Source organism: Thalassotalea hakodatensis (genome assembly GCF_030295995.1).
Taxonomy (GTDB): domain Bacteria; phylum Pseudomonadota; class Gammaproteobacteria; order Enterobacterales; family Alteromonadaceae; genus Thalassotalea_C; species Thalassotalea_C hakodatensis.
Genome location: NZ_AP027365.1, coordinates 634,386 through 749,728 on the forward strand (window position 1 = coordinate 634,386; position 115,343 = coordinate 749,728).

94 protein-coding genes, 3 pseudogenes and 3 riboswitches (2 of these 100 cut by a window edge) are annotated in these 115,343 nt (G+C 38.9%); of the genes and pseudogenes, 62 read left to right on the forward strand and 35 right to left on the reverse strand.

Features of this window, described 5'->3' with window-relative positions; genetic code table 11:
- Together gltB and folE2 are read right to left on the reverse strand one after the other, a co-directional pair.
- On the reverse strand, positions 1-1,318 hold the 5' end (the start) of the coding sequence (gltB, locus tag QUE72_RS02695; RefSeq protein ID WP_286271385.1) for a glutamate synthase large subunit. Its footprint begins 3,143 nt before the window's first position; only the first 1,318 of its 4,461 coding nucleotides appear in the window; it begins with the start codon at positions 1,316-1,318; its stop codon lies off the left edge, out of view.
- Positions 1,319-2,110: 792 nt separating this feature from the next.
- Entirely contained in the window at positions 2,111-3,034 is a 924-nt protein-coding gene (folE2, locus tag QUE72_RS02700) for a GTP cyclohydrolase FolE2 (RefSeq protein ID WP_074498606.1), read from the reverse strand.
- Between the two features lie 275 nt (positions 3,035-3,309).
- Between folE2 and QUE72_RS02705 the strand changes: the two genes are divergently transcribed.
- Complete coding sequence (locus tag QUE72_RS02705; protein WP_286271387.1) at positions 3,310-3,660, forward strand: Hpt domain-containing protein; 351 nt, start codon at positions 3,310-3,312, stop codon at positions 3,658-3,660.
- Between the two features lie 134 nt (positions 3,661-3,794).
- Here QUE72_RS02705 and arcA read toward each other — a convergent pair whose 3' ends face one another.
- From arcA to QUE72_RS02720, 3 genes are all read right to left on the reverse strand, one after another.
- The gene (gene arcA, locus QUE72_RS02710; RefSeq protein WP_286271389.1) at positions 3,795-4,496 is read right to left on the reverse strand and encodes a two-component system response regulator ArcA; all 702 of its coding nucleotides are present in this window, start codon (positions 4,494-4,496) and stop codon (positions 3,795-3,797) included.
- Between the two features lie 190 nt (positions 4,497-4,686).
- A complete protein-coding gene (locus QUE72_RS02715; RefSeq protein WP_286271391.1) occupies positions 4,687-6,318 on the reverse strand; it encodes a sensor histidine kinase in 1,632 nt (543 codons plus the stop codon).
- 90 nt (positions 6,319-6,408) lie between these two features.
- Entirely contained in the window at positions 6,409-7,437 is a 1,029-nt protein-coding gene (locus tag QUE72_RS02720; protein ID WP_286271393.1) for a methyltransferase, read from the reverse strand.
- A gap of 202 nt (positions 7,438-7,639) precedes the next feature.
- Here QUE72_RS02720 and QUE72_RS02725 point away from each other — a divergent pair, with 202 nt between their 5' ends.
- Positions 7,640-8,902 carry a DsbA family protein gene (locus QUE72_RS02725; protein WP_286271394.1) on the forward strand — a complete coding sequence of 421 codons (1,263 nt, stop codon included), beginning with the start codon at positions 7,640-7,642 and terminating at the stop codon, positions 8,900-8,902.
- 79 nt (positions 8,903-8,981) lie between these two features.
- On the opposite strand, the gene QUE72_RS02730 is transcribed toward QUE72_RS02725, so the two are convergent.
- The gene (locus QUE72_RS02730; RefSeq protein ID WP_286271395.1) at positions 8,982-9,866 is read right to left on the reverse strand and encodes a hypothetical protein; all 885 of its coding nucleotides are present in this window, start codon (positions 9,864-9,866) and stop codon (positions 8,982-8,984) included.
- A 248-nt stretch (positions 9,867-10,114) separates the two neighbouring features.
- A riboswitch (Lysine riboswitch) is annotated at positions 10,115-10,285 on the forward strand.
- A 131-nt stretch (positions 10,286-10,416) separates the two neighbouring features.
- Here QUE72_RS02730 and QUE72_RS02735 point away from each other — a divergent pair.
- From QUE72_RS02735 to QUE72_RS02745, 3 genes are read left to right on the forward strand one after another with little or no spacing between them, the layout of a single operon-like run.
- The gene (locus tag QUE72_RS02735; RefSeq protein WP_286271396.1) at positions 10,417-11,166 is read left to right on the forward strand and encodes a 2,3,4,5-tetrahydropyridine-2,6-dicarboxylate N-succinyltransferase; all 750 of its coding nucleotides are present in this window, start codon (positions 10,417-10,419) and stop codon (positions 11,164-11,166) included.
- An 11-nt stretch (positions 11,167-11,177) separates the two neighbouring features.
- Positions 11,178-12,434: a PLP-dependent decarboxylase gene (locus QUE72_RS02740; RefSeq protein ID WP_286271398.1), complete on the forward strand. Its 1,257-nt coding sequence runs from the start codon at positions 11,178-11,180 to the stop codon at positions 12,432-12,434.
- A 17-nt stretch (positions 12,435-12,451) separates the two neighbouring features.
- On the forward strand, positions 12,452-13,579 hold the full coding sequence (locus tag QUE72_RS02745) for a succinylglutamate desuccinylase/aspartoacylase family protein (protein WP_074498613.1): 1,128 nt from the start codon (positions 12,452-12,454) through the stop codon (positions 13,577-13,579).
- Positions 13,580-13,683: 104 nt separating this feature from the next.
- Here the strand turns inward: QUE72_RS02745 and yjgA are convergent, their stop codons facing one another.
- Positions 13,684-14,202 (reverse strand): ribosome biogenesis factor YjgA, encoded by a 519-nt coding sequence (gene yjgA, locus QUE72_RS02750; protein WP_074498686.1) that lies wholly within the window; start codon positions 14,200-14,202, stop codon positions 13,684-13,686.
- Between the two features lie 100 nt (positions 14,203-14,302).
- Here yjgA and pmbA point away from each other — a divergent pair, with 100 nt between their 5' ends.
- On the forward strand, positions 14,303-15,646 hold the full coding sequence (pmbA, locus tag QUE72_RS02755) for a metalloprotease PmbA (protein ID WP_286271400.1): 1,344 nt from the start codon (positions 14,303-14,305) through the stop codon (positions 15,644-15,646).
- Positions 15,647-15,700: 54 nt separating this feature from the next.
- On the opposite strand, the gene mgtE is transcribed toward pmbA, so the two are convergent.
- The 12 genes from mgtE to QUE72_RS02815 all read right to left on the reverse strand — a co-directional run bounded on the left by mgtE (position 15,701) and on the right by QUE72_RS02815 (position 25,202).
- A complete protein-coding gene (gene mgtE, locus QUE72_RS02760) occupies positions 15,701-17,059 on the reverse strand; it encodes a magnesium transporter (protein ID WP_074498615.1) in 1,359 nt (452 codons plus the stop codon).
- Between the two features lie 219 nt (positions 17,060-17,278).
- A complete protein-coding gene (locus QUE72_RS02765; RefSeq protein ID WP_286271403.1) occupies positions 17,279-17,554 on the reverse strand; it encodes an HPr family phosphocarrier protein in 276 nt (91 codons plus the stop codon).
- Between the two features lie 139 nt (positions 17,555-17,693).
- Entirely contained in the window at positions 17,694-18,548 is an 855-nt protein-coding gene (gene rapZ, locus QUE72_RS02770) for an RNase adapter RapZ (protein WP_074498617.1), read from the reverse strand.
- 15 nt (positions 18,549-18,563) lie between these two features.
- The gene (gene ptsN / locus QUE72_RS02775) at positions 18,564-19,019 is read right to left on the reverse strand and encodes a PTS IIA-like nitrogen regulatory protein PtsN (RefSeq protein WP_074498687.1); all 456 of its coding nucleotides are present in this window, start codon (positions 19,017-19,019) and stop codon (positions 18,564-18,566) included.
- Positions 19,020-19,041: 22 nt separating this feature from the next.
- A complete protein-coding gene (gene hpf / locus QUE72_RS02780) occupies positions 19,042-19,329 on the reverse strand; it encodes a ribosome hibernation promoting factor (protein ID WP_074498618.1) in 288 nt (95 codons plus the stop codon).
- 24 nt (positions 19,330-19,353) lie between these two features.
- Positions 19,354-20,859 (reverse strand): RNA polymerase factor sigma-54, encoded by a 1,506-nt coding sequence (locus QUE72_RS02785; RefSeq protein WP_074498619.1) that lies wholly within the window; start codon positions 20,857-20,859, stop codon positions 19,354-19,356.
- Between the two features lie 56 nt (positions 20,860-20,915).
- Positions 20,916-21,647 carry an LPS export ABC transporter ATP-binding protein gene (gene lptB, locus QUE72_RS02790; RefSeq protein WP_074498620.1) on the reverse strand — a complete coding sequence of 244 codons (732 nt, stop codon included), beginning with the start codon at positions 21,645-21,647 and terminating at the stop codon, positions 20,916-20,918.
- On the reverse strand, positions 21,644-22,168 hold the full coding sequence (lptA, locus tag QUE72_RS02795) for a lipopolysaccharide transport periplasmic protein LptA (protein WP_286271408.1): 525 nt from the start codon (positions 22,166-22,168) through the stop codon (positions 21,644-21,646). Before lptA ends, lptB begins: the two co-directional genes overlap by 4 nt.
- The gene (gene lptC / locus QUE72_RS02800; RefSeq protein WP_074498622.1) at positions 22,134-22,700 is read right to left on the reverse strand and encodes an LPS export ABC transporter periplasmic protein LptC; all 567 of its coding nucleotides are present in this window, start codon (positions 22,698-22,700) and stop codon (positions 22,134-22,136) included. The genes lptA and lptC overlap by 35 nt, the downstream gene beginning before the upstream one ends.
- Complete coding sequence (gene kdsC, locus QUE72_RS02805; protein ID WP_286271410.1) at positions 22,697-23,245, reverse strand: 3-deoxy-manno-octulosonate-8-phosphatase KdsC; 549 nt, start codon at positions 23,243-23,245, stop codon at positions 22,697-22,699. Before kdsC ends, lptC begins: the two co-directional genes overlap by 4 nt.
- The gene (locus tag QUE72_RS02810) at positions 23,245-24,210 is read right to left on the reverse strand and encodes a KpsF/GutQ family sugar-phosphate isomerase (RefSeq protein ID WP_074498624.1); all 966 of its coding nucleotides are present in this window, start codon (positions 24,208-24,210) and stop codon (positions 23,245-23,247) included. The genes kdsC and QUE72_RS02810 overlap by 1 nt, the downstream gene beginning before the upstream one ends.
- Positions 24,211-24,218: 8 nt before the next feature.
- Positions 24,219-25,202, reverse strand: a complete 984-nt coding sequence (locus QUE72_RS02815; RefSeq protein WP_286271414.1) for a calcium/sodium antiporter — start codon at positions 25,200-25,202, stop codon at positions 24,219-24,221.
- Positions 25,203-25,537: 335 nt separating this feature from the next.
- On the opposite strand from QUE72_RS02815, the gene mlaF reads away from it, so the two are divergent.
- Genes mlaF through murA form a run of 7 tightly spaced genes read left to right on the forward strand, consistent with a single transcriptional unit; the run spans position 25,538 to position 30,246 of the window.
- The gene (gene mlaF / locus QUE72_RS02820) at positions 25,538-26,347 is read left to right on the forward strand and encodes a phospholipid ABC transporter ATP-binding protein MlaF (protein WP_286271415.1); all 810 of its coding nucleotides are present in this window, start codon (positions 25,538-25,540) and stop codon (positions 26,345-26,347) included.
- A complete protein-coding gene (gene mlaE / locus QUE72_RS02825; protein ID WP_074498627.1) occupies positions 26,344-27,120 on the forward strand; it encodes a lipid asymmetry maintenance ABC transporter permease subunit MlaE in 777 nt (258 codons plus the stop codon). The genes mlaF and mlaE overlap by 4 nt, the downstream gene beginning before the upstream one ends.
- A gap of 49 nt (positions 27,121-27,169) precedes the next feature.
- Complete coding sequence (gene mlaD / locus QUE72_RS02830) at positions 27,170-27,640, forward strand: outer membrane lipid asymmetry maintenance protein MlaD (RefSeq protein ID WP_074498628.1); 471 nt, start codon at positions 27,170-27,172, stop codon at positions 27,638-27,640.
- A 14-nt stretch (positions 27,641-27,654) separates the two neighbouring features.
- Positions 27,655-28,359, forward strand: coding sequence for an MlaC/ttg2D family ABC transporter substrate-binding protein (locus tag QUE72_RS02835; RefSeq protein ID WP_286271417.1), 705 nt, complete (start codon positions 27,655-27,657; stop codon positions 28,357-28,359).
- A gap of 9 nt (positions 28,360-28,368) precedes the next feature.
- Entirely contained in the window at positions 28,369-28,665 is a 297-nt protein-coding gene (locus QUE72_RS02840; protein WP_286271419.1) for an STAS domain-containing protein, read from the forward strand.
- Positions 28,666-28,704: 39 nt separating this feature from the next.
- Positions 28,705-28,962 (forward strand): BolA family protein, encoded by a 258-nt coding sequence (locus QUE72_RS02845; RefSeq protein ID WP_074498631.1) that lies wholly within the window; start codon positions 28,705-28,707, stop codon positions 28,960-28,962.
- 21 nt (positions 28,963-28,983) lie between these two features.
- Positions 28,984-30,246 (forward strand): UDP-N-acetylglucosamine 1-carboxyvinyltransferase, encoded by a 1,263-nt coding sequence (gene murA / locus QUE72_RS02850; RefSeq protein ID WP_286271420.1) that lies wholly within the window; start codon positions 28,984-28,986, stop codon positions 30,244-30,246.
- A gap of 221 nt (positions 30,247-30,467) precedes the next feature.
- Here murA and QUE72_RS02855 read toward each other — a convergent pair whose 3' ends face one another.
- The 3 genes from QUE72_RS02855 to QUE72_RS02865 all read right to left on the reverse strand — a co-directional run bounded on the left by QUE72_RS02855 (position 30,468) and on the right by QUE72_RS02865 (position 33,616).
- Positions 30,468-31,529 (reverse strand): trypsin-like peptidase domain-containing protein, encoded by a 1,062-nt coding sequence (locus QUE72_RS02855; RefSeq protein ID WP_083601999.1) that lies wholly within the window; start codon positions 31,527-31,529, stop codon positions 30,468-30,470.
- Between the two features lie 142 nt (positions 31,530-31,671).
- The gene (locus QUE72_RS02860) at positions 31,672-33,027 is read right to left on the reverse strand and encodes a DegQ family serine endoprotease (RefSeq protein WP_286271423.1); all 1,356 of its coding nucleotides are present in this window, start codon (positions 33,025-33,027) and stop codon (positions 31,672-31,674) included.
- A 124-nt stretch (positions 33,028-33,151) separates the two neighbouring features.
- Entirely contained in the window at positions 33,152-33,616 is a 465-nt protein-coding gene (locus QUE72_RS02865) for a ZapG family protein (protein ID WP_286271425.1), read from the reverse strand.
- Between the two features lie 159 nt (positions 33,617-33,775).
- Between QUE72_RS02865 and zapE the strand changes: the two genes are divergently transcribed.
- Entirely contained in the window at positions 33,776-34,891 is a 1,116-nt protein-coding gene (gene zapE / locus QUE72_RS02870; protein ID WP_074498635.1) for a cell division protein ZapE, read from the forward strand.
- 37 nt (positions 34,892-34,928) lie between these two features.
- On the opposite strand, the gene QUE72_RS02875 is transcribed toward zapE, so the two are convergent.
- The 3 genes from QUE72_RS02875 to QUE72_RS02885 all read right to left on the reverse strand — a co-directional run bounded on the left by QUE72_RS02875 (position 34,929) and on the right by QUE72_RS02885 (position 38,297).
- Positions 34,929-36,314, reverse strand: coding sequence for a sigma 54-interacting transcriptional regulator (locus QUE72_RS02875; RefSeq protein ID WP_286271426.1), 1,386 nt, complete (start codon positions 36,312-36,314; stop codon positions 34,929-34,931).
- Positions 36,314-36,730, reverse strand: a complete 417-nt coding sequence (locus QUE72_RS02880) for a hypothetical protein (RefSeq protein WP_286271427.1) — start codon at positions 36,728-36,730, stop codon at positions 36,314-36,316. Before QUE72_RS02880 ends, QUE72_RS02875 begins: the two co-directional genes overlap by 1 nt.
- Positions 36,731-36,866: 136 nt before the next feature.
- Positions 36,867-38,297, reverse strand: coding sequence for a HAMP domain-containing sensor histidine kinase (locus QUE72_RS02885; protein ID WP_286271428.1), 1,431 nt, complete (start codon positions 38,295-38,297; stop codon positions 36,867-36,869).
- A gap of 357 nt (positions 38,298-38,654) precedes the next feature.
- On the opposite strand from QUE72_RS02885, the gene QUE72_RS02890 reads away from it, so the two are divergent.
- A complete protein-coding gene (locus tag QUE72_RS02890; protein ID WP_074498639.1) occupies positions 38,655-38,975 on the forward strand; it encodes a hypothetical protein in 321 nt (106 codons plus the stop codon).
- A 231-nt stretch (positions 38,976-39,206) separates the two neighbouring features.
- Positions 39,207-39,539 carry a hypothetical protein gene (locus QUE72_RS02895; RefSeq protein WP_083602000.1) on the forward strand — a complete coding sequence of 111 codons (333 nt, stop codon included), beginning with the start codon at positions 39,207-39,209 and terminating at the stop codon, positions 39,537-39,539.
- A gap of 51 nt (positions 39,540-39,590) precedes the next feature.
- On the opposite strand, the gene QUE72_RS02900 is transcribed toward QUE72_RS02895, so the two are convergent.
- Complete coding sequence (locus tag QUE72_RS02900; protein ID WP_074498640.1) at positions 39,591-40,316, reverse strand: helix-turn-helix transcriptional regulator; 726 nt, start codon at positions 40,314-40,316, stop codon at positions 39,591-39,593.
- Between the two features lie 145 nt (positions 40,317-40,461).
- On the opposite strand from QUE72_RS02900, the gene QUE72_RS02905 reads away from it, so the two are divergent.
- The 28 genes from QUE72_RS02905 to QUE72_RS03040 all read left to right on the forward strand — a co-directional run bounded on the left by QUE72_RS02905 (position 40,462) and on the right by QUE72_RS03040 (position 73,655).
- Entirely contained in the window at positions 40,462-41,622 is a 1,161-nt protein-coding gene (locus QUE72_RS02905; RefSeq protein WP_286271429.1) for a Gfo/Idh/MocA family protein, read from the forward strand.
- Between the two features lie 12 nt (positions 41,623-41,634).
- On the forward strand, positions 41,635-42,687 hold the full coding sequence (locus QUE72_RS02910) for a sugar phosphate isomerase/epimerase family protein (RefSeq protein ID WP_286271430.1): 1,053 nt from the start codon (positions 41,635-41,637) through the stop codon (positions 42,685-42,687).
- Positions 42,688-42,695: 8 nt separating this feature from the next.
- Positions 42,696-43,904 (forward strand): MFS transporter, encoded by a 1,209-nt coding sequence (locus QUE72_RS02915; RefSeq protein WP_074498643.1) that lies wholly within the window; start codon positions 42,696-42,698, stop codon positions 43,902-43,904.
- Between the two features lie 18 nt (positions 43,905-43,922).
- Positions 43,923-44,534, forward strand: coding sequence for a gluconate 2-dehydrogenase subunit 3 family protein (locus QUE72_RS02920; protein WP_286271431.1), 612 nt, complete (start codon positions 43,923-43,925; stop codon positions 44,532-44,534).
- 40 nt (positions 44,535-44,574) lie between these two features.
- Complete coding sequence (locus tag QUE72_RS02925; RefSeq protein ID WP_286271432.1) at positions 44,575-46,308, forward strand: GMC oxidoreductase; 1,734 nt, start codon at positions 44,575-44,577, stop codon at positions 46,306-46,308.
- Between the two features lie 17 nt (positions 46,309-46,325).
- A complete protein-coding gene (locus tag QUE72_RS02930) occupies positions 46,326-47,180 on the forward strand; it encodes a sugar phosphate isomerase/epimerase family protein (protein WP_286271434.1) in 855 nt (284 codons plus the stop codon).
- A gap of 24 nt (positions 47,181-47,204) precedes the next feature.
- On the forward strand, positions 47,205-47,933 hold the full coding sequence (locus QUE72_RS02935; RefSeq protein WP_286271435.1) for a 3-keto-disaccharide hydrolase: 729 nt from the start codon (positions 47,205-47,207) through the stop codon (positions 47,931-47,933).
- A 2-nt stretch (positions 47,934-47,935) separates the two neighbouring features.
- Positions 47,936-49,618 (forward strand): GMC family oxidoreductase, encoded by a 1,683-nt coding sequence (locus QUE72_RS02940; RefSeq protein ID WP_074498647.1) that lies wholly within the window; start codon positions 47,936-47,938, stop codon positions 49,616-49,618.
- A gap of 1 nt (position 49,619) precedes the next feature.
- On the forward strand, positions 49,620-50,333 hold the full coding sequence (locus tag QUE72_RS02945; protein WP_286271437.1) for a gluconate 2-dehydrogenase subunit 3 family protein: 714 nt from the start codon (positions 49,620-49,622) through the stop codon (positions 50,331-50,333).
- A gap of 137 nt (positions 50,334-50,470) precedes the next feature.
- A riboswitch (cobalamin riboswitch) is annotated at positions 50,471-50,676 on the forward strand.
- Positions 50,677-50,763: 87 nt separating this feature from the next.
- Positions 50,764-51,534: an ABC transporter ATP-binding protein gene (locus QUE72_RS02950; RefSeq protein WP_175573110.1), complete on the forward strand. Its 771-nt coding sequence runs from the start codon at positions 50,764-50,766 to the stop codon at positions 51,532-51,534.
- Positions 51,534-52,523 carry a FecCD family ABC transporter permease gene (locus tag QUE72_RS02955; protein WP_286271438.1) on the forward strand — a complete coding sequence of 330 codons (990 nt, stop codon included), beginning with the start codon at positions 51,534-51,536 and terminating at the stop codon, positions 52,521-52,523. Before QUE72_RS02950 ends, QUE72_RS02955 begins: the two co-directional genes overlap by 1 nt.
- Entirely contained in the window at positions 52,523-53,590 is a 1,068-nt protein-coding gene (gene cobT / locus QUE72_RS02960) for a nicotinate-nucleotide--dimethylbenzimidazole phosphoribosyltransferase (protein WP_286271439.1), read from the forward strand. The genes QUE72_RS02955 and cobT overlap by 1 nt, the downstream gene beginning before the upstream one ends.
- On the forward strand, positions 53,590-54,384 hold the full coding sequence (locus QUE72_RS02965; protein WP_286271440.1) for an adenosylcobinamide-GDP ribazoletransferase: 795 nt from the start codon (positions 53,590-53,592) through the stop codon (positions 54,382-54,384). Before cobT ends, QUE72_RS02965 begins: the two co-directional genes overlap by 1 nt.
- On the forward strand, positions 54,381-54,944 hold the full coding sequence (gene cobU / locus QUE72_RS02970; RefSeq protein WP_286271441.1) for a bifunctional adenosylcobinamide kinase/adenosylcobinamide-phosphate guanylyltransferase: 564 nt from the start codon (positions 54,381-54,383) through the stop codon (positions 54,942-54,944). The genes QUE72_RS02965 and cobU overlap by 4 nt, the downstream gene beginning before the upstream one ends.
- Complete coding sequence (locus QUE72_RS02975; RefSeq protein ID WP_286271442.1) at positions 54,937-55,617, forward strand: histidine phosphatase family protein; 681 nt, start codon at positions 54,937-54,939, stop codon at positions 55,615-55,617. The genes cobU and QUE72_RS02975 overlap by 8 nt, the downstream gene beginning before the upstream one ends.
- Positions 55,617-57,104 carry a cobyric acid synthase gene (locus QUE72_RS02980; RefSeq protein WP_286271443.1) on the forward strand — a complete coding sequence of 496 codons (1,488 nt, stop codon included), beginning with the start codon at positions 55,617-55,619 and terminating at the stop codon, positions 57,102-57,104. Before QUE72_RS02975 ends, QUE72_RS02980 begins: the two co-directional genes overlap by 1 nt.
- Complete coding sequence (gene cobO, locus QUE72_RS02985) at positions 57,097-57,699, forward strand: cob(I)yrinic acid a,c-diamide adenosyltransferase (RefSeq protein ID WP_286271445.1); 603 nt, start codon at positions 57,097-57,099, stop codon at positions 57,697-57,699. Before QUE72_RS02980 ends, cobO begins: the two co-directional genes overlap by 8 nt.
- 5 nt (positions 57,700-57,704) lie before the next feature.
- Positions 57,705-58,538, forward strand: a complete 834-nt coding sequence (locus QUE72_RS02990) for a cobalamin-binding protein (RefSeq protein ID WP_286271447.1) — start codon at positions 57,705-57,707, stop codon at positions 58,536-58,538.
- 67 nt (positions 58,539-58,605) lie between these two features.
- A riboswitch (cobalamin riboswitch) is annotated at positions 58,606-58,762 on the forward strand.
- 36 nt (positions 58,763-58,798) lie between these two features.
- The gene (locus tag QUE72_RS02995) at positions 58,799-60,643 is read left to right on the forward strand and encodes a TonB-dependent receptor domain-containing protein (protein ID WP_286271450.1); all 1,845 of its coding nucleotides are present in this window, start codon (positions 58,799-58,801) and stop codon (positions 60,641-60,643) included.
- Between the two features lie 216 nt (positions 60,644-60,859).
- Positions 60,860-62,077, forward strand: a complete 1,218-nt coding sequence (locus QUE72_RS03000) for a hypothetical protein (protein WP_286271451.1) — start codon at positions 60,860-60,862, stop codon at positions 62,075-62,077.
- A gap of 1 nt (position 62,078) precedes the next feature.
- Positions 62,079-63,050 carry a substrate-binding periplasmic protein gene (locus QUE72_RS03005; RefSeq protein WP_286271452.1) on the forward strand — a complete coding sequence of 324 codons (972 nt, stop codon included), beginning with the start codon at positions 62,079-62,081 and terminating at the stop codon, positions 63,048-63,050.
- Complete coding sequence (locus QUE72_RS03010) at positions 63,050-63,604, forward strand: CBU_0592 family membrane protein (RefSeq protein ID WP_074498660.1); 555 nt, start codon at positions 63,050-63,052, stop codon at positions 63,602-63,604. Before QUE72_RS03005 ends, QUE72_RS03010 begins: the two co-directional genes overlap by 1 nt.
- A gap of 280 nt (positions 63,605-63,884) precedes the next feature.
- Positions 63,885-65,264, forward strand: coding sequence for a PhoH family protein (locus tag QUE72_RS03015; RefSeq protein ID WP_286271455.1), 1,380 nt, complete (start codon positions 63,885-63,887; stop codon positions 65,262-65,264).
- 167 nt (positions 65,265-65,431) lie between these two features.
- Positions 65,432-65,812, forward strand: a complete 381-nt coding sequence (locus QUE72_RS03020; protein WP_286271456.1) for a CopL family metal-binding regulatory protein — start codon at positions 65,432-65,434, stop codon at positions 65,810-65,812.
- A 120-nt stretch (positions 65,813-65,932) separates the two neighbouring features.
- On the forward strand, positions 65,933-67,384 hold the full coding sequence (locus tag QUE72_RS03025) for a TolC family protein (RefSeq protein WP_286271457.1): 1,452 nt from the start codon (positions 65,933-65,935) through the stop codon (positions 67,382-67,384).
- Positions 67,384-69,132, forward strand: a complete 1,749-nt coding sequence (locus QUE72_RS03030; RefSeq protein WP_286271459.1) for an efflux RND transporter periplasmic adaptor subunit — start codon at positions 67,384-67,386, stop codon at positions 69,130-69,132. The genes QUE72_RS03025 and QUE72_RS03030 overlap by 1 nt, the downstream gene beginning before the upstream one ends.
- 11 nt (positions 69,133-69,143) lie before the next feature.
- Positions 69,144-72,269: an efflux RND transporter permease subunit gene (locus QUE72_RS03035; RefSeq protein WP_286271460.1), complete on the forward strand. Its 3,126-nt coding sequence runs from the start codon at positions 69,144-69,146 to the stop codon at positions 72,267-72,269.
- 321 nt (positions 72,270-72,590) lie between these two features.
- Positions 72,591-73,655, forward strand: a complete 1,065-nt coding sequence (locus QUE72_RS03040; RefSeq protein ID WP_286271461.1) for a formimidoylglutamase — start codon at positions 72,591-72,593, stop codon at positions 73,653-73,655.
- Between the two features lie 15 nt (positions 73,656-73,670).
- Here QUE72_RS03040 and QUE72_RS03045 read toward each other — a convergent pair whose 3' ends face one another.
- Complete coding sequence (locus tag QUE72_RS03045; protein ID WP_074498672.1) at positions 73,671-74,399, reverse strand: FadR/GntR family transcriptional regulator; 729 nt, start codon at positions 74,397-74,399, stop codon at positions 73,671-73,673.
- A 242-nt stretch (positions 74,400-74,641) separates the two neighbouring features.
- On the opposite strand from QUE72_RS03045, the gene QUE72_RS03050 reads away from it, so the two are divergent.
- From QUE72_RS03050 to QUE72_RS03070, 5 genes are all read left to right on the forward strand, one after another.
- Positions 74,642-77,791 (forward strand): glycoside hydrolase family 2 TIM barrel-domain containing protein, encoded by a 3,150-nt coding sequence (locus tag QUE72_RS03050; RefSeq protein ID WP_286271464.1) that lies wholly within the window; start codon positions 74,642-74,644, stop codon positions 77,789-77,791.
- Positions 77,792-77,843: 52 nt separating this feature from the next.
- On the forward strand, positions 77,844-80,174 hold the full coding sequence (locus tag QUE72_RS03055; RefSeq protein WP_286271465.1) for an aminotransferase class III-fold pyridoxal phosphate-dependent enzyme: 2,331 nt from the start codon (positions 77,844-77,846) through the stop codon (positions 80,172-80,174).
- A 311-nt stretch (positions 80,175-80,485) separates the two neighbouring features.
- The gene (locus tag QUE72_RS03060) at positions 80,486-83,200 is read left to right on the forward strand and encodes a TonB-dependent receptor (RefSeq protein ID WP_286271467.1); all 2,715 of its coding nucleotides are present in this window, start codon (positions 80,486-80,488) and stop codon (positions 83,198-83,200) included.
- Positions 83,201-83,296: 96 nt separating this feature from the next.
- Positions 83,297-84,364, forward strand: coding sequence for a saccharopine dehydrogenase (locus QUE72_RS03065; protein ID WP_286271470.1), 1,068 nt, complete (start codon positions 83,297-83,299; stop codon positions 84,362-84,364).
- Positions 84,365-84,375: 11 nt separating this feature from the next.
- Positions 84,376-85,524: a saccharopine dehydrogenase family protein gene (locus QUE72_RS03070; RefSeq protein WP_074498677.1), complete on the forward strand. Its 1,149-nt coding sequence runs from the start codon at positions 84,376-84,378 to the stop codon at positions 85,522-85,524.
- An 82-nt stretch (positions 85,525-85,606) separates the two neighbouring features.
- On the opposite strand, the gene QUE72_RS03075 is transcribed toward QUE72_RS03070, so the two are convergent.
- A complete protein-coding gene (locus QUE72_RS03075; protein ID WP_074498678.1) occupies positions 85,607-86,284 on the reverse strand; it encodes a hypothetical protein in 678 nt (225 codons plus the stop codon).
- A 334-nt stretch (positions 86,285-86,618) separates the two neighbouring features.
- Between QUE72_RS03075 and QUE72_RS03080 the strand changes: the two genes are divergently transcribed.
- Positions 86,619-87,662, forward strand: coding sequence for an energy transducer TonB (locus QUE72_RS03080; RefSeq protein ID WP_286271473.1), 1,044 nt, complete (start codon positions 86,619-86,621; stop codon positions 87,660-87,662).
- Positions 87,663-87,785: 123 nt separating this feature from the next.
- On the opposite strand, the gene QUE72_RS03085 is transcribed toward QUE72_RS03080, so the two are convergent.
- Positions 87,786-88,430, reverse strand: coding sequence for a hypothetical protein (locus QUE72_RS03085; protein WP_286271475.1), 645 nt, complete (start codon positions 88,428-88,430; stop codon positions 87,786-87,788).
- 228 nt (positions 88,431-88,658) lie between these two features.
- Between QUE72_RS03085 and QUE72_RS03090 the strand changes: the two genes are divergently transcribed.
- Positions 88,659-91,604 (forward strand): nSTAND1 domain-containing NTPase, encoded by a 2,946-nt coding sequence (locus QUE72_RS03090; RefSeq protein WP_286271477.1) that lies wholly within the window; start codon positions 88,659-88,661, stop codon positions 91,602-91,604.
- Positions 91,605-91,835: 231 nt separating this feature from the next.
- Here QUE72_RS03090 and QUE72_RS03095 read toward each other — a convergent pair whose 3' ends face one another.
- Both QUE72_RS03095 and QUE72_RS03100 read right to left on the reverse strand, forming a co-directional pair.
- Positions 91,836-92,129: a type II toxin-antitoxin system RelE/ParE family toxin gene (locus tag QUE72_RS03095; protein ID WP_286271478.1), complete on the reverse strand. Its 294-nt coding sequence runs from the start codon at positions 92,127-92,129 to the stop codon at positions 91,836-91,838.
- Positions 92,129-92,368 (reverse strand): type II toxin-antitoxin system ParD family antitoxin, encoded by a 240-nt coding sequence (locus QUE72_RS03100; protein WP_286271480.1) that lies wholly within the window; start codon positions 92,366-92,368, stop codon positions 92,129-92,131. Before QUE72_RS03100 ends, QUE72_RS03095 begins: the two co-directional genes overlap by 1 nt.
- A 128-nt stretch (positions 92,369-92,496) precedes the next feature.
- On the opposite strand from QUE72_RS03100, the gene QUE72_RS03105 reads away from it, so the two are divergent.
- Positions 92,497-93,689, forward strand: a protein-coding gene (locus QUE72_RS03105) for an IS3 family transposase (protein ID WP_286269112.1) whose coding sequence is annotated in 2 segments (ribosomal slippage) — positions 92,497-92,802 and positions 92,805-93,689 — 1,191 coding nt in all. Because the reading frame shifts where the segments join, the coding sequence is not laid out codon by codon here.
- A 475-nt stretch (positions 93,690-94,164) separates the two neighbouring features.
- Here QUE72_RS03105 and QUE72_RS03110 read toward each other — a convergent pair.
- Positions 94,165-95,390, reverse strand: a pseudogene (locus QUE72_RS03110) (IS110 family RNA-guided transposase).
- A 130-nt stretch (positions 95,391-95,520) separates the two neighbouring features.
- Between QUE72_RS03110 and QUE72_RS03115 the strand changes: the two are divergent.
- Complete coding sequence (locus QUE72_RS03115) at positions 95,521-95,748, forward strand: DUF6429 family protein (protein ID WP_286271481.1); 228 nt, start codon at positions 95,521-95,523, stop codon at positions 95,746-95,748.
- Positions 95,749-95,796: 48 nt separating this feature from the next.
- Here the strand turns inward: QUE72_RS03115 and QUE72_RS03120 are convergent.
- Positions 95,797-96,747 (reverse strand): annotated as a pseudogene (locus QUE72_RS03120) (IS110 family RNA-guided transposase).
- Positions 96,748-97,084: 337 nt separating this feature from the next.
- On the opposite strand from QUE72_RS03120, the gene QUE72_RS03125 reads away from it, so the two are divergent.
- Both QUE72_RS03125 and QUE72_RS03130 read left to right on the forward strand, forming a co-directional pair.
- Positions 97,085-97,579 (forward strand): AAA family ATPase, encoded by a 495-nt coding sequence (locus tag QUE72_RS03125; RefSeq protein ID WP_286271483.1) that lies wholly within the window; start codon positions 97,085-97,087, stop codon positions 97,577-97,579.
- 127 nt (positions 97,580-97,706) lie between these two features.
- Positions 97,707-98,894 (forward strand): alpha/beta hydrolase-fold protein, encoded by a 1,188-nt coding sequence (locus tag QUE72_RS03130; protein ID WP_286271487.1) that lies wholly within the window; start codon positions 97,707-97,709, stop codon positions 98,892-98,894.
- 71 nt (positions 98,895-98,965) lie between these two features.
- On the opposite strand, the gene QUE72_RS03135 is transcribed toward QUE72_RS03130, so the two are convergent.
- Complete coding sequence (locus tag QUE72_RS03135; RefSeq protein ID WP_286271489.1) at positions 98,966-99,787, reverse strand: acyl-CoA thioester hydrolase/BAAT C-terminal domain-containing protein; 822 nt, start codon at positions 99,785-99,787, stop codon at positions 98,966-98,968.
- Positions 99,788-99,910: 123 nt separating this feature from the next.
- Between QUE72_RS03135 and QUE72_RS03140 the strand changes: the two are divergent.
- The 5 genes and pseudogenes from QUE72_RS03140 to QUE72_RS03160 all read left to right on the forward strand — a co-directional run.
- A pseudogene (locus QUE72_RS03140) lies at positions 99,911-100,475 on the forward strand (IS110 family transposase); the annotation flags it as partial.
- Between the two features lie 247 nt (positions 100,476-100,722).
- A complete protein-coding gene (locus tag QUE72_RS03145) occupies positions 100,723-104,652 on the forward strand; it encodes a S8 family peptidase (protein ID WP_286271491.1) in 3,930 nt (1,309 codons plus the stop codon).
- 213 nt (positions 104,653-104,865) lie between these two features.
- A complete protein-coding gene (locus QUE72_RS03150; RefSeq protein WP_074498161.1) occupies positions 104,866-105,237 on the forward strand; it encodes a helix-turn-helix domain-containing protein in 372 nt (123 codons plus the stop codon).
- Between the two features lie 369 nt (positions 105,238-105,606).
- Positions 105,607-107,622 carry a metallophosphoesterase family protein gene (locus tag QUE72_RS03155; RefSeq protein ID WP_286271494.1) on the forward strand — a complete coding sequence of 672 codons (2,016 nt, stop codon included), beginning with the start codon at positions 105,607-105,609 and terminating at the stop codon, positions 107,620-107,622.
- A gap of 247 nt (positions 107,623-107,869) precedes the next feature.
- Entirely contained in the window at positions 107,870-109,783 is a 1,914-nt protein-coding gene (locus tag QUE72_RS03160) for a S9 family peptidase (RefSeq protein ID WP_286271495.1), read from the forward strand.
- 403 nt (positions 109,784-110,186) lie between these two features.
- On the opposite strand, the gene QUE72_RS03165 is transcribed toward QUE72_RS03160, so the two are convergent.
- Positions 110,187-112,181: a tryptophan 7-halogenase gene (locus QUE72_RS03165; protein ID WP_286271496.1), complete on the reverse strand. Its 1,995-nt coding sequence runs from the start codon at positions 112,179-112,181 to the stop codon at positions 110,187-110,189.
- A 137-nt stretch (positions 112,182-112,318) separates the two neighbouring features.
- On the opposite strand from QUE72_RS03165, the gene ygjK reads away from it, so the two are divergent.
- Positions 112,319-114,739, forward strand: a complete 2,421-nt coding sequence (ygjK, locus tag QUE72_RS03170; protein WP_286271497.1) for an alpha-glucosidase — start codon at positions 112,319-112,321, stop codon at positions 114,737-114,739.
- A 47-nt stretch (positions 114,740-114,786) separates the two neighbouring features.
- A protein-coding gene (locus QUE72_RS03175) for a sodium/sugar symporter (RefSeq protein ID WP_286272941.1) crosses the window boundary here: on the forward strand, positions 114,787-115,343 show its start. 1,006 nt of this gene lie beyond the right edge of the window; 557 of the gene's 1,563 nt are visible here — the first part of the coding sequence; it begins with the start codon at positions 114,787-114,789; the stop codon falls past the right edge of the window.

Here is a 115,343-nt window from a genome sequence, read left to right on the forward strand (position 1 = left end):
CGAGTTTTTCGAATGGCACTAAACGGCTAATATTTTTATCTAACCATTCACGGTACGGATGACGTACTTTCAAATCGTTGTCGATATCATTTGAGTTGAAAATTTTACCTGTATAGGTATCTACGGCAAGCATTTCACCTGGCCCTACACGGCCTTTTTCTACTACTTCATCTTCGCCGTAATCCCAAATACCCACTTCAGAGGCAAGGGTGATAAAACCATCACGTGTAATAACATAACGTGCAGGGCGTAAACCGTTTCTATCAAGGTTACAAGCAACATGGCGACCGTTAGTCATCACGATACCTGCTGGGCCATCCCATGGTTCCATGTGCATTGAGTTAAACTCATAAAATGCTTTTAAATCATCATCCATTAATGGACTGTTTTGCCATGCAGGTGGTACTAATAAGCGCATAGCACGGAATAAATCCATACCACCGGCTAAAAATAGCTCAAGCATGTTATCTAATGATGATGAATCAGACCCTGCTGCATTAACAAATGGCGCCGCATTTTGTAAGTCAGGTAAGAGCGGAGATTGAAAACGATAAGTACGTGCTCTTGCCCATTGTCTGTTACCTTTAATGGTATTGATTTCACCATTGTGGGCTAAATAACGGAAAGGTTGTGCTAAGTGCCATTGTGGCGATGTGTTGGTTGAAAAGCGTTGATGAAATACACAGATTGCTGTTTGCATGCGTATGTCAGCAAGATCTAAATAAAAGTTAGGTAAATCTACAGGCATCATTAAGCCTTTGTAGATGGTAACCAAGCATGACAAGCTAGCCACATAAAAGCGTTCGTCTTCAATACGCTTTTCTGCGCGGCGGCGAGCCATATATAAACGGCGCTCTAGATCGCGATTACGCCAACCCGGAGGCGCATTGACAAAGATTTGTTCAATAGTAGGTACATTACCGACTGCAATGTCACCTAATATGGAATTGTCAGTTGGCACGACACGCCAGCCAACTAAGGTTAGCATTTCTTGTGCAAGTTCTTGCTCAAGTATTTCTTTAGTTTGTGCTGCAATGATAGGATCAGGGTTTAAGAAAATCATACCAACGGCATATTTTCTTCCGAGCTTCCAATCATTCTCTTCAGCAACTGCACGGAAAAAGCTGTCAGGCTTTTTCATTAATAATCCACAACCGTCGCCTGTTTTACCGTCAGCATTTATACCACCACGATGTTGCATACGATCAAGTGCTGAAATTGCGGTTTTTACAAGCTTGTGGCTGTTTTCACCATGTTGATGTGCAATTAAGCCGAACCCGCAATTGTCTTTTTGAAAGTTGGGATCATAAAGCTGCATGTTTTCTCTCCTAAAAAAAATACCTACTTGGCACCAGAGTCGTTAAAATTAGAATAAAATTATGTAAAAAATGCATAATTACTCTGGTTTTTGAGCTAAGCGGAACCCCTAACATTAAACGCAAACTGGTTAAAGGTCAATAAAAATAGAGTTTTTGCTCGTAATTTATTTACATTTTTATATCCTGTTGTATTTAAAGGGTAAAGTATTGCTTTTTACATGAAAGAGCTCTTTATCTTAATGATAATTATTTACATTTAAGTGGGTTTTGATCGTTATGTGGTTGTATAATGTAAATTTATTACATGATAGGTAAGGGCTAGCCACAGGTTTGCGATTTAGGTAATTTATGCAAAAAATTATTCACCTTAAACATTAAATAACTAACCTATAAAAAATTGCTATTAAAAAGTTGGTAAGTCGAATGGAATAATTAGGGACTATTGCGCTTTCGAGAGTAAATGTTGAACCCAAAGGGTAGCGTTTTTTGTCATTTATACGTCGTTATTGCTTTTTCATGGGAGTGCACAGAATAATCACACACTAATCGCAATGCCTTGTTTAAATATCAATAAACGGTGCAAAATAAACGCTAAAAATCAATAGGCCCTAGTGGAAATATTTAATTTATGTGTACAGGCAATATGTAGTAATCGTGTCTCAACAGTGAGTAGCAACTATGTGTGTCAGATAATCCTTAGTCAGTATTAACGCTGCGTGTCTTTTTAGCGGAAAATAGATAAAAAAATAGCAGGAATTGTTCCTGCTATTATAAGAACGTATGCTTGAATATTAAGGTTGGTAGCCGCCTGCTATACCTTTCGTCGTAATACTTACTGCATCATGGGCATGTAATGATTCAAGGTGGTTTATCTTTAACCAAAAGTCTTCAAACGCAGGTACTTGATTCATTGCAAATTGCAATTTACGTGCAGCATCTTCGCAGAACATTAAATTTTGACCGTTTAATCTAGCAAATTCTTGTTCATCTTCACGTTTCACTGCAGCTTGAACTGGGGTTTTTAACGCACCTTCTGTTAAATCTACAATGTCTTTAATTGGAAATTCAGTTAAGTTTTCACTAAGGCTTACTTTAATCTCTGCTACTGAGCGTTGGCTATGAGGTGTTGCAACAATACCTTCTGTTGTACCTAGCCATTGATGAACATCATCGAGGTTTACGCTTTCTTCGTTAAATGATTCTTTAAATGCACGTTGGATCAGTTGGCGAGCTAATGCTGCTGAACAAGGGCAAGTTGATGAATAACGCACATCAACATGAAGCTCTATGCTTAGCTTACCTTGGTTTAATCTACCGGTAATTGTAACAGGATAGGCTTTCCAGCCTTGTTTACCGCTAATGAGCGACTTTCTTCTTAAATGGTAATCGAAGCGAAAAACCACTTTAGCATTATCGCTAAGCTCTTGATGACTACTGATAAAACCATCAAGCAGGGTAACTAAGCTTTGATAGTTTAATTCATTACTTGTGGAGAGCTCATCAAGCAACAAATATAAGCGAGACATATGAATGCCTTTAGCTTGTGGTTCTTTTAAGTTAACAAACGCATCAACAAACGCAGAAACCATTCTAGGAGACTCATCTTTTGAAGATAACATAATAGGCATTTCAATATTGCTCATTCCCACCCAATCTAGTGTTCCTTCGGTTTGGGCAGTAGTATGATTTGCAATATCAGGCATTAAGGTAGACATGGAGACTCCGGTAATAGGGTGTTATATAAAGGGCTAGGCTTCCCCTAACTTCAGTTATAACAGGGTTAATGCATTTAAGCGTTTTTAGTAATGTTAACGCCTAGTTTTAAAGGGCGAGTATTTTGAATGAATTCATCGGTAAAAGCAATATTAAGCTGGTATATGCTATATCGGCCAACTGTCAGAAAATATATCCAGAAAGTAATATTGGAGCAGATTAATGACAAAATGAATTTGCCTGTTACAATGAATATCAACCGTACGTAGATAAATGAATGTTTAATAATATGAAACAGTTAGATACTGAGCTGCTTGTTGGTTATATTGATAACCTTGGCGTAGATGTTGTGAGGCAGATGTTAGCGTTATACATTGAACAATCTCAAATCTATTTAGATGATATAGCAGAAACAGTTGAGAATGAAAACCAGTCAGGTTGGCAAGAAGCATGTCATAAAATGAAAGGTGCTGCAGGTAGTGTTGGTTTATCTGTTGTACACCAGCAATTAGTACAGGTAGAAAAATCGACGGATGAGTGGCCACGCAAACGTGAGTATTTGGCCTTATTGAAACATGAGAATCAGTTATCAATTATAACATTTGAAACGTGGCTAGATTCTCAGTAACTTATTGCAGCCATTACTTATTTGATTGCATATGGCAAGTTGAGTTATTTGCGTATATTAAAAAGGTTAGCATTACTAACCTTTTATAAACTGAGCTTTATGTTGTATTGTGTTGGTATAAAGAAAATTGTTAATTATTCTACTTTACCGACGAATCGATAGCCTTCGCCATGAATGGTATTAATTAACTCAACTTGTTTATCTACTGACTCAAAGTGCTTTCTTAATCGACGGATGGTTACATCAACTGTTCTATCGTTTGAGCGTAAGTCTCGTCCGGTCATTTCTTTAATTAATTGTTGGCGGGTAACGATTTGGCCAGCATTGGCAATCAATAACCGTAATGCTCTATATTCACCGCGCGGAATTGAAATAATATCACCATTAGGTGCGGTCATTTGTCGAGAATTACCATCAAGTGTCCACTGATTGAATTTAACAATGGCATTATCAGTATCATTTTTTCCTTGCGTGATACGATTTAATATATTGCGCGCTCGAATGGTTAACTCTCTAGGGTTAAATGGTTTAGTCAGGTAGTCGTCTGCGCCAATTTCTAACCCTAAAATTTTATCGATATCACTATCGCGGCCGGTAAGAAAAATAAGTCCTAGGTCGCTATTGGTGGTTAATTCTCTTGCCAAAAGTAGCCCGTTTTTTCCTGGTAAATTTATATCCATAATTACCAGGTTAATGGTATTATTTTTTAATTGCTGCTCCATCGCTTCGCCGTTTATTGCTTCTGAAACAATGTAACCTTCTGCTTCGAATAAGTTGCGTAAATTAAATCGAGTAACTTCTTCGTCTTCTACAATAAGTATATGAGGTTTTTGCATGCGTTTTTCCAAAATAAATACAGTAATACGTAATCTAGTTTTTGTCTGTTAGTACAATTATAACGAATTTAAGTGTTATTGTTTATCGTTACATCTTAATAACAATTTTATACACCCTAATATAAAATAACAAATATTCCAATGGCTAAAATCTAACCAGTGTTAATAAAGTGTTAAGCTACATACTTGGTTAAAGTAGCTGTTCACTGATAGGGAACTGAATTTCAAACTTTGTACCTTGTTCGGGGTTGCTTTCTAGCTTAATACTCCCCCCGAGTGCTTGTGTTACCAAGTTATATACGAGATGTAGCCCTAAGCCGCTACCTCCCTCACCGCGTTTTGTTGTGGTGAAAGGTTCAAAAACCTTATCTTTAATCTCACTGGCAATACCTTGCCCATCATCTTGATACACCATATGAAGCGTTTCGCTATGTTGAGCAATTGACAAGGTAATATTACCATTTTCTTGACCATCAAAACCATGAGTAATTGAATTTAGAATTAAATTTATTAGCACTTGGTTAATGGGGCCTGGTTTACTCACAACAGTGAGTTCTTCAGGACAGTGGAAAGTAATATTGTATGGTGAGTTTTTAATTTGTGGTGCTAAGGTTAGCATCATTTCATTAAGCAAATCATTGAAGTTAAATTGTCTAAATTCTTCACTTGACTGATCAACAGCCACCTTTTTAAAACTAGAAATAAGCTCAGCAGCGCGTTTTAAATTGCGATATATAATTCCTACGTTTTCTTCGCCTTCGGTAAGAAACTTCTTAAGTTGACTTGATTTTAAGGATTTATCTTCAAAGGATGCTTTAATATCTGTCAGCCTATCGGAAAGCAACGTAGAAGCTGTAACACCTAAGCCTATAGGTGTATTTACCTCATGAGCAACTCCCGCGACCATATCACCTAAAGATGCCATTTTTTCACTTTCTACCAGTTGGTCTTGGAACTGGTGTAATTTTTCTAAGGTAGATAATAACTCTTGGTTCGATTCTTTTAATGCGTCAGTTCGCTTGGTGACCTTGTCCTCTAATTCAATATTTAATTCTAGACTTTGCTTTTCTGCTAAACCTAATTGTGTGATATGCCGTTCAGTGCGGTTTAAGAAGTTATTGATATTCATGGCTAAAATTTCTGCTTCTCTATAAGGTAAGCTTGAAATTCGTAAACTATAATCTTTTGATTGTGTGATTTTTAAAATATCGGTACTTAACGTTCTTAATGGCGTCACTATGTAATATTCCAGTCGATAACTGACAAAAAAGACACAACAAAAAAGTAGTAGAATCAGCAAAACAAAAATAATAATAATATGGGTATCGAACGACAAACCTTGTTGGGTATCTAGTTCAATATACACATAGCCTAGCTTTTGATCTTGTAGAGCAACAGGGGTAACAAACTTAACTACATCACCTTCTTTGACGGGAGTTAGATAACGGTTCTTTTCTTGTGTCGTAATTTTTTCGCCAATAGTTTTAGCACTTTTTAAGTAATCGTAACCTGCGAAATAATTGAAATTGTCTGTGGTATGTTCTAATGCGTAAACATCAATTTTTTGTATCGCTTCATTGGCAGAAAAAAGTTGTAATTTATCTTCTAAGGCAAATTTGTCACCACTGCGTAAATCATCTGATGCCAGCTGAACAACATAGTTAGCCCATTGGATAGTATTTTTTTCTAATTGATGTTCAGATTCATTTAAGAAAGTTTTTGCCATGTAGGCGCAAGCGAGTAAAACAAATAGCGACACAAACCCCACAATGCTGATCAGAATTGCGCGACGTATTGATTTTATGTCTCTATGAACTGGCATTAGAATAATATAGTTTATTTACCGTTAGCTTGATAATTGTTGATATCAAGCTAAATTGCAACTCAAATCTGTAAATTTCAATTACTTATCTTATTTTCTAGCTGAATACACAGTAAAGCCATGTTTGGTAGCTGCTGTGGATACCTTTTTAAAATATGACGCCATAATTGGCTGATATTTCAAAAAACTATTGGCTACAACGGTTAATGTGCCGTTAGGTTTTATGTATTTATGGATACCCGCTAGAAAGCTTTCTGTTGCGGCGTAGTGTGTTTTGATTCCTTGGTGGAATGGCGGATTTGTGACAACATGATCGTATTGTGCTTTTATTGACGATAAACTATTCGTTGCAATCAAGTTACCAGATAGCTTGTTTATTTTAAGTGTTTTTTCAGCCGATGCTAAGGCTAATGCGCTCACATCAGCAAGTTCAATAGTGATATGTTGATTTGTTTTCGCTAAATACGTTGCAATAACACCTGCACCTGTACCGAAGTCAAGCACATGGCCTGATAGGTTATTTGACAGGTATTCAAATAAAACGCTTGTGCCTTTATCAAGACCGCCTTGACTGAAAACACCGGGTAAAGCCGCTATTACGCATTGTTCACCATTAATGGTTAAATCGTAATATTGAAACCAATCTTCAAGGTTAAAAGTGGGCAATTTATTTAAGGTTAATTCATACAAAACACAGTGCCGAGCAGAATCAATTTTATCAAGGGTGTTGTGATAACCTTGAGTCAACTTGCTTATTGATTTTATACCGCTTTTATTTTCTCCAACTATTAATATTCTTGCATTTTCTGACAAGTTTGCACTGAGCATTGCCAACGTAAACGTGAGTTCTTTTTTACTCTTAGGAAAGGTCATTATCACTAAGTCATGTAACGTTTTACTTTGATATTGACTATGAAAAATGGCGTTACTTTTTACGGTATTGTCTCTAAATAGGTAAGCATCATATTGCGTATCGTAAAATGTTATCTCATCAGCAGATGAAATTTGCTGCAAATGATTAGCAAAGTTATCTTGTGGCATGTTCACTAATAAAGGTGACGAAGCGATGAGTAAATCATCATGACGGGCTAACACTTGGCTAAGGTTGGTTAAAAACATTGATTGCTCAGTACAAATTGAATTCTACGCAGACAGAAAAGTACGTAAATTTGTGTCATAATAAGGCAGTATTCTACCTTATTATCTTGATGGTACCAAGGTTTAGCCTTACATTGTAAGGTGTAATTACTAGGAGTAAGTTATTGATATATGGTTGAAGCAAATACAAGCTTGGTGGTTTAGAAGCAACCTTTACAAGCGCATGCAAAATGCGAAATATTTTTTATTGCCATCATTGTTTAATAAAAAGCCTTGTATTGAAGTATATGTCGCGCTAAAAGATCCTCATAGCTATATGCTTATACAAGCGCTTATTCATATTGAACAACGTTATGAGGTAGACATAACATTATACCTTGTTTATGAATCTTTACCGGGGATAAACGTGTATCCCAAGCTTATGCGTCAGTGGGTGCTAACTGACGCTAATGTTATTGCACATCGCTATGGTTTAAAGGCAATTACCGTTGCGCCCAATGACTCTCAATTATTAACAGGTCAGCAGTATTGGCAGCTATCAGTGAAAAATGTTGTCGATGCTGAAAAGCTTTTTACCACTACTTGGCAAGGCTCATTTGAATATTACTGTCAAACATCAACTCCGGTGATTAATTTTCAAATTAAAAATCAGCGTAGACTTGTTAATAAGGGACATTATTTAGCGGCCACCTGTTTTTTTGCTGGAGAATGGTTTTTAGGCGTGGATAGGTTAAAATATTTAGAGCAGCGATTACTGAGCCTAGGGTTGATAAAAAAAGACAGCGAACCGTATTTTCAGCATGAATTTAACGATGAACACTTCACTGATCTGACTGTACCAATAATTAAAGATAGAACTGTTGACGTTTATTTATCATTAAATTGCCCTTATTCGTATATCGGGTTTGTTAAAGCGGTTCGTTTGGCAACAAAGCATCAATTAACATTATCGATTAAACCAATTATACCGATTGAAAAACGTGGCTTCAAAATTCCTGTTAATAAACAAAAATATATGTATATCGATGCTTATCGTGAAGCGAAAGCAGCCGATATAGCATTTTCAAATACTATTACTTGGTTTGATCAACACGTAGTGTGTTGTTACCAAATTTTTTCTTATGCAGCAGCGCAGGGGAAAGCCATTGATTATGTTAGCGCGGTTTTTAACGCTTTATTTGTTGAGTCTATTAACCTGAATGATAAGCATGCAATGAAGAGAATGTGTCAGCAATTACAGATTGATCATGCTGAAGCGCTAGCCTACCAACAACAACATGATTGGCAAGTGTGGGCTGAACAACATGTCAAAGAATTAGCTGAATTAGGTTTATGGGGAACTCCTTGTTTTAGATATCAAAGCACAAGTTGCTGGGGACAAGATAGATTCTTTTTAATCGAACAAGCTATTTCGCAACCCCCGGAAGTGAACAGTGAATATAGTGAAGAAGGTTATCCGGTTAAGGTTAATGTAAAAAGGCTTTAGTAATTTTAGGTTTGCTACTGAGGTAAAGGATTTAAATTTAAACAGACCTAGTGTATTTTTGTTGTTAAATGTACGCAAATTAAGCTAATAGTGTTTCGGTCACTTCAGTATCGCGAGCCATCCATAGCCTATCGTTGAATTTATCAAAAATTGAAAGATATCTTTTATTAAGGTCTCCGATGACTTTTTTTGGCGTTAACGCTATTTCGCTTTCTTTTTCTCCTGTTATTGAATAAAACTCAAGCTTGAAAGGCGCTGAATGCGTTTTAACTAATAAATGTGCACAATCAGTTGAAAACTGGCTAACACCCTTTGAAACCTCAGAAATGATGTTTTCGTTGCCATCTATTAACGAGCAAAGCTCTGATCTATCGCTAGGGTTGTCCATATGCATTTTGAAGTACTCACATCGGTGAAATAAAATGGTATTATTCACGTAAGCAACAGAGCAATCTGAGATATGCGAAGATTGAGATTTTTTCATTGAGTAAATAAAAGGATCATGAGTCGCATATTTATCATGAAGGTAAACCTTGGTGAAATAACTACTTTTAAATTTATAGAAATAATCTTCTAAGGGAAAAAGTAGCTCGTTATCTGCGATTTTGATTGCAGTTTTCAATGGACCTGTTTCATGTTGGTTATCTTCGGGAAAAGGCGATTTAAATGGGTATTTCTTAAATATTTTATTGTTAAAGTCATATTCAATGACGCTATGATCAAGAACACAGCCAAATCCAGAATCAGTTTTATAAAGCGCCCCCCTGTAGTTGAAATGATCAAATTTCATTCTAGGGATTTCATAATCAAGTACTTCAAAATGTCCTGACTTCAATATTAGGAACCTTCCGCTACAGTGAGCATGAGAACCTAAAACGACACAAATTTCATTGGGTAATGAAATGCATCCATGGACAAAATAAGGCAAGTTATATTTGTTCAGTACTTTTGTTTTTAAAGCCATATGAAATATTTATAAAAAGTTATTAACTATCAGTTGGTTAATATTAATAGCACATTAAAAAGGGTAAGTTAAGTAGGTGGATTAACTTCTATGTCCGAAGGTGCTTTAACCAAATAGCGTGTTGAACAATATTGTCAGATAAAGAAGACTTTCATTACGTAAAGGGTTGGTGGTTGCGAGATATTAGAATAAATGTTCTAATATGGAGTCCCTTTTATCGTAGGTGGGTTTCACCGGCCTACGCAAATAGGGCCAGAAGAGGCGCGTTTACTAGGTAGTTAATGGGAAGAGATCAAACTCTTATGAACATTAACCAGGGAGTATAACGCCGAGATAAATATATATTTGATGATGTATTTGTCGGTTGTTCAGGCTGAATCCTGGCAACTGTCACCGTAAGGTGGAGAGCTTCTGGCCTTTGTCAGGTTTAGCTACTTCTCTTACGTAGTTATTCGTCTGCAAAGCCTTCAGCTCTCCATTTAATTTACACGTTATCGCGTGGCATTTCTGCCGCGCTTTTTGAACTGTTAGTTTTTGGAGAATTTACCTAGTGAGTTGGCAACACACCTTAGAACAATTAGAAGCAGGCACCATTAGAGCGGCTAATAAAGATGAGCATGGTACATGGCATGCAAATGTCGCGGCTAAAGAAGCGATATTAGCGGCTTTCAAAGCTGGAGAAAATACAGCATTTACGGGGCCATACCAAGGATTTGTTGATAAACATAATCTACCCGCCAGAGAAATGACCGTTGCTGACGGTGTGCGCCTTGTACCGGGCGGCTCTTCTATACGTCGAGGTGCACATGTTTCACCTGGCGTAATTGTTATGCCACCAGCTTATATCAATGTGGGGGCATTTGTTGACGAAGGTACCATGGTAGACAGTCACGCTTTGATTGGCTCATGTGCGCAAATTGGTAAAAATGTGCATGTGTCTGCCGCGGTACAAATTGGTGGTGTATTAGAGCCTATTGGTGCGAGCCCTGTAATTGTTGAAGATGACGCATTTCTTGGGGCGGGTGTTGTCGTTGTTGAAGGTATCGTGATCCGCAAAGGGGCAGTGCTTGCTCCGGGCGTAACACTTTCTGCTTCTGTGCCTGTTTACGATTGTGTTAACCATGTGCAACTAGCTAAAGGTGCTGATATTCCTGAACGTGCGGTTGTGGTGCCCGGCACTCGACCGGTATCAGGTTTATGGGCTAATGAAAATGGGTTGAACATGGCTTGTGCGCTGATTGTTAAATATCGTGATGAACAAAGTGATGCTTCATTAACGCTTGAATCAGTACTTCGATAACAGGAGAAAATATGCAGCACTCAACGGGTGAGCAACTAACCAATAACTGGTATCAACAGTTTCAAAAAAGTGAAGGTCTACAACAGGCATTAAGTCATCATGTTAGTGATAATGTCGATGAACTTGCTTACTTTGTTTACGACTTAAATGCATTAAAAAGTCATTTATCTTCCTTACAGCAACAAGATGTAGTGAAACTTTGGTATGCAGTAAAGGCAAACCCTTTATCACGTATTATTCAAACGGTTGATCAAGCAGGGATTCAGTTTGACGTTGCCAGTAGCGGTGAACTACAGCAAGTGCTTGACCAAAATGTGAGTGCTAATCGAATACTCAATACTGGCCCTGCTAAATCGCGCGCTCAACTTGCCGAGTTTCTAGCCAAAGGGGTCAACACGTTTGTTGTTGAAAGTCCTAATCAGCTGAAGTGGTTGAATGAGCTAGCAAATGAGCAGTCGGTAACGCCTGATGTGCTGTTACGAGTACAGTTACAATGGCCTGATGGTGAGAAAAATCCGTTAGGTGGTAACCAAATAACGCCGTTTGGTATGTCATTAGACGCGTGGAAAAGCCATCATGTATCTTTGTATCCGCACCTGAATATATGTGGTCTACATATTTTTCAGTGGGGTAACATGTTGTCGAATAAAACAATGTATGCCCTATGGCAGCAAATGATAGAGCCTTTAGTGTCGCTTGCTAAAACCCTTGGTATGTCGTTAAAAATACTCGATTTAGGTGGTGGTTTAGGGATTGATTACCATGAGCACGGACAACAGTTACATTGGCCAGATATTATTGCCGATCTGGCGAAAATTAAGCAACAGGCAAATGTTGCCGAGCTATGGCTAGAACTTGGTAGATATGCTGTAGCTAATTGTGGTTACTATGTGACCTCAGTGGTTGATAAAAAGGTTAATTTTGACCAACAGCAATTAGTGCTAGCGGCAGGGATTAACCATTTGTTGCGACCGGGGATAACCGAGCAGCCTTTTCCTGTTCGGCTTTTACGTGATTCCTCGCAAAAAAATACGCTATTCGATTTACATGGTCCGTTATGTACCAGTATGGATAAGCTTGGTAACTTACCGTTACCAACGGATGTAGATATAGATGACCGCTTATTATTTGGTTATGTAGGCGCATATGGTTTTACTGAGAGTATGCCATTCTTTTTATGCCATCAAACCGCTGCAGAATATGTTTATTGTGAGCAAGAGCTATCTCTTGTACGTGCAGCAAAGCCTGCGCAGTGGTATCTAGCATAATAATAAAAGAGACGATAATGACAAATTTTACAAAAGACGTGATGCATGTAGGTGAAATGGCCAGTGGCGCAGCACTAACGGTTCCAGTGTATCGACTTAAAGGTGATTCAACAGCGCCGAGTGTATATATTCAGGCGAACATGCACGGTGCAGAAGTACAAGGTAACGCGGTAATTTTCCAATTGCTGGAGTTATTAAGGAATACGCACGTTAAGGGTGATATTACCCTGGTACCGTATGCTAACCCTGTTGGTTGCAACCATAAAAATGGTGAATATACACTAGGTAGGTTTGATCCTATCACCGGCGTTAATTGGAATAGAATGTATCATTTTTCGCCTGAAATGATAAAGCCGTTTGTCCGTGAGAGTATTGGTAAAGACGATAAAACCATTGAGGCGAACTTTAAAGCATTAATGATCCAAAGTATTGAACAAAAACTTAATCACAATATTTTTGGTTTAACGACTGGGCAACGAATCGCTTATCAGCTGCAGCGCTTAGCACACCAAGCAGACCTTGTGCTTGACTTGCATACTGGGCCAATATCTAGCAAACACTTATATTGCCCAGAATACGCAAAAGAAAGCGCTAAACACTTTGATATTCCGCATACCTTGTTGATCCCAAATCAATTTGACGGCGCATTAGATGAAGCAACCTTTTGCCCCTGGTGGCATCTACAAGAAGCTTTCGCAGAGTTAGGTATTAACTTTTCGATTAGCTCTGCTTCATTGAATAAAGAAAGCTTTACCGTTGAACTTGGCTCACAAGAACAAATTGATTTAGATGTGGCTTTAGAAGATGCGCAAAGTATTTTGAGTTACTTACAGTATAAAGGCGTCATTGATGCGCCAGAATACCAAGCAAAACAAATGACTCGTTATGCATGTATGTTAAAAGACTATAAAGCCTATTATTCACCCATGGGCGGAATGGTAGATTATTTGGCTGAATTCGGACAACCTTTGCCTGCTGGCGAGCCGTTAGCAAGAATATTAAGAATGGATAACTATGGTGATGGTGATCCTCTGCATTATTTATCTTTGGATCAAGAAGTTATTCCTATTTTGCACTTTGCATCAGCAAGTGTTAACCAGGGCACTGAACTTTATAAAGTGTTTACTAAGTATTTTACCTTGTAAGTGAAAAATTTAATCAAATAATACTTTGTTTACACCAATAACTCAGTCGCGTGTTATTGGTGTAACCTGCTTTTACTTAATGTTAGCCATAGCGTTTATGGGTATTATTCTTCCGCGTGTTCTTTGATGTAAGCAAAGAGATCTCGATATGATTTACCCGGTTTTTCAGCGTTATGCTCTTTAGCTGCTTGGCGGACAAGTTGCCTTAATTTTTGTCGTTCCATTGCTGGGTATTGTTTAAGCATGGCTTCAATTTTATCGTTACCTTGAGTAATAAGGTCATCACGCAATTGTTCTAAACGTAAATGACGTGAGGTGTCTTGCTGATGTTTATTCGCCATTATATCTAATGCTTGATTCACATCTGTTAAATCAGTTTCAAGTAACACTTTACTCATAAACCTGACATGACGGCGTAATGCTTCAGGCTTATTTTTAATTTTGTCAGCGAGCGCTAACGCTTCAAGAATTTCTTCAGGAAAGGGCACTTTCGCGCGCTGTGCTTTGGAAAGCTTAACCAATTTCATGGCAAAGTCTTGCATAGCGTGCATTTCACGTTTTATTTCGGTTTTACTTTTATAATCTTCATCGAATTCATCGATATCGTGTTCGTACTGAGGCATAATAACGCTATCATTAAAAATTTTAAGCATTATACAACAAGCGCGAACTCGCCTCTAGCAGTGAGAGCGTTTGCTTGCAACAAAAGAGCTATATTGACGAATGACCGATATAAAAACAATCCCTGAACAAATGACAGATGTTAAACAAACCGTCGCAGACGCCTTAGCCTTAGCGAAAACACTAGGTGCAGATGGTGCTGAAGTGTCGATGAGCAGACAACAAGGTTTGAGTGTAACAACAAGACTAGGCGATGTTGAAACGGTTGAATTTACCAGTGACGGTGCTTTAGGAATAACGGTTTACCAGCAAGGAAGAAAGGGGAGTGCTTCAACCGCTGATTTATCGCAAGATGCGTTGAATCAAACAGTGCAAGCTGCAGTCAATATTGCTAAATATACGTCAGTGGATGAAAGTTCTGGGCTGGCAGATAAAGCGTTATTGGCAATGCAGCCGAAAGACTTAGATTTATACCACCCTAAAGTATTAACAACGGAAGAAGCGATTGATTTAGCCAATTCCTGTGAACAAGCTGCATTAAGTGCCGATGACAAGATCACTAACTCAGATGGCGCCACTTTGGCTTGTTTTGAGGGTTTTAAAGTTTATGGTAATAGTCATGGTCAGATTGTGGGATACCCAAGTACCCGTCATAGTTTAAGTTGTGTCGTGATAGCCGCAGATAATGACGAAATGCAACGAGATTATGCTTATAGTGTCAGTCGTGAATTTTCACAATTAAATGCTCCGGAAGCTATCGGTAAAGAAGCGGCCAATGAAGTGCTTGCGCGTCTTAATGCACAAAAACTACCGACGGCTAAGGTGCCTGTTATGTTTCGTGCAGATATTGCTAACACCTTTTGGGGACACTTTATTGCCGCTATTAGCGGCGGTAATTTATATCGTAAATCATCATTTTTATTAGATGCATTGGGCGAGCAAATCTTTCCTTCGTTTTTAACGATAGAAGAAAAACCACATATTTTAAAAGGTTTAGCCAGCAGCGCATTTGATAGCGAAGGTGTAACCACGAATGATCGGGAAATTATCAAAAACGGTGATTTAGCCACCTATTTATTAACCAGTTATTCTGCGAGAAAATTAGGCATGACAACAACAGGGCATGCTGGTGGTATTCATAACTGGCAGGTCAGTGCCAATGGTGGTGATTTTGACGCAATGTTAAAAACCTTAGGCACAGGTTTATTAGTGACAGAATTAATGGGCCAAGGTGTTAATGTTGTTAACGGCGATTATTCAAGAGGAGCAGCAGGTTTTTGGGTTGAAAATGGTGAAATTGCTTTTCCTGTTTCTGAAGTCACGATTGCAGGCAACCTACAAGACATGTTTAAAAATTTAGTGGCTGTTGGTAACGATTACGACCTAAAAGGCGCTATTAAAACCGGTTCAATTATTATTGATCAAATGCAAGTCGCTGGAAATTAACAGTGCTTAGTTGAGTGCCGCAATCTAGCAATTGCGGTGAGCAGCTGATTTGAATTAACCCAGCAGTAATGCTGCTGTACCTAAGAAGGCAAAAATGCCCACTACGTCAGTAATGGTTGTTAATATCACGCTTCCTGCTAATGCAGGATCAATATTCATTCGTTTGAGCATAAGTGGGATAGTAACCCCTGCTATCCCAGCTGCAGTCATATTCATTAACATAGCAAAAGCAATAATACCGGCGAGTATTATGTCTTGTTTCCAAATACCTACTACCGCGGCAATTAAAATTGCCCAAATAATGCCATTCAAAAAGCCAACGGCTAACTCTTTCATTAACAATACGCGGGAGTTTGAATCACCAACGTGGCCAAGTGCGATACCGCGGATCACTAGTGTTAGCGTTTGATTGCCTGCAACACCGCCCATGCTAGGAACGAGTGTGTTTAAAATGGCGAGAATGGTTAATTGGCTTAAAATATCTTCAAACATGTTAGACACAACAACGGCAAAAATAGCGGTTATTAAGTTAACACCTAGCCATATAGAGCGGCGTTGAGTACTTTTTAATATAGGCGCAAACGTATCCGCTTCATCATCAAGACCCGCCATACTCATCATAGAGTGCTCGGCTTCTTCACGGATGATATCGACAATATCATCTACAGTAATCCGACCTAATAAACGACCGTTATCATCAATCACCGGGGCAGAGAACCAATCATAACGTTCAAAGAGTTGCGCAACTTCTGTTTCGGGCATTTCAACATTTACGGCTTCAATATCCGCATGAATTAACGTTGAAATAGACTCTTCTGGCTTTGCGGTAACGATAGCTGCAAGTGATACAGCACCAATAAATTTATCATTACGGTCAACGACATAAAAAGAATCGGTGGCGACAGGTAATTCGCCCTTTAAACGTAAATACCTGAGTACAACATCCACGGTTACGTCAGGACGTATCGTGATGGTATCGGTATTCATGATACCACCAGCGGTATCTTCTTCGTATGAAAGTGCTTGTTCTACACGGCTTCGATCTTGCGAATCCATTGAATTTAGCACTTCGTTATAGACAGTATCTGGTAGTGTTCTTAACACCTCTGCAAGATCATCAACATCCATACCTTCAGCAACTTCTGCTAACTTTTCTGGACGGATATTTTTTAAGATGCCTTTACGTACTTCTTCACTTAACTCTTCTAATACTTCGCCATGATGATCAGGATCGATAAGTTGCCATAAAATAGTACGACTTTTATTTGGGGACGACTCAAGCAGTAGAGCGAGATCATAAGCGGGCATGTTTTGTAGTAGTTTGCGGACATAAACAAACATACCGCTGCCAAGCGCTTCATTGACTTGTTGTAGGCGTTGTTGGCTTTGTTCTTGTTCTGACACTTCCGGCATCATGCTACCCTTTGCCGTTTTCACGAAATTTGAATGCTAAAAATGAAACAGATGGGTGATGTTCTTAGAACGTCACCAAGGCATCTACTATATTTGGTATTATAGTCTATCTCAACTGGTTGGTTTTAGCAGCTTTTTTCTTATTGTAAATGTGAACACTACATTGGCATAAAGGGGCGTTTTTCGTGTACGTTTATAATATCACCAAAGGCGAACACATTATTCTTCTTCATCGAACTTGTTAGAAAATAGTTGGTGTACTTCATCTAATGCACGCTTAGCGTCAGGGCCCTCAGTATGAACAATCACTGTTTTACCCTGGCTACCGGCAAGTAACATTAAACCCATTATGCTACTGGCATCAACTTGCTTACCCTCTAACTCAATCATTACCGTTGCTTTAAATTGTTGAGTTAATTGCGCTAACTTAGTGGCAGGTCGAGCGTGTATCCCTAATTTGTTGCTGATTATGATTGAGCGAGAAAAGTGAGCCATATGTTTAACCTTATCCCTTAAGTTGACGTGCTGTTAGTGTAAAGGTAATTTATTCAAAGCTGCTACGTTTTTACCGTTGTATTCATTCAATTACTTACTACGTTATTATGATGAAAAATACTTGCCAGACAAAGGTCTATTATGTGCTGGGTAATTTAAGATCGCGGTGACGAGCTTGTACATCTTTACGCTCTTTCTTTAAGTTAGATGCTAACAATTCGGCAATATATACAGAGCGATGCTTACCACCAGTGCAGCCAATAGCGATAGTAATATAACTACGATTATTCCGTTCTAAATGCGGTAACCAAGTCATCATAAAGCTGTTTATCTGCCAGATAAACTTGGTCACAATTGGTTGGCTGGCGAGAAAGTCTTTTACTGGTTGCTCTAACCCAGTAAACGGCTTTAATTCTTTTTCCCAAAAAGGGTTGGGTAAAAAGCGCGCGTCAAAGACAAAATCTGCATCTTTTGGTAGCCCGTGTTTAAAACCAAATGATTCAAACACTACTACCATGGAACCACTTTTTTTGCCCAATACTCGCTCGCGTATCAAGTCTGCAAGTTGATGTGGTGTTAACTGACTAGTATTTATATATAAATTGGCGCGAGCAGCAATGGGTTCAAGTAATTTCTTTTCTAAAGTCATCGCTTGGTCGAGTGCGATGTTCTGGCGAATGAGCGGATGCAAACGACGTGTTTCGCTAAACCGTCTAATAAGATCGCCGTCATCAGCGTCTAAATACACAATAGAAAGCTCTACTGCACTAGGTAAATAATCGAGTATTTCTGGTACATCTGTTGGTTCAGCAGGTAAGTTCCTAACGTCTAGGCTTACAGCAACTGTTTCGTAGTCATTAATAACCGTATGGGTCAATGCCGGTAATAAATTTACAGGAATATTATCTACACAATAATAACCTAAATCTTCTAACACGCGCAAAGCGACTGTTTTACCTGAGCCGGAGCGGCCACTTACTATCGTAAGTTTCATTGATGAAATCCTAGGTTATTGGGCAGTAGATTTTAGTAATTGAAATAATTCGTGGTTGTTGTCGCATTTGCGTACTTGCTTACACACGCTTTTATCGCTGAATACTTTGGCAATACTTTGTAGCGTTGATAAATGTTGTTGGCACTTAGCTTCCGGTACAAATAAGGCGATAAAAATATCTACAGGCCGATTATCAATGGCGTCAAATTCTATCGGGGTTTCTGCTGTAGCGATAACAATCATGACTTTATCTGTTGATGTTAGCCGACCGTGTGGAATAGCAATACCATTACCGATACCGGTAGAGCCCATTTTCTCTCTTAACATTAAGCTTTCAAGTAAATTATAAGTGGTGACTTGATCGTTGGTATCAGCAGCTTTACTGCATAAAAGTTCAAGAATACGTTTTTTGCTGGTAGCTTGGACTGCACACAGTGTGCAGTCCTCTTTGATGATATCGATAAAATTCATAGTGGATTTTGTGATCAACAAACTAATGTTGATTAATTTTTCCCTTGTATTTGAGGATCTGTTTATCGAGCTTATTGACGAGTGAATCTATTGATGTGTACATATCATTATTTTCCGCTTTAGCATGCACTTCAGTGCCACTTAGGTGTACGGTTGCTTCAGCAATTTGACTCAGTTTCTCAACCGTTAACACAACATAAACATTGTTAATGTGATCGAAGTGCCGCTCTAGCTTTGCAAACTTTTTATTGACGCTATCGCGCATAGGTTCAGTAATTTCAACATGATGTCCGGCAAGGTTAATTTGCATAAGCGTTATCCTTTTACTAGAGAGTTAAAGTAAACTTTTACGTTGGTTAGACGGTGGAATATTTAACGATTCTCGATATTTAGCAATCGTCCGTCTAGCAACATTGATACCCTGTTCAGCCAATAGTTCTGCCATTTTGCTATCACTCAGTGGCTTAGCAGGCACTTCTGCAGCAACGAGCTTTTTAATTAAAGCGCGAATCGCTGTTGAAGAACATTCTCCGCCATTTTCTGTACTTACATGACTAGAGAAAAAATATTTAAGTTCAAAAATACCACGCGGTGTATGCATGTATTTTTGCGTGGTCACTCGTGAAATGGTCGATTCATGCATGTCTACAGCTTCAGCAATGTCGTTTAACACCATTGGACGCATGGCTTCTGGGCCGTGTTCAAAGAATCCTTGTTGACGTTGCACAATACAGTTAGACACTTTTAATAAGGTGTCGTTTCGACTTTCTAAACTTTTGATAAACCATTTAGCTTCTTGTAAGTTTGATCGAATAAACTGACTGTCATTCGTGTTTTTCATCGAGCGAGCCATTGAAGCGTATTGTTGATTTACTGAAAGCCTTGGTGCAGTATCTGGGTTTAATTCTACGATCCAACGACCATTTTTCTTTTCGACTGATACATCAGGTACCACATATTGATCTTCACCTTGGATCACAGAATCACCAGGGCGAGGATCTAAAGATTGAATTAAGCGGATCACTTCACGTAATTGATCTTCTTTGAGTTTTGCTTTCCGCATGATTTGTCGATAATCACGGTTACCGAGTAAATCAATGTACTCATTGATCACGAGTTTACTTTCATTTAACCATGGTGTGTCTTTATCAAATTGGTTCAGTTGAATAGTTAAGCATTCAGCAATTGATCGAGCACCTACGCCTACGGGGTCAAAAACATTAATTCGCTTTAATACTGCTTCGACTTCATCAAGTTCAACGTCTTCAACACCAACTGATTCTAAAATTTCTTCTGTGGTGACGCGTAAATAGCCAGCATCGTCAATGGCGTCGATGATTGCCATGGCTATAGCTTCGTCTGTTTCACTGAACGGGGTTAGCTTCATTTGCCAGCGTAGGTGATCTTGGATGGAATCGGTGGTTTCGCCTTGGTAAACGTAATCGTCAGAGATAGGTGCTGCGCCGGTATTTGATACGCCAGCACTGTAACTTTCATCCCATGTTGTATCGATATTCAGTTCTTCAGGGATATCTGATTTATCCATTGCTTCGGTGGTACTAATTTCGTCTACCGTTGGGGTAGAGTCTTCTGAACCATCGTTATTGTTTGGTTTCTCGTCATTAGTGTTTGCGGAAAAAGCTTCTTCTAAACGATCAGGTTGGTTGTCTTCTACAGACGATGATGATTCGTCAACCTCAAGCAAAGGGTTGCTTTCTAGTGCTTCTTGAATTTCTTGTTGTAAATCCAACGTGGACAACTGCAATAACTTGATCGCCTGCTGGAGTTGCGGCGTCATTGTGAGTTGTTGTCCGATACGTAGTTGCAGACTTGGGCGCATTAATTACTTCTTATCCTTTCAAGTAAATCTTATATTTTTGCTAAAGCATATTATAACTATAACGTGAATTGTTCACCAAGATATACATCTCTGACTTGTTGATTCGCTAGGATTTGATCTGCATCACCTTGGGCAATGAGTTCGCCATGGCTTACAATGTAAGCATGTTCACACACATCAAGTGTTTCTCTAACGTTATGATCGGTTATTAATATGCCGATGCCTTTATTTTTTAAGTGTAGAATAATTTTTTTTATATCACCTACAGAAATTGGATCAACACCCGCAAAAGGCTCATCTAACAGAATAAACTTAGGGTCAGCTGCTAGTGCTCTGGCAATTTCTACTCGACGACGTTCACCACCAGATAAACTCATACCTAAATTTTCGGTAATATGTCCAATGTTAAATTCTTCTACTAAATGTTCTAGTTTTTCTTCTCGTTCTATTTCTGTTAGTTCTTTTCTCGTTTGTAAAATCGCCATAATATTTTCATATACAGTCAATTTTCGAAAAATAGACGCTTCTTGTGGAAGATAGCCAATACCTCTGCGTGCTCGTTCGTGCATTGGTAGCAAAGTGATATCTTCGTCATTTAACGTAATGCTGCCGTTATCTTGGGTAACCAAGCCTACTATCATATAAAATGAGGTGGTTTTTCCTGCACCATTTGGCCCTAACAAACCAACGATTTGGCCAGCATTTACTTCTAAGCCAACATTTTTAACTACCATACGCCCTTTATAGGATTTAGCCAAGTGAGTAGCATTTAATTTCGCATTGTTCATGGATTTTTTTCTTCTAATTGCTTTGGCTGTAATACGGTTTTAACGCGTTGATCATTCTCGCTTTTAGCAAGTACTTGTTCAGTTAAGAAATTATAGGTAATCACACTACCGTTTACTTTACTGCCTTCTTGACGTAATTCGGCATTACCGGAAATGGTCACTGTGTTTTTGGCTGGCTCATATTTTATTTCATCAGCTTGTAGGTAAATGTGTGTTCCATCTTCTAGCGTTTGTTTAAACGTGGCGGGTTTACCTTGGGCAATATAAGTTTTTGTATCCGTTTCTGTTGCCGTAATAACTTGAACAAGATCAGCGTTGATCACTAATGAACCTTGCTTAATTACAACATTGTCAATATAACTGAAAATTTTATTTTTAAGATCAGCAGCTTGTCGAGAAGCATCAATGCTAATTTCTTGCTGTAAGTCAATTTTGGCAGCGTTAACATTGAACACAGTGCTAACACTCATGCTTAATAATAAAAGACTAATGTGCAGACGGTTGATAAATAGTTTGTTCATGTTGTGTGAGTGTTACCTGTTTCGTGTTTAAGTCTATTATTAACCCTGTGCCTTGCATAGCAAAATCAACACCTTTTATTTCTATGCGATTTTCTGAGCTAATAATATTGGTATTTAAATCGAGTTCTAAATACTTTCCATGAATTTCTCTAATTAAACTTTTTTCATCCGTTGAAATTAATAATACGTTGTTTTCGAGTTTGACTCGATTGCTATTGTAAAGTGTGCCTTCATTAGCGCTTATTTTCCAAGGAACATCACTATCTTTTGGGTATAAGGTATATTTAGGGTACTCAAAGTATGTGACTGCTAATTCGTTGTAATGTTCCATTCGCCTTGCATCAATGCGATAGGTTAAGCTTCCTAGTAACGAAAAAGCCTCACTTTTAAGTGATTCGGCGATAAAGTCAGGCGTGATGTTATTCTCAACCACTTCAATGTCTTCTTTTTTCGTGTGATGCCATTCAAGCACACTGTATGCCGCAATAGCAAAAGCAAAAAATAAAAACGATAATACCTGAGTTCGGCTCATATACTTGCGCCTGTGGCATTGTGTAATGTGTTTTGACTTTGCATGAATAAGTCACAGGTTTCCCTAACTGCACCAAAGCCACCACGAGTAAACGTAGTATAGTCAGCGATAGACAGAATGCTTGGGTGCGCGTCACTCACCGCAATGCTTAAACCAACATGTTGCATACATTCATAGTCAGGCATATCATCACCTATATAGGCAACTTGTTTTGGCGTTAAGCTAAGATCTGCGATCATAGCCTTTAACGTTGGAAGTTTATTTTCTTGGCCTTGCACAATATGTTTGACCGTTAATGCTGTCATGCGGGTTTGAACAATATTTGATTGCCTCCCTGTGATCACGGCAACGTCAACCCCGCTGGCGCTAAGTGCTTTAATGCCATAACCATCTTTAGTGTGAAATGCTTTAAGCTCTTCACCATCATTACCGAGATAAATTCGTCCATCTGAAAACACACCATCAATATCACAGACAAAAAGTTTTATCTTTTTCGCTTTGTTGTATACCTCAGAGGTTACTTCACCGTATAAGGTTGAAATCATTACAGTACCCCTGAGGTTAGTAAATCATGCATATTCATTGCACCTATGGGTTTATTATGCTCATCAACGATAATTAAACCATTAATTTTTTTGTCTTCCATGATTTTTAATGCCTCTGCCGCAAGCATACTTTGTGGCGCTGTTGTCGGTGTTTTTGTCATTACCGAAGAAATATTATCTTGATGAATATCTATTTTAGCATCGAGTATTCTACGTAAGTCACCGTCAGTAAACAAACCAACAAGTGCGTGCTCTTGGTTAGTGATGGCAGTCATACCTAGCCCTTTCAACGACATTTCGACGAGGGCATCTTTAACTTTTGCGTGTTGATCAACAACTGGAAGTCGTTCTCCAGTGTGCATGATATCTTGTAGCCTTAATAATAAACGTTTGCCTAAACTGCCACCTGGGTGCGATAAGGCAAAATCATCGGCAGTAAATCCACGGGCATTTAACAATGCCACCGCCATCGCATCGCCAATCACAAGTGTTGCTGTTGTGCTAGAGGTTGGCGCCAAGCCAAGTGGACAAGCTTCTTGGGACACTTTATTACAAACATGAGTATCACTGAGTTTGGCTAACGTTGAATTCGGGTTACTACTCATGGCAATGAGCTTTGCACCAATACGTTTTATCACGGGTAAAATTGATAATACTTCACCGGTTTCACCTGAATTTGAAATAGCGAGTACAATATCCTCAGGGGTGATCATACCTAAGTCACCATGGCTTGCCTCTCCCGGGTGAACAAAAAATGCAGGGGTTCCTGTACTGGCAAATGTTGCGGCAATCTTTCCGCCTATATGGCCTGATTTACCCATACCAATAACGATTACACGGCCTTTAGTTTCTAACATTAATTGGCACGCTGTTTCAAAATTAACATCAATAAATTGTGTTAATTCGATAATTGATTGCGCTTCAATATTGATAACGTCTCTGGCTATTTTGCTAAAATTATTCATAGTGAGCTCTAATGTTTTAACTGGCTAAACAATAACAATTGGTATGCAACAAAGGAAACCAGCAACATAACACCGTTTAATCTGGTGATTTTAAAATTACCTAAACGCCGTGTGAAACATAAGAAAAATAATAAAAATGTTACACCGAGCATATACGGTGCATCACGGTATGACGCTTCTGGGTCAATGCTACCAGGAGCAATTAAGCCGGCAAGAGAAAGCACGGCCAAAATATTAAAAATATTTGAACCGATAATATTGCCTAAGGCTAAGTCATCTTCTTTTTTGACGATACTCATAATACTGGCGGCTAATTCAGGTAAGCTTGTGCCAATCGCGATAACCGTTAGTCCGATAACCAAGTCACTAATACCAAATGCTTTTGCAATGAAAACAGACGCATCAACTAAATATGTAGCACTTAATGGCAATATAATAATACCAACAGTTAACCAAAAGAGTGACGTAGGTGTTGGCAGAGCATCGGGTACTTCTTGTTCAGCCTCTAATACCATCGCATCATCAAGCGGGTGTGTTTTAGAACGACGTAAGGTAATAATCAGTAAGGTAAGAATGTACGCTACAAAACCTACAATTAAAATAAGCCCTTCAACGAAACTAAAATAACTGTCAGAAACAAACCAATAAGCGATACCCGTAATCGCAAGTACTAGAGGAATTTCCCGTTTGATGGTACTTGAAGAAACAGATAGCGGGTGTAAAACTGCGGTGATACCTAACACCAATGCGATATTTGTGATGTTAGACCCTATAGCATTACCGATTGCAGTATCAGGGTTTCCTTGCAAAGAAGCAGTACCTGCAATCATCATTTCTGGTGCAGATGAACCCATAGCCACTATAGTTAGACCAATAATCATGGGGGAGATACCGATATTGCGGGCAAGAGAAGAGGCCCCTAAAACAAACTTATCGGCACTCCAAACTAAGGCGATTAAAGAAACTAATAATATAAAAATCTGTAATAACATTCATCACTCCAAAATTAAGGGGTAAATTGTCGCCCGTTGTAAGAGAAAAAAAAAGCGTTATTGTACGAAGATCGATAAAAAAGCGAAATGATTGCGATTTTTTTACAAATATTGACCAAAACAGTTACTTTTGAGTGGTTAATGTTACCTTATCTTTTTTTACGATGGCTACCTTGTGTGTAAAAATTGAGCACATCTTACACTTTCTTACGTTTGTACACGTTTTCTCACGTAATTTAGACATATTAAATGATGAAATTTGGATGAAGTATTTGTTGCAGTCAGGTAGAATTAGTACTACTTAAAAGATGGAAAATTAAACAGTATAATAAACCATGTCAGATATGTTGGTCGACATCAAAAATATGACTTTCAAACGGGAAGAAAGAATCATATACGATGAAATAAACTTACAAATACCGAAAGGTAAAGTCACCGCAATCATGGGGCCGAGTGGTATCGGAAAAACGACACTTCTACGCCTGATTGGCGGACAGTTGCGTCCTGAATCTGGGCACATACTGTTTGATGGTAATGATATTCCTACGCTTTCTCGCCATGAGTTATATCAAGTACGAAAACGCATGAGTATGTTATTTCAAAGTGGTGCATTATTCACCGATATGTCGGTTTATGACAACGTTGCCTTTCCCATGCGAGAGCATAGCAACTTATCAGAGCGCATTATTGAAAAAATGGTATTAATGAAGCTCGAAGCTGTTGGTTTACGAGGTGCACGCGACTTAAAACCGAATGAATTATCTGGTGGTATGGCACGTAGGGCTGCACTTGCTCGCGCGATTGCACTCGATCCTGAGCTTATCCTTTTTGACGAGCCTTTTGCTGGCCAAGATCCTATTTCAATGGGCGTTATTGTTCGATTGATAAAATCGTTGAATGATGCGTTAGGGTTAACATCTGTTGTGGTTTCTCATGATGTACCAGAAGTGATGAGCATCGCTGATTATATCTATATCATTGCTGAACAAAAAGTGATTGGTCATGGCACACCTGATGAAATTCGTCAGCAAACGTCTCCGCTGGTACAGCAATTTGTAAATGGAGAAGCCGATGGTCCGGTTCCTTTCCACTATAAAGCAGCAGCATATCAAGAAGAGCTATTAGGTAAAGGGAGCGTTAAATGAATTGGTTGCAATCAATAGGCCGTAAGGTTATTGGTCGAGTTAGCGCCCTTGGCAGAGCAATAATCATGCTAACCTCTGCACTAGCACATGTTCCTGATGTAAAACGTGGTTTTCCTTTATTAGTACAGCAGCTTTATGCTGTTGGTGTGTTGTCGCTAATTATCATCGTGGTATCTGGCACCTTTATTGGCATGGTGCTAGCGCTACAAGGGTATACTATCCTTGTTGGCTATGGTGCTGAGGCGAGTTTAGGGCCTATGGTGGCGTTATCATTATTGCGAGAACTTGGGCCTGTAGTTGCCGCGCTACTTTTTGCGGGCCGAGCAGGTTCAGCACTAACGGCAGAAATTGGCTTAATGAAAGCCACTGAACAATTATCAAGTTTAGAGATGATGGCGGTTGATCCATTACGTAGAGTAATAGCACCACGCTTTTGGGCAGGCTTTATTTCACTCCCCTTATTGGCGGCAATATTTTCAGCAGTGGGTATTTTAGGGGCACATCTAGTCGGTGTTGATTGGTTAGGTGTTGATAGCGGTACATTTTGGTCAGTAATGCAAGCGCAAGTTTCGCTAGAAAAAGATATTTTAAATGGTGTGATAAAAAGCATTGTTTTCGCCTTTGTCGTGACATGGATAGCCGTTTATAAAGGTTATGATTGTGTGCCAACTTCAGAAGGTATTAGTAGAGCAACAACAGCTACGGTTGTGCAGTCTTCTTTACTTGTTTTAGGTTTAGATTTTATTTTAACCGCGTTAATGTTTACCAAGTAAATGTGTTCAGGTTTGGTTAAGCGGTGTTTGTGTTTAATGGGTGGATGACATGATGTCAAAAAAAATAGAAGTTTTTGTTGGGCTATTTGCGGTAATTGGTATTGCTGCATTGTTAATGCTAGCGTTAAAAGTAGCCGATAGCGGTATTTCAGGTGGCGGAGAAACGTACAAGCTTTACGCCAAATTTGATAATATTGGTGGTTTAAAAGTACGCTCGCCTATTAAGGTGGGTGGTGTTGTTGTCGGTAGAGTGAGTGAAATAAGCTTAGACTCTGACGATTACACACCTTTAGTTACGTTGGAAATCGATACACGATTTAAAAACTTTTCAGAAGCAACATCAGTGTCTATTTTAACCGCTGGTTTGTTAGGCGAACAGTATATTGGTTTGCTACCTGGCTTTATTGATGAGTCGGTTGGTACACTAAGAGAAGGTGATTACATAGAAGATACTAAACCCGCTTTAGTATTAGAAGAATTGATAGGGCAGTTTTTATTCGGCCAAGGGAATGGTGATTAATGATTGGGGAAAAGATGAAAATGTTATCTAAACACACAGCAATTTTACTTACAGCATGTTTGGCATCAAGTAGTGCTTTTGCAACAGATCATAACGATGCGTTAATAACATCTCAGACGCCTTTTTATATAAATGAAGGTAGCGGCTCTACTACTATTAATACTGCTGATCCGTTTGATATGATTAAAGCTGTAGCTGATATCACCTTTAAACGCTTTGCTAGAGAACAAACGGAAATACGTAAAAATCCAAACTTATTAAAACAAATTGTCCGTGAAGAGTTAGTACCGTATATCGACTATCGTTATGCTGCTTTTAAAGTGATTGGCGCTAAGAATTTTAAGAATACGACAGCAGCAGAGCGTGATGAATTCGTACCTGTTTTTCTTAATTATTTAATCACCTCTTATGCACAAGTATTTACGCTATATAATAACCAAAAAGTAACCATTGAACAGGCTAGGTTATCAAATTCTGGTCGTATCGCATTTGTTAAAACGTTAGTGATAGAGCCGGGAAGAGAACCTATCGATATTTCATTTTCCACGCGAAAAAGCAGAGATTCTGACGAATGGAAGGCCTATGACATGGTAGCAGAAGGTATCAGCTTGCTTGATAGTAAAGAAGCTGAACTTGGTAGCTTGATCCGCCAAAAAGGGTTACCTTACGTAACGGAATTGCTAAAAGAAAAAGCCGAAAAAGATATTGTTTTTAAATAGGGAAACTACGTGAAAACATTAGAGATATTACCAAAAGCACATCAACTGGTGGTCAAGGGTAATTTAACACGTGAATTTATTACTGCTAATATAGAGCGACAATCTACTCGCGACCTTTCAAATAACATTACCCATATTAATTTATCACAAGTTAATGCGGTAGATACTGCGGGGTTAGCATGGTTATTATTGATGGTTGAAAGGGCTCAAAAAGCAGATTTACCCCTTAAACTTGTTGATTTGCCTGAAGACTTGGTGAAATTAGCAAAATTAAGTGCGGTCTCGGCTTTCTTGCCAGTTCAATAAGCCCTATAATCCCAGTAACTTTGTTAATGGGAGACCCTTGTGGAAGTTTCTGAAATTGAAAAATTAATTAATGATGCTGTTGAGCTTGACGAATTACACGTTAAGTTCGATGGCTCGCAATGTACGGTAATCGCTGTCGCTGATTTTATCGGAGAGTTATCACGAGTAAAACGCCAACAGTTGATCTTTGCTCCTTTATCACAAGCGATTAAAGATGGCTCTATTCACGCGGTAACGGTAAAAACCTTCACAACGTCTGACTGGCAACGTGAAAAAATGTTTAACTTACCCCTGTAATTAGTAATTAAGAAGAATACCTTGGACGCATTTAAAATTAATGGCGGTAATCCGCTTAATGGCGAAGTAGCTATTTCAGGTGCAAAAAACGCAGCACTACCTATTTTGATGGCTTGTTTATTATCAGAACGCCCGATCACAATCAGTAATGTTCCTAAGTTAAATGACATTAACACGACGTTAAAGTTGTTGCGTGATTTAGGCGCTGTTATTCAGTGGGTAGCAGAAGATCAAGTATCTATTGATGCATCTAAAATACATAATCATAAAGCGTCATATGAACTGGTTAAAACAATGCGCGCATCAATTCTAGTACTTGGACCATTGTTAGCGCGCTTTGGTCATGCCGAAGTTTCTTTACCAGGCGGGTGCGCTATTGGTGCTCGCCCTGTCAACTTACACATTCAAGGGTTGAAGTTGATGGGAGCAGATATTGACGTAGAAAATGGTTATATTATTGCGAAAAACAAAGGTCGCTTAAAAGGCGCCACCATTTTCATGGATACAGTGAGTGTCACAGGTACAGAAAATTTAATGATGGCAGCTGCATTAGCAGACGGTAAAACCATCATCGAAAATGCTGCCCGCGAACCTGAAATTGTTGATTTAGCAAACTGTTTAAATGCAATGGGGGCAAATGTTTCTGGTGCTGGCAGTGACACGCTAACCATTGAAGGTGTCGCTAGGTTAGCGGGTGAACAGTATCGAGTGATGCCAGATCGTATAGAAACAGGCACATTCTTAGTTGCAGCTGCTGTGACACAAGGTAACGTTACTTGCACCAACACTGACCCAAGCGCACTTGATGCTGTGATCAGTAAGTTACAAGAAGCGGGTGCAACGGTGACAACAGGTGACGATTGGATCTGTTTAGCAATGAATGAAAGGCCTAAAGCTGTGAATATTCGTACGGCACCACACCCAGCGTTTCCTACTGATATGCAAGCTCAGTTTGTTGCTTTAAATGCTATCGCTGAGGGAACATCAACGACGATTGAAACCATTTTTGAAAACCGTTTTATGCATGTACCTGAACTACAGCGTATGGGAGCAGATATCGCCTTAGAAGGAAATACCGCTATTGCTAAGGGGGTTAAGACCTTAACGGGTGCTCAGGTGATGGCGACAGACCTCAGAGCTTCTGCAAGTTTAGTGATTGCAGGCCTTGTGGCAACGACAGAAACGCAGGTTGATCGAATTTATCATATCGATCGTGGTTATCAAAAAATTGAAGATAAATTGCAGGCATTGGGCGCTGATATCACACGTGTTCAAGGCGCTTAACAGCATATTAAAACCACCTAGTAATGTAGGTGGTTTTCCCATTCTATAAAACTCTAATCACGTAATAATACCAACTCGCCCTTTGGGAGCGTGTTAGAGGCGCGATAATTGCGCAAAACGTGTTTGATGTAGAACAACTATACCTGTACACGTTTCGCTTATTCTCCCACCTCTGACATCGCTCTGAACTGACTTAATCTTTATGCGAATTGGTATAAGCTTTACTGTTCACTTTCTAAAATAGTAACGGGTATTTTTAATTGTTGTTCACCGCGATATACAATAAAGATTAGTTCAGTGCCTGGTCTTGTTTCTGCTACTAAATCAAGTGCTTGAATAGTAGATGTAATAGGTGTGTCGCCAATTTGAGTGACGATATCGCCTGCGCGAAGTTTGGCAATGTCGGCAGGACTATTTTTAACAATCCCACTGATAAGAAAGCCGCGAGGGTTTTGACTAAACACTTGTGTGTCTATCCCTAACCACCCTCGAATGACTCGACCATTATCAATAATTTGTTGCATCACTTTGTAAGCCAGTTGGTAAGGGATCGCAAAGAAAATACCTTGAATATCAAGTTGTGGATTGATTTCACGGAATAAGCGCGAATTAATACCAACCAGAGCACCATTGGTGTTAACTAATGCACCACCTGAATTACCTTCGTTGATAGCAGCATCCATTTGTAAAAACTGAGTATGATTTGTATTGCTTAAGCCTGTACGACCCGTTGCACTGATAATACCTTGCGTGATTGTTTGACCTAAGTTTAATGGGTTACCTATTGCAAGCACTACGTCGCCTGCCGATGCCTCAAGTTCAAAATTTTGCGGGATCACAGGAAGGTTATTAGCCTCAATTTTTAATACCGCTAAATCGGTGTACACGTCATAACCTATAATAGTGGCAGGAAATCGTTGGCCATTTTGTAAATCAACACGAATTTGAGCGGCATTTTGCACGACATGATAATTGGTCAGCATATAACCATTAGGATCCATTATTACTCCAGAGCCTAATCGCGTTACGCTGCGTGGGGCTTGCAAATAATTAACACTGTTTTGAATTTCTTCAGAATACAAGTTAACAACTGCAGGACCAGCACGTTGAACCGCCGTTGCATAGGAGAGCGGAGCAGGGGAAGTTTTTTGCGGGCGAAAAAAGCTCCACCAGTTGTCACCTTCACCACTTAAATCAGGATATATAACTAAAAGGACGACAGCAAAAATAACGCCATAGCTAATAGCGTTAAGTACGTATTTTATTGAGTCTAAGATTTTCAAAGGCGTAATTTACGGTTATTTTTTTAGAAGATTAACACATGTGTTAACAATAAAAAACGGCTCAATGATTGAGCCGTTTCTTGTGTATGATGTTGCTAGTATAAAATACTAGCAACAGTTTTATCACATCATCAATGGAAAGTTAACGTATACGGATATACAAGTTTGAATTACCTCGAATGATGTGCAAGAGCGAGATACCATCACCTTCTTTAAGTAATTCACGAAGTTCGCCAATGTTACTGACACGGCTGCGGTTTACACCGCGAATAATATCGCCTTTGCGCAAACCTATCATATTTGCAGGAGAATCTTCTTCAATATCTGAAACTAAAACACCTTTAGCTTGGTCATGATTTTCAAGCTCAGCACCTTCAAGCATACGATGAATTGACGCGGGTTCAACATTAGGGCTGTCAGCTTTTTTCAGCACTACGGAATAGGTTTTTTCTTTGCCATTGCTTTTAATGACAGTTAGCTTAACTTCACTGCCTGCACCAATAGCACCAATTTTACCGCGTAATTCTGAAAATGAGCGTATTTTTTTGCCATTAACTTTTGTGATGACATCACCTGCTTCAATACCTGCTTCATCTGCGGCTGAATCGATAGTAACTTGTTCAACAAACGCACCTTGTGCTTCTTCGAGCTCCATTGCCTTAGCAAATTCACCTGTTACACTTCTACCGGCAACGCCAAGAACACCTCTGCGAACTTCACCAAATTCAATAATCTGTGTGACTAAACTTTTAACCATATTACTTGGTATGGCAAAACCAATGCCGACATTACCGCCGTTAGGGCCAATAATTGCTGTATTAATACCAATTAGTTCACCGCGAAGGTTGATCAAAGCGCCACCTGAGTTACCGCTATTGATGGCGGCATCTGTTTGAATAAAGTCTTCAAAGTTGTCAGCATTTAAACCACTTCTGCCTAATGCACTAATAATACCTGATGTAACAGTTTGTCCTAAGCCGAACGGACTACCTATAGCGACGGCAAAATCACCCACTCGTAATTTGTCTGAGTCAGCGATGTTTACTGCAGTCAGATCTTCGGTACCCACTTGTAATAATGCTATATCACTGTTTTCATCAGATCCCATTTTGGTTGCTTCAATTTGACGACCATCCTTTAGCGTGATTTGAATTTCGTCGGCTTCTTTGACCACATGATAATTGGTTACAATATAGCCTTTTTCTGCATCGATAATTACACCAGAGCCTAAGCCTTGGAATGGGCGCTCCCTTGACGGCGTTTGTCGAGGATTTCCAAAGAAAAATCTAAATGCATCAGGTACACGTTGTTTTATTTCCTGTGTGCCTCTTACCGAAATGAGTACTACCGCAGGGGTAACATTTTCGAGCATGGGGGCTAAACTAGGTATTTGTTGCCCAGCAACGGATAATGGTAAATTTGCGTGTGCGGGTAGGCTTGCCATGGCAACGCCACCTGAAAGTAAAATACTACTCAACAGCACAGATATTTTTTTCATAACAGAGATCTCTCCTACTTTCATACTGATATTAATACGTTAACTTAAAGCACTTGTATATTTTAATGTTCATTTTGTTATACAAAGTGGTATGACTACTGACTAAGGATTTAACTGCAAGTTCCTATTTTTCAATGTCACTATTTGTAACAGCTTGTGTCTGATCAGCAAACAAGCCGCTTGCTGTACCAGAATAATCGAGTGGTGCTTCGGTGACAGTTTCCTGTTTTGCACGTTCATTGCGATCGTGTCTTAACGCCACTGTTTGAGCGAGTTGTTCTTGCGTTTCTTTGGCGAAGAACGGCATAAAAATTTCTTCAGCGGTTGTGGCCTGTTGAAGGAGCTTAGTACTTTGCTCCATTTGTTGCATGGCCGTTTGGCAAGTATTATTCATCTGTTCAAGTAGCTTTTTAGAGTCATCTAAGTGTTCTGCTACATCGAGTTTATATTGTGCTAAAGATGCTTCTGCTTCGCTTGCTTTCTCAGCGAGATTTTTACTCTCTTTGTTTGAAGCTGACATAAATTTATTGGCAAATATGCCTGCAATAGCACCGACGATAAAAATAATGATACCCACAACAATATTCATAATTAAAAACCTTATTTAACAAGCCGTACAAATTGTAATAACGGAAAAAATTGGCGAAAATAGAGATTAACACACAAAGCCAAATTATTTGAAAGTTAATATGTATGCTAAATTATTTTTTTCAAGCATTGGTTAACAATCAATAACACGTAACGTTACATGATACATTTATCTCCTATAGACAAGTATAAACAAGATCTCGAAAGAGACGACTTTCAATATGATCAAGCACAAGAGAATGCGGTAAAACACTTACAACGCTTATTTGAAGACTTACAAAACAAGCCTTTACCGGTTAAAGGATTTAAAAAAGTATTTAATAGGTGGAAGCGTGTTATTGAAAAATCAGCGCCTACAAGGGCAAAAGGTCTTTATTTTTGGGGCGGTGTTGGTCGTGGAAAAACCTATTTAGTCGATACGTTTTATGATTGCTTGCCTTTTAATAATAAAATGCGCGTGCACTTTCATCGTTTTATGCATCGAGTACATGAAGAATTAAAAACGTTATCAGGGCAAGCTGATCCATTAAAGATTATTGCGAAACGCTTTGCTGATGAAACCTGTATTATTTGTTTTGATGAATTTTTTGTCTCGGATATTACCGACGCGATGATCTTAGGCACATTATTTGAGGAGTTGTTTGCTCATCATGTTACCTTGGTAGCAACCTCGAATATCATACCTGATGAGTTATATCGTAATGGTTTGCAGCGAGCTCGTTTTTTGCCTGCAATAGCTTTGATAAATCAGCATTGTGACGTTGTTAATGTCGATAGCGGTATAGATTACCGTTTGCGCACGTTAGAACAAGCTGAGATTTATCACCATCCGCTTGATGAAAAAGCGACGGAGAACCTTCATCATTATTTTACTCAATTGTCGGTTGAAGAAGGGCGTTCAAATACCGTTATCGATATCAATAACCGTCAATTACATGCAATTGAAGCGTCAGATGGTGTCGTACATTTTGATTTTTCTGTGCTCTGTGAATCAGCTCGAAGCCAAAGTGACTACATGGAAATAAGTAAAGTGTATCATTCGGTACTACTTGCTAATGTTAAGCAGATGAGTGCCGATAGTGATGATGCTGCAAGGCGCTTTATTGCATTGGTCGATGAATTTTATGAACGAAAAGTAAAATTAATCATGTCTGCTGAAGTTGCAATGGAAAACTTATACAGTCACGGAAGGTTAACGTTTGAATTTAAACGCTGCTTAAGCAGACTACAAGAAATGCAATCACATGATTATTTAGCGTCTGAACACATTCCTTAAGGTTCTTTCAAGTTCAGCTCAAATTTTAATAGCCTCTTTATTCAGAGGCGACATCTTCTCGAAACTGCTCTGCGTCTAACTGATGCTTTTTGAGTAGCTTATAAAATTCTGTTCGATTACGTTGAGCAATACGAGCCGCTTGTGAAACATTTCCTGCGGTAATCTTTAACAATTTTGACAGGTAATCTCGCTCAAAATGTTCACGTGCTTCTTGAAATGAGGGTAACTGTGAGGTGCGATCTCTTAATGCATTACGAATCAGCGTATCACTGATTAGCGGTTCAGTGGCAAGTGCAACACTGTGTTCAATGACATTTTGTAGTTGCCTGATATTGCCTGGCCAAGGAGCGCTAATAAGTACCTCTATGGCTTCTTTAGTGAAGCCATTAATCTCTCGTTTAGTACTGGTTTTACTTTTATTAAGAAAGTGATTGGCAAGTAAAGGGATATCTTCTCTTCGTTCTGATAGTGGTGGTAAGGCAAGCTCAACAACATTTAGTCGATAATATAAATCTTCCCGAAAGTCATTATTCGCAATCGCTTGCTGCAGGTTTTGATGGGTTGCGGCAATAATGCGTACATCAACACTTACAGAGCTAGTACTGCCCACTGGGCGAATTTCTCTTTCTTGCAGCGCCCTGAGTAACTTAACTTGAAAATTCATTGGCATGTCACCAACTTCATCTAAAAATAACGTGCCGCCATCAGATGCTTCAAACAAGCCAACATGGTTTTGTTCTGCGCCAGTAAAGGCACCTTTTTTGTGGCCAAATAACTCAGATTCTAATAATTGTTCTGGAATAGCTGCACAGTTTATCGCGGTAAACGTATTGTCTTTACGATCACTTGCTAAGTGAATGGCTTGTGCTAGCAATTCTTTACCGGTTCCACTTTCACTGTGTATTAATACGCTAAAATCGCTTTGTGCTACCTGTTTTGCCTGTTGCAGTAAAGCTGCCATTACCGCACTACGACTAATAATTTTTTGCCGCCATATTTGCGATTTATCATCTTGTGTAAAAGTATCAGCATGTGGTTGCAAATGAAGTGCTTGCTTAGCTGTTTCAAGAAGTTCTTGGCTTTCAAAGGGTTTGGTTAAAAAGCTAAACACCCCTTGTTTTGTTGCATGAATCGCATCAGGAATAGTGCCGTGGGCCGTCATAATAATCACAGGAAGGCTTGGTTGAACCGCACGTATTTTTTCAAATAATGCCATACCGTCCATACCTTCCATACGTAAATCACTGATCACTAACTGAATGGGGTGGCTATCAACAATATTGAGTGCTTTTTTTCCATTATCTGCAGCATGCACGTGATAACCTGCGGCACTTAATCGAATACTAATTAGACGCAACAAACTTGGGTCATCATCAACCACTAATACGTTTAACTTTTCTTGCTGTTCGGTGTTACTGCTCATTAATTTAGCTCTTGTGGTTGAATGTCTCTTTCGATGCTCTTTAACTGATTAATTTGTGTCGTTAGTTTATTGACTTGTTCTTTAAGGTTCTCGTTTTCTTTTTGTATATCTTCTAGTGCCTTCGTGCTTAACACATTTTTATTTAATGCAATAATCTGTTGATTTAATTGTTCTGATAATAATTCAATAAACGCTAAATCAAACACGGAAAAATGACTTTTATCTATTTGATTTAAAATGGTTTTTGATGTGTATGGGTTGTGTTGAATGGCTTTTGGTATGGCATACAATAAAGCGAGTTGTGCATGGTTTTTATATGGTGATTGTGTAGTGTTAGTCTTATTGTTTATGCGCGTAAACTCTTCGGATAATGCTTCAACGGGCAATGATTTTAACCATAAGTAATATTCACTCATTGTAGGTGAAACTGCCTTGTCTGATGTTAATTTACAGCCGCTGAACGCACACATTAATATAAAAAGTAATAGATAACTATTCAGTCGATATTGCTTAGGTGCAACGAAGGTGCGGAAGCTCTCCATGTTCATGTTATTAGTTATCCGTTAAGTTAAGTTTGATCATGGCAATTAAACCACGTTTGTTTGAATGGTTTTTTAACACGATAGTACCATTTAAGCGTTTTAATAATTCTTTTACAATAGTTAACCCTAAACCGCTGCTTTTGATCGGTGCATTTTCTGGTGCTGGCCCTTGGTAGAATGCATCAAATACTTTTTCGATAGCAGGAGAAGTAATACCAGGCCCTTGATCAGCTATAGTACAAATAAGTTGCTGTTCATCTTCAAAAACATCAATAAAGATTTTACCGTTATTTGGTGAATATTTAATTGCATTTGATAATACATTATCAAAAATGACTGATAACTGTTTACTATTTGTTGTTAAAGTAATGGCGTCAATATTAAGCACGGCTTCAATGTTTTTTCCATTAAGTTCAAGCTTTCGTGCGGCCAGACATTCTTCAATAAGAAGTGAAATATTAACAGGTGCGGCAGAAAGTAAACTCGTTGAATCTAGTACAATATTAAAATCTAATAGTCCTTCAATTAACATTTGTAATCGATTAACATTACTGCGCATAATTTCTGTGACTTCATATTGACCGTCGTTAAGTTGCCCTAAACTGTTGTCATAGAGTAGCTCTGTACCTTCACGTATTGCAGCAAGTGGTGTTTTTAATTCATGGGATATATGACGAATAAAGCTCGATTTTTGTTGCTCTAAGGTGTGTAATCTTTGGCGCATTCTTTCTAGGGCTTTTGCAATGTTTTGAACCTCGGTCGCACCAGAAAAAAGAATTTCATCATCAAACTTACCCGTTTCTAAACGTTGAATTTTACGCTGTAAAGATTGTAATGGTTTTAAAATCATTAACGAAAATAAAATGGCGATAATGATGGTAACAGGAATAATGAATACGCTATTTAACAGCACTTTCTGAGTTGTGTTTGCACTTGATTGTACTCGGCTAACTTGGAACTGAATAAGCGCTTCACTTTCATTACCTAACTGAGCACTGAGATGATTCATGGTTTTAAAGTATTGTTGTAAATCGTCTAAGGAAGGCCTTTCTAACGCCGTTATTTGCAACATGGTTTTATTGACCTCTTGTCGCAATGATTGGCATAACTCGTTAATTGCCCGTGAAGAAGCTTGTTGCTCATATTGCTTGAGTACTCTGTTTACTTGTTGCTGTTGGCGGTAAACACGATCCAGCAATTCTTTTTCTTCTAATACAATGTATTGGCTGGCAGTACGTTGTAATAAATTTAATGAAGCACTTAATTGTCGGTCATTTGCAACTGTGGCAGCAACACTTGAAATACTAGAAGCACTTTGTTCGGCTAGTTGGTGCAGTTTTTGACTGCCATAAAGTAAGGTTAATACCAAGGGTAAAATCACTGAGGTAAAACCAAAAATGGTTAAATGCTTAATCGAAATATTGCGTAGTGTTAAGTTCAAATGAGGTTGCCTAACCGTTAACAAGTAAAGAGTATGAATAGTACGTATTTTTACGGTATTAGGTGGGGAATACAACACTGTCTTTAAATGGCGACAGTTAATTTATTAATCAAAATTATATTTAAGATACTGATCTTGCGATAAAAAATCACTCTTGAATTGCTTTATCTCCTTCAATAAATTTTTTAGCCTTCAATACTGTCGCCAAATGGCAACAGTTATTAGGGTTTATTGTCAGCTTTAATTTTATAAACTCAATAAAAACAGTATCTTAAAAAGTTGGCGCGCTTACTGCTTTAGTGAGTCTGAACATTCCCAACACTCTTTAATTAACAAAAGCAAAAAGGAAAATTTAATATGAAACCAGTTAGTTTAAAAAAGGTATGTGCAGTTGTAGCATTTTGTACCACAGGTGCTTTTCTCGTTAATGCCAATGAAAAACCAACAGCACCTAACATGGATAAGGGTGAAAAAGTGGCAAACCTTACTACTGATAAACAAATGACCTTTGACCAGCTATTAAAGAATTATGATGATGATAGCAATGGTTTATTAAGTAAAAAAGAGCTAGAAAATGTATTAGATACTGGCTTGTTAGCGTCATTTGATGATATTGACACCAATAGCGACCAAGCAATTAGTGCAAGTGAATTTGCACAGTATGAAGGTAATAGCTAAACAATAGCTTTAAAACTAAGGAATTAGGGGTTACCGATTATTGCTTTTATTGCTGATAAGTTAACGTGATTTATCAATGTAAGGCTTATTGGTCACAGCCGAACTGAGTGATGTAAATCAATATCAGTAGCCCTTATACCAGTTGTTTTGGTATGTACGATTCCCCCGTTTATGTCGACTGTCTTCCCAACTCTCAGTCGGCTTTTTTTCGTGTGTAAAAAGGCGATGATAATGAAAACAATGCCGCGATATGTTCAATTAAATAATTGGATCTTTGAAGTCAAAGCCGTAAGAGCGTTACGTGTTGACAACTACGGTGACCCATATAGTGCTATAGCTTCACTGACAGTTAACGGTGACAATGCCTACTTTGATGGTTTACTTAGCAGAGAAAATGAAGTGTTTACCCGAGATGATTTTTCAACCTTCAAAGAATTTTGTTCTCAGTTATCGGTTAAACATGCTAATTTCGACCGATTTAAACAATCATCTATGGTAAGTGCTCAAGTTGATATTCCTCAATATCAATCAGCGGCTGCTAATGTGTTTCAGTTGGTTAAGTAACTAATTATCAGGTTAAGTAACTAATAAGAACAGGTGTTATTTTTTAGCAATTTATTGATAGTTATCTCTAAATTGAGAGGGAAGCTCGCCAAATAACTCTTTAAACTTTTTGCTAAAATAGCTGTGATCGCTAAATCCAGCCTTTTCTGCAACTTCCGCAATGGGCGTTGTAGTCTCTACCAATAACCTTCTTGCTTGCTCTAAGCGTAAATCATTAATAAATTGCTTGGGTGTTTTCTTTAAATACTTTTTAAACCTACGCTCTAACGCACTGACTGATAAATGGGCAACCTGCGCTAATGTTTCAATCGTCAATGGCTGTTCAAAATGTTCTTTAATATAATCAACAGGCACTTTTACCGCCTCTAAACCGGTTAATGCCATGGCTTGTTTTTCTAAGTGTCTGGTAATACCGTATGATCCAATAATCTTGCCTTGATTATTATACAATGGGCGCTTTGTTGTACTATACCAAGCAATATGACCCCCTACATTCATATTCATTTCTAATCTTTCGGTGACTCGCTCGCCAGCCAAAATTTTCTCATCATCTCGAATAAATTGTTTAGCGATATGCGCAGGCGCAAAATGGTAATCGGTTTTACCTATCACCTGCTCAATTGACTTAACCCGTTGATGTTCTACGAAGGCTTTATTGGCATAGATAAATTGGTGTTTTTCATTTTTGATCCAAAAAAGCGTATCGGGTAATAAATCAAACATTTTTATCAGCTGTAAGGTTTCTATTTGTTCAAGTAATGTTCTATCAACGCTCATTTATAACCCAGTGCTAAAAATTGTAATCATGAAAAATATAATAACCGTTCGCCGATTTTGTTGCATTAAAAACCGATTTATTAATAACACTTTATGTACAGTAAGCCTATATTAAGTGGATAACCTCTAAATAATTGGGCCAGTAATGAAGAAAATACGTATGGGCATGGTTGGTGGTGGTCAAGGTGCCTTTATTGGCGCTGTACATCGTATGGCCGCATTTCTAGATGGTAACATTGAACTTGTTTGTGGAGCGTTTAGTAGTAATGCCGAACGTAGTCAACAATCAGGAGCAGACTTAAACATTGCTCAACAGCGATGCTATGCAAGCTATCAAGAAATGTTTGAACAAGAGGCGGCGCTTCCCGCTGAAAAGGGCATGGAGTTTGTCGCTATTGTTACTCCTAATTATTTGCATTTCCCTGTCGCAAAAATGGCGATAGAGTACGGATTTCATGTGTTATCAGATAAACCGGCAACCTTCGATTTAGCAGAAGCATTAGCGCTACAATCATTGCTTGAGCAACATAATACCTTGTATGGGTTAACACACACATACAATGGCTACCCGATGGTTAAGCAAGCTAAACATCTTGTTGCATCAGGTGAGTTAGGAAAGATAGTAAAAATTGTTGTGGAATATAGCCAGGGTTGGCTTGCATCAAAAGATGATGAAGCAAGTAAACAAGCCAGCTGGCGTTTAGATCCTAAAAAATCGGGTATAAGTTGTTGTATGGGAGATATTGGCGTACATGCAGCCAATTTAGTTGAATACGTGTCTGCTTTAAATATTACACAGTTATGCGCAGATCTTGAAACCACGGTTGCCGACCGACAACTTGACGATGACGGAACGGTTTTATTGCGCTTTTCAAATGGAGCAAAAGGGGTGCTGCTTGCTAGCCAAGTGTCGATTGGTGAAGAAAATAATTTACGTTTGCGTATATACGGTGATAAAAAAAGTCTTGAATGGTGGCAAATGGAGCCGAATACTTTGTGGCTAAAATCAGCTGACCAACCTACTCAAATGTTAAGAGCTGGTGTTGGGGAAATGTGTGACCAAGCTCTCAATGCAATGAGAACACCTGCTGGTCATCCAGAAGGCTATTTAGAAGCGTTTGCCAATGTTTACCAAAATTTTGTTGGTCAAGTGCGTGCTTTTCAGCGAGGCGAAGATGCTAGCAACGAGACTCATGATGTACCGGGTATTACAGAAGCTGTAAAAGGAATGGCATTTATTGAAAATACAGTACGCGCGAGTCAGTCAGACATGAAATGGCATCAATTATCGCTTGCGACAGAATAGAGAGGAAAAATTATGACACAAATCAAAGGGCCAGGCATATTTTTAGCACAGTTCTGTAGTGATGAGGCACCGTTTAACGATTTAAAAAGTATTTGTGAATGGGCAGCTAGTTTAGGATACAAAGCGGTACAAATTCCTACTTGGGATAAACGTTTATTTGATTTAGAAAAAGCCTATGAAAATGAAAGTTATTGCGATGAAGTTAACGCGATTGTTAGGAAGGCTGGCCTGACGATTAGTGAACTTTCAACGCACCTCCAAGGTCAGTTAGTTGCCGTTCATCCTGCTTATGATGCGCAATTTGATGCTTTTGCAGTTGAAGAGGTTCGTCATGATCCTAAAGCTCGTACTGAATGGGCAATAAACCAAGTTAAAATGGCGGCTAAAGTGAGTCAACGATTAGGTTTAACCGCACATGCTACATTTTCAGGCGCACTGTTATGGCAAACAGTTTACCCATGGCCACAACGACCAGCAGGCCTTGTTGAAGACGGTTTTGCAGAGCTTGCTAAACGTTGGCTACCTATTTTAGATGCCTATGAAGAAGCCGGTGTTGATCTTTGCTTTGAGTTACACCCAGGAGAAGATTTACACGACGGCGTGACTTTCGAGCGCTTTCTTGCGGCAACAAACCACCATCCGAGGGCAAACATTCTTTATGATCCAAGCCACTTTGTTTTACAGCAATTAGATTATTTAGCCTTTATTGATATTTACCATGATCGTATTAAAGCCTTTCATGTAAAAGATGCAGAATTTAGATCGAATGGGCGAAGCGGTGTATATGGTGGCTATCAAAACTGGCAAGAGCGCCCTGGTCGCTTTCGTTCTTTAGGTGATGGTGAAATCGATTTTGCGCAAATTTTCAGTAAATTAACTCAATATGGCTTTCAAGGTTGGGCAGTGCTTGAATGGGAGTGTTGTTTAAAGCATCCCGTAGATGGTGCTCGTGAAGGCGCACCGTTTATCGAAAAATACTTAATTCGTACACCTGAACATGCCTTTGATGACTTTGCTGCAAGCGGTCAAGATGAGACATTAAACAGAAAAATTTTAGGTTTATAAGGAAGAGTATGAAAACAATAAATAAAAATACGCTTTTTACTGCCTGTTGCTTAGCGTTGATCGTTACCGCAATGACCTTTGCTATCAGGGCGGGTATTTTAACGCAATTAAGCCAAGAGTTTGCACTAACGGATGCAGAGCTTGGCTGGATTAATGCCATGGCTTTCTTGGGCTTTCCAGTGGCGATGATGTTTGGCGGCTTACTTTATAACTACTTAGGCGCAAAAAAACTCGTACTCATTGCTTTTGTTGGTCATCTTGTTGGCTTATTGCTGACCATTTCAGCGGATGGCTTTTGGACGTTGTTAATTTCAACCTTCTGTATTGGCTTTGCTAACGGTGCGGTTGAAGCTGGCTGTAACCCTATGATTGCCGATATGTATCATAAAAACCAAACCACTATGCTTAATCGTTTTCATGTGTGGTTCCCAGGCGGTATTGTTATTGGGGCGCTTATTTCAAAATTATTTACCGATGCGGGCATCGGCTGGCAAATTCAAATAGCGATCATGATCGTGCCAACGCTTATTTATGGTTTTTTAATGTTCAGCCATCAATTTCCGCAAAGCGATAATATTGAAACATCAACGCGTAAAAACATTAAAGGACTGTTTTCACCCTTGTTTTTATTTATGGCGTTTTGTATGACCTTAACGGCAACAAGCGAGCTAGGTACACAGCAGTGGATTGAGCGAATTTTAGGTGCATCGGGTGCTTCGCCTATGCTAATTATGGCACTGATTACCGGTGTTATGGCAGTGGGCCGTTATTTTGCAGGACCATTAGTTCATCGTTTAAATCCATCAGGTGTCTTACTTGGCTCAGCAGTAATGACCACTATTGGTATTTATGCCATGAGTGTTGCCACAGGCGGTGCCGTTTATTTATGTGCCTTAATTTTTGCCTTGGGTGTTACGTATTTTTGGCCAACGATGATCGGCTTTGTCGCTGAAAACATTCCTCAGTCAGGTGCTTTAGGTATGTCGATCATGGGGGGAGCAGGCATGTTTGCCGTCAGTATGTGGAACCCGTTTATTGGTCAGTGGATTGATGATGCGAGACAAGCCGCTTTGCTTGAAAACCCTGATCCGCAAATGGCTGAACTTGTTGCAGGTCAAGCAGCATTGGCTAACTTGTCTATTTTCCCAGTTATTCTTATTGTGGCATTCGCTGGGTTGACCTTATACATGCGAAAACGTAAACATGCGACAGAATAAAGCAAGGTTGGGGAAAGTATGAGTAACAATATTTTACTAAAATCAACGAGTAAACGTACCTTTGTTAAAGGTTTGTCAGCATTGTTGGGTGCCAGCACTGTCGCGCACTTAACTGCGGGAAATGCGCTAGCGTCTGCGATGTCTTTTCAACAGAAAACTGGGGTACAGGCACGTAAATTATTTACTAAACAACAATTTAATGTACTTAGTGCCGTTTGCTCAACGATTATCCCTGAAACTGATACGCCTAGTGCTGCACAACTTAACGTACATGGCTTTGTTGACCATCAATTAGTTACTTGCCATCAAAAAACTGAACAAGTAAATGCTTTGGCGATTATTGATGTGATTAATGCTAAAGCAAAGCAGCTACACACAGCAGATTTTTATCAACTTACGGCTATTCAAAAAGTTCAGATATTAGAAAGTATTGAGTCCGGTGCTATGAGTTTCACTGAGAAACATCAACAGCAGTTTAGTGACTTGAAGGCGTTGATCGTTTTTGGCTATTTTACGACAGAGGTTGGGGCAACTGAGGTCTTAGCCTATCAAGCAGTTCCTGGAGGATTTAAAGGTTCAGTGCCTTATGACTCAGTGGGGAAAACATACGGCTCACTTGCTTATTATTAAATAAATTTGGCACGGGTTTAGCGTTGTTAAGAGGTTAGCTATGCAACAAGATATATATATTCAACAAAGTGATCATATCTATGATGCACTGGTTGTTGGCTCTGGTGTAAGTGGCGGTTGGGCAGCAAAAGAGTTATGTGAACGTGGGCTTAAAACACTGATGATCGAGCGTGGTCGCATTGTCGAACATAGAAAAGATTACCCTACAGAAGGCAAGGGTGTTTGGCAATACCCTAACCGCATGAAGGTCGATAATCTGTTAGTGGAAGAGCAATATAAAGTGCAACAACAGTGTTACGCTTTTCACGATGGTACTAAACATTTTTTCGGTAATGACAAAGACTTGCCTTACAGTACGAAAAAAGGCACTAATTTTAGTTGGATACGTGCTAACCAGTTAGGTGGAAAATCATTGCTTTGGCATCGACAATCATACCGGTTCAGTGACTATGATTTTAACGCCAATAAGTTAGATGGTCATGGGAACGACTGGCCTATTCGCTATGATGATATTGCTCCTTGGTATTCACATGTTGAAAAGCATGCAGGTATTTCAGGTAATTATGATGGTTTACCTCAATTACCAGACAGTGAGTTCTTGCCTCCTTTTGACTTTAGCTCGCCGGAAATAATGCTAAAAAATAAATTTGCAACATTATTTCCAGAACGACCGATGATAATGGGCCGCACCGCTCATTTAACTAAACCTACTGAACTTCATTATTCACAAGGTAGAGTACAGTGCCAAGCACGAAATGAGTGTCAAAAAGGCTGTTCTTTTGGTGCTTATTTTTCAACACAAAGCTCTACGCTGCCTGCTGCAGCCAAAACAGGTAACTTACATATAGCACCAAATAGCGTGGTTCATAGTTTAATTTATGATGAAACAACTAATCGTGTGAAAGGTGTACGGGTGATTGATAATAACGATTTATCAACCCGTGAATATTACGCAAAGGTAGTGTTTCTGTGTGCATCTACGCTTGGTACAACGCAGATCATGCTCAATTCAACCTCGAAAAAGTTCCCTAATGGCATTGCCAATAGCTCTGGCACACTAGGGCATTATTTGATGGATCATAATTATAACGCGGGTGCTTTTGGTCGCGTTGAAGGCTTTGAAGATGAAACCGTATCAGGCAGAAGACCTACCAATATTTATATTCCAAACTTTCAGTTTGAGCCAAAGCGCTATAAAGATCATTATGTAAGAGGGTATGCGCTAGCTGGTGGCGCTGGTCGAGGTGGCTGGAAAGGCGCCGCTAATAGTAAAGGCATAGGTGTTGGATTTAAACAAAGGCTCACCCAAGCGGGTGACTGGTATTTCAATTTAATGGCGCAAGGTGAAATGTTACCGCGTTTTGAAAACCATGTAGCGTTACATTCAACGAAAAAAGACAAATGGGGTATACCGCAATTACATATCGATTGTACGTGGTCAGAAAATGAAATTGCTATGATGGCTGATGCTGAAGAAACAGCTAGAGATATGTTACTTAAAGCGGGTTTAAAAGACGTGCAAAGTTATAACTCAATTGACGGTGCACCACCAGGATTAGCCATTCATGAAGTAGGTACTGCGCGGATGGGGCGCGATCCGAAAAATTCGGTACTGAACGGTTTTAACCAAACACATGATATAGCGAACTTATTTGTTACAGACGGCGCGAGTTTTTGCTCATCTGCGGTCGTAAACCCTTCGTTAACGTTTATGGCACTAACTGCAAGAGCTGTTGATTATGCCGTAAAAGAAATGAACGCTAAACGAATTTAAATAATAAGGAATAAACCATGAAAAATAAGCTAGTTACCCTAATGTGTGCCTGTTTACCTTTTGTAAGTCAAGCTGCTCTGGGGCATCAAGAAAACAGCGTAATTCCTAAAATAAGTGTGCAGTTATGGTCGGTGAAAGACGATATTAAATCGTCTTTTAAACAAACCATATCATCACTTGCTAATATGGGGTTTCAAGGCGTTGAGTTTGCAGGAAGCTTCGGCCCTTTTGAAAATAATCCAGAAGGGTTGAAAGCGTTCTTAAAGGCTAAAAACCTAGCGGCAAGTGGCGCACACTTAGGGTTTGAACAACTGAATAAACAAAACTTTGCTGATACGGTCGCATTTTATAAAGCCGCGGGCGTATCTATGTTAATTGTGCCGTGGGATGAAAGAGCGTGGCATCCAGAAGGTGTGAAAGAAGTGGTTAGCTTATTAAATGACTTAAGCGTTCAGTTAAAACCTCATGGTATGCGTATTGGCTTTCATAATCACGATCAAGAATTTAACAGCTTTGAGGGAACAACCTATTGGGATTACATTGCAGAAAACACTTCACAGGACGTAGTGTTGCAGCAAGATGTTGGTTGGACAACTTATGCTGGCAAAGACCCTGTTGAATACGTAAAACGCTATCCAGGAAGAACATTAACAACACACTACAAAGTAAAATTACCTGAAGGCACTAAAGGGAAATTACCGATCATAGGTAAAGACACTATTGATTGGCTAGCACTAACTAAAGCGAACATAGCAGTAGGTGGAACACTTTGGATAGTTGTAGAGCAAGAAGAATATCCAAACGGCCTGACTCCGATGGAAGCTGTTCAGCAATCGAAAAGAGGCTTAGAAAAAGTACTTAAGCAATTATAATAAAGGACATAAGAGCACATGATAATGACAAAAATACGTGGAATGCATCAAGTAACACATAATTTCAAAGCCGTTTTAATTACAACAGCGTGTTTACTATTTTCATCGTCCGCAATGGCTGAAACTAATAATCAATTAACTGATGCTGAAAAACAAGCTGGCTGGCAATTGTTGTTTGACGGTAAACAAGCTTCACAATGGCGAAACTACCAACAAAAAACACTGAGTGAACAATGGCAAGTAATTGACGATACACTTACCTTAACTGGCAAAGGGGGTGGAGATATTATTACACAAACCCCTTATGAAAATTTTGAATTAAAACTTGATTGGCGTATTTCTGAAGCAGGCAACAGTGGCATTTTTATTCGTGTCGACGAAAAAGGGAAGTATGTCTATTCTCGCGCACCAGAAATTCAAATTCTTGATAACTTAAAGCACAGTGATAGAAAAGATCCGACGCATCGTTCAGGTTCATTATACGACATGATTGCCTCGCCAGACAGTTCGCACAAACTAGCAGGAGAGTGGAATAGCGTAAGGATACGTGTAAATGAAGGGCATTTAGAGGTCTGGCAAAATCAAGTGAAAACCACGGATATCGTTATGGGTAGTGATAGATGGAATGGGCTAGTAGCTAATAGTAAGTTTGCCACATGGCAAGGCTTTGGTGAACAAGAAAATGGCTATATTGGTTTACAAGATCATGGCGATGTTGTGTCATTTAGAAATATCAAAATTAAAGAGCTTTAGTCATGAAAGATAAAAAGCATCCAGTAATCGTAGTGGGCTCTGGTGCGGGTGGCGCAATGGCTGCTTATGTACTAACACAAGCTGGACACCGCGTGTTAATGCTAGAAGCAGGCCGAGATTATGACCCTAAAACCGAAACACCCATGTTTAAAACCAATGGTGAAGCGCCATTAATGGGCGCTGGTAACGTTGATAAAGACTTTGGTTTTTATGATGCAACGGTTGATGGCGGTTGGAGTGTGCCTGGTGAACCATACACTACCGGTGAAGGTTCTGATTTTTTATGGTGGCGAGCACGTATGTTGGGTGGCCGAACAAATCACTGGGGGCGGTATTCATTACGTTTTAGTGAACATGATTTTAAAGGTAAATCACGCGACGGATTGGGCGCTGATTGGCCAATTGAATACTCGGATTTAGCACCTTGGTATGATAAAACAGAATACTTAGTTGGGGTATGCGGCACCAATACTGGGTTAGATGATATGCCAGATTCATCTGACGGTGTACTTCAACCTCCGCCCAAACCAAGAGTGCCTGAATTGTTAATTGCTGCCGCGGCAAAAAAATTAGGCATACCAACCGCGCCAATGCATCGAGCGGTATTAACACGTGCTAAAGATGATAGACAAGCGTGTTTTTATGCTACTCCGTGCGGTCGTGGTTGTTCTATTGGCGCAGCGTTTCAAACCACAACTTCATTAATTCCTATGGCGAAAGCAACAGGTAATTTAGAGGTTGTTACTGATGCAATGGTTAAGAATGTGACAGTTGATCAACACGGTAAAGTAACCGGTGTTTGTTATGTTGATAAAAAAACAAAGACTGAAACATGCTTAACCGCTAATGTCGTTATTTTAGCAGCAAGTGCCTGTGAATCAGCACGTATTATGCTCAACTCCAAAAGTAAGCATCACCCAAGTGGCTTGGCTAATTCAAGTGGCCAGCTAGGGCGTAATATTATGGACTCAACAGGCACTGGCTTAGGAGCCTATATTCCCGCTTTAGCTGGAAGACCAAGGTATAATGAGGATGGTCATACTGCTAATCATTTATTTATTCCTTGGTGGGGGCACAAAGCACAAGAAAAAGGCGAACTTGATTTCCCAAGAGGCTATCACTTTGAAATTGGCAGTGGTTTTGGTCAGCCAGGTTCTGGTGTAAGTTCAGGGTTGCAAGGTTACGGTAAGGCATTAAAGCAACAGGTAAGAGACAAATATGGCTCGTCGGTTTATTTGAGCTTGCGGGGTGAAATGTTGCCAAATGAACATTGTTACATGGAAATTGACGATAACGTTAAAGACAAATGGGGAATTCCCGTTGCCAAGTTTCATTGGAAGTGGTCAAAACATGAATTGAATCAAGTGGCTCATGGTTTAAAAACCGCAAAAGAAATATTAGAAACCATGGGAGCAACGTTTGACTATCCATTGCCTTCTGCTGAAAAAGCTATTTTGAAAGGTGGACAAATAATTCATGAGGTAGGCGCGACAAGAATGGGCGATTCGCCCAAAGATTCTGTGACAAACCAATGGGGACAAACGTGGGATTGCGATAACTTATTTGTCATGGACGCCGGTGTATTTGCGTCAAATCCACACAAAAACTGTACATTAACCATCATGACATTAGCGATGCGAAATGCAACGTGGCTTTCTGAGCAAATGAACAAAGGGGCGCTTTAAGATGACTAGCAAATACCAAGTAAAACTCAGTCGTCGAGAATCATTAAAATGGGTTGGTGCATTGTCTGCTAGCACGTTAATTCCTAATAGTGTTAGTGCGCTCACTATAGCTGCTGAAAAAAATACTGGGAAAGGGCACTGGCCCAAGCTAACGTTGTCGCCCATTAATGCTAAAGGTTACGGTAAAGATCCAAATTTACTGATCCCGCCTAAATCACCGTGGCCGAAAACCTTGACAGCAGAGCAATTAACCCTTGTTGCGGTATTAGCCGATATTATTGTGCCACGAGAAGGTACAGTGCCTTCAGGTAGCGAAGTTGGCGTGCCTGATGTGGTGGATGAATGGGTTAGTGCACCTTATACTCGGCAGCAGCACGATCGATTAACGATTTTATCAGCGTTAACGTGGATAGATGACGAAGCTCAATTGAGGTTTGAACAATCGTTTGTTAATTTAACCGAACAAAAGCGCCTACAAATTATTGATGATATCGCGTTTGAACGAGAAGATAACGATAACGCGTTTATGCGTATAATTCCTGCTTTTGCACGTTTTAGATCGTTAGTGCTAGCGGCTTTCTATTCTAGCCCCGCAGGCATGAAAGACATTGGATATATGGGTAACGTACCTATTATGGGGGATTACCCAGGACCAACGGAAGAAGCCATGACACACTTAGCACAGGTGGTTAAACAATTAGGGTTATCTCTTTAAATTTTCTACACTATATTTAACAAAGTTCTGTTTCTTAATTTATGCAGTCAGTTACTCTACTGGCTGCATAATTATCTATACAGTGTTATAGACGTCTATACATCTAGTTTCTGGCGTTCATTTAGATACTATGCTAGAGTAGCCGAAATTTTTACGGTGCCTATTTAATTTACGATTATAATTCGTTGATAATAAAGGCTTAAAAGGGAATGTGGTGTAAGTCCACAACTGTTCCCGCAACTGTATTTAGGGCTGAATTTCAGAACCACTGGTATACCACTGGGAAGGTGAAATTTGGGTGATCCCTAAGAGTCAGGAGACCTGCCATGAAAATACATTACTAACTGTGCGGGTAACATAGTTGAGTTATTACACAGCATTGCTATTAATAACCTAATTTTCCGCACATCTATTTAAAGGTATAGGTGTTTTGTTACATTTAAGCGCGGAAAATTTAGTATGGTCTGTAGACAGTAAACTAATTCTTAATGGGATTGATTTTACCGCGAACCTCGGCGAAACGATTGGTATTTTAGGCCCCAATGGCGCAGGTAAAACTTCTTTTTTAAAATGTCTCTATCGAGAACATATTCCGCAATCAGGTAACGTCACCTTATCAGAAACGGCGCTAGCTGCATTTAATCGTCGCGAAATAGCGCGAAAAATTTCAGTGGTTAGCCAACACCGTGAAGCGGTATTTAATTTATCAGTGCTTGATGTGGTAAAAATGGGCTTGATACCACATAAACAGTACTTTGATCTTAACACCCAAGCAGACTATCAATTATTGCATCAAGCCATCGAACAAGTAGATCTTAAAAATAAAAAACACCAAGCTTTCAATACACTTTCAGGTGGTGAACAACAACGTTGCTTTATTGCACGTGCGATTGTGCAACAACCTGAAATATTAATTATGGATGAACCCACTAACCATTTAGACATTTTCTATCAGCATCAAATTTTATCTATTGTTAAAGCGCTTGATTTAACCTTGGTGATGAGCATTCATGATCTCAATCTAGCAGCCCTATATTGTGATCGCATTATGTTGATGTCAGAAGGAACCGTGTTAGCGTTTGATACCCCTGAAAAGGTCTTGAAAGAAAATCTGCTAGAGCAGGTATTTAAAATTCCATGCGTAGTTGATAACAATCCAATAACCGGAAAGCTGCGGGTTACCTTTGGGGGGCAAGGCTAATGGATACTCGGCTGCCTTTTATACCTGGTTTATTGGTATTGGTCATTTTAGTGTTGTTGTCATTGTTATTATCAATGGGCTTTGGTACCACGGAAATTGGCTTCTCCCAAGTTTGGCAATGTGTAAGTGCGCAATGCCAACAACCAATTTATCAAACTATTTTACTGGATATTCGATTGCCTAGAGTGCTTATGGGCTTTTTAGCGGGTTTTGCTTTAGCTGGCGCTGGGGCGTTAATGCAAAATGTGACTCGTAACCCGTTAGCTGATCCTTATCTTTTTGGTATTGTTGCTGGTGCTGGTCTAGGGGCCACTATTTCAAGCTTATTACCTGAATATTTACAAGCATTTTCATTACCATTAGCCGCCTTCATAGGTGCACTTTCTGCTGTGTTTATTGTCATGACTATTCTGATGAATAATAACTGGCGTCGAGTTGAACATTTATTGTTAGCAGGCGTGGCGGTATCTTTCTTATTGAGCGCCGTTACCAGTTTTATCTTGTATTTCGGTGAAGCGTTTGAAGCTAATCGGGTGATTTTTTGGATGATGGGATCACTAGCACGCGCTAATTATGACGCTATTGCTCTTATTGCACCTATCATTTTTATATGTACCTTTATTACCTTGATGTTTTCAAGACAATTAGATGCGTTGTTATTGAGCGACGAAGGGGCAAGAACGCTCGGTGTCAATGTTGATGTAGTTCGAGTACTTTCACTGTGCATTTGTGCTGCAATGACGGCGGTTGTTGTCGCTTACTGTGGTGGAATTGGTTTTGTCGGATTAATGATACCGCATATCGTAAGACCATTTTTTGGTTTTACCCTAGCGAAACTCATGCTGTGTGCAGGCTTAGTTGGAGGCTGCTTCTTAATTTGGGTTGACGTAATCTCTCGAACTATTTTACCAGGGCAAGAATTACCTATTGGTGTGATCACTTCTGTGATTGGTAGCGTGTTTTTTCTATTTTTAATGAGAAGAATGTAATGATAACGAATGTCCCTGTATTAACGCAGCAATATTTGCCACAAATCACCGATAAAATTGATCAAAAAACAAAACCTCTTGGTGCGTTAGGAGTGATTGAACAACTTGCCAAGAGATTGGCTACTATACAAAGTAACCGTTCTGGCAGGTGGCAAAAACTCGATACATTAAAGCCTCAGGTCATTGTTTTTGCTGGCGATCACGGTATTGCTTGTCAAGGTGTAAGTATTGCGCCTAGTGATGTAACTTATCAAATGGTGTTAAATTTCCTTAATGGTGGTGCTGCCATTAATTGTTTTTGCCGTAGCTATAATATTGATTTTAGCGTAGTGGATACTGGTATCTGTACACCGTTACCTGATGCGTTACAGGAAGAGCACGATAACTTTTTTGAGTCACGTTTAGGCCCAGGAACATTCGATATTAGCGAGCAAGCAGCAATGACCATCACACAGGTGAATGACGGCTTATCTGCAGGAGGTAACATTGCAAAACGTGCGATTAAGCAAGGTTGTAATGTCTTAATTTTTGGCGAAATGGGAATTGCAAATACGAGTGCTGCCTCGGCATTAATGTCGGCATTACTTAATATACCTGTCGAGCAATCCGTAGGCCTAGGCACTGGTATTACAGCAGAACAGTTCGCGCTTAAAAAGCAACTTATTAAGAAAGGATTAACACGCCTGGCAGACCAAGAAGAGCATGCGAACATAAAAAAGATACTGGCAGAGCTAGGGGGATTTGAAATCATTCATATTGCTGGTGCGATAATCGCGAGCGCAGAGCAAAGAGTGCCGGTGTTAGTGGATGGTTTTATTGTTAGCGTAGCAGCCCTAGTAGCACAAAGAGTAGCCCCTGAAGTCACTGATTATCTGATTTTTGCGCATCAATCGAATGAACATGCGCATCAACGGATCCTTGAACAATTCCACGCAAAGCCATTATTACAGTTAGCTTTAAGACTAGGAGAAGGTACGGGGGCAACTTTGGCGTTTCCACTACTGCAAGCCGCCGTAAGTTTTTATAATGACATGGCGAGCTTTGAAAGTGCAGGAGTAACAGTGTAATGCTAAACACCAGTAAACAATGGCGTTTATTTAGGCTTGCTTGCCAATTTTTTACGCGAATTCCTGTTGGTAATATCGCTGATTTTCAGGAAACTGATCTCAATCAAGCAACGCGTTATTTTTCGTTAGTTGGTTTACTGGTTGCAGCCATATTGAGCGCTGTGTTTAGTATTTTAGTGACGTTTTTCCCTGTTAATTTAGCCGTTGTTTTACTGTTAATTGTTAGTGTTTTGCTCACTGGCGCATTTCATGAAGATGGCCTTGCTGATATGGCTGATGGTATAGGCGGTGGTTACACGATTTCATCTCGACTCGCTATTATGAAAGATAGTCGTTTAGGTACGTATGGCGCGATTAGTCTATTTTTAGTGATGCTATTAAAGTATGTAGTGCTGGTACATTTAGCAAATGCAGCACTTATTATATTCTCTTTATTTCTAGCTCATGCTTGCTCGAGAGCGATAGCAGCAAGCTTAATAATTGATACCCCTTATGTCAGTGAAGAATCTGATAGTAAAAGCAAGCCTTTGGCTCAGCAACAAACGCAAAAAGATTGTTTATTCGTGTTATTGGTTGCCGTAGTGCCCTTTTTCTTTTTACCGAATGTTCTTTTCTCTTTTACTTTTGTAATTTCTCTGTTGTTTACCTTGTACATTTTTCGTGTTTTGTTTCGCCGTTGGTTAATAGCACGTATTGGGGGCTTTACTGGCGACTGTTTAGGCGCTTGCCAACAACTTGTTGAATTAATTATCTATTTATTAATTGTCGCGTTTGCCATAGGTGGTGTGAAATGATTCACTTGATCCTTGGCGGTGCGCGAAGCGGCAAGTCTCGCTTTGCAGAGCAGTGGATAGTCAATACATGTGTTGATATTCCGCGATATTACCTTGCTACAGCACAAGCTTATGATAATGAGATGACAGAGAGAATTATCAAACATCAACAAGACAGGGCACCTTACCATTGGCAGTTGTGCGAATGCCCCATTCACATTGATCAAACCTTGCAAAACATACCGGATAATAGCGTTGTGTTAATTGATTGTTTAACTTTGTGGCTGACAAATGTGTTAATGAGTGTTGAAAATAAAACCAATACACGTGAGCAAAAAGCGCAACATTTATCTCACGCTATTGAACAATTACTCTTAACGTTATCAGAGCATCAAACAAGATTAACCCTTGTCGTGGTAGCCAATGAAGTAGGGCTTGGCATTGTGCCGATGGGAGAACAATCAAGGTTATTTGTTGATCACGCTGGCTGGTTAAATCAAAAAGTGGCAGCGACGGCACAACAAGTCACCTTAGTGACGGCAGGATTACCGTTAACCCTAAAAGGAGCGATTAGTGGCTAACGTTATATTATTAAGGCATGGCAAAGTTCAGGGCGAAGCTGCCCTTTATGGCACAACTGATGTTGCGGTTAGTGATGTTGAGAATCAACACTTAGTAACGCAATTTAAAGCGTATGAGCAACAACGGTCAGGCAAATGCTCTCATGTTATTAGTTCTCCGTTAATGCGCTGTAAAACTTTAGCGACAAAACTTACACACGCTTTATCATTACCTGCACCGAGTATGGAACCCGCCATTCAAGAAATGCATTTTGGGCGTTATGATGGCGTTGCGTTTGATAATGTTTATCAACAGCCTGAGCAATGGCAACCGTTAGAACGATTTTGGCGAGACCCTGTACAGCATCCATTGCCTGAGGCCGAGTTGTTAACGGGCTTTTCCTATCGCGTTAATCAAGCATGGCAAGCGATAGTGCAACAAGCTTGCCAGCAACAAGACGATCTCTTAGTGGTTTGTCATGGTGGCGTAATTCGGATGATTTTGGCAGCAGTGTTGAACATTAATGTGCGAAATCCATTGTGGTATACACAACTGTCGATTGGTTATGGCAGCTTAACTAAAATTCACATTAAAGCACACCAGTGTCGGGTTAAATACATTGCTCGGCCTATGCATGAACATGGCCTTGATAATAGCTCATCATTGCCTGACTTTGTTATGGAGGCACGATAATGCCGGCAAAAACCTTAATGGTGCAAGGCACAACTAGCGATGCCGGTAAAACAACATTGGTTGCAGCACTATGTCGAATTTATGCGAGGCAAGGTCTACATGTTGCACCGTTTAAACCCCAAAACATGGCGTTAAATAGTGCGGTAACGCCAGATGGTGGCGAAATAGGCCGTGCACAAGCGGTGCAAGCGCATGCCGCCAATGTACCGTTATCCGTAGATTTTAATCCGATATTATTAAAGCCACAATCTGACAAAAATGCGCAAGTTATCATTCATGGTCAAGTTTTTGAAAGCATGAATGCTGATCAGTATCATGATTATAAAAAAATTGCTTTTAACGCGGTGATGGATTCACATACGCGATTAGAAAAAAAATATACACGTATTGTAGTAGAAGGCGCAGGTAGCCCCGCAGAGATTAACCTTCGTGAAGGGGATATTGCGAACATGGGCTTTGCCGAGGCAGCAGACTGCCCGGTTATTTTAATTGCAGATATTGATAAAGGTGGTGTGTTTGCTCACTTAGTTGGCACTTTAGCTCTGTTAAGCGAAAGCGAGCAACAACGTGTTATTGGCTTTGTGATCAATCGTTTTCGTGGTGATCTTTCGTTATTAGAGCCAGGATTACAATGGCTAGAAAACTATACCAATAAGCCTGTTTTAGGTGTGCTTCCTTATATTCATGGATTACATATTGCTGCCGAAGACGCAGTAGATAATGTTCAAAACATAGCAAACAGCCAATTAAAAGTGATTGTGCCAGTAACGCCTAGAATGAGTAATCATAACGATTTTGATGCGTTGAGAGTACATCCTGAAATAGATTTAACCTTTGTCTATGCGTCTGAAGTGAAAAACTCACCGTTACCAGCGGCAGATCTTATTATTTTGGCGGGTAGTAAAAATACCCGTGAAGACTTAGCGTTTATTAAAGCACAAGGCTGGGATCAGCAAATTAACACACACTTACGCTATGGCGGTAAGGTGTTTGGTATTTGTGGTGGCTTTCAAATGTTAGGCCAACATATTAATGACCCACTTGGTTTAGAAGGCAAAGCGGGTATCAGTGAAGGGCTAGGTTTGTTACCGATCACCACGATTTTACAACCACGAAAAACACTGGCTAATCGGGAAGCAATATTGCACTTAGCGGGGATAAATAAAACCATTAAAGGTTATGAAATTCACTTAGGTGAAACAACCTATTTAGCCGATTTACCCCCCTTGATGACAATAGAAGGTAACGCACAAGGCGTTATAAGCGATGATCAACAAATCGCTGGTGGTTATTTACATGGCATTTGGGATAGTAAAAATGCCATCGAACAACTTGCTTCATGGTGCCAAGTGACAATTTCAGCAGCAACATCATTAGAAGATATACAAGAACACGCCATAGAACGATTAGCCGACACATGCGAGCAATACCTCGCATTAGATAAAATAGAAAACGCATTAACCCATTGGAGACAGCACCATGAATGAACAAGACAAACAAGATAAACATAAAGCACGTCAACAAAAACTAAAAGAAAAAGTAGACGCACGTATTGCCGCAGCTCAAGACGATAAAGGTTTATTATTGGTAATAACAGGCAATGGCAAAGGAAAGTCTACCTCTGGTTTTGGCATGATAACTCGTAGCGTTGGCCATGGATTAACTGCTGCTGTATGCCAATTTATTAAAGGCACTTGGGAGTGTGGAGAGCGCAATTTGTTAGAGAAATCGGGCGTACCGTTTTATGTCATGAAAACAGGCTTCACTTGGGAAACTCAAAATAAAGAAGCTGATATGGCGGCTGCTGAAAAAGTGTGGCAAGAGGCTAAAAAATTGCTAGCAGACCCTAGCATTCAAACTATTTTGCTAGATGAATTAACCTATATGCTGAGTTATCGATACCTTGATATTGATGAAGTGCTTGATGCCATCGCTAACAGGCCTGAAGGTCAACATGTCATTGTAACAGGCAGAGCTGCACATCGCCGATTAACTGAAATGGCTGATACTGTTTCTGAAGTGCAATCTCAAAAGCATGCCTTTGAAGCTGGAATTAAAGTACAAAAAGGGATTGATTGGTGATCCTTATGGCAAAGTATGTTTTTACATTGCTTTGGTTTATCAGTGTGGCAAGTATTGCCAATACGCTAGATAAACCGGCTCAGCGAATCATTGCGCTAGCACCTCATATTGTTGAAAACCTTTATCAAATAGGTGCAGGGGATCGTATCATCGGTACTACCGATCATGCTGATTTTCCAGAACAAGCCAAAAGTATTCCTCGTATCGGTAATTATGCCGCATTAAGCATTGAAAAAGTGCTGGCGACAAACCCTGATCTTATTATTGCTTGGAAAACGGGTAATCCAAGTGAAGATTTAGCCCGGCTAGCTTCGTTCGGTATTCCAATCGTGTATTCAAATCCGCTTGCGCTTGAAGATGTAGCACAAGAGTTAAGAGATTTAGGACAATGGACAGGTTTAACTAAAATTGCCAATGAAAAAGCAGATGCTTACCTGGCGGATTTAGCAAAGGTTCGAGCTGATTATCAAGGCGCTGAACCGATTTCGGTTTTTTATGAACTATGGCCTAGACCGTTAACGACAATTGCAAAAAATGCGTGGTTACAACAACAAATAAAGGTGTGCGGGGCAACGAACCCTTTTGTTGATAGCAAAACAGATTACCCGCAAATAAATATTGAGCAAGTGATTATAAAATCACCTGAAATAATTATTCAGCCAACGTCTCATGGCCATCAATCTCCAGATAAGATTGATTGGCAACAATGGTCAGAAATACCCGCGGTAAAACATAATGCGTTTATTCACCCTAACGCCGATATGTTGTACCGCATGACATCGCGCTCTATTAAGGAATTAGCATCGCTTTGTCGGTTGATTGATAAGCATCGACAATAGTTTTAATGGAATTACTACGCAATTGTTGGGTATTCGACAGTTGCTTTCGAACCTCTGACGTTGTCGTCAGAATAATACAAATTTAGGCACTTAGTCACAAACTGAGTAACAAGGGAAACAAGTGAAACTCTTGTGCTGCCCCCGCAACGGTAAATTGACGATACAAAGTACTCTTACTTTTATTGTCAAGAAGCCCGGAGACCGGCCTAAATTTTTAACTTAGTTTTACTTGTGCGGTGGGCGCAGGTGGCGAGGAAAACATGAAACATAAACTTATCGCAGCTTCAGTATCAGCTGCACTTTCACTCTCATCAACATCGTTTGCAGAAACGTCTGGCTATCAAACAGATGAACAAATTTTAGTAACAGCAAACCGTGTGGCTACTAAAGCTGAAGATGTATTGGTTTCACAGGTGGTGATAACCCGAGCTGAGATTGAAAAAATTCAGGCTAAATCTGTGTTGGACTTATTAGCGACGGTATCAGGTATTGATATTTCAGCTAATGGTGGCAAAGGCCAGAACTCTTCTGTGTATATGCGTGGTAGTAATTCGGATCACACCTTAGTGCTATTAAACGGCGTACGAATTGGTTCAGCAACTTTAGGATCAACTAATTTAAATGAAATTGCCCCTGAATTAATCGAACGTATTGAAGTAATAAAAGGTCCTCGTGCTGCACTTTGGGGCTCAGATGCCATTGGTGGCGTGATACAAATTTTCACGCGTAAAGTGAATGGCGGTGACCACTTTGCCAATGCAACTTTCGGTAGTGATAACTACCAAAAATACAGCGCAGGTATTGGCATCGAACACGGTGATGGCTCTACCAGTATTAGTGTGAGCCATGAAGAAAGTGATGGTTTTGATGTCAAAGATGACAGCGAAACAGATGACGATGGTTTCAGTTATGACTCAATCGCCATAAATGGCCAACAACAAGTGAGCAAAGCTTTGGCTTTAACTTGGCTCGCACAAGTTGAACAAGGTGAAACAGAATACGATAGTAGTTACCAAAACAAGTCAGATGTTAACAACTACGTATGGAATCTTGGTGCTGTTTATTCTTCAAAAATCAATGGGTATAAAAACAAGACTCAACTATCTGTAGGCCAAAGTCGAACATCTAATATTAATTATGGAAACTCTTTTACAAAACAAGATGGCAGTGTTTTTGATACCCGTCGTAGTCAGTTTTCATTGATAAATCATACTGAACTTACCCGTCACTGGAAGTTAAATATTGGTGCTGATTTATATGATGAAAGTGTGCGTGGTACAAGTGAATTTAATGAGAATCAACGCGATATATCAGGTTATTTTGCTCATACTGTCTATAATCAAGATGCGTTTACTTATGAACTAGCTGCTCGTTATGATGATGTTGAAGATGTTGATTCTGAAACCACTTATAATGCCAGTGTAGGTTATCAAATAAGTGAAGCTACGCGTATGGTTTTATCAACAGGAACGGGTTTTAAAGCACCAACCTTTAATGATTTATACTACCCATTAAATTGGGGGTCTATGGGTAATGAAAACTTAGTATCAGAAACATCTGACTCAGTCGAGTTTAATATAATCAGCCAATTTGGCAGTGTAGCTGCTTCTTTCAATCTACACCAAACAGATGTTGAAAATTTAATACTGTGGGATGGTGCGATAAATAATGACGGCATAAAAATGCCAGGTAACGTTGATAAAGTTGAAATTCAAGGTGCTGAATTAGGTTTGAGTTACCCAGCAAGCCACGGTACACACGAATTTAATGTGAGTTATGTAGAAGCTGAAGATGTTGCTACAAATGAGCAACTTATTCGTCGAGCTAAAGAATTTGCCAATTATAAATTCAGTACTGATATTGCTGACGCAGATGTTTACCTTGAATGGCAATATAAAGGTAAAAGATACGATAATGTATGGGGTGTGGGCAAAGTTAAACTAGATAGCTATCAATTGATTAACATAGGTACTAGTTATGCTGTCACAGATAAGTTTAACGTTGAAGCGAAAATAAACAATGCGTTTAATGAGCAATACAACACGATAAACGGTTATTTCTCTCAAGAGAGAAAGGTATATTTAGGGATTAGTTATCAGAATTAATTAATATCTGTTTTTTACAGGTTTAGTTTTTACTGAATAACACCATGAAGTATGAAAATGCCAGCTTGCTTTAACGCTGGCATTTTAGTGAAAAAGGGTCAAAAACAACAGATATGGAGTGCAGCCTAATTAATGTAACTTTATGTTCTTGTTAAGGTTAAAGGCTAGTGATATGCTCAAAGCTATGATGCTCTACTGACCTAAGAAAGATAAAAAATGAGCAAAGAAATTATCATCAAAACCGTATCACCGCTTTATATCCCGTTAAGTGTCACCATTGGGGTTGATCAATCTAGCACTCAGTACCTTGAACTTATCCAAGGCATTGCAGCGAGTAATGAACATTGCCGTGCGTTTAACCAACCAGATGTTGAGCACGACTATAATACTATTGATAGCGATGCCAGAGATATTAGAATATTAACTTGGCACAATGCGTCAATTTCACCTGTTGTGCTGCATGTATTTCCCAATAATGTTGCTATTGCTGAACTTGATATGGCATTCGATGCATCGTTAACTGCTGAACAAATTTCTGAGCAATGCCAAGCACAAACTAAGCTTGAGATAGACAACGTTTATCAAACCTTTTTAGCTGAACTTAAGCATTTAATCCCCAACGATAAAAACAAAATGTTGCGTTTAAATGCTATGCCTGAAAAAGCGGATATTCATTGGATTGCCCGCTTTTTAATGCTGGAAAATGCGCAACTTAAAAACACCACTATTCAACAACTCATTAGAACGTGGTTGAAAGATACCCAAACACCACAAGACGCTGAAGCGATCATTCGTGGTGAGCGAAACTATTCCATTACTTGGCTGCAATACATCATTGTTGATGGCAGTAAAACGCATGAAGATTTGCGAGTCAATACGATGGTGCTTGCGCAGTATTATTACACTGCCCAAGAAAATTGTAATCAGCTACTTAAGCAGGCGATTGATAGTGCTTACAACGCTAATAATTTAGCAAAAACTCAAGAGAAACTTTCTTTCGCACGGGTCGTCACTCGGTTGCATTTAATTGATTTGCATGAGCATAAGAAGTTTTTAAATCGCTTTAAGCGCAAGCTTTTAGACGACATTTTAGCAAGTTGGGACTTTAACGAAGTTGCAGCTAACGGCCAACGTATGATTGAAATTTGTTCGGCAAGATTGGAAGAATCAGATAATAAACGGCGAGAACGAAGCACTGTGATGACGGATTTACTGCTGGTGACGTTAAGTTTTTTTGCTGTGTTTGAATTGTCTTTATATTTAACCGAGTTTAGCCGAGAAATGATGTCGCGACCTGCGCTTGATTATAACGATGACAACCGTTCGTTTTTCTTAGAATTTATTGCTGAAATTGATGCAGATATTATGTTTTCGTTTGGCTTTGGTTTAACGTTCGCGTTGGTTATTCTTTATAAAGTGATGAAAGGAAAATAACATGCGTTACGTTTGCTTAATGTGTACGGTTCTATTTTGGCATACAGCCAGCGCTGATAAAGTTACGATAACCACCGCGCCATGGCAACCTTATGTTAGCCATGAACATGCGGGTTCTGCCGTGGCCTTATTAGAGCAAGTGTTTAGTCAAAATAACACCGAGATAACTTGGCTAAGACAAAACTACGATTTAGCATTTCAACAAATCTCTCGGAAAGAAAAGTTAGCGTCTTTTCCATATTTTAAAACCGCTGAACGTGCGAAAAAAGTGCTTTATTCGGCACCTATTTTTCAAGTAACAAGTCATATTTATTTTAATCGACAATATAGCCAGCAAATTGAACAAGCAGAATTATCAAAATACCGTATAGGTAAAGTAGCTGGTTATAGTTATGGTGAAAATATTGATAAGCTCGTTGAAAAAGCTAAAATTTTCAATAGCGAAGATGCTGCACTCCAAGCCTTACTCGAAGGTGATATCGACTATCTGCCAATGACAGAAAGTGTGATGAATTACATTTTAAATAATCAATTTAAGCAGCAAAAATTATTGATAAAGCCACTTGAGGATATTCGCGATACAAAGAGTTTACATCTCATTGCTGCGGATAATAAGCAAGGACGTGCGCTAGTGAAAACATTAAATGAGTTACTTGAACAAGTGGTTGATTTAAAAAGCTTTGTGTTATCTCCTGAACAGCTTACCATTGAACCGGATATTGCAAAACTAATTACCTCTGAAGGTTACCCCGCCATTTTAGCCCAAACCGATTTAACGGAAAATGCGGCTTTTTATACCTTAGCACAAGGTACAAAAGTGTTAGTCATCGAATGGAGTGATGTATTGTTAAAGCCTTCTAAAAGTGATCGAATTTATAAAAACATGATGGATGTAAGTAAGGTTGTCATTTTAAATGGCCCGTTAGTAGGTAAAGAAGTGTACGTAAGAAATATGCATATAGAGTTAATTTAATGTTGGTCTTAATAGGCTGGATAGGCACAGCAATATATTTGATTAATCATGCTTATATTTCATTTGTACGACAGTGGAAACCAAGTATCTACTACGGTGGTAACTTGATTGCCGCGACAGTGCTAGTGATGAGTTCACTGGCGGTCAATTCTTATCAAGCAGTGTTTATCAATGCTTTTTGGGCGATGGTGAGTTTAGCTATTTTACGTGGCTGGCCAATCAATAAAATACCGGCAAGTACCCGTATTTTTTATTTAGGTTTGTTAGTTTTTATCAGTTATTTCTGTTATCTATATTTTGCTAACGGTGTGATAAATATTGCTTTACTTGGTTGGTCTTCAGCATACGCTTTTACCGCAGGATATTTACTTTTTTGCTGTAAAAAACTGAATCACCTTGCTTACTTATTGCTGAATGCTTATGCCGCAATTGTTCTGTTACCTCAGCTCTGGCAGGATCAAAACTTACCAGTTTTTGCACTTGAAATTGCTTGGGCGATTATTTCAATCGTTGGAGCTATAAAGCGCGTAAGAGAACCGCACTTAATGGATTAGTCCGTCAATCGTCATTCATAAAATAGCCGCTAAAAAATAAACGCGAAAGATCAACAGACCTTAGCTGAAGCTAGACTTATTAAAAAAGTACACAAACGGCTTACATTGGTACTTGCAACAAGACTCAGAAGCTGTCAAAGTGAAATTGCTTCATACATTTTGATGGCGTGAGGAGGGTCAAACTTCAACGGACTTGTTGATCACATTGACAGCGTTGTTTAGTGGTTAGTTGCCAATTTGATTGACACAGGTTTTTCATTTTTTGAGGAAATTTGTGTATATGACTGAAGAAAAAACTATCTATATATTAGACACTAATATATTACTGCACGAGCCCTTCGCTTTTCTATCTTTCCAAGAACACGACGTAATTGTTCCCATGACCGTACTTGAAGAACTCGACTCTATTAAAGATCGTAACAAAGACGTTAGCCGGGATGCTCGAGTTGCTATCAGAGCACTAGAAGATTGTTTAGTAAACGCAACGCCAGAAGAAGTACTTGCTGGTGTTCCAATACCCACGCAACAAGATGGTAGCAAGGTTGGTAGGCTGTCTATTTTTAATGATTACACGTTAGAACAAACTGCTGGTAAGCTGTCCTTTAATGAAAATGATAATCGTATTATTAATACAGCATTACACATTCAAGGTACTCGTAAAACGCGTAAAGTTGTGCTTGTTACTAAAGATATTAATATGCGCCTTAAGGCAAAAGGGGCAGGCCTTAAACATGTTGAAGATTATCGAACTGACCAATTAATTGATGATATTCAATTTCTTACTAAAGGTTATCACAAATTTTCAGGAGACTTTTGGCAACAAGTTAAAAATTGCGAGAGTGAATCTGAAGGGCGAAATACCACTCACTATGTTGAAAAGTCGGTATTTCCGAACGCTTACATGAATGAATATTTGCTTGATGAAGGCGAACATTTTGCGGGTAAAGTTGTAGGCTGGGATGAACAAAAACTAGCGATAGCTGATTTAAGTCGAGAACGACTGATGTCAAAGCAAGCGTGGGGAATATCGCCAAAAAATATTTATCAAGGCATGGCAATGGATGCATTACTTGATCCTTCGATAGATTTAGTCATTTTAACTGGGCCTGCAGGTTGTGGTAAAACCTTACTTGCATTAGCGTCAGCTTTAGAGTTGGTGATTGAACGCGGCATGTATGACAAGGTTATTGTCACCCGAAGTACGCCTGAAATAGCCGAGTCTATCGGTTTTTTGCCGGGCACGGAAGAAGAAAAAATGGCGCCTTGGTTAGCGGCGATTACCGATTCATTGGAAGTCTTGCATAAACAAGATGAAAACATGGAAAGTAGCTTAAACTACATTATGGATAAAGCGAATATTCAGTTTAAATCTGTTAATTTTATGCGCGGCAGAAGCATACAAAATGCCTTTGTCATTTTAGATGAATGTCAAAATTTAACCGCATCGCAATTAAAAACCATCATTACTCGCTGTGGTGAAGGCACAAAATTAGTATGCTCTGGTAATTTAGCGCAAATAGACAGTAATTATTTAAGCGCATTAACTTCAGGATTAACTTACATTGTTGAACGTTTTAAAGATTTTCCAGGTAGCACTACGGTGAATTTAAATGGTGTAGTTCGTTCGCGATTAGCATCATTTGCGGAAGAAAATTTATAAAACCGAGAAGATGAACAGTGAAAGGGGCTAGCTTGCTTACTTTCTAGCGAGTAACCCCTTTGTTTGTTCATTTCAGCTTTATTAGCACTAAAGTCGTATCAGTATATTGATCAACCATGACAACTGTGTAATCATTTCGTTAATTGAATTACTTGGTTTATGTACTGGTGTCGACTAATTTCGTTAAAACATTATTGATATTGACGGTCTGTTTGTCCTTTTTAGGTCAAGTGATGGCGTCTACAGTAATGTCTTATCATATGATTAATATGAAAACGAGCCAGTCACAAACTCATAACATGGATATGATGGATCATAGTCATCATCAAATGGCGACTCAGTCAGCTGAACATCATGAAAACATGGATGATAGCTGTTGTGAGCAATCTTGCAGCTGTTTTAGTGGTAGTTGCTCTAATATTGCCGTGGCATTATTTTCAACGATGCAAACACGACAACTTGATTTATCAGTAAAAATCATTTCTGTTCCACAAACTGAGCAAAGCCAAACGCTTCCTTCTTTATATCGACCTCCGATATTTGCCTAATACAGGGTTAGTGCGCCCGCATTTTACTAAATGCAAAGTTAAACGCACTGTTTATCACGTTCCTGTTAATTCATTTAGCGTCTAGCGCTAAATAAACATCCAGCATTGACTGGAGGCAAAATGATCAAAAATTATCTAACTATTGCGATACTCATATCGCTAATCACTAATAGTGCTAAAGCGGAAGAGCATCAGCACTTTATAGACAAGCCATACTCGCCGTCTTTCCAGGCAAAAGATACCTTATCGTTGACGGAAGCAATTACAATAGCTGAAAAAAATGATCCTTGGCTTCATGGCAATCGGTTAAATCAACAAGCGATTAACCATAGAAGTATTGCTGCTGGTACATTGCCAGATCCTAAGGTGTCAATAGGCATGATGAACCTACCTATCGATTCTTGGAATACCGAACAAGAGGGCATGACACAATTAAAAGTCGGTGTCTCTCAAATGTTTCCTCGTGGAGATAGTTTGGCGATTAAACAAAATCAATTGAAGCTTGAAGCAACTAAATTTCCATTAATGCGAAAAAATCGTCAAGCGACTGTGAAAAGCACCGTTTCACAGTTATGGCTTGATGCTTATTTAGCCCAGCGAATTATTGAGCTTATCGAGAATGATTGGGCTTTGTTCGAACAGATTGCCGAAGTGGCGCAAGTGAGCTATTCAAACGTTGTAGGGAAAACTCGTCAACAAGATGTTATTCGTGCGCAATTAGAAATTGTGCAACTTGAAGATAGATTAATGCTTGAGAAGCAACAATTAGAAACTGCCATTGCACGTTTAAATGAATGGTTGCATGTTTATGACGCTAATAATGTCGCCCAAACGTTTAATTTTGACGCACAAGCCTTGGTATTTAATGTTTCATCGCAACTGCCCGAGATTCGATTAAAGCAACCCGAATTACTTAAAGCAGCAAAATATTCCCGTAATCGTTTGGCAAAAGTATTGTTAAATCACCCTGCTTTGCTAATGATTGATGTCAAGCAACAAGTCGTTGAAAAAAATGTGGTGCTAGCAAAACAGCAATATAAGCCGCAATGGGGGGTAAATGCCAGTTATAGTTATCGAGATAATATGCCATCTGGTGATAGTCGTGCTGATTTGTTTTCAGTAGGCGTCACCTTTGATTTACCTTTATTTACTGATAACAAACAAGATCAACAAGTATCGGCATCCATTGCCGAATCTGCCGCGGTAAAAACGGAGAAGTTATTATTAACAAAGCAGATGATTAGTGCAGTTGAGCAAGAAACAAGACAGCTAAGGCGACTTTCAGAGCGACAAAAGTTATATCAACAGCAATTGCTTAAACAAACGCATAATCAAGCTGAAGCGTCACTTACTGCTTATACCAATGATGATGGTGATTTTTCAGAAGTGGTAAGAGCAAGGATCACACAATTAAACACAAAAATAGCAGCACTAAAAATTGACGTTGAAGCACTGAAATCAGTTGCTCGTATCAATTATTTTTTCACCCACGCTGATGACACATCACGTCAACTTACACCACACACTAAAAACGTTAACACTGCACTTACTCAGCAACTTGGAGATCAATAATGCAAGCTAATCATAAAATCATTATCGCTGTTATTGCAGGTGTTGCACTAGGAGCTAGTACGTTGAGTGTTTTACAAAATAGTGGGTCGAATGATAATAACTCATCTACAGCATTATCAGAGAAAAAACCTTTATATTGGGTAGCACCAATGGATGCGAATTATCGCCGAGATCAACCTGGAAAATCTCCCATGGGCATGGATTTAATTCCGGTATATGAACAAGCTAACTCAGCAAATGAACATGTCCTAGGGGCAGTAAAAATTTCTCCTCATGTAGTGAATAACCTTGGGGTGCGTACCGAGCCTGTTGCATTAAAAACTATGCATAGCGAAATTTCAACGGTTGGCTATGTTCAATATGATGAAAATGCGTTGGTGCATATTCACCCACGTGTCGATGGTTGGATAGAAAAACTGTATGTTAAAACGGCAGGTGATCCTGTTGAAAAAGGGCAATCACTCTATACCTTGTATTCACCACAGCTTGTGAATGCGCAAGAAGAGTTTTTAATCGCGTTGAAACGCAATAACAAGTCGATAATTATAGCAGCGAAAGAACGTTTAACGGCGTTACAGTTATCTGCTGAATTTATCAAAACACTCGAAAAAACCGGTAAAGTTAAACAACATGTGACGTTTTATTCACCGCAAGCTGGGGTTGTTGATGATCTACAAATCAGAGAGGGTTTCTACGTACAGCCGGGAAATACATTATTAAGTATCGGAAAACTTGATCAGGTTTGGGTGGAAGCTGAAGTTTTCGAACGAGATATTGCTTTAATTAAGCAAGGGCTTGATGTGACGATGACGCTCGATTCTCTGCCGGGTAAAAAGTGGACTGGAATGGTTGATTATGTTTACCCCACGTTAAATAGTGAAACGCGAACATTACGCGTAAGGTTAAAATTTAATAATCCAGAACATCAATTAAAACCTAATATGTTCGCGCAGGTAACCATTCATGCTAACCCAACTAACCGCGCTATCTTAGTACCTACAGAAGCTGTGATCCGCACCGGTAAGCAAGATCGTGTTGTGCTTGCATTGGGCGAAGGGCAGTTTAAATCTGTCGAAGTGACTATTGGTCGCGTCGATAAACATCATATCGAGATTTTAAATGGATTGGATGAAAAGGATGTTGTGGTTACTTCTGCACAATTTTTAATTGATTCTGAGTCCAGTAAATCGTCAGATTTTAAACGTATGAGTCATGATAAAGTGCCCAACTCAGTGTGGATGCAAGGAAAAGTAAACCATGTAATGGCTGCACATGGCATGGTTAATATTACTCATGAACCGGTAGCAGCTTGGGATTGGCCCGAAATGACCATGGACTTCAATGTTGCTCAAGGTGTTGATATAGATACGCTAATGTCTGGACAGCTGTTGCATTTTGAAGTTAGCAAAGTTGATGACGGCGGTTTCGTCATTACAGGCATTCATATTATCTCACAACCTGAAACTGCCGATGAGCCAGTTTCTTCGGCGACGGTTAACGGTGTGGTAAATCATATCGACCATGACACGAGAGTGATTAATATTAGCCGTGAAGCCATTGAAAAATGGGATAGACCAGCCGCCACTATGGATTTTATCGTTGATGAAACAATCGATTTACAGGCATTTTCAAACGATGAGCAAGTCACCTTCACGTTTGAAATACATGATGACTTTATTATCGTTGAACTGAGTTCTACTCGTGACAATAGTCACCAGCAGCATAGCAATCACAACCAACACAACTAAGTGAGACTGATATGATAGAACGTATAATTCATTGGTCAGTCTTTAATCGCTTTTTTGTGTTATTGACGACATTAATTATCATTGGTATGGGTGTATTTGCCTTTAAAAACACCCCTGTTGACGCGTTACCAGATTTATCTGATGTGCAGGTGATCATTAAAACATCCTATCCAGGACAAGCCCCTCATGTGGTTGAGGATCAAGTTACTTACCCATTAACCACCGCCATGTTATCAGTGCCTGGGGCACAAACTGTGCGAGGGTATTCATTTTTTGGCGATTCCTACGTTTATATTATCTTTGACGATAACACCGATCTTTATTGGGCGCGTTCACGCGTCTTAGAATATTTGTCTCAGGTAGCTGCTAATTTACCTAGTTCAGCGAAACCCCAATTAGGCCCTGATGCTACCGGTGTTGGTTGGGTGTATCTCTATGCGCTTGTTGATAAAACAGGAAAGCACGATATTAGCCAGTTACGAAGTCTTCAAGATTGGTTTCTAAAGTATGAGTTACAAACCGTTGAAGGTGTTTCAGAAGTTGCTGCTGTAGGCGGAATGGTCAAACAATACCAAGTTGTTGTTGACCCCGATAAACTGCGCGCTTATGACCTGCCGCTGAGTTTAATTCAAACGGCAATTAAACAAGGTAATCAAGAAGTAGGAGCATCAGTGGTTGAAATGGCTGAAGCCGAATACATGGTAACGACTTCTGGTTATATTCAATCAATCAGTGATTTAAGTGCCATTCCACTCGGTTTAAATGCCAATGGTACACCTTTACTCTTAGGTGATATAGCAGACATCAATCTAGGGCCACAAATGCGTCGTGGTATTGCTGAACTTAATGGTGAAGGTGAGGTTGTCGGAGGCGTGGTGGTAATGCGTTATGGAGAAAATGCTCAGCAAACCATCGACGGGGTAAAGGCAAAGCTTAATGAACTACAGGATGGTTTGCCTGACGGTGTTGAAATTGTCACTGTTTATGATCGCTCAAGACTGATTGAAAGCGCGGTGGATAACCTTTGGTCAAAGCTCGTTGAAGAGTTAGCAATTGTTGCACTTGTATGCGTGGTTTTTCTTTTTCACGTGCGTTCATCAATGGTAGCCATTGTCACTTTACCACTAGGTATTTTAGTGTCATTTATCATCATGTATTACCAAGGGATCAATGCCAATATCATGTCTTTAGGCGGTATAGCGATTGCCATTGGCGCAATGACTGATGGCGCTATTGTCATGATTGAAAACATGCATAAACATATAGAAAAAACGCCGCTTACTAAAGAAAATCGCTGGCAAATAGTCGCGAAATCAGCGTCTGAAGTTGGGCCTGCATTATTCTTTAGTTTGCTTATTATCACCGTTAGTTTTTTACCTGTTTTCATTCTTGAAGCACAAGAAGGCAGAATGTTTGCTCCACTTGCTTATACCAAAACCTATGCAATGGCAGCTTCAGCAGGCTTAGCCATTACATTAACGCCTGTGTTAATGGGATATTTTATTCGCGGAAAAATTATTTCCGAACAGAAAAACCCCGTAAATAGAGTGCTTGTTGCGATTTATCAGCCACTTTTGAAAAAGGTGTTAACCTATCCAAAAACAACACTTATCGCAGCCTTTGCTATCACTTGTATAGGCTTTTTACCGTTAGATGAAATAGGCACTGAATTTATTCCGCCATTAGATGAAGGCGATCTGATGTATATGCCGACTACCTATCCCGGTATCTCTATCGGTAAAGCGCGAGAGTTATTACAGCAAACAGATAAATTGATACGTACTGTGCCTGAAGTGGAAACTGTGTTTGGGAAGGTCGGCCGCGCAGAAACTGCGACAGACCCCGCGCCACTTACGATGATTGAAACGTTCATTCAATTAAAGCCCCAGTCACAATGGCGTGAAGGCGTAACAACAGAAAGCTTAAAACAAGAGTTTGATCAGTTAGTACAATTTCCTGGTTTAACGAATGCTTGGGTTATGCCGATTAAAACACGTATCGATATGCTAGCCACAGGCATTAAAACCCCAGTGGGTATCAAAGTCGCAGGTAGTGATATTAAGGTGATCCAAGAGATTGGCCAACAATTGGAAGCCGTGCTTAAAGATCACCCTGGTACCGTGTCGGTTTATTCTGAACGTGTTGCCGGTGGTCGATATATTAAAGTGGATATTGATCGGATAAAAGCTGCCCGTTACGGTTTAAATATTGCTGATGTACAACAAGTCGTTGCTACAGCGATTGGCGGTATGAACGTTGCCCAAACGATTGAAGGCCTTGAGCGCTATCCGATTAATTTACGATACCCGCAAGACTATCGGGATTCGTCAGAGCAGCTACAGAAGTTACCCGTTGTTACCCCTAACGGTTTGCGCATAGCGTTAGCAGATGTTGCTAAAGTGTATATTGAAGATGGCCCACCGAGTATTAAAAGTGAGAATGCTCGCATCAACGGTTGGACATTTATCGATATTAAAGATGTGGATATTGGTAGTTATGTTGAAGGGGCGAAGGCAAAAGTGGCTAGTGAAATTGATTTACCTGCCGGTTATTCAATTACGTGGGCAGGACAATATGAATATATGCAACGAGCCCAAGAGAAGTTGAGCTACGTGTTGCCATTAACGTTGGCGATCATTGTTGTGCTGTTGTATTTGAACTTTAGAAGCTTTGCTGAAGTTGCCATTATTATGGGAACGCTACCACTTGCCATGATTGGTGGCATTTGGCTGATGTACATAGAAGGTTTTAACTTTTCTGTTGCGGTGGGGGTGGGTTTTATTGCCCTGGCTGGTGTTTGCGTTGAAATAGGCGTGATTATGCTTGTGTATTTAAATCAAGCCCTGAAAGAAGCGAAAGAAAAAGCCGTAGAACAGCACCGTGACTTTGACTCTGCCGCTTTAATAGAGGCCATTATGCAAGGTGCAGGCTTACGTGTTCGTCCGGTAATGATGACGGTAGCCACCATTATTATCGGCTTGCTGCCAATACTCTACGGTAGTGGTACGGGCTCCGAAGTCATGAGTCGAATTGCTGCCCCTATGGTAGGAGGCATGGTAAGTGCGGTGTTATTAACATTACTTGTGTTACCTGCGGTATACTTTTTATGGCATAAATCCTTACTCATTAAAGGTTAATGTTTTAGTGCTTTTAAGAAGTAATAGAGTCAGTGGTATGGTCATTGACTCTTTTTTGGGATTGTTTGTAAATCAGTTTTCATTGTTGGAGTTAGTGTCAATGAGGTTAAACTGTAATAGTTAGATGATCTTAATTTTAAATGTACCTGACCCCTTTTATTTTTCTTGTATATACAATTTGTGTTTGGCGCATTAAAATACTTCACATAAAAGGTTCTACGTTTTGCTATTTTACGTTCAAAAAACAGCGTGTGACGTTTACACTAAAAGGGTATTGCACATTGAATGTTTGCGTTGAAATACCCATCAAAAGGAATAGCTATGTTTTTGGTCTCATCAGAAAAACAATACTTAACACCATACTTTCAAAAAAGAGCAGGTGAGCAACGTCTTGGTGAAGTGATAAAAACCGTTGAATCTATGACCGATGGTGATCTTGTTACGACACTAAAAATGTTAAAAGCTGATGGCGTAAAATACATTTTACTTGGTGTTCCAGAAGATATAGGGCCACGAGCAAACTTAGGTAAAGCCGGTGCTGATAAAGGTTGGAAAGCGTTCTTAGCCAAGTTTTGTGCGTTACAACAAAACGACTTTATTCGTGGTGAGCAAATTGCGGTGCTTGGTCATGTGTATTGTGAAGATCTTCAAAAAGAAAGTGAACACTTACACACCTCTAGCGAAAAGCAACTTGGAGCAATGAGGAACTTAGTGAGTGAGTTAGATCACCGTGTTAGTCAAGTATGTCAGGTTATTTTTGCCGAGCAACTAATTCCCATTGTCATTGGTGGCGGGCATAATAACGCTTACCCAATCATTAAAGCGGCCAGCCAAAGTAGGCATGCTCCCATAAGTGCAATAAATTTAGATCCACATACTGATTTTAGAGCACCAGAAGGGCGTCATAGTGGCAATGGCTTTAGTTATGCTGCTAAACAAGGCTTATTAAACCGCTATTTTTCGTTAGGTATGCATGAATTAAAAAATTCAAAAGCAAATATTCAAGCTCTTCATGACTTTGGTTTTAAATGGGTTAGCTATCAAGATATTTGGGTTAGACGAAATCAAGATTTCAGATCGGCGTTACAAGCAGGACAAGAATATTTAAACGAAGTTGAACAAGCGATAGGCATTGAAGTTGATGTAGATAGCATCTCTTTTGTGCCTGCAAGCGCGTATACCAATTGTGGTATCAGTGTGCAAGATGCAGAATATTTTGTCTACAGCATGGGCTTGGAGCCTGAAAGCTGTTATTTACATTTAGCAGAAGGCGCGCCTGTTCAACACCCAAGTGGTATTGAAGCTGGCATGAATGATATTGGGCAACTCTATGCCTCACTGGTGGTGAGTTTTATACAAGCTAAACAGCGTGGCAACAACGAATAGTTACAAATAAATGCTTTAGGCTTTTGCTTCAGCTTCTGAGCGAATGATGGCTTCATCAATAAGTTTCAACGTGGCAGATTGTGTTGTCATGGCAAACTCATATGCTTTAGCTGCTTCACCATTTTTGATTGCTGCAAATAAATCGGCATGTGCTTGGTATTCGAGCTCTGTGACCGGCTTTATACGATTGGTGTAACGTAAATTTACTTGTAAGGCGATTTCAATAAAGTTTTCTAATTGTATGAAAAATGGATTTTTAGTAGCATTTAACACGGCTTTATGAAATTTCACATCAGCGTGATGAGTCGCTTCAGCGTCGTTATTCACCTCTGCTAGTTGCATATTTGATAGGGCTTGCTCGATATTTTCAAAATCTTCCGCGGTTGCATACTGCGCTGCTAAGTATGCGGCTTGTGCTTCAACAGGCTGTCTTAATTGCATAAAATGGCGCAGCATATACAAATCAGGCTTACCGACTAATATCCAACCGAGCACGTCTGTGTCAAACAAGTTCCATTTATTTTGTTCTGCGACTTGAATGCCTTTGCGTGGCCGTGAACTGATTAAGCCTTTTGCGGTTAGCATTTTGACCGCTTCGCGGGTTGCATTACGGCTAATATCGTAAACTTCGCCTAATTCAGCTTCAGACGGGAGTTTATCTCCGACTTTGTATTTACCTTTTAAAATTGAACGGCCAAGCTCGTGTACAAGTTGTTGTGTTAAATTTAAGTGCCTAGCGTCCATGAGTTACCTTTTACTGAATTCTAAAGCAGATTTTAGTCTGCATAATGTGCTGATAATAAATGAGTAATTTACTTTACTCCAGTAATAACTACACAATTGGTATATTAAATACTATAAATGATAAAAATGTTATTTAATAACATGGTGTTACAAAAGTAGTATGGAAAAAAGTATATTTATCTCTTGTCAGTAGTTTTGTATATTGTAGTATAAATAGTACAAAGTTTTACAGGTTTATAATAATGTTATTAAAAAAATTATCGAGTATCGCATTATTTTCAACATCGTTATTTGCAACATCAGCATCAGCGAATGAAGTGAGAGAGCCGTGGCGTGATCATACGGTTTTCGCGATTAACAAACTTGAACCACGGGCAAGTTTATTTCCTTATCAAAGCGAACAAGCAGCGCTTGTTGATATTAAAGAGCAAAGTAGCAACTTTATGCTGCTAAACGGCTTATGGGCTTTCGACTGGCAACGTTCGCCTAACGATGCAAAAAGTAATTTTCACTTACCTGATTTCGACGATACTGATTGGGGCACAATACCCGTGCCAGGTAATTGGGAAATTGAAGGCTATGGTTATCCAATCTATTTAGATGAGAGGTTCCCGTTTAGTACCAAATGGCCTGATGTACCAACAGACTACAATCCTATTGGCTCGTATCGAAAGCCATTTACCCTGCCAGAAAACTGGAAAAATAAACAAGTATTTTTGCATGTTGGTGCGGCTAAATCATCGTTAGATGTTTGGTTGAACGGCAAAAAGGTCGGTTTTAGCCAAGGAGCAAAAACGCCAGCCGAATTTAATTTGACGCCATATTTGCAAGACAATGAAAACTTGTTAGCGTTTCAAATCAGGCGTTGGACAGATGCCAGTTTCTTGGAAAGCCAAGACATGTTGCGTATTTCTGGCATTGAGCGTGATGTCTATCTGTTTGCAACTGAAGCACAGCATATTTTTGATTTTCATGCGCAACCTAAATTAAATAAAGACTTCACACAAGGCGAACTTACCGTTGATGTTACGGTAGAAAATTTTCAAAAAGCGACAGAAGCACGTTTAGTTGAATATAAGCTACTTGACCCTAGAAAAGGAATGAAACCAGTGCTTAAGGGTCAGAAAAAAGTAACACTTTCTGGCGGCAAGAGCACCGAAGTTAGCTTAGCGAGTAAGCTGGATAACCCTGCTCTTTGGACCGCTGAAACGCCAAATTTATATACGTTAGTAATTAACCTTAAAAACAATAACGGTGAAGTGATTGAATCGGTTAAAGACGATATTGGTTTTCGCCATATAGAAATTAAAAACGCACAGCTATTGGTTAACGGGCAAGCCATTTATATTAAAGGTGTTGATCGCCATGAAACTGATCCACGAAAAGGTCATGTGGTTGATAAAGCATCAATGGAACGCGATATTCAGTTAATGAAGCAATTTAACATTAACGCGGTACGTTCAAGTCATTATCCAAATAATCCATATTGGTATGATTTAACCGATAAATATGGATTGTATGTGATTGATGAAGCAAACATAGAGTCACACCCGTTAGCGACAAATAAGGCCACGCAGATTGGTGATGAAGAAAGCTGGATCCCAGCACATATTGATCGTACGCGTCGTATGTATGAGCGTGATAAAAACCACCCTTCTATTATCATTTGGTCGTTAGGTAATGAAGCGGGTGAAGGTAAAGTATTTGAAACAACGTACCAGTGGTTAAAAGATAACGATGGTACGAGACCTGTGCAATACGAACCAGCAGGCACTGAGCATTACACCGATATTTTTGCGCCGATGTATCCTTCTATTGAGCGTTTAGTGAAATATGCAGAAAGTAAACCTTACCGACCTGGCATTATGATTGAATATGCTCATGCCATGGGGAACTCGGTTGGTAATCTTAAAGATTACTGGGCTGTTATTAAAAAGTATCCATCACTACAAGGTGGTTTTATTTGGGATTGGGTAGATCAATCACTCGAATATGTTAATGAGCATGGTCAGAAGTATTATGCTTATGGTAAAGATTTTCATCCTGAGTTACCTACTGATGGCAATTTTTTAAATAACGGCTTAATGAATCCTGATAGAAAACCGCATCCTCATGCTTATGAAGTGAAAAAAGTCTATCAAAACATCAATTTTTCTAAGGTGGATATTCAGCAAGGTACTTTTGCGATTGAAAATGAATTTTTCTTTACAGATTTAGACCAATATCAACTGAAATGGAACATCGCAGCTGACGGTAAAACTATTGCTAGCGGCAAACAAAAAATGCCTACGGTTCAACCGAGAACCACAGCTAAAGTAACGTTGCCAATTAGTAAGTTAATATATGATGGCAGCAAAGAGTATGTCATTACACTAAGTGCGGTGATTAAAGATCAGCAACCGTTACTGCCAATAGGGCATGAAATTGCGTTTGAGCAGTTCGTTGTCAGTAGTAAAGAAAAGGCAAACACCTTTGTTCAAGCGGATAAAAGTGCATTGATTAAGCTTGAAAGCCATGAAAAAGTGAGCTATCAGGGCAAGCGCTTTCAAGCAAGTTTTGACAAGAAAACTGGTTATTTAGTGGGTTACACACTAGACGGTGAACCCTTATTGCTACAGCCGTTAAAGCCTAATTTTTGGCGTGCGCCTACCGATAATGATTTGGGGAATAACATGCAAAAATGGGCTGCTATATGGCAAACAGCGGCACAGAAGTTAACCTTGAGTAAATTTGACACTAACGCTAATCGTGTAACTGCGCATTATAAGTCACCAGACTTCAAAGGCACATTCACGCTTGATTATCAGCTTGCAAATGATGGTAGTGTTCAAATTACGTCATCACTCGATTTAGTTGATGATCAAACACTTCCTAATATACCGAGATTTGGAATGCAGCTGGTTATGCCAGGTACATATGAACACCTTACTTGGTATGGAAGGGGGCCGCACGAATCCTATTGGGATCGCAAAACGGGGGCTAAAATTGCTTTGCACCGCGCTATGGTTGACGAACAAATTGAGCACTATATTCGTCCACAAGAAAATGGCAATAAAACCGATGTTCGTTGGATGAGTATCACCAACAAACAAGGCGCTGGTTTTAAAGCTGTTGGTGAACAAGTATTAAATACAAGTGCATGGCCATATTTACAAGCCGATATTGATTTTGCACCGGGTGATGCTACAGCTTCTGCTTCTGGCTTAGTGCCGGTAACGACTAAACACGCTATTGATGTGCCACGTAGAGAGTTAACCACAGTGAATATTGACCACCTGCAAATGGGCGTAGGCGGCGATACATCATGGGGACGTCTAGTACATGAGCAATACACCATCAAAGCACAAGATTTACGCTATCGTTTTATCTTAATGCCGATAACTGTTAAATAAAGACTTTGGCGAGTCTGTATTAGGCTCGCCATATAACCGTTAAGAGATAACCATGAATTCAGTCACACCAACATTTTCTATTGAAACACTAATAACGTTATTACAACATCATTATCAATTAGATGGCGAATTAACAGCACTGGCAAGTTATTGTGATCAAAATTTACTTTTGGTGACAGGTGAACAACGCTATGTTGTTAAAGTAGCTTCTAGTGCCGAAAAGAAAATTGAATTGATGATGCAAAATGAAGCCATGACGCATTTATCAGCCCATGAGTTACCTGTGCCTCAAATGGTAAAAAACCAAGATAACCAGCAGATCACTGAAATAGTCGATACTCAGCAGAACACCTTTTATTTACGGGTATTAACGTATTTACCGGGTGATTTTTATGCGCAAGCGAATCAACAAAACATGTCTTCAGGTTTGTGGCAAGATCTTGGTCGATTTATGGCCAAGGTGGCAAACACCTTACACGACTTTAAGCACCAAGGTGCGTATCGCTATTTTGATTGGGATTTAGCGCACGGCTATGCTATTTGCCAAGATAAAAAACAATACCTAACCCAAGAGCAAAAACCACAAGTTGATTATTTTTTAGCAATGTATCAAGCCCATGTGGCCCCCAACTTAGCAAAACTACCTTGTAGTGTTATTCATAATGATGCCAATGATCATAATTTGCTTGTTGATCAACCCCATACGCCAAGAAAAATTACGGGTTTGATAGATTTTGGCGATATGGTATTTAGTCAAACGATTAATGAATTAGCGATTACGGCTGCTTATGCCATGATGGAGCAAGCAGATCCTCTAGCCACGTTAGCCAGTACAGTTGCTGGTTTTCATGAGCTATATACGATCAGTGACGATGAATTTGATGCGTTACCTTATTTAATTGCGTTAAGACTTTGTACCAGTGTGTGTAACGCCGCTAAAGCAATCAATGAGCAGCCAGATAATGAATACTTGTTAGTTTCAGTTAAGCCGGCATGGCAATTACTCGCTTTGCTTAAAAAAGTGAATTTTTATGCCATTGCTTGCCAATTAAAAGTTGCGTGTGGTATTAACCCTGACCAAGGAAAAACTAAGGCTCAGATCAAAACATTTCGTGAAAAGCATTTAGGAAAAACCTTAAGCCTAAGCTTTAAAGAACCATTAAAAATTGTACGCGGCCAAGGTGCCTATCTTTATGATGAGCAAGGAAACCGTTATTTAGATATGGTTAATAATGTGTGCCACGTCGGGCACTGCCACCCTAAAGTAGTGGCTGCTGGGCAAGCTCAGATGGCAAAACTAAACACTAATACTCGTTTTCTTCATGACAACTTAGTCAATTATGCTGAAAAATTACTCGCGACCATGCCAGAGCCGTTATCGGTTTGTATGTTTGTCAACAGTGGCAGTGAAGCTAATGAATTGGCTTTCCGTTTAGCGAAAAATTATACCGGTTCAACAGAGCTATTGACGGTTGAAGGTGCGTATCACGGCAATACCAATGCCTGTATTAATGCTAGCCCTTATAAATTTGATGGTCCTGGTGGTGAAGGGGCAAAAGATTATGTACATAAAGTGATGTTACCTGATCCTTATCGTGGCAAATACCAAGGAAATACCGCCGCCAGTGCTAATGCTTACGCCGAAGATGTGCAACGTGCGATAGATGAACTTGCTGAGCAAGGTAAAAAACCTGGAATGTTTATCTGCGAGTCGCTACAAGGGGTCGCGGGGCAGATCATTATGCCCGATGGCTACTTACAAGCGGTGTATACAAAAGTACACGATGCTGGCGGAGTTTGTATTGCTGATGAAGTACAGGTTGGATTCGGTCGGGTAGGAAGTCATATGTGGGCGTTTGAAACCCAAGAGGTGGTGCCAGATATTGTTACCTTAGGTAAGCCTATTGGTAATGGTCATCCGATGGCTGCGGTGATCACTACGCAAGCAATAGCCGAAGCCTTTGTTACAGGCATGGAATATTTCAACACCTTTGGTGGTAACCCTGTCTCTTGTGCAATAGGTGCCGCGGTGCTTGATGTCATCAAAGAAGAGCAACTGATGGAAAATGCGCAACAAACAGGCGATTACTTACAAAATGAATTATGTAAATTACAACAGCAATTTGATGTCATTGGTGATGTAAGAGGGTTAGGCTTGTTTATTGGCGTTGAACTGGTTGAAAACCGTATAAGTAAAGCACCTGCCACTGAACTTACTGCTCTATTAGTGGAGTTTATGAAAACCCAACACATCATTTTGAGTACTGAAGGACCATTTTATAATATCTTAAAAATTAAACCGCCTATCGTGTTCAATGAACAAGATGCAGATATGTTTATTAATGCATTGACTAAAGGCTTGCAAACACTTGGGTGTGATTAGCTCTCATAAGTGTTAATCAAGAGAAAGAGGCAAAATGCTATGTTGTAACAGACGTGGCATTTTGCCTTGTGCGTTAAAGGCGTAATGCATTTTATGACTATTCAATCATTTCAATTAAAAACTAAAAAAATATTTACCTTTAAAACATAAACTTACATTTTTTGTATGCAATATATCTGCATATTTTATATTCAGCCGTTTACTTTTAATCCTTAAATATACTATTATCTGATTTATACTATAAATACGATAGTATTATAAGTGTGCATTAAGACACGCGCTTAAGTGACATGACAAACAGAGGAACAGATATGAAAAACGGCAAGCCTTTTAAGCTCAGCTATTTAACGTCTTTACTTATGTTAAACCTTGGGGTATCAGGTATTACATGGGCAGATGCGAATCAAGCGGAAGAAGAACAAGCAGAAAAAGACACTGAAGTGATCACCGTGACAGGTATTCGCGGTAGTTTGATTAATTCAGTAGGTATTAAACAAGACTCTGGCAATGTAGTAGATGCGATATCCGCAGAAGATATTGGTAAGTTTCCAGATCAAAACGTTGCTGAATCATTACAGCGTATAACGGGTGTTTCAATTGATCGTAGTGGTGGTGAAGGGCAGCTTATTACTGTGCGTGGTATGGGGCCAGAATTCAACTCTGTATTATTAAATGGTCGTACCCTTGCAACAACAAGTGGTGGTAGAGCATTTAGTTTTGACATCTTAGCGTCTGAACTTATTAATGGTGCTGAAGTTCATAAAACGCAATCAGCAGCCCTACAAGAAGGTGCGATTGGTGCAACAGTAGATATCAGCACTGTTAAGCCGTTGGATTTCCCAGGATTTAAAGCCGTTGGCAGTGTCAAAGGCTTGTATGATGACATGACAGGTAAGATGAGCCCGCAATTTTCCGGCCTTATCAGCAGTACCTTTGATGATGATAAGTTTGGTGTACTGGCTTCCTTTTCACATTACAAACGTGAAAGTCGTTACGATGAGGCGAATACAGCTTATTATTACAAAACTGAAGACGATTTAGACGGTCAAAATTATGGCGAAATTTATTTCCCGCAAAACTATGATCAAATCGCACAAACAGAAACGCGTGAGCGTAACAGTGGCACATTAGTACTCCAATATAAGCCAACAAAAGATGTAACAGTAACCGCAGATGCACTGTATTCAGATTACAATGTGCAATACCGCCAAGATGTATTTCCAATGTGGTTTGAAACAGGCAACGTTAGAAACCCTGTTATTGATGAAAACAATACTTTAGTAAAAGCTGATTTTGTTGACAGTTTCATCGAAACCTTAGTTCGTCAATCAGATGCTGACAACAAGTTAAAAGCCTTTGGTTTAAACCTTGATTGGCAAGTAACTGATAACTGGGGTTTAACAGCAGATATTAATACTTCTAAAGCAGAGCATGATCCGGGTAAAGGTTGGTCAGATGTTGTTGCAGGTCGCCCTGGTGAATATAACTATGATCGTACCTCAGGTGATTTAGTACCTACCATGACGTTTGAAAATTTCAAAGATGGTGATGTACTAACCGCAGGTTGGGCGTCTTTACAAGGTACTCGTGTTGAAGATGAAGTACTTGAAGCGAAAATAGATAACGACGTATATGTTGAAATGGGCCCATTAGTAAAAATTGGTTTTGGCTTGCATTATTCAGATCGTACTTTAGGTTCTACCTACGCTGAAACAGAAAATCCACTGCCGTGGACGTATGCCGATAACAGCTCGCGTATTCCATTACCAGCAGATATGTTATGGACCTACAACGCCGATGGCTTTTTATCAGGAGGTTCAGGTAACCCAACTGAGTTCTGGCCAACGTTAAATTCAGATGATTTATTTGCCTTCTTAGGTACGGATGAAGCGATTTCACAGCTAGATGATCCTGAGTTAGTACGTGCAATTTTCTCTCGTGCTGGTTTTGGCATTGTTGATGACCCTACAGCGTATGAAGTCAATGAAGAGTTAAAATCTCTTTATACTGATTTCTATTTTGAAGGCGAAGTAAATGAAATGCCTTGGTCAGTAATTGCAGGCGTACGTTATGTAAAAACAGACAGTACATCGAAAGGTAATCAAGTAGCACTTTTAGATTTAATTGAATCTAATGAAAAACCAGGCGAAGTTCGCGCAATAACCTCAGATGATTATGTGGCTGTTGAAGTTGGTCACAGCTATAGCAATGTTTTACCTAGCTTGAACAGTAAGCTTGAAATTACCGATGAGCTTATAGCTCGATTTGCATGGTCTAAAAGTTTAACGCGTCCTGAATTGGCTGAAATGTCACCACTAGCAAGTTACGGCGATGGTCCTATTGATCAATTATTTGGCTCTGGCTCTAACCCAAAATTAAATCCATTTGAATCTACTAACCTAGATCTAACACTCGAATGGTACTACCAAGAAGGCAGCTATGCAGCAATTGCCGCCTTTACTAAAGATGTTGATGGTTATTTAGGCTCAGGCGAAACGGAAGAAACGGTAACAGTACCAAGTGGTACATATACCTATAAGATGTCGCGTCCAATCAATGAAGACAACACCAAAATTGATGGTTATGAAGTTGCGGTTCAGCACATGTTTACCAGTTTGCCTGCACCATTTGACGGGTTAGGCGTTATTGCAAACATGACGTTTGTTGACAGTGAATCTACTGCCGATGAAGGTGCAGAAAAGCTGCCATTAATTGGTTTAAGTGACTCGCAGAACTTGATTTTATTCTATGAAAAAGACGAGATTCAATTCCGTATTGCTTATAACAATCGCGATCGTTTCATGCAGTCTAAACCTCAAACATGGCGAGATGGCCACTATGTTGATGACTATAAACAAGTTGATATCAGTGGTAGTTACGACCTGAATGAAAACCTAACGGTATTTTTTGAAGGGATTAATATCACCAACGAGCTTTATATCAAAAATGCAGAATACGCTAACCAAACGTTAACGGTTACTGAAACTGGGCCTAGGTATTCGGTGGGTATTCGAGGCAAATTCTAATTATTGAATTGAGTTAATATTAAGTCAGTCAGTATTTTTACTGACTGACTTTCATTTTTTGTTTTTGAATTGATTAAACGAGAAGTACATATTTTTATGAGTCAAACGCATATTTGGTTACGTGCCGAAACAAAACCTCAGGAACAACGTACCGCGCTAACCCCTAAAGGTGCAAAAGCATTGATTGAAGCCGGCTTTAAAGTGTCGGTTGAACAGGGGTCACAAAACATTTTTAACATTGAACAATACCGAGCCATGGGGTGTGAAATTGTCGCACAAGGAAGCTGGCCACAGGCACCCAAAAGTGCTTTTATTCTAGGGTTAAAAGAATTACCTGAAGATAGTTTTCCATTGGTTCATAAACATATTTATTTCGCCCATGCTTATAAAGATCAAGCAGGTGCAAATGACATATTATCACGCTTTAAACAAGGTGAAGGTGCACTATACGATTTAGAATTTTTAGTCGATGAAAACCAACGCCGAATCGCCGCTTTTGGTTACTGGGCTGGCTTTGCTGGTGCAGCGCTTGGCGTATGGGCTTGGGCAAATAAACAACTTGGAAAAACAGCATTATCGCCTGTGAGCTCCTTTCCCGATCAAGAAAAGTTATTAAATGAAGTGTCGGCGTTGCTTGCACAATGTGCAAATAAACCAAACGTCATGGTTATTGGTGCAAAAGGGCGAAGTGGTTCCGGCGTACTCGGCTTAGCCAAAGCATTGCAATTAAGCACCATTGAATGGGATATGGAAGAAACCGCGGTAGGCGGGCCATTTGAGCAAGTGAATGATGCGGATGTATTAGTTAATTGTGTATTGGTTAACCAGGACTTGCCGCCTTTTGTGACGCTTTCTTCCCTTGATTCGGCAGAACGTAACCTAAGTGTTATTTGTGATGTTAGTTGTGATCCGTACGGTGATTATAACCCGATTCGAATTTATGACCATTGTACCACCTTCAATAATCCGACGATCGAAGTACTATCACCGCCAAATAGTTTACATTTAATTGCGATTGATCATTTACCTTCATTATTGCCAAAAGAAAGCAGTGAAGATTATGGCCAGCAGCTAGTGCCTTATTTAGCATCTTTACATGATTTGAGTCTGCCTGTTTGGCAAAAAGCACTCGATATCTATCATCAAAAAACGACAAACCTATAAGAGAACTTCCTATGAAATCAACCATTCATTGGCTTGGCGTTGGGCTATCTGCCACGCCAGGGATCAAATACCTATCAAATTCATCACATAACCTAGTGGTATGGAATCGTCGTACTGATAAAGCGCAAACCATGCTAGATGAGGCAAATATTCAATGTGAATTAAAGCAGTTAGATTGGTCTGTTTTAGCTGAAAATGTTAAATCAGGAGATATTTTAGTCTCGATGTTACCGGCTAATATGCATGTTGAAGTGGCACAGCTTTGTTTAGATAAATCAGCGCACTTTGTTTCAAGCAGCTATATTGCGCCTGAAATGAGAGCGCTTGATCAACAAGCAAAAGCGAAAGGCTTAACCTTTATCAATGAAATTGGTTTAGATCCAGGCATTGATCACTTATTCGCACATTTATTAGTGGCACGCTTCAAAGAAAGTGAAGCGTGTAATGCAGAATCAAAATTGTATTTTCGCTCATATTGTGGCGGCTTTCCAAAAACGCCGAATGACTTTAAGTATAAATTCAGCTGGTCACCGTTAGGGGTACTTAAAGCATTAACCTCGCCTGCTAAGTGGTTAGAAAATGGCGTAGAAAACAACTCGAAAGGTCCGTGGGAAGCGTTAAAAGATATTCATATCAGCGCTGTTAATGAAACATTTCAAGCGTATCCAAACCGCGATTCTATTCCTTTTGTTAAGCAATATGAATTTGAACCTGAGTGGCAAGTTGAAGAGTTTGTTCGTGGCACGTTACGATTAAATGGTTGGTCACAAGCGTGGCAATATTTATTTGATCAAGTAGGCGACCTACAGGGCGAAGCTGGTTTAGCAAAAATGGAAGCCATTAGTAAAGACTTAGAAGACAAGTATAGCTATGAAGAAGGTGAACCTGACCGTGTTGTTATGTCTGTTGAGTTAGAAGCAAAACAAGCAGATAACACCGTTTGGCACCAACGTTACTATATGGACGCTGCAGGTAATAATGAAGGACAAGCAATGGCACGTTTAGTGTCAATTACCGTGGCATTGGGTATTGAAGCGGTGATCAATGGCGATATTCCTGCAGGTGTTCATGCTGCACCTAGTCAGCCTGATATTGCACAACAATGGTTAGATAAACTCTCTAAACTTGGCCAATCGGTACACATTGAACAACTTGTTTAAATGATATTTCCCCCTAGCTATGTTTTTATTTGTAGCACTGGCACCCCTTAGTCTTTACTAAGGGGTTTTTTTATACCTTCAATTATGCAACTTGTTTCTTCTCACCAAGTAACAAACTACCGTCTTCTAAAAAACTTAAAATGATTTGCTTAGCGGGTCGATTATCGTCAAATAAATAACTGTATTTTTCGATGATTCTGTCTCTATCTGCTTGCGACCTTGCTGTTGCCATTTCATCTCGAAAGGGTTGGCCTTCCATAATACCGGCATAATGGCTTGCTAAGGCAGCGGTAGTTCTAAGCGCGTTTTCCACGATAGGGTTTTCTGTTAATGCTTGTTTTAATTGAGCTGTATATGGGTAATCTGCGGGTATCACAATTTGACCTTCATTATCAAACGAGATTGTTTCAGGTGGTGATGTGATATTGTATTGCGTTAATAGGTCTTTAAACTTTTCTTGGGAATATTTTGCCAACGTATCAACATTATGCGCCGTTGGTAATAAGAGTTCTACATCTTTTAACGAGACTGGGGTAGCTTGCGGGCCAGTGGCTAGATATTCATCGAGATTAATATCATTATTGCCTTGGTTGGTGTTCATGTTAAAAACAGATTCAGCGCGTACCTCGGCTTTGGCACTTTCCGATTTATTCGGCTGATATCCTGCGAGAATTTGCGCAAAAGCATTACCGTTTTTTGCGTTATTTATTTGGTTTGAGCTTTGTATTTGGGTGTGAAAAGCGTTGTTGGTAATTTCCATTTTTCCTGTTACCTTATCGTTTTTAAACTAAGTCACTAACAAAAACCTAGCAATAATCACTCCATTTTCAGATAGGTTAACGATATTTTGCACAAATACTTTGCACGGGTGATTAACGTTATAGATAGGTTTTGATGAAAGCATATTAACTGAAAATGTTGAAGGGATTGTGTGACGAACCCTTACCGATTTATTGTGTTTACGGCAAGTTGTTGCCGATAATGAATAAGGTAAACAGCAATAAGCAACATCTAATGGCTTAACTTTGTAAAACAATAGCGCTAGAGTATTGCTTACTGGTAAACGTGAAAAATTAATTTCGTAAAGGACGCTTATGAAAATATGGACATTGCTTTTTTGCCTAATGACGACATTTGCCAGTGCAAATGACTGGCAAAACATAAAAAGAATAAATCCTAAATACCCGATTAAAGTGATTAAACAAAACCTTGAAGGCTGTGTTACCGTACAGTTTTTTATCAATGAACAAGGGCAGACGCAATTTGTTGAGCCGATAGCCAGTAGTCATCAAGTGTTCGAAGGTGAAGCTGTTAAAGCAGTTGCGCAATGGCAATATCAAACTGAACAACCTTCGCCGCAAGCACAACGACAGAAAGTTATGCTGGAATTTAGGCTTAGCGACACTGAGCAAACAATATACGCTACTGATGATTGTCGTGCTGAATTAACCAATGAAAGCCATAACATCAACACATTTCGACAAGAACGTTTAGCAACACCAACCTTTGGCAATAGCTATAAGGAGTGGATACAGAATTCCTTCCCTTACCATGGCGTATTAAATCTTGAAGAGTCTAAGTTTTTAGCAAACGCCTTAGTGAGTATATTCAAACAATTTCCAGGAAGTGTCGATGAGAAAAAGCAAGCCTTCATAAGTTTGGTTAATGGTTTGAATTATTTTGATATTTTACAGCAGTATGAGTTGGTAAGTAATCCAATAAAGGTGGCTAAAAAGGTTGTTGAACCAATTGTAGATGCTAAAACATTATCTATTACGCCTATTTATCATGTCGCTAAATATTGGCATATTGGTGATATGACGATTAGTTTGGATGAGTCAATGTACCCGCTTATTGAGGAACGAAAGCTAGCGGTAGAGTTTACCATTTCTAAACGCGGTAAAGTAACGTTGGTAGATTTTTGTCGACCAATAGAAGCTTCTTTAAAGCAAGCATTGACACAACAAATTAGTGAATGGCAATTAACTCCATTAACAGTGGCAAAGGCTAATATAAGAACCATTATGCTGCTGCCATCACCACAAAATTCAGCGTCTTATATTGACTGCGATGCAACGTGGCACGACGTTGAAATGAACAAAATAGCTGAAATGGAAAGAAACGCAGTATACCGATAGCAAGCTATTTTAGTGGTCAACTAAACGCTTGCCGCTCTTTGTAACTAAGGCCTGTTGAACTTTCGAGGTTAAATGTTGTTCGAACTAAACGCGAATGATCAACAGGCCCTAGTGATTACACTATCAGTCAAAGGGAATTACTTGTACTATTTGCTCTTCTGATTGAAGGGTCATTTTAATATCGTATAACGACATTTCAGTTTGTTCTTTTGTTGATTGATCGGTATTAATCACTAATTCATTTTTACTATCATGCCATGCAATATCAACAATGACGTCTGAGGCCACAGGTACAAGATAAGCTCGTTTACGTTTTAAAGAATACATTTTTGCAGGGTATCGTGAATTATTGTTGGATAAATACTGCATCCATTGACCATTTGGCGACCATTGGGCATTAAAATTCAATGGTTTTTTACTTTGAAAGCTGTGTTCAATGAGCGTTGCTGACTTATCTACAATATTAAAAAGCCATAAATTTCTGTTATTTTCGGTAAAGGTTAGATATTGATCGCTGCTCGCCCAAGTAATGTTAGCCAAGTGTTTTGCTCTTGGAATAAGGTGCTCGGTGATAATTCGACCTTCTGAATTGCTAATCACTAGATAATTTAGACTTTGTTTATTGACAAACTTCGCCTTTAATTCTTTAGAAAAGCTCCATGTTTCATTACTCTGTGTTGCAAGTCCATTTATGTTTTGCGCATTAACCAATAAATGAAAAAGCATTAGTTGAATGACTATCAATATTTTCATTGTACAGTTCATCATCTGTGCTCCTTAGGTTTTTTAATATTTACGTGTTACTTCCTGTACTAGCAGTATTGTTCAAAAAATATTAAAAAGACTTACGGTTTTCTTACCATTTTAGTGGCTGTTAAAAACTTATTATTATTCAATTGGTTATGTTTAATTTATTTTGGGGAGTTAAGTGGCAGAAGCTGACCTTATGCTGTAAGCTTTATTGATAATTTACTGTTTAAATAGAGGCTGCAGAGAATGGATTCTAATAGCACCGCTGAATATACTGAGCAACCACGTACTTTTACTTTAGGCACATGGACGGTTGATGGAGACTCTAATCAACTAATAAAAGAAGGAACACGTTTAACCATCGAGCCCAAGATGATGGATGTGTTGATTTATCTTTGTCAAAATGCGGGTGAAACCGTTAGTGCAGAACAGTTATTAATTGCTTGTTGGGCGGGTACATTTTACGGGGATGCTCCTGTACAAAAATGTATTGCAGGATTAAGAAAAAAGCTGGGCTGTAACTCAAAAAAACCGAGCTTTATTGAAACAATCTATCGCCGTGGTTATAAAATCATTGCTCCAATTAATTTTTCTACGAAATCTAATCAAGTATCACAACGTCAAACGCTAAAAAAATGGACGCAAGGTTCACCATATTTAGGGTTAAACACCTTTAATGAACAGCATAGTTCAATTTACTTTGGCAGAGCTAAAGCTATTGTAGACGTTATTTGCCAATTAAAGACGAGTATTAAACGACCAAATAACTTTCTATTGATTTTAGGTAAAAGTGGCAGTGGAAAATCATCATTAATGAGAGCAGGAGTGTTGCCTTATCTTAACAGTGAAACGGGTTTTTCTCAGCTTAAGGTGACTCAATACCATTTTATTAGCCCTAGCCAATGTATCGATGAATCACCTATTTCAGCATTAGTCCATGCGTTAGATAAACTATCATTAATTAAAACGACAATGGAACTATCAAGCTTAATTTCGCATATTGAAATAGACCCAATTCAGTTAACAAACGCTTTAAATTCTCACAATAACCTAGACCATAATAAAGCAGCGCTTGATCAACCCGAGCAAGTAAAAAATTACAAACTACTTGTTATCGACCAATTTGAACAATTTCTGTTAGATGAAAATTTAACGGTCAAATTAAAGCAAAACTTAGTGAGTTGTTTATTGCAAGTAGCGCAATGTGAACAGTTACTTTTTATTGCAATGCTTAGAAATGATTTTTATGCTGAGTGTCTTGATGTAAAAGGCTTTTATGAATTAAAAGACCAGGGAAAACAGTACGATTTACAAGCGCCAACCCCAGTAGAAATTAGTCGAATGATCAGAAACCCTGCAATTGCCGCAGGATTAAGTTTTGAACACGACAAAGAAAATGAAGAGCATTTAGACGAAATATTACTTGCTGCTGCGGTTAAAAATCCAGATGCATTGCCACTGTTAGAATATACCCTTGATTTATTGTACCAACAACGTAGTAGTAATAATGTATTGTTGCTTAGCGCATATCGAAAAATGGGGGGGATTGAAGGGGCGATAGCTCAACAAGCTGAAAAAGTATTCAATAGTTTACCGATTAATGTTCAAGCATGCTGGGACAATATTATGCATGCCTTAATTCAAGTTGATCACAAAAATAAGCATAATGTAACGGCACGAAAGCTACCTAAAAACTACTTTAAGAAACCCATTGAAAAGCAGTTTATTCAACATTTTCTTAATGCTCGTTTGTTTATCACTATCATTCAGACAAACACAGGTGAACAACATAGTTACTCCACTGATAATCAAGGTAGCGATGCACAAGATTGTCAATTTATAACTATTGCGCATGAAGCTTTGTTAAAACATTGGCAACGCATTCAATTATGGCTTAGCAACAACAGCGTAGCTATCCATAAACGAGAACAACTCGCTGACGATTGCATATTTTGGCTAAATACTGGTAAAGCTACCGACGCACTACTCAATTCCAAGCAAAAAGTACTTGATGCTGAAGAATTAATTAAGCGCAAAGAAGTAACCTTAAATGATAACGAACTCGCTTTCATTAAGAGTTCTAAACGTTATCAGGGAAGGAAAAAGTTTACGTTAAGCTTTGCTATTATCGCACTGATAGGTTTTAGCATATTGACTTGGTTTCAAGCGAAGCAAGTGGCAAATGAGCGAGATATCGCTTTAGTAGAAAATCAAAAAACAAAAGCCATTTCAAAATTTTTAACAGAAACGTTAGCGGCTAGTAGCCCTTTTGTTGCCAAAGGTAAAGACGTTTCATTAACTAATGTACTTGATAATGCAGGCAGAAAACTCAATGACTCCACGCAAAATGCCTATCCTCCTCATGTTGATGCTTTACTTCATAAAACATTAGGGCTTATTTATATTGATTTAGGGAAAATAGAACCTGCTGAGCAGCATATAAATAAAGGACTTGAGATTTATAAAGCACACCATTTAGCAAAAGATGGGGGCTATTTAGGTTTGTTGTTTAATTTAAGCCGGCTAAACGTAATAAAATATGGAGCCGACAAGTTACCGGTGATTAAAGAAACCATTGAGGTTAGCAACCAAATCGTTGGCGAAGACCATCAAGATACTTTAGGAGCACTAGATAATTTAGCAACATATTATTTAGCTAAGAAAGACTTTGTACAGGCGGAAAAAATTTTTAAACAAGTATATCAAAAGCGAACACAACTTTTTGGCGCTGACTATCGTCACACGTTGTATTCAATAGAAAAGTTAGGGAACCTTTACTACGCCCAAAAAGACTATGAGCAAGCAGAACATTATTATCAGCTTTGTATAGACAAATGGCTAACTAAGTCAGGAATTAATAATCCTTACACACTTTATTGTATGAAAGGTGTATTTTTAACTCAAATGGCAACAGGGCAATATCAGTTAGCCGAACAATCGTTAAATCAGCATATAAGCGCTGCCACATTAGTTTTTGGGCCTGAACATCCTGAGGTATTAAGTGCACATCATTCTTTAGCTGAGCTTTATCTGGCAACTGAAAGATATGAGCAAGCAGAAACGCTTTTTCGACAGACTCTTAAAATAAGTGCAAAAGTATTAGGTGAAAACCACAAAGAAACGCTAAAAACAAAAACACAATTAACATATTTGTTAAATCAGCATCGTGCTGAACTGATAAAGCAACCTTAAAGTCGTTGGTCTGTAAAACAACGATTTTATTTCAGGCAGTGTTTTAAGAGCAATATTTTCATAATTTGTAAGATAATTAAGACGTTGTTCAACATCTGATCTTCCCCCGCAAAAGTGGACACCTTCCACTTTTGCGGGGGAAGATCACTAAAACAGTTTGCTCGTTTTTTGCAAAGAACCGCAAAAAAGCCAGCCAACCATTTTAGCCTCTTAGCAAAGCGTTATATTTTTCTAGAGTGCGGAGTTTACATCCATACTTTTATGCAATATTCGCACGATAAATATTTGGCTGTTTTTATACTCTTTGTAATAGATCACATGACTAGCTTGTGGGTATTTACTGTAGCCCTCTCTAATATAATCACAGTTAATGCCTAGTTCGGGTTCACCAGCTAATAAATGGAATGTACTATCTAATACTTTTAGGTAATCATTCCGTTGAGATAGTCCCCAAGTAATTTGGGTATATTTAGCTATTTTAATTAAGTCTGTTTTGGCTTTCGCAGATAATACAAACTTATTCATTAATGGTTATCTTTATCTAAATCAGTCAATAAGCTTTCATAACTGTACTCAGCAACACCGCTTTGTTCGCCTTGGATTAACATATTGCGTAAATTTAACAGCTTAGCTTCTTGATCTTCTAAAGCTCTTAATCCAGCTCTAACAATTTCACTTGCTGAGCCATAACGACCAGTGTTAAGTTGTTGGTTTATAAACTGATCAAAATGATCGCCTAGTGTTACGCTTGTATTTTTAGCCATGATGTAAAACCTCATAAGTACCTATATATAATATATTATGGTATAAAAAATATAACAAGTCACTCAAAAGGACAAATGCACCTCCCCCGTTTTGGTGGACACCTCCTCATCATATTGAGGAGGCTACAATGCCCAAATATACACAACCTAGAAAAACATGGTTTTACCCAGTAAGTTTCAAAATCAAAGTAGTCAAACTAAGCTTAAAAGACAATGTCATGTCAAAGGATGTTGCTTTAGCACTTGATATTCACCCGTTTATGCTCAGTCGTTGGCGGAAGGAATACAGAGAAGGTAAATTCTCTAAGCATCAGCGCTACCAGGGCAGCAATGAAATAATGAGTAAAGTCCCCACCCAAAAAGAACTGTCTGCAATTCAAAAGCTTAAAAAGGAAAATGAGCGTCTGAAACTGGAGAACGACTTGCTAAAAAAGTGGCAACGGTATCTGGCGGAAGTACATCAGAGCGATTTGGATTCATCCACAAGTTCGGACAAATCTTAGGTGTGAAGTACCTTTGTGATTGGCTCAACGTTTCTCCCAGTGGTTTTTATGCTTGGCGTAATCGTCCTTTATCAGCCAAAGTGTTAAGAGATGCAGATTTATTGCAGCAAATAAAAGCCGTGTTTCATGCTAATCATCAGACGTATGGCAGCCCCCGTGTGTTTTATGCGTTGAAAAGATCAGGTATAAGAACAAGCAAGAAGCGGGTTGCAAGGTTAATGCAAGAGAGTGGCTTGAGAGCTAGAGCAATTAAGACATATAGCAAACCAGCTAAGGTTAAATTTTTCTATAAGGAAATTCAAAATAAGCGTAGAAATATAGACAAGCCGACAGCGACAAACCAGCAATGGTCGGGTGATATCACGTATCTTAAAGTTGGTGCACGTTGGCATTACCTTGCTGTCGTTATCGATTTATACTCTCGTCGTGTTATTGGCTGGGCCTTTGGTAAAAACAAATCAACTGAGCTGACGTTAAAAGCATTGCGGCTTGCCATTAAAAAACGCAAACCCACTGAAAGAGTATTATTTCATACTGACCGAGGTGCCGAATATCGAGCCCACAATGTTCAGCACTACTTAAAAATTCACAATATTAATGCCAGTATGAACCGGCCTGGATGCTGCACAGATAATGCTGAAGTGGAGTCGTTTTTTCACTCATTGAAAGCTGACATCATTCGAGGAAATCGTTTTGAAACAATGAGTAAGTTACATTCTAAACTAAAAGGTTATTTAAATTACTTTTACAATAGACAGCGATTGCATTCAAGTTTAGGATATCAACCACCAGTTGAGTTTGAATTGGCAGGAAAATAAAAGTGGAAGGTGTCCACTTTTGCGGGGGAAGATCACAATAACAGTTGGTTTTTGCTCCTTCGTCGCTTATTTTAACCAACTATTATTTGCCTATTAACAGGGCGTTGGTATGACTCTCCACGTCAAGTTAAACCATAAAGATCTCTGCTTTTTTTCGAGCCATAATTTCTCTCTTATCAAGTTGAGTGAGTTAACGCATAGATGAAGCAAGTAAATTCGTCGGTTATCATGCTGATATGACTACAGGCGTCCTGCCTTTCGTAAATCAGCTTCGCTGTTCAAAATCGTTCCAGACGATTTTGTCGTGGATTATTAACCTTTCGGTTAACAGTGCCTACCTTACTTGTTCCGTCGTGACACCTGATTTCAGTCTATGCTCGTGGTTCAATAGCCATTAGGCTATTGCCATCCTAACGCCCTCGGTTGTTGTGCCACTCCCGATGCTTGATCCAATGCGCTAACTCAATACTTGTGTTCATGCAGGTAACCTTGAAATACGTGTACGTGGATCCATTGGTGTTATCACAACTTCCCGTGATATCGCCCAAATATACGCGATCATTTCTCGCGCTATTGCAGTAACCACTACATTGCGGTGTTTACCTTTTTGCATGAGACGTTGATAACGACGACATAACCTAAGTTGAGCTTGCCAGGCAATATCAACGATTTCTTTGCTTAACTCTTCTTGCCGTTTTTGAAGTTCTGTGGATATATTGGCTTTGTGTTTGTAGGTTTGAGCACTTTCAATCAATAACCGTCTGGCTCGACCATTGCCGCACTTCGTTATTTTTCCTAATCGTCGAGTATCACCACTAGAACTTTCACTTGGCACTAACCCAAGGTAGGCCATTAACTTTCTGGGATGATCAAAACGTCGTAGATCCCCTAATTCGGCAATAGTGCCCACGGCAACTAACATACGTACACCGCGCATGGCTTGAATCGCTTTTACAACAGGGTAATAGCGCCATTGTTTCACTTGGTGTTCAAGTTCGTTCACTAAACGAGACACACGTTTCATTCGCTCGGTGATGGTTTGTATCATTTATGAAATACGTCCTTGTATTTCACCTAAAAGGCCAGCTAAAGCTGTTCAAATCTTTTCCATAAAGATTTGTCTTGCAAGAAAATTTGTTGACTAGGGTGGGGCAACACTAATTCGGTTAACCAACGTAAATGTTGATTAGACCAGTTATCGTTTACCTTACAGGTTATGTTGTTCCTTAAAAACAAGCCTTTGAGTTGGTATTTAGCGTCTTTTAAGTCTTTCATGGCGGTTTCACGTGCGCGAGATAAATCCCGAATGGCTTCATCTTCTGCTTCGGGTACATAAATAGCGGTGAGCGTTTCTGCCTTGAAAAGTAGCGCTAGTTTAGCCGCATCACGTTTATCTGTTTTTACTCGGTCGCCAGGTTTTTTAGGAATGAGTGAAGGAGCTACGATATAACAGCAATGACCAAGGCTGGTTAACAAACGATAAATCCAATAGCCACAAGGGCCTGCTTCATAAATAAAGTGCAGTGTTGCTTTAGGGTATTTTGATTGTAGTTGCCTAGCGAGCTTAATAAAGGCGGATTTATTGGTATTAATTCTACCTAATGATTCAGGTTTAGCTCCTCGTTCGTCTTTTAAAACAGCGAGTTGTGTAAATGTTTTATGGGTATCTAATCCAATAAAAATTATGCTATGGTTATTCATGCTGATCTCCTTTTTTAGTATTTAACAAACTAATTATGGCTCTGGCTATCAGCTAATCCACGAATGATTGGAGATCAGCACTTTCGTGGGGAGTCATTATGTCTATGCCCTTCGGGTTTTGGAGTTAATCATGAACATTGATGAAGATAAAATAGATGAGGCAGCTTTAGCTCTAATGTATCTTACATTGCATGATCACTTTCGAGCATGGAAACAAATTGATTGGGAAGTGACTAATCGGTTACATGAAAAGGGTTTAATTTGCGATCCCGTTGGTAAAGCTAAATCTGTTGTATTAACAGATGAGGGGCTCAAAAAATCTGAAGAGTTGTTTCATAAACTGTTTGCAAAAAGTTAAGCGGTAAACTGGGCATATAACAAGAGACTATGGCGTCAATAGTTAATTTTACACTTTTGGCGCTTCCCACATTACACCGTCTCTGAGCATCGAATTTAAAATCACAATCATCTTTCTGATACACGCTATTATCGCAACTCTTTTAGGTTTACCAACGGCCAGTAATCGTTGATATGTTGCTTTAAAAACGGGGTTTGATTGCATCGCTGACATCATTGCCATGTACAATACGGTTCTAACTTGTGCACGACCTCCTTGTATCTTTCTTTGGCCTTTATATCGCCCACTTTCTCTATTCATTGGTGCTACTCCCACTAAGGCTGCCGCTTGTTTACTGTTGATATAGCCCAATTCTGGTAAGTTACTAATGATAGATGCTGCGGCTATTTTTCCAATCCCAGTCATGCTTTGTAAAATCATGTTTTTGGCTTGATAATCAGGACAGCTCTCGATGACTTCGACGATTTTCTTTTCTATTTTATCTATTTGATTTTAAAATGCTGTGAGTATTGGTTTTATTGTCATGGCGAGGTTCTTTGGGAGTATTTGTAAGCGGTTCTTTTCCATGGTTTGCATCACAAGAAGTTGATTTCTACGCGCAACTAAATCACTCATAACCTGCATGGTATCTGGTTTCAACTGTGACAGCCTGGGTTTAATCGCCTCACCATAATGGGCAATTAATTGGGCATCGAGTTTGTCGGTTTTAGCGCGTTGACCAATGGCACCAGCAAAACGTTTAATATGAACCGGGTTGGCTATCACAAACGGTAAGTTTGCTTTGGCACATGCCATAATGAACGGCATTTCAAGGCGTCCTGTTGCTTCAATGATGATGCGCGTTGGTTTGTGTTTTTTGATAATAGAAACGGCTTTTTTAATGCCTGTTTCATCATTGTTCACTGTGAAATATATATCGAGAGGACGAATATAAATGTCGAGTTGATATTTACCCGTATCGACACCAACGTTAATGTTTTGATTTGTTTTAGTATTCATAATAAGCTAACCCTTGCTTGCATAATGCGGGTTCGAGACCCAGTAGACTATTCGAGTATTTTGCTTGGAGTTCTAGAAGGTGTTCTTTCTTGTTATCGGTCTCTCAATTGAGGAGCCATCAATCAATCGAACTGCCTAATAGAAAAGCTATAGTTGCTGCTATAGCTTGGGTCTCACTTTACCGAATAAGTTTAAGTTTTGTGGGTTTATTATCCATACAAGAAAATCAACAAAGACAATATTTACAGTTGGCTTTCCGTTCGAGCCTCACTTATTTAAGCCAAACTGTTATGAGCCGCTTAATGTGGCTTTATGCATCAATAGAGAACCACAAAAAATGGCGAGATTAATTATTGTTACCGGTCCAACAGGGGCTGGGAAGACCACATATTCCTTATCTTTATCTAAGGATATTGGGGCAGTTCGCTTCTCTATAGATCCGTGGATGCAGAATTTATTTTCAAAAGATATGACCTCCCTTGATTATGACTGGATGATTGAGAGGGGAAATCGGTGTTATGTTCAAATCTGGCAGGTTGCTGAACAAGTTTTAAAATTAAACGGCAGCGTGGTTTTAGATTTAGGCTTCACGACTAAAGAGCAGCGCTGTCATTTTACTGATCTAGCTAAGAAGCTGGGCATTGAGCCAGAAGTACATTATTTGAGCGCGCCAAAAGATATTCGCAAAAAGAGAGTAGAAAAAAGAAACGTAGAGAAAGACCCTATTGTTTATTCCTTTCCGGTTACTGATTTCATGTTTAACTTTATGGAGCCAAAATATGAAATCCCTGACGAACAAGAGCTAGCAAATGGTCGTTTCATAAGTGCATAACAAGCACAGGCTGCAGGGCGCTGAAAATCTCGCCTGCTGCGAGTGTAATGTGGAAAATTGAGTATGTGCACTCTGGAATCTTTACCTAAATTATCGAAAATTTAACAAAATAAAAGGAATTAATTTTATGAAAAAAAATTTATCAATTAGTTATTGGTTATCGGCAACTATCTGTTTTATCGTCACTTCCTTTAATTCCTTTGCAGAAGACAACAATATAAATATAGGGTTTAAAACTGAGATAGCGTCAACTCTCTTACAAGAAAATTACGAGTTATGGATTCACCTTCCTGAAAACTATAGTGACGCTAAAAAATACCCCGTTTTATACTTATTAGACGGCAAGAATAACTTCGCCCACACGGTAGGCACGTTGAGTTACCTAAAATCAGGAGAGAGGGTGCCTGAAATGATCGTTGTAGGTATTTCTAGTAAAAATAGAATGAGAGACTATACACCGACAAAAATTGAAACAAGAAAATCGTCCGGCGGTGGAGAGAAGTTTCTAGATTTTATTGAACAAGAACTGATTCCTTATATAAATAAAAAATATAGTACAGAAAGCTATAAGATATTTTCGGGACATTCTCTTGGTGGCCTTTTAGTTGTGCATACCCTTCATTCTCGGCCAAATTTGTTCCAAGCACATTTTGCCTATAGCCCTTCTTTATATTGGAACAATAAAGATACCGTTAAAAAAACACTTGATTTTCTAACTCACAAAAAAGAATTCCCAAACTATCTTTATATTAATATAGGAAATGAAGGGCTTATAAGTGACCACCCAAGCGGACTCGCTATGCGAAGTGCTTTCAAAGAATTAAATGCTAAGTTAAAACTCAATAAACCTAATAACTTTTTATTTAGATTGGATGCTTTTGATCGTGAAAAACATGGAACTACACCTGTTGTTGGGCAGTTCAATGCCTTTCGTGATTTGTATGAACCGTGGTTTATACCTTTTGAGCCATTAAAAGAAGGCTTACAAGCAATAGAAAAATACTATCAAATGTTATCTGTACGATATGGTTATGAAGTTAAGCCTCAAAAATCTATCATTAATGAAGCTGCTGATTACCATTTAAATACAAACAATGGCTTCAATGAAGCAATAACATTGTTAAAGTTCAACACGAAAAATTATCCGACATGTATTAAATGCTATAGCGACCTTGCTAATGCTTATGAAAGATCAGGGAAATTTAGTGAAGCAATTGAACAAATAGATGTTGCTATGAAATTTAGTGATGAGCTTGTCCCCCATTTGACTGAACATAAAAAAAGACTGCTTGTGTTAATTAAGACACAAGGGTAATTATTGTTTCATCAATATTTCTATAATTTAGAGTTAGTTTAAAGTTGCCACATAACAAGGTCTTGTTAGCACTACAACGTACGCACAAAATGGTCAATTATTGACTGTTTAATTTCAGGCGCTGTCTCTTGACTAAAACCATGACCTGTCGGATATGCGTTGTGTGTGACGGAATATTTAAACTTATGTTTTTTAAGGTATTCCTCTATCTCGTTCGACATTCGAAATGAAGGCCAAACTTGATCGTTTTTTGCTGAAATCAGCAATATTGGACCATTTATTTTTTCGAAAGAGAATAATGAGTTTGCTACATTTTCTTTATTTTCTAAAGCGACTTCAAATCGATTAAGTAAAGGAGCCTTTTCATCGAGTTCCAAACTTAAAGCAGGAATATCTTTTCCGTTAAATGTCCACGCTGACTTTGCTGTAGTCATTCCGTACCAAGCTACTTTGCTTGGAGTTGTCGCCACAACAGATTTGATACGTGGTTCCATTGATGCTAATAAAAGCGCTAATTCAGCTCCCCTTGAACCACCAACAAAACCAATTTTTGACGAATCTATTGAAGGTACAGTCTCAAGATAATCAATTGCACTTAAAAAGTATTCTAAGGGTATTTGATCTAGTGTCTGAGCAATCCCTTTTTCTTTAAAATAGGCAAGCCCTAATACAGCGATCCCATGTGGTGCAATCATTTTACCATTGGCATCACCTGTGCCGATTCCTCCCTCAGAACCACCGATTGCAATAACCACAGGAACTTTTTCAGAGGTCTTAGGAAGATATAGATTGGCAACAATGTTTTTGAAACTCACTTTCTTAACAAAATAGTCTTGCGCATTTGATACGCTCGAAAATAAAGTTATCAATATAAATATTAATTTAATACGCATGACTTCCTCTTGTAGTGCTAGACATAATGATTCCCCACGAAAGTACTGTTCTCCAACCATTCGTGGATTAGCTGATAGCCAGAGCCATAATTAGTTTGTTAAATACTAAAAAAGGAGATCAGCATGAATAACCATAGCATAATTTTTATTGGATTAGATACTCATAAAACATTTGCACAACTCGCTGTTTTAAAAGACGAACGAGGAGCTAAACCTTAATCATTAGGTAGAATAAATCCGCCTTTATTAAGCTCGCTAGGCAACTACAATCAAAATACCCTAAAGCAACACTGCACTTTATTTATGAAGGAGGCCCTTGTGGCTATTGGATTTATCGTTTGTTAACCAGCCTTGGCCATTGCTGTTATATCGTAGCTCCTTCACTCATTCCTAAAAAACCTGGCGACCGAGTAAAAACAGATAAACGTGATGCGGCTAAACTAGCGCTACTTTTTAAGGCAGAAACGCTCACCGCTATTTATGTACCCGAAGCAGAAGATGAAGCCATACGAGATTTATCTCGTGCACGGAAAACGGCCATGAAGGATTTAAAAGACGCCAAATTTCAACTGAAAGGCTTATTTCTTAGAAACAATATTCAATGTGAAGTTAAAGATAACTGGTCGAAAAAACACTTACGCTGGTTAACAGAATTGGTGTTGCCCCTCCTAGTCAACAAATTGTATTGTAGGACAAATGAAACAGGTGAATGTTAAGTAGGCTTTTATGACGGAAATATTATCCAAACTATTAAAGGCTTGATGTTTAAAGGGCATAGAATCTTAACGCGGTTTTTCAGTTGGCGTTTAGAAAGAGCAAATGTAGTTTGTGATAACTTGGAGTTCTGTAAATAACTGTACGGAAAATTAGTTGAGTAAAAATAAATACTTAAATATACTCTTTGCTATTATATGGATTTATTTGAAAGGATACTCATGCGTTTTATACTTTTTGTTACTTTAATTATTTTTAATTTCGATATTATTGCGGAAACTAAAGGAAAAAAACAGAATATAGAAGTTGAACCAAAAAATAGTATTTATCTAAAATCCAATCATAAAAAAAGATATTTAATAGAGCTGCATGATGATTTTTCTGTAAATTCAGATACGCGAGTTTTAACTAGCGCTCAGAGTCGCTCAAATAAAAGGATAGAGCAGCAAAATAAAATATTAAGGGATACGAAAGATCCTCTCCCTAAATTCAATGTTATTTCAAGACTAACAAAATCAACAAATACGATTATTGCTAACCTTGATCAAAATGAATTATCAAAGGTTAAGGCGCATTCAAAAGTAAGAAGTGTTTATCCTTCTCTTAATTTGAAGCCAATTCCAGTTCAAGAACATAACCAAAAGATACTAAGTAAAAACAAATTAGCTACACCCGATAATACTAATCAAGGTGAAGGAATTACAATTGCAATTATTGATACAGGCATTGACTATACACACCCTGCATTAGGGGGGTGCTTGGGTACTAGTTGTAAAGTTATAGGCGGGTATGACTTTATTAATGATTCTAATGACCCAATGCCTAAAGAAACAGATTCTCATGGCACGTTAGTCGCAGGAATTATTGTCGCTGAAGGAGAAGTTAAAGGTGTAGCTCCAAAAGCATCATTATTATCGTATAACGTTTGTTCTCATTACTGTCCAGATCATTTAATGATTAAAGCAATTGAAGCATCAATGGATCCTAATGGTGATGGAAATATTGATGATGCAGTTGACATTATAAATATTAGTTTAGGTAGTGAAGAAGAAATTAATAACCCAGAACATCCTTTATTAAGAGCTATTGATAAAGCAATAGCAGCTAACATCTTAGTTGTTGTAGGTGCAGGAAATGACGGCGGTAAAAACTTTACATTAGGAAATATATCCGCGCATGACAATGTTATAACTGTTGCAGCATCTGAAGGTGAATCACACATCGCAAATTTTAGCTCTAAAGGTATGTCTGAGCAAAGTGGATATGCAAAACCAGATATTTCTGCTGCAGGTGTTAATATTCAAACAACTGGCCTCAATGGTAGCTACACAACTGCGTCAGGAACTAGTTTAGCGGCTCCCGTTGTGTCAGGTTATTCTGCATTATTATTAAAGGATAAACCCAACTTAAAACCAAATGAAGTTAAAGCCATATTAATGGGAACAGCCATTGACCTTGACGAAGATTATAGCGCACAGGGAATGGGAGTTATTAATTATGCAAACGCTCAACAGATAGATTTTTTAGTTGATGAAAGTGTTTTCAATCTCGGTTGGTATGAAGATATTACTGAATTAAATCAGCTCAAAGCATTGAAGGTTACAAACTCTAGCAATGATAGACAACGTTTTGATATATCAGTTATTAAAAATAATGAAAACCCCATTGTTTATACCCCTTCACTAAAAAGCATAGAACTACTTCCTGGCGAAAGTAAATCAATAGAAATTGAGATCGAACTTCCAATCGATTTAGCTGTTAAGCCTATTGAACATCCAACATATATAGCGAAAATTTTAATAAAAGGAAATAGCTCCGAACTTTTAATTCCTATCGCTATCACTAATGTAAACAGAGTTGTTCTAAATGTAGAAGAATTAAATAGCGAGGAGATTCTAGATAGCTATCAATTTACTCTAAGTATTTTAGAAAAAAGCAAAGGGCTAATTGAGAATATATGGTTCAATAACAATGACATAACACAGAAAACCTTTGTATTACCTGAAGGTGAATACAGAATTATTCTAAATGCATTGGGAGGGTTTACTTCAAAAGCTTATATATTTGATAAATACTCGCTCAATAATAATACAAAGCTCACTTATCAGATCGACGAAAGCTTAAAAAAAGTGAATTTTGACTTAAAAGATCAATTTGGTAGGAAGTTAGATCTTAATGGTGCATTACCGCCTTGGTTACAGATTCATATAAATGCTATGCATTCAGATCACGCTGGTAAATGGTCAAGTATTTTGGGTGCTTACCCTGAACAACCTCCATTAGAACTATATATGAATCAGCCTACAGATGATGTTTTCTACGATTTTCAAATTAGAAAACGAGACGACTCGTTTAATTATCACAACGAAATACTGATAGATCATCGGTTTGACAAATATTCAATTAATGGTGATGAGCTTTTATTTTCTAATGATGTTAATAACATCCGAATGTTAAACTTTTCCTATGCAATGAAAGATGATAAAGAAAATCAATTTATTAACCCCACTTTTTGGAGATACGAAGAATATCCACTAAATAACTTAAATGGGACTGGCAGTTCAATTTTAATGCCTGAAAATAGCGAAACCACTTTTAGTATGATGTCATTATCACCATCACCCGATTTTTCATTTTTTGCTAATAGCAAAGCATATACTAATTCAGATGAAAGCAGTTATGCGTATTTTCACGAGAGTGATGGCGTTTATAAGAGTGCTGAATATTATTTCGACTCTCAGGGAGACCTTATAGTTTTTGATGCTCAAAATACTAATCACTCTGAAAAGAAAATAGAAATGAATGATGCATTTTATGATTTTAAATTAGGTTATGATTTACCTGTTTTCAGGGCGCGAATAATTGACAATGACGGTATATTTATTTTAAGCCATAAATTTGCCAATAGCACAGCTTACTTTTCAGATGACCTAATGACATATTATAAAGGGGATGTAAGTTATTATATCGATGGAAATGAAGGAAAATCGAAAAATAGAGACGTTTATATAAAAAGCGCTGGCGGTATTAATCTCTGGGAAATAAAATCTATTGAGTTACCACAAGAAACAGAACAAATAGAGCTTCAATTTAATAGTTATTCCATTGAAGATACCCTCGTATCTATAAATACAATATTAAATTATGATCTTAACGCCGTAGATAAGTCGCCACCAATGATTAAAGCTTTTTCAATTAGTACACTTGGCTCTTCACATAATTATCTTGCAAATGGTAATGGAAAAATTTCTGTCAAGTTTGATGACGATTCATCAATTATATCAAATATTATTAGCATAAGGTTCAGCGGTACTGAGCAGTGGGTAGAATTAGCAAGTACATCAAACTCCTTAAATGAAGCTTATTTAACTGATCTCGAATATGGAGCATATGATATTCAACTTATAGCAACAGATAGTTATAACAATAAAATAGAATATACCGCAGTACCTGCATTTATTGCTGAAGAAGGTTGTAGGTATGACGCTGACTGTAATGGCCGATGGGATGAATTGGAGTTAGGGATTATTGATTCAGACGATGATGGTGTAGAAGACTCCTCAGATGCTTTTCCATATGATATAAGTGAAACCGTAGATACCGACAGTGATGGCATTGGCAATAATGCTGATACAGATGATGATGGTGACGGTGTAGATGACAGTGCTGATGCTTTCCCGTTAGATGCATCTGAGTCAGTGGATACAGATAGTGATGGTATTGGTAATAATGCTGATACAGATGATGATGGTGACGGTGTAGATGACAGTGCCGATGCTTTCCCGTTAGATGCATCTGAGTCAGTGGATACAGATAGTGATGGTATTGGTAATAATGCTGATACAGATGATGATGGTGACGGTGTAGATGACAGTGCCGATGCTTTCCCGTTAGATGCATCTGAGTCAGTGGATACAGATAGTGATGGTATTGGTAATAATACTGATACAGATGATGATGGTGACGGTGTAGATGACAGTGCTGACGCCTACCCATTAGATTCTTCACGTAGCTCTAATTCGAGTACAACAAATAATTCAACTTCATCAGATAGTTCTGGCGGAGGAGGAAGCATGCATATTTTATTATTTCTTTTGTTTTCAATTACACTAGTAAAATTTAGATCAAGAAATACATTTAAAATAAATTGAACACTTGCTTTGCTTACATGGAATCTACACAAAGTATCACCAAAGCATTAACCGTTGTTATGTAGCGCTTTATTTTGCGAACAATTACAATAAACTGTTAGGCGACCATAATTTATGGTTGTCGCCGACAAAACTGTATGTGTCGTTATTTTGTCGTGTTTATTCTCCTGTAAGGCTGTCATAAATAGGCATCAAACAGCAAAAGGAAAAGTGATGAGTATTCAACAACGTCGATTAGACAAAGGGTGGACTCAAGAAGACCTTGCTCTTCATTCAGGTCTAAGCGCTCGTACTATTCAACGAGTCGAGAGTGGACAAAGTGTTGGTTCAGAGTCTTTAAAGTGTCTTGCTGCTGTATTTGAAACGTCAATTAACAATATAATTCAGGAGCAAAATATGAATGCAACCAAGCACGATGAAAAATCTGAACAGATAACGCTTAATGCAATGGAAAAATCTGCAATTAAATATGGTCAGTCATTATTTCAAACACCTAAGAATGGTCAATCTGACCCTTTAACTAAAATTGAGCGTGAAGCTATAGATTACGGAAAAACCTTACTCGGTAAACTTAAACCGCAGTAGGATCGCCTAACAACGCGCCCTGAGGTGGACTGTCATTTCTATGGTCTCCTTTGACATTAATAAACGATTTTTGCCTCTTAATGAGGCTACATGGCCTCCACTTTTCTTTGAATTTTATTATTTAGTTGTATACGGTTTTTCGTGCATAACCTTTATTGCTTTTTGTAGTCTGTCGCTTAAGTTTTGATCTTGACGAACGCTTGCTTGTTTTATTTTTTATTGCGCTTTCTATAAAATTAATACATACAGAATCGCTATTCATCTCTACTACATTCATTGTCGTGAATCCTTCATAAACTCGTCATGTCATTGTCAATCAATGCTTCTACTCTACACGTTGTTTTTAATGTGTAATTCGAAGGAAGTATTGTGAATAATTATAAAAAAAGTGCACTATGTTTGTCATTGATAGTTACATTATCGGCTTGCGGTGATGACGTTAAAATAGTTGAAAAAGAAGTCGTTGTTGAGGTGCCTATTGCAACCGAACAACCTCAAGAACCTCAAGAGCCAGAACCTGTTGTTTATAATCCATTTAAAATTGGGTTGTTGCCAGATACTCAAGGAGGAACCGATGCAGAAGGTCAAGCACACGTTGCCTTACACCCTATGGCAGAAGTGGTAAAACATCAAAAAGCTCATAATGTTGATCTGATCATTGCTGTTGGAGATTTAACCGATAATGGTACTGATGTTGAATTTGCAGAATGGCGCTCAGTAGCAGATGCTTATGCGGAACAAGGTATCGAATTTTTACCCGTGATGGGAAACCACGAAACCAGTTATGCGTACACATATAATTGGATAGAAAACATGAAAAACTTTATCCCTGAAGACGCCATTCATATGCCTGCTTATGAATGGGTAAATTATTCAGTGATTCGTGAAAATGTGCTTATTTTTGGCCTTGCTTATTATAATTTGCCACTAGCTTTTGATTGGATCAAAGAAACCGTTGAAGCTAATGAAGGGAACTTTGAGCATATCGTGGTAGCCAGCCATGATGGTTTAATTGGTGCGAAGTATGGTCAAACTCGTGAACAAATTGTAGATGGTACTAAAGATGACAATTGGTTGTATGATGTTCAACCAGAAATACGTAAGTTTTTTTCAGCGTATGATGTGATTTATGTGCAAGGTCATGAGCATCAATATCAGCGCTCATTAATTACGGCTAAGTCAGTACTTACTACTTATCCTTCGAGTTCTACGCCAACGGGCGGAAATTATCGCATGGACGCCTATACTCAAATCATGGTGGGTAATGCGTCTTATAAAGGGTATGAGTATCGTTACGGAGAGCGAGATCTCGTGCAGGCAGTAATCTCGCAAAAGAACCAAACTGATCGCTCAGATGATCCCGGTTATGATGTTAATTCATCAATATTAACGTTTAACAATGACCGTGTTGAATACGAGTCGTATTTTGCGAATCATCAAGCACATTCAAATGCGCCTGAATATGCATTTAATGCACAGTGGCAATTAATGGATAAATTCGCTAGAACCAATAATCGTTGTGAAACACTTGTCTATCCTAATGCTATTCACCCTAACACACGCCCTGCAATGGTGTTTCAACCAGAATATATTACCAATGATTGTTACGCGAATGATGGTTCGTATGCTCGTTTAGTCGGCGGAAGTAATGATACTTTTAATCGTACTGATACGCGTGAAAGAGATATGGGTTATACGCCAGGTATCAGCCGCGCAGAAACAATGAATGATTTAGTTCGGTTAGCGTATCAATGGCTATTTCAAGTTCACGAACGCTGGTCACCTAACTTAAATGCTGCTTACCGGGTTGTGCCAGACAATGAAAATAATGAACTGGTTATTCCCGAAACGACTTTTGATTTAAAAGAGCATGTTACCTTAAGTTGGACTCCTGCTAACGACAATACTGCTTCAGACATTTTGATTGTAAGTGGTACACAAAACCAAACAGGTATGTATCAAGATGATTATGGTGTGGAAAAAAATATTGAAGCAGATGTTGGTCTTGCGTTTTCTTTATCTGGTCCTGATTTAGGTGATATTGAACAAGGTGCAGGCAAACCAGCTGTTACCTTACCTGAAACCGCGACTAAATCTTGGGATATCAGTGATGCTGTATCAGACAAATACGTAGTGCAATACAGTGCGAATGAAGACATTGATTCAGCGACCGTTCAATTAGCCATAAAAAAAGACGATTGGCAACCGATTGCGCCAGATGAGTGTATTATTGACGCTGCTTGGGATGATACGTTTTTAACGACAATACCTACTCAAGCAGAAGGCTGTAGTGATTACCCATTGGTCGGTTTTGATTCAGCTTTTGGTCATCGCTGGTGGGTGGTGCTTAACGCTGATGCTGAGCTAGCCTTAATTAGCAAGTAAACAATGTTGATCTTTCGCGTTTAGTTCAAACAACATTTAATCTAGAAAGATCAACAGACCCTAATTAACCAAACGGGGCAATTCTCGTTTGGTTACCTCTATTTGAAATTTATCTTTAAAACAATATTAAATGACAATAACAGCAAACTATATGTTTTATGCGCTTATTCTGTATACTGAATAAGGATGAAAATTAAACAACTGATACGTTGTTAAATCAAAACAATAATAAACATGGAGTTTACTGATGAGAAAATTTCCATTACTAGCCACTATTATTTTTACTGGCTTTTACCTATCGGCTTGTTCAAAGCCAATTGAAGAGGCTTATGAGCAACCTACTGCTCAAGAAGAATCAAGCTTTCAAACATATAGTGCTGAAGAATTTCATAAAACGACATCTGTTTTTGGGTCGTCAATTAATGCAGACGCTAGTGCGGTACTAGTAAGTAATGATACAAGCGGTATTTTTAACGCTTATAAAGTACCGCTTGATGGTTCTCCTGTAATACCGTTAACGCATTCCACTGTGGAATCAATTTATGTGGTTAGCTGGTTTCCAAAGGATGACAGAATACTTTATACCGCTGATAAAGGTGGTGATGAATTAAATCATTTATATGTTAGAGAACTATCAGGCGATGAAAAAGATTTAACCCCAGGTGATAACTTAAAAGCAAGCTTTGTCGGTTGGCATGAAAATGATAAACAATTTTATGTTGCCACGAATGAAAGAGATCCAAAGTTTTTTGATGTTTACCGGTATCAAGTGAGTGACTATTCAAGGGAGCTTGTGTATCAAAACACCTCTGGTTACTCAGTTGAGAGTATTAGTCCTAATGGTCAATATATCGCATTAAGCAAAACAATCACCAACGCTGACTCAAATTTATATTTAGTTAATCTAAAAGAAGAAAATGAGGTGGCTCAATTAATCACTGAGCATGAAGGAGAGGTTGAACATAGTGCCTATACGTTCACGCGTGATAGTCAAAAACTTATTTATTCCACTGACGAATTTGGCGAATATCGACAAGCATGGGCTTATGATCTCAATACAAAAACAAAGGAAGTGAATTATAAGGCGAATTGGGATGTTAGCTTTACTTATTTTTCTAAAGATGGTCGCTATCAGGTGGTGGGCGTTAATGCAGACGCGCAAACAAAAATAGAAATATTAGACTTATCAACCATGAAACCATTGACCTTACCTAAAATGCCAAGCGGTGATTTACGTGGTGTTAACTTCTCAAATGATGCTAACACGTTAGTATTTTATATTAATTCAGATACATCTCCGTCAAATTTATATGTTCATCAACTGGGTTCCGATAACGTAAAGCGTTTAACCAATACAGGCAATCCCAACATACTTGAAGACAATTTAGTTTCCGGCGAAGTTGTTAGGTTTAAGAGTTTTGATGGTTTAGAAATTCCAGGCATTTTATATAAACCTATTCAAGCTGAAACGCAGAAAGTGCCAGCACTTATTTGGATACATGGTGGCCCAGGAGGGCAAAGCCGTAAAGGGTATTCCGCGACTATTCAACACTTGGTAAATAATGGCTACGCAATCTTTAAAATTAACAACCGAGGATCAAGTGGCTACGGTAAAACATTTTTTCACTTAGATGATAAAAAACACGGTGATCATGATTTGAAAGATGTGGTGTATAACAAATATTATTTACAGTCGTTAGATTGGGTCGACAATGACAGAATAGGTGTGATTGGTGGCAGTTATGGTGGTTATTTAACCATGGCGGCAATGGCATTTACTGATGAATTTGAAGTGGGGATCAATATTTTTGGGGTGACAAATTGGGTTCGTACCTTAGAGAGTATTCCACCTTATTGGGAAGCCTTTAGACAATCACTTTATGACGAATTAGGCGATCCAAGTACTGATAAAGAGCGACTTCACAGTATTTCACCTGTTTTCTTTGGCCATAAAGTTAAAAAGCCAGTATTAGTGGTACAAGGCAAAAACGATCCTAGAGTGTTGAAAATTGAAAGCGATGAAATGGTTGAGTCAATTAGAAATGGCGGCACCTTTGTCGACTATTTAGTGTTTGATGACGAGGGTCATGGCTTCAGTAAAAAAGTCAATCGTATAGAAGCATCCAAAAAATACGTTAGCTTTTTACATGATCATCTATAGTGCTTAAACCACGCACTTAAAAGCTTATACCAATTCGCATAAATATTCGGTCATTCAGCGAGAATTAAACGCTTTAGAGGCACGGCGTTGATTGCAGAGAATGGTTATTCAGGAGAACGTGCTCCTGCGTTCTCTAATAAGCTACCTCCTTGTAGCGTCCTTTTCAAAATCAACAACACAGGCTATGAAGCGTTTAAACTCGCCCTTTGGGAGCGTGTTAGAGGCGCGATAATTGCGCAAAACGTGTTTGATGTAGAACAACTATACCTGCACACGTTTCGCTTATTCTCCCACCTCTGACATCGCTCTGAACTGACTTAATCTTTATGCGAATTGGTATTAGTCATGATAAAACCAGCAATCACGCTGGTTTTATGTTGGCGCAACGATAACCAAGTTGCGCTTATACACCTCTTTTTTTGTTTTCAACGGCAATCAACGCTGGTACATGTTGTAAAGATGACATCATTAAATCGAGTTGTTTGGTTAACGTTGAAGAATACTGTGAAGATGACTTTATTTGCTGCCATTTGTTTTGTTGAACAACATATAAGCCAGAGATCTTTACTTCGGTGTCATCATTTAAGGTAATATCGAGTTTAACAGGTTCTAATAATGCATCATCGTTGAAGGGAAATAGCGTATGCGCACTATTTTCTTCATAGGGAAATTTTTTATTATGTTGGTTAGTTTGATGAATGCTTCCTTGGTCAGTTAAGTGGGTTAAATAAATAGGTGTATAACCGGATGCTATTTTCTTAAAAAATATTGGATACTGCTGGCTAACCTTGGATAAGTTATCGCTTGCTAAAAATTGCCATGGTTGATTGTTTTGTCTATTGTCTTGATTAATATCGATGTGAATTTCGCGGTTCTGTTGGCGAATTTCGGTGAGTATTTCACGGTTTGTTGGTAATAACGAAGGCATTTTATGTTGTCTAGATTTTACTTTATTAATCGCTTCGTTTGATTGTTTAGTTAATTCTGTTTCGTTGCCCAAGCAGTTGGCTTGAGTGATAAAGCCCATACCATAGAGAATATACTGATAGCTTGCCGCAGGGAATAGATCATAAGGGCTTAAAAAACCATTGTTTTCTGGTGGTTGGTATTGCCATAAGGTCAGTAACTCTTTTAATGAGTCAGGTATTGTTGCTGGGTCTCGGTTATCACGCCAAAAACGACTATCATCTCTTTTACTCAACACATAATGTAACTTTAAAAAGTCGATAATACGTTGCCATCGAAAGGTCATATTTTTATTGTACTGGCGGGCGATAACATCCATTGCTTCACGACTCGCTGGCATTTGTAGTGCAATGGTTTTCGCTGCCAGTTCTACCATAACTAGGGCAGATGCTTCTAAAGGCTCTAGAAAGCCAGAAGACATACCAACAGCAACACAGTTTTTATGCCAAAAGGTTTCTCGGTGCCCAGGGTTGATATCAAGTGTTCTAAAAGTGAGTTGCTCAATGTTATCCACTGATTGGGCTAGATACGATTTAAGTTGTTTAGTAGCCGATTCAATGGATGTGTATTTAGTGCTAAATACATGGCCAACGCCTCGTCTTGTGGGTAAGCCTATATCCCATATCCATCCAGCGGTTTGTGCGGTAGAAAGGGTGGCAGACTCCACAGGCGAATTTTCACATGAATAGGGCACTTGTACCGCAATGGCTTTATCAATAAACAAAATATCTTTTTTACTGATAAAGGGCACTTGATAATGTTTGCCGATTAAAGCTGCCGCTTGGCCTGAACAATCTATGAATAAATCTCCGTTAATATCTCCGTGTTCTTTGGTTGTTAATGATGCAATATCACCGTTTGACTTACTATTTACCGCGATAACATCATCAAGGATATGTTTAACGCCCAGTTTTTCAGTGCCATGCTCTGTTAAAAGCTGTGAAAATTTACCGGCATTTAAATGATAACCATAGTTTTCTATGGTTTTATAATCGCCAAGTTTTAACTGTTTAGGGGCCCGTTTTTGCTGACAAAGTAATGCTTGTAAACATACGGTTTCGGCAAAAGGTTTATCTGCGTAGTGTTGTTGCCAAGTACTAGCTAAACTAATTTGATCAAATGACTGTGGCGGAGTAAACGGATGATAATACTCATCACCTTCTTTATTGTTCACCCAATTGACAAATTTCGACGCTTGTTTAAAAGAAGCATCGCAACGTTGCATAAAGGTTAATTCACTTATACCAAGTTGTTGTAATGTGTTCACCATGGTTGGCCATGTGCCTTCTCCTACACCTATTGTTGGAATATTTGGTGACTCTATTAATGTCACGGAAAAAGGGGAGTTCTTGTTAACGTGTTTGGCTGCTATTAAGCATGCGGTTAACCAACCTGCACTACCACCACCTAATACAACAATTGATTTAATCATTTACTTTCCCCTGAAAATGTGAAGAATATAAAATATATAGTATAAATGGGATATTTTAAAGTGTTAGCTAAAATGATTGACAACCATTATGCTCGTTATTCGCATAAACACTTGATATTCATATTAAAGAGGGTGTTATGATAAAAAAATGGTTAGTAGGATGTATCTCCTTTTGTTTGCTTAGTACTGTTCAAGCATCGGTGGAAGAAAAGCCGTTTAAAAACTTGATCAACCGAGCAGGTACACCCGTTTCACATCAAAACTTTGACCAATACGGCAACCAAAAATACAATCCGCTTTTTGATGCTGGTAGTTGGCATGGGTTTTTATTGCCTGAAAGCCAACACGAGTTAGGCGGTTTTACTGGACCAATGATAATCGCTGAAGAATACGGTGTTTTCATTGCTAAACAGTTAGATAAGCTAACACTGATTAAGCAAAAAAATGGTCAGAAGATAGATTGGTCAACGTTCACAGTTAGTAAGTCATCGGAGCCTGGAAAGCTTATTCAGCAGTATCGTGGTGAAGATATTAAGGTAACCTTTACGTTGCAATTTGTCTCGAATCGAACTGCATTGGTCAACACGACAATAATAAATAACAGCAAAGATACACAAGCATATTCCCTCAAGTGGTCAGGCGAATTATTATCTCAATGGACGCCAGAAATTTCTGTGTCAAAACAATACCCTAATTGGCAAAGAAGATTATCGAAATCAGCACGAGGCGTATCTGTTGAGTTCGATCGTTTACGTAGTACATGGAATATGATGTTTTCTGGTACTTCTCGTTATGTAATCAAGCGTTCAATAAACAGCAAAACACGCTTAAATAAGCAGAACTTGTCTTATATCAGCCAGGCTTCATTAACGTTACTACCCAATGAAAGCCAGACGATTTATGCAACCCATAGTTATTATCATAACGAACAAGAAGTGGAACAAGGTGAAGTATTAACAACAAAAGTGTTAAAGAACCCTGAACAATATTTGTCTGCTACCTCTAAACGTTGGCAGCAATATTTAGCCAGTGTTGAAGCGATTGAAAATACTGAACAACAACGTGTTGCTGCAAAGTCGATTGAAACGCTGATTGGTAACTGGCGAAGTGCGGCTGGGGAATTAAAACATGATGGCGTAACACCTTCCGTTACAGCTAGATGGTTCAATGGTGTGTGGGCTTGGGACAGTTGGAAACATGCTGTTGCCATGGCTTACTTTGCCCCTGAGGTGGCGAAAGATAATATTCGAGCAATGTTCGATTACCAAGTCAAACCAAACGATGCTGTTCGCCCACAAGATCACGGTATGGTGATTGATGCTGTTTTTTATAACAAAGATAGTGTTCGCAATGGTGATGGTGGTAATTGGAATGAACGAAATACCAAACCTGCATTAGCGGCCTGGGCTGTTTGGGAAGTGTATAAAGCAACGCAAGATATAAGCTTTGTGCAAGAAATGTTTGAGCCATTAATGGCTTACCATGATTGGTGGTATCGAAATCGCGATCATAACAACAATGGGTTAATAGAATATGGCGCAACCAAGCACCGTTTTCATAATGATGCGCAAGGGAATATCAGCTTTACGCTTAAAGTCTCAGAGAAACACAAAGATAAATATCAACACCAATGCCAGCCTGCAGATAATGGCTGGTTGTCTTGTCATGGCTTAGCTCTTTATGAGCAAGTGCTAGCAGAAGGTGATTATGAACAACTAGATATTGGTGCTCAACACGGCGCTGGTTGGGAATCAGGGATGGATAATGCCGCACGTTTTGGTTTTATCAATCAAGCACAGTTAGCTGCTTATGCGAACAAACACTACCAAGGAGATCTGGCTAAAGCGAAACAAGATTGGCAAGTAAGGTTCTTTGAAAATCGCGATAATAAAGGGCAGCTACTTGGCTTTTCCATTGATCAAGAGTCAGTTGAACTGAACGCTTACTTGGTCAAAGAAAAGAAAATTTTAGCCGACATGGCCTCCTTACTTAACAAAGACACTCTTAAAAAAGGTTTATTAAAAGACGTAAACAGGTTAACGGCACTAATAAATCAATGCTTTTTTGATGAGAAAACTGGGTTCTATTATGATCTGCAAATATCGTCTGAAACGTTAGCACCGTTACAATGTCAAGGTACATTACTTACTGCTCGCGGTATGGGGCCAGAAGGTTGGAGCCCACTATGGGCTGAGATTGCCGAGAAAAAACAAGCAGAGCAAGTAGTCGAAAAAATGATGGCGAAAACACAGTTTAATTCGCTGATCCCATTACCTACAGCAGCGCTTACAAATCCTGCATATGATGAAAATATTTATTGGCGAGGGCGTGTTTGGTTAGATCAGTTTTATTTTGGCATAGCAGCCTTAGAAAATTATGGTTATTATCAACAAGGTAAAGCGCTTACAAATAAGCTTTTTGATAATGCACAAGGTTTAATATTAGCAGAGCCGATCAGAGAGAATTACAATCCAATGACCGGTGATATGCAGGGTGCAACCAACTTTAGTTGGAGTGCTGCACATTTGTATATGCTTACCATTAATAATAAAAAATAATTAATAATTAACGCACATAAAAAATAGCAAAAATTAGGGGAGAAATGATGAAATTAGAGATGTTGGATGCCGGTGTATTCATCGCCTACGTGTTAGGGCTTTTAGTCTTAGCGTTATGGGTGTCACGAGAAGATAAACAGGGAGGTAAAAACACCGAAGATTATTTTCTCGCAAGTAAAGCACTGCCTTGGTGGGCAATTGGTGCATCGTTAATCGCATCTAATATTTCAGCAGAGCAAATTATTGGTATGTCTGGTTCCGGTTATGCACTGGGTTTAGCAATCGCGTCGTACGAATGGATGGCTGCTATTACGCTTATTTTAGTAGGTAAGTATATGCTGCCTATCTTTTTGAAAAATGGCATTTATACAATGCCGCAATATTTAGAACAGCGTTTTGATAATCGTGTTAAAACGACCATGGCATTGTTTTGGTTGGCGGTTTATATTTTTGTCAACTTAACCGCCGTTCTTTGGCTTGGTGGCCTAGCGATAGAAACCGTAGCGGGTGTTGATTGGATGTACGGTATGATTTTTCTTGCTGTTTTTTCAATTGCTTACTCATTATATGGTGGCTTAAAAGCGGTTGCATACACTGATATTTT

What these genes read in the sequence shown, in the direction of transcription:
- folE2 (WP_074498606.1), bottom strand. Translation starts at nt 3,034, where the DNA reads ATGTCTACCTTAATGCCTGATATTGCAAATCATACTACTGCCCAAACC.
- QUE72_RS02705 (WP_286271387.1), top strand. Translation starts at nt 3,310, where the DNA reads ATGTTTAATAATATGAAACAGTTAGATACTGAGCTGCTTGTTGGTTAT.
- arcA (WP_286271389.1), bottom strand. Translation starts at nt 4,496, where the DNA reads ATGCAAAAACCTCATATACTTATTGTAGAAGACGAAGAAGTTACTCGA.
- QUE72_RS02715 (WP_286271391.1), bottom strand. Translation starts at nt 6,318, where the DNA reads ATGCCAGTTCATAGAGACATAAAATCAATACGTCGCGCAATTCTGATC.
- QUE72_RS02720 (WP_286271393.1), bottom strand. Translation starts at nt 7,437, where the DNA reads ATGTTTTTAACCAACCTTAGCCAAGTGTTAGCCCGTCATGATGATTTA.
- QUE72_RS02725 (WP_286271394.1), top strand. Translation starts at nt 7,640, where the DNA reads ATGCAAAATGCGAAATATTTTTTATTGCCATCATTGTTTAATAAAAAG.
- QUE72_RS02730 (WP_286271395.1), bottom strand. Translation starts at nt 9,866, where the DNA reads ATGGCTTTAAAAACAAAAGTACTGAACAAATATAACTTGCCTTATTTT.
- QUE72_RS02740 (WP_286271398.1), top strand. Translation starts at nt 11,178, where the DNA reads ATGCAGCACTCAACGGGTGAGCAACTAACCAATAACTGGTATCAACAG.
- QUE72_RS02745 (WP_074498613.1), top strand. Translation starts at nt 12,452, where the DNA reads ATGACAAATTTTACAAAAGACGTGATGCATGTAGGTGAAATGGCCAGT.
- yjgA (WP_074498686.1), bottom strand. Translation starts at nt 14,202, where the DNA reads ATGCCTCAGTACGAACACGATATCGATGAATTCGATGAAGATTATAAA.
- pmbA (WP_286271400.1), top strand. Translation starts at nt 14,303, where the DNA reads ATGACCGATATAAAAACAATCCCTGAACAAATGACAGATGTTAAACAA.
- mgtE (WP_074498615.1), bottom strand. Translation starts at nt 17,059, where the DNA reads ATGCCGGAAGTGTCAGAACAAGAACAAAGCCAACAACGCCTACAACAA.
- QUE72_RS02765 (WP_286271403.1), bottom strand. Translation starts at nt 17,554, where the DNA reads ATGGCTCACTTTTCTCGCTCAATCATAATCAGCAACAAATTAGGGATA.
- rapZ (WP_074498617.1), bottom strand. Translation starts at nt 18,548, where the DNA reads ATGAAACTTACGATAGTAAGTGGCCGCTCCGGCTCAGGTAAAACAGTC.
- ptsN (WP_074498687.1), bottom strand. Translation starts at nt 19,019, where the DNA reads ATGAATTTTATCGATATCATCAAAGAGGACTGCACACTGTGTGCAGTC.
- hpf (WP_074498618.1), bottom strand. Translation starts at nt 19,329, where the DNA reads ATGCAAATTAACCTTGCCGGACATCATGTTGAAATTACTGAACCTATG.
- QUE72_RS02785 (WP_074498619.1), bottom strand. Translation starts at nt 20,859, where the DNA reads ATGCGCCCAAGTCTGCAACTACGTATCGGACAACAACTCACAATGACG.
- lptB (WP_074498620.1), bottom strand. Translation starts at nt 21,647, where the DNA reads ATGAACAATGCGAAATTAAATGCTACTCACTTGGCTAAATCCTATAAA.
- lptA (WP_286271408.1), bottom strand. Translation starts at nt 22,168, where the DNA reads ATGAACAAACTATTTATCAACCGTCTGCACATTAGTCTTTTATTATTA.
- lptC (WP_074498622.1), bottom strand. Translation starts at nt 22,700, where the DNA reads ATGAGCCGAACTCAGGTATTATCGTTTTTATTTTTTGCTTTTGCTATT.
- kdsC (WP_286271410.1), bottom strand. Translation starts at nt 23,245, where the DNA reads ATGATTTCAACCTTATACGGTGAAGTAACCTCTGAGGTATACAACAAA.
- QUE72_RS02810 (WP_074498624.1), bottom strand. Translation starts at nt 24,210, where the DNA reads ATGAATAATTTTAGCAAAATAGCCAGAGACGTTATCAATATTGAAGCG.
- QUE72_RS02815 (WP_286271414.1), bottom strand. Translation starts at nt 25,202, where the DNA reads ATGTTATTACAGATTTTTATATTATTAGTTTCTTTAATCGCCTTAGTT.
- mlaF (WP_286271415.1), top strand. Translation starts at nt 25,538, where the DNA reads ATGTCAGATATGTTGGTCGACATCAAAAATATGACTTTCAAACGGGAA.
- mlaE (WP_074498627.1), top strand. Translation starts at nt 26,344, where the DNA reads ATGAATTGGTTGCAATCAATAGGCCGTAAGGTTATTGGTCGAGTTAGC.
- mlaD (WP_074498628.1), top strand. Translation starts at nt 27,170, where the DNA reads ATGATGTCAAAAAAAATAGAAGTTTTTGTTGGGCTATTTGCGGTAATT.
- QUE72_RS02835 (WP_286271417.1), top strand. Translation starts at nt 27,655, where the DNA reads ATGAAAATGTTATCTAAACACACAGCAATTTTACTTACAGCATGTTTG.
- QUE72_RS02860 (WP_286271423.1), bottom strand. Translation starts at nt 33,027, where the DNA reads ATGAAAAAAATATCTGTGCTGTTGAGTAGTATTTTACTTTCAGGTGGC.
- QUE72_RS02865 (WP_286271425.1), bottom strand. Translation starts at nt 33,616, where the DNA reads ATGAATATTGTTGTGGGTATCATTATTTTTATCGTCGGTGCTATTGCA.
- zapE (WP_074498635.1), top strand. Translation starts at nt 33,776, where the DNA reads ATGATACATTTATCTCCTATAGACAAGTATAAACAAGATCTCGAAAGA.
- QUE72_RS02875 (WP_286271426.1), bottom strand. Translation starts at nt 36,314, where the DNA reads ATGAGCAGTAACACCGAACAGCAAGAAAAGTTAAACGTATTAGTGGTT.
- QUE72_RS02880 (WP_286271427.1), bottom strand. Translation starts at nt 36,730, where the DNA reads ATGAGTGAATATTACTTATGGTTAAAATCATTGCCCGTTGAAGCATTA.
- QUE72_RS02890 (WP_074498639.1), top strand. Translation starts at nt 38,655, where the DNA reads ATGAAACCAGTTAGTTTAAAAAAGGTATGTGCAGTTGTAGCATTTTGT.
- QUE72_RS02895 (WP_083602000.1), top strand. Translation starts at nt 39,207, where the DNA reads ATGAAAACAATGCCGCGATATGTTCAATTAAATAATTGGATCTTTGAA.
- QUE72_RS02900 (WP_074498640.1), bottom strand. Translation starts at nt 40,316, where the DNA reads ATGAGCGTTGATAGAACATTACTTGAACAAATAGAAACCTTACAGCTG.
- QUE72_RS02905 (WP_286271429.1), top strand. Translation starts at nt 40,462, where the DNA reads ATGAAGAAAATACGTATGGGCATGGTTGGTGGTGGTCAAGGTGCCTTT.
- QUE72_RS02910 (WP_286271430.1), top strand. Translation starts at nt 41,635, where the DNA reads ATGACACAAATCAAAGGGCCAGGCATATTTTTAGCACAGTTCTGTAGT.
- QUE72_RS02915 (WP_074498643.1), top strand. Translation starts at nt 42,696, where the DNA reads ATGAAAACAATAAATAAAAATACGCTTTTTACTGCCTGTTGCTTAGCG.
- QUE72_RS02920 (WP_286271431.1), top strand. Translation starts at nt 43,923, where the DNA reads ATGAGTAACAATATTTTACTAAAATCAACGAGTAAACGTACCTTTGTT.
- QUE72_RS02925 (WP_286271432.1), top strand. Translation starts at nt 44,575, where the DNA reads ATGCAACAAGATATATATATTCAACAAAGTGATCATATCTATGATGCA.
- QUE72_RS02930 (WP_286271434.1), top strand. Translation starts at nt 46,326, where the DNA reads ATGAAAAATAAGCTAGTTACCCTAATGTGTGCCTGTTTACCTTTTGTA.
- QUE72_RS02935 (WP_286271435.1), top strand. Translation starts at nt 47,205, where the DNA reads ATGACAAAAATACGTGGAATGCATCAAGTAACACATAATTTCAAAGCC.
- QUE72_RS02940 (WP_074498647.1), top strand. Translation starts at nt 47,936, where the DNA reads ATGAAAGATAAAAAGCATCCAGTAATCGTAGTGGGCTCTGGTGCGGGT.
- QUE72_RS02945 (WP_286271437.1), top strand. Translation starts at nt 49,620, where the DNA reads ATGACTAGCAAATACCAAGTAAAACTCAGTCGTCGAGAATCATTAAAA.
- QUE72_RS02955 (WP_286271438.1), top strand. Translation starts at nt 51,534, where the DNA reads ATGGATACTCGGCTGCCTTTTATACCTGGTTTATTGGTATTGGTCATT.
- cobT (WP_286271439.1), top strand. Translation starts at nt 52,523, where the DNA reads ATGATAACGAATGTCCCTGTATTAACGCAGCAATATTTGCCACAAATC.
- QUE72_RS02965 (WP_286271440.1), top strand. Translation starts at nt 53,590, where the DNA reads ATGCTAAACACCAGTAAACAATGGCGTTTATTTAGGCTTGCTTGCCAA.
- cobU (WP_286271441.1), top strand. Translation starts at nt 54,381, where the DNA reads ATGATTCACTTGATCCTTGGCGGTGCGCGAAGCGGCAAGTCTCGCTTT.
- QUE72_RS02980 (WP_286271443.1), top strand. Translation starts at nt 55,617, where the DNA reads ATGCCGGCAAAAACCTTAATGGTGCAAGGCACAACTAGCGATGCCGGT.
- cobO (WP_286271445.1), top strand. Translation starts at nt 57,097, where the DNA reads ATGAATGAACAAGACAAACAAGATAAACATAAAGCACGTCAACAAAAA.
- QUE72_RS02990 (WP_286271447.1), top strand. Translation starts at nt 57,705, where the DNA reads ATGGCAAAGTATGTTTTTACATTGCTTTGGTTTATCAGTGTGGCAAGT.
- QUE72_RS02995 (WP_286271450.1), top strand. Translation starts at nt 58,799, where the DNA reads ATGAAACATAAACTTATCGCAGCTTCAGTATCAGCTGCACTTTCACTC.
- QUE72_RS03000 (WP_286271451.1), top strand. Translation starts at nt 60,860, where the DNA reads ATGAGCAAAGAAATTATCATCAAAACCGTATCACCGCTTTATATCCCG.
- QUE72_RS03005 (WP_286271452.1), top strand. Translation starts at nt 62,079, where the DNA reads ATGCGTTACGTTTGCTTAATGTGTACGGTTCTATTTTGGCATACAGCC.
- QUE72_RS03010 (WP_074498660.1), top strand. Translation starts at nt 63,050, where the DNA reads ATGTTGGTCTTAATAGGCTGGATAGGCACAGCAATATATTTGATTAAT.
- QUE72_RS03015 (WP_286271455.1), top strand. Translation starts at nt 63,885, where the DNA reads ATGACTGAAGAAAAAACTATCTATATATTAGACACTAATATATTACTG.
- QUE72_RS03025 (WP_286271457.1), top strand. Translation starts at nt 65,933, where the DNA reads ATGATCAAAAATTATCTAACTATTGCGATACTCATATCGCTAATCACT.
- QUE72_RS03030 (WP_286271459.1), top strand. Translation starts at nt 67,384, where the DNA reads ATGCAAGCTAATCATAAAATCATTATCGCTGTTATTGCAGGTGTTGCA.
- QUE72_RS03035 (WP_286271460.1), top strand. Translation starts at nt 69,144, where the DNA reads ATGATAGAACGTATAATTCATTGGTCAGTCTTTAATCGCTTTTTTGTG.
- QUE72_RS03040 (WP_286271461.1), top strand. Translation starts at nt 72,591, where the DNA reads ATGTTTTTGGTCTCATCAGAAAAACAATACTTAACACCATACTTTCAA.
- QUE72_RS03045 (WP_074498672.1), bottom strand. Translation starts at nt 74,399, where the DNA reads ATGGACGCTAGGCACTTAAATTTAACACAACAACTTGTACACGAGCTT.
- QUE72_RS03050 (WP_286271464.1), top strand. Translation starts at nt 74,642, where the DNA reads ATGTTATTAAAAAAATTATCGAGTATCGCATTATTTTCAACATCGTTA.
- QUE72_RS03055 (WP_286271465.1), top strand. Translation starts at nt 77,844, where the DNA reads ATGAATTCAGTCACACCAACATTTTCTATTGAAACACTAATAACGTTA.
- QUE72_RS03060 (WP_286271467.1), top strand. Translation starts at nt 80,486, where the DNA reads ATGAAAAACGGCAAGCCTTTTAAGCTCAGCTATTTAACGTCTTTACTT.
- QUE72_RS03065 (WP_286271470.1), top strand. Translation starts at nt 83,297, where the DNA reads ATGAGTCAAACGCATATTTGGTTACGTGCCGAAACAAAACCTCAGGAA.
- QUE72_RS03070 (WP_074498677.1), top strand. Translation starts at nt 84,376, where the DNA reads ATGAAATCAACCATTCATTGGCTTGGCGTTGGGCTATCTGCCACGCCA.
- QUE72_RS03075 (WP_074498678.1), bottom strand. Translation starts at nt 86,284, where the DNA reads ATGGAAATTACCAACAACGCTTTTCACACCCAAATACAAAGCTCAAAC.
- QUE72_RS03080 (WP_286271473.1), top strand. Translation starts at nt 86,619, where the DNA reads ATGAAAATATGGACATTGCTTTTTTGCCTAATGACGACATTTGCCAGT.
- QUE72_RS03085 (WP_286271475.1), bottom strand. Translation starts at nt 88,430, where the DNA reads ATGATGAACTGTACAATGAAAATATTGATAGTCATTCAACTAATGCTT.
- QUE72_RS03090 (WP_286271477.1), top strand. Translation starts at nt 88,659, where the DNA reads ATGGATTCTAATAGCACCGCTGAATATACTGAGCAACCACGTACTTTT.
- QUE72_RS03095 (WP_286271478.1), bottom strand. Translation starts at nt 92,129, where the DNA reads ATGAATAAGTTTGTATTATCTGCGAAAGCCAAAACAGACTTAATTAAA.
- QUE72_RS03100 (WP_286271480.1), bottom strand. Translation starts at nt 92,368, where the DNA reads ATGGCTAAAAATACAAGCGTAACACTAGGCGATCATTTTGATCAGTTT.
- QUE72_RS03115 (WP_286271481.1), top strand. Translation starts at nt 95,521, where the DNA reads ATGAACATTGATGAAGATAAAATAGATGAGGCAGCTTTAGCTCTAATG.
- QUE72_RS03125 (WP_286271483.1), top strand. Translation starts at nt 97,085, where the DNA reads ATGGCGAGATTAATTATTGTTACCGGTCCAACAGGGGCTGGGAAGACC.
- QUE72_RS03130 (WP_286271487.1), top strand. Translation starts at nt 97,707, where the DNA reads ATGAAAAAAAATTTATCAATTAGTTATTGGTTATCGGCAACTATCTGT.
- QUE72_RS03135 (WP_286271489.1), bottom strand. Translation starts at nt 99,787, where the DNA reads ATGCGTATTAAATTAATATTTATATTGATAACTTTATTTTCGAGCGTA.
- QUE72_RS03145 (WP_286271491.1), top strand. Translation starts at nt 100,723, where the DNA reads ATGCGTTTTATACTTTTTGTTACTTTAATTATTTTTAATTTCGATATT.
- QUE72_RS03150 (WP_074498161.1), top strand. Translation starts at nt 104,866, where the DNA reads ATGAGTATTCAACAACGTCGATTAGACAAAGGGTGGACTCAAGAAGAC.
- QUE72_RS03160 (WP_286271495.1), top strand. Translation starts at nt 107,870, where the DNA reads ATGAGAAAATTTCCATTACTAGCCACTATTATTTTTACTGGCTTTTAC.
- QUE72_RS03165 (WP_286271496.1), bottom strand. Translation starts at nt 112,181, where the DNA reads ATGATTAAATCAATTGTTGTATTAGGTGGTGGTAGTGCAGGTTGGTTA.
- ygjK (WP_286271497.1), top strand. Translation starts at nt 112,319, where the DNA reads ATGATAAAAAAATGGTTAGTAGGATGTATCTCCTTTTGTTTGCTTAGT.